This is a genomic window from Mucilaginibacter sp., from assembly GCF_965277465.1.
In the GTDB taxonomy this organism is placed as follows: Bacteria; Bacteroidota; Bacteroidia; order Sphingobacteriales; family Sphingobacteriaceae; genus Mucilaginibacter.
The window spans coordinates 634,384-748,803 of the sequence record NZ_CBDICW010000001.1; the positions used below are offsets into that span (position 1 = coordinate 634,384).

Consider the following 114,420-nt stretch of genomic DNA (forward strand, 5'->3'; position numbering starts at 1 on the left):
TTGGAAGAGGGAGCAGAGGCATGGCGTGTTTTGCCTGCAATATATTTAGCGGCTAATAATTTTGAGTTTTATGGCATTGCAGGCGATATAAGTACCTGGGAAAACTACGGTAACTGGCAAAAGGCCTTAAATGCAGATGTATGCTCATTGAGCCCCGAGCGGGAAGAAGAGATAAGAAAAATGACGGACAGCCTTAAAACAGACAAGGAAAAGGCTAAGTTTTTATATCATTATATGCAGCAAAACATGCGCTATGTATCTATCCAGTTAGGTATTGGTGGTTTAAAGCCCTTTGCAGCTACTTTTGTAGATCAGAAAAAGTATGGAGATTGTAAAGCGCTTTCAAACTATATGAGTGCTTTGCTTAAGGCGGTAAAAATACCATCCTGCTATGCAATAGTTAATGCAGGTGCCAATGCGGAGCCCGCCCATGCTTCATTCCCTTATGATCCTTTTAACCATGTTATTTTATGCGTGCCGTTTAAAAATGATACTACCTGGTTAGAGTGCACCAGCAGCGTAAGCAATTTTGGGGAGCTTGGTCCGTTCACCGAAAACCGTACCGCATTATTGGTTACCGAAAATGGCGGTAAATTAGTAAACACGCCTAAAAGTACAGCAAAGCAAAATCAATTCAATAGCGAAGCCCATATTATATTGGATGCCGACGGTGGCGCAAAAACGCAGATAAAAATATTAAGTACCGGCGAGTATAGGGCAATGTATTTGGCAATGCCTGAAATAAAGGCTGATGAACAAAAGGGATTTTTACTGCGCGATCTGCATATCAAGCAGCCATCGGTATTTGATTTTCAATCGGGTACGGATAGAGATGGTGTAAAGGAAGTGGATCTTACCCTGGAGTACGATAGGTTTTGCGATGTAATGGCTGGCGATAAGCAATTTTATAAACCATTGGCATTTACCTTATGGGCAGCAACCGTTCCAATCCTCGAAAAAAGGAAAACCGATTATTATTTTGAGCACCCGATGCAAAAATCGTGCGTAACTACTATTGACCTTCCCGCCGGATTTGAGGTTGAAACATTACCGCAGGATCAAAGTCTGAAATTTACTTACGGTAACTATGATGTAAAATATAGTTACAATAAAGAGAAGAACCAGGTAGTAAGCAAAGCAAATTTTAGCCTGGTTAACCAGGTTATCCCGGCAGCAAAATACAACGAAATGCAGCAGTATATGGATGCCATTGCTAAAGCGCAAAATAAAAAGCTGGTGATACGGCGTAAGGCGTAAATTTGCCCTGATGATATTCAGGCTTGATGAGCGCATAATTTTTCCTGACCCGGAGCTGGCCGATGATGATGGCTTATTGGCTGTTGGCGGCGATCTGTCTGCTAACCGTTTGCTGCTGGCCTATCAAAATGGAATTTTCCCCTGGTATAGCGATGATGAGCCGATACTGTGGTTTAGCCCGCACGAACGTTTTGTGCTTTTCCCGGACGAGTTAAAGGTTTCCAAATCCATGAATAAAATTTTGCGGTCTGCTACGTTCACCGTTACTGCCGATACTTGTTTCGATAAGGTTATAGACGCCTGTTCGCTTATTGAACGCGAAGGGCAGGACGGAACCTGGATAACGGATGAAATGAAGGCCGCTTATATCAACCTGCATCAAAAAGGCCACGCTCATTCGGTTGAGGTATGGCAAAATGAGGAATTGGTTGGCGGCTTGTATGGCGTGCTGATTGGTAATGTTTTTTGTGGCGAAAGTATGTTTAGCCTGGTGAGTAATGCCTCAAAAACTGCATTGATCCATTTGGTAAACACAGGTTTATATCAGTTGATAGATTGCCAGGTACACACCAATCACCTTGAATCAATGGGCGCAAGGATGATCAGCCGGAAAGAATATGTAACCATACTGCAAAACTCTATGGTTTGAATGGTAAATTAGCAGCGTAATTTACTGCTAGAGGGTATGTTTATTGCGGCTGCAAAAAATGGATCAACCAAATCAAAAGGAACGGATAATATTAGGCATTGACCCCGGCACGGCAGTAATGGGCTATGGGCTGATAAAAGAGATCGGTCCGCGGATTGAGCTGATCAGCATGGGGGTGGTAAAAATGGATAAGATTGATGACCACATGCTAAAGCTACAGCGCATTTTTGAAAAAACAGTAGCCCTTATTGATAACTACCACCCGGATTGCCTGGCAATTGAGGCCCCATTTTATGGTAAAAACATACAGGTAATGTTAAAGCTTGGCCGCGCACAGGGTGTGGCAATGGCGGCGGCATTATCGCGCAATGTTACCATAACAGAGTATGCTCCCCGAAAAATTAAACAATCCATAACCGGCAACGGGAATGCAACCAAAGAGCAGGTTGCGGCAATGGTACAAACCTTGCTGAAGTTTAAAGAAACACCTGATTTTTTAGATGCTACCGATGGGCTTGCCGTAGCGGTTTGCCATTCTTTTCAAAGGGTAGCAACGGGTAAAAGCAGTATCAGCAAAAAATCATATTCGGGCTGGGATACCTTTGTTAAGGATAATACCAACAGGGTTGAGGGTTTATCGAAAACAAAAAAATAATCGACGGCCTATACGAAAACCTGATTTAAATAACTCCTGTTACAGAATTAGTCAATCTTTAAAGCTTCTATTATTTTTTCCTGCGTTGCAGCTAACTGCTCGGGCGTAAAGCTCAGTTTAGGGCGCTCAAAATTAAGATCGCTAACCTTATTCATCGGGATTAAATGAATGTGCGCGTGCGGTACTTCGAGCCCAATAACGGCTACCCCAACTTTAATACAGGGAATAGCTTTTTTAATACCGGCCGCAACTATTTTAGCAAATATCTGCAGGCCGGTGTATGTTGCATCGTCCAGATCAAAAATATAATCAATCTCCTGTTTAGGGATCACCAATACATGGCCTTCGGCCAAGGGGTTAATATCTAAAAAAGCCAAAAAATCAATGCTTTCTGCTACTGTATATGCCGGGATCTCGCCCGATATTATTTTTGAAAAGATGGTCATTTTTTTAGTTGATTAGTTGAAATGGATGGTTAGTTAATATTATCTGGAGATCTCCAAAATCTCAAACTCCATTTTACCTGCAGGCACGGTAATCTCAATTTTTTCACCAACCTTTTTACCTAAAAGGCCTTTAGCAATTGGCGATGCTACTGATATTTTACCCGTTTTCATATCGGCTTCGCTTTCAGATACCAGTTGGTAGCTCATTACGGCGCCATTTTTTACATTTTTGATTTTTACAATTGATAAGGCTAATACTTTTGATGTATCTAATTTTGATTCATCAAGCAGGCGGGCATTTGCCAGCATTTCGCCCATTTTTGAAATTTTAGCTTCGTGCAGGCCCTGTGCTTCTTTCGCGGCATCGTACTCCGCGTTTTCAGATAAATCGCCTTTATCACGTGCTTCTGCAATGGCCTTACTAATATTTGTACGGCCTGTGGTTTTTAACGTGTGTAATTCCTTTTTTAAATTTTCTAAACCTTCTTTGGTGTAGTATGCTACCTCTGCCATAACGCGCAAATTAATTTAATAATATGAGTTGTAATGGTCGCCAAAAAAAACCGCCCTTCTTTTTTGTAGAAGGACGTGGTGACCTTAAAAAACAAACAAGACTATATCGGCAGCGCCTACATAGTCTTGCTTTGTGTTAGAACGAAGATAAGAGATTTAAGTTTTAATATCCAAATTTTTTTAAACGGGCATAACTAAAACGCTTATATGGCGTTTATTATTAACGGATTAAGGCATCCGCAGATACTACCCCTTGCTGACAATTAGCCATTGACCACTATTAGCAAATATTCATAACTTTGCCCCCATGATAATTGAGGTATTAAAATCCAAGCTTCATCGTGTCCGGGTTACCCAGGCAGAATTGAACTATGTAGGCAGCATCACTATTGATGAGGATTTGATTGATGCGGCTAATATTATAGCCAACGAAAAAGTACAGATTGTAAACAATAACAACGGTGCACGTTTTGAAACTTACGTGATCCGTGGCGAACGCGGTACCGGTACCATTTGCTTAAATGGTGCTACAGCAAGGCTTGCCCAGGTAGGCGATGTGGTGATCATTATGTCGTACGCCTATATGGAAATGGAAGAGGCACGTAAATATGAGCCTATATTGATCTTCCCTGATCCCGACAATAAGTTAATAAAATAGTTAGTTAGCAGGGTAAGCACCAAGGCCTAATACCAGGTGCAGGTTTACATCGGCTATGGTAGCATTGCGCAGCTGGTACGCCATCCTGATCCTGATATTGGGCTCGCGCACCAGCTTATCTAAAAAGTTGGAGTTATCAATATCCAGCACGATGCTGTTGCCGGCCCCTGCTGATATATCTGTACGCGATGCTACTAAAACCTCATCCCCGCCATCGGCTTTTGACATATATATTTTTACGGATGCCAGGTTGCCGATATTAAAATCCGAAGGCTCCCTTGATTGCAGCTTTGCCGAAACCATCCTTACCTCGCTTACCTTTGCCCCATTATTGCCATCTTTTTTAAAATCCTGATCAAAGCTTGTGGCCAACGCGGTTACTGATTGGACAACCCCGGTTTTTGATGATTTTGGTATTTGTAAGGTAGTGGTATAAGGGAAGGTTGATTTTATAACAGATTGCATCATGGCGCAGCTGCCGAAAAACAAGGGAAGGAGTAATAAAACCGGTATAAATTTGGCTTTCATAATTATTGGCGACTTAGTACGACAGGAAAATAAATATCGGGATATTAACTGAGAAGCAGTAGATCATTACAAGCTAAACCATTATATTTTAAATAAAAAAATTAACCTGTTTGCTTTAAAAAAGCCTTTACCCTGGTTTTGGCGAATGCGTTACATCGCCGGCACAATAAAAATGAAAAAATAAAACTCATATAGTGTTACTTTTTCTATCTTTGCACCCCGACAAGAAGATACCGAATTGCGGAATGCAGACCACCAATTTCGGACGTTTTAAGTTGGCATTTCGCATCAGGCAGCTTTCTTGAATAAAAAAAGCCCATGCCCAGAGACACCTCCATCAAATCCGTATTAATTATTGGTTCAGGACCTATTATTATAGGCCAGGCCTGTGAGTTTGACTATGCCGGTTCGCAAGCCGCCCTTTCTTTAAAGGACGAAGGCATTTCCGTATCCATCATTAACAGCAACCCTGCTACCATTATGACGGATAAGGTTATTGCTGACCATGTTTACCTGCTGCCGCTTGAACCTGAAAGCATTGAGAAAATATTACAGGAACAAAAGATAGATGCCGTACTGCCTACTATGGGCGGCCAAACTGCGCTTAATCTTTGTATTAGTGTTGCCGAGCGTGGCATTTGGGAAAAATACGGGGTTAAAATAATCGGCGTAGACTTAGCCGCTATTGAAAAAACCGAAAATCGTGAAGCCTTCCGCCAATTAATGGTTGATATTGGTGTAGGCGTTGCCACATCAAAAATTGCCAACTCATTTTTAGAAGGTAAAGAAGCAGCACAGCAAATTGGTTTCCCGCTGGTTATCCGCCCAAGCTATACGCTTGGTGGTAAAGGTGCCGGTTTTGTACACAAAAAAGAAGAATTTGATGCAGCCTTAAGTCGTGGTTTACAAGCGTCACCAACTCACGAGGTTTTGGTGGAGCAAGCCGTTTTAGGCTGGAAGGAATATGAGTTGGAGTTGCTGCGCGACAGTAATGATAACGTAATTATCATTTGCTCTATCGAGAACTTTGACCCGATGGGGATCCACACCGGCGATTCAATTACCGTTGCACCGGCAATGACTTTGAGCGACCGTTGCTACCAGGATATGCGTAACCAGGCTATCCGCATGATGCGTGCCATTGGTAACTTTGCAGGTGGTTGTAACGTACAGTTCTCGGTTAACCCTGCTGATGAGGCCATCATCGCTATAGAAATTAACCCGCGTGTATCGCGCTCATCGGCCCTTGCATCAAAAGCAACAGGTTACCCAATTGCTAAAATTGCTGCAAAGCTGGCCATAGGTTATAACCTTGATGAAATTGAAAACCAAATCACCAAAACAACGTCTGCTTATTTTGAGCCAACGCTTGATTACGTGATCGTGAAGATACCCCGCTGGAACTTTGATAAATTTAAAGGAGCCAACAAACAGCTTGGCCTGCAAATGAAATCGGTAGGAGAAGTGATGGGAATTGGCCGCAGCTTTATTGAAGCCTTGCAGAAAGCGTGTCAGAGTTTGGAGATTGGCCGCGCCGGCTTAGGTGCCGATGGCCGCCAGAGCCGTAACCTTGAAGAAATTATGTACAGCCTTGAGCATCCAAGCTGGGACAGGTTGTTCCATATTTACGATGCTTTGAGCTTAGGTGTACCTATTGAATCAGTTAGAAAAGCTACCAAAATTGACCGCTGGTTCCTGAACCAGATAATGGACGTAGTGAACCTTGAAAACGAACTGCGCCGCTACTCTTTAAATAATATCCCGGAAGAGTTCTTTTTCCTGCTGAAGCAAAAAGGATTTTCAGATACGCAGATAGCCTATATATTAGGTAATGTAAGTGAAGAAGATGTTTACCAGCGCCGCCAGGCATTAAACATCCGCAGGGTTTACAAAATGGTTGATACCTGTGCTGCGGAGTTCCCGGCTAAAACACCTTACTACTACTCTACTTACGAGGGCGAAAACGAGTCCATCGTATCTGACAGAAAAAAAATAATTGTATTGGGCTCTGGTCCTAACCGCATCGGTCAGGGTATTGAGTTTGATTACAGCTGTGTGCATGGTTTGCTTGCTGCTAAGGAAGCAGGTTTTGAAGCCATAATGGTTAACTGTAACCCCGAAACGGTATCAACCGATTTCAATATGGCTGATAAGCTGTACTTTGAACCGGTTTACTGGGAGCACGTAAGGGAAATCATTGAGCTGGAAAAACCTTACGGTGTAATTGTTCAGCTTGGTGGCCAAACGGCTTTAAAAATGGCCGAAAAAATGCACGAGCATGGCATCAAAATCATAGGCACCTCATTTAATGATATGGATATTGCCGAAGACCGCGGCCGTTTCTCTGATCTGTTGAAAGAGTTAGAAATTCCTTATCCAAAATATGGTGTTGCTGAAAGCGCTGAAGAAGCAATTGAGGTTGCCCACCAGGTTGGCTATCCTGTATTAGTACGCCCGAGCTATGTATTAGGTGGACAAGGAATGAGCATTGTTATTAATGATGAGGATCTGGAAAAAGCTGTTGTTGGTTTGCTTAAGAACCTGCCGGGTAACCGTGTGCTGATTGACCACTTCTTGGACAGGGCTGCCGAGGCTGAGTCTGACTCGATAAGTGATGGCGACGATGTGCACATTGTAGGTATAATGGAGCATATTGAACCAGCAGGGATCCACTCAGGCGATTCATTTGCCGTATTGCCACCTTTCGACTTGTCTGACAACGTGATCAGCCTGATTGAAGAATATACTATTAAAATTGCAAAGGCGCTAAACGTAATAGGCTTGCTGAACATTCAGTTTGCGGTAAAAAACGATATGGTTTATGTAATAGAGGCTAACCCGCGTGCATCACGCACGGTTCCGTTTATTGCCAAAGCATACGATGTGCCTTACATTAACATAGCCGCCAAAGTTATGCTGGGTGTTAATAAACTGAAAGACTTTACCATTGAGCGCAAGCTATGGGGATACGCGATAAAAGAACCGGTGTTCTCTTTCGATAAGTTCCCTGAGGTTAACAAGGAGTTAGGCCCTGAAATGAAATCAACAGGCGAAGCTATCCGCTTTATCCCTAACCTTCAGGATCCATACTTCAGACATCTTTACAAAGAGAAGTCAATGTACCTGAGCCGGTAGTTTAGGATACAAGATCATTATAAAAAGCGAAAGGCTTTCAATTACTGAGAGCCTTTCGCTTTTTATAATATATGCTTTGAATTAGCCGACTATTTATCAGCAACCAACATCCCCTTTACCTCGAAAGTTAGTTTCTGTTTGTTATTAGCATTGGTTTGATGTTGCTTTTTGCCACTTACGGTATCGCCGGCTAAGTGTTGCAGGTCGTCGGCTATAAATTGTTTTTGGGCTATACCTTCGGCAATAATGTGTTTGCCTTTTAAGTCTTTGGGGATAGTAATATCATACTTGCTAAAATGCGCGGCTATTGTTTTGCCATTGCCGGCATCAATAGTAAACCAACCGCCTTTGGTTTTGGTGACATTTAAAATAACACCGCTTATAGTGGTACTGATACGCGTTTTCTGAGCCATAAAGGTTTCCAGGTTTGAGGCTTTTACCATTGAGGTTGTACTTGGTTTTACACCATAAACTACACCCTTAGGCAGTGGAGTATCCTGCGCAAAACAAGATACCGACAATAGAAACGCGAAGATTGACAATATTGCTTTCATAATAAACTATCAACAATAAAAATTAAGGTTAGTTTTAACCGCGATGTTAAAATTGCTTTTTACTTTTGTATTGGCTGTTTACAGGCTTAATACGGTGTTAATAATTGTTAAAATGTTCACTTAAAACAATATTAAGCCTATAATTGCAGTTAAATAAAAAAAATCGTTAGCGTTAGCTGCATGGATAAAACATTTACTCCCCTTATCTTAATTTTTGCATGAAAAACCCCTATTTCAAACTTACTTTATCTGCATTACTTTTATCAATCATTTTTTTTGGCAGCGGTTGTAAAAAATCAAGCACCAGCACTACCACTACTACGGTAACTGCGCCATCCATTACTACACCTGGCTTAATCATTAACCTTACATCAACCACGGCGCAAAGCGGCGGTATTATTACAGATAATGGTGGTGCGGCAATTACTGCAAATGGCGTTTGCTACAGCAGCACCAATAAAACACCTACCGTAAGCGACAGCAAAACAACCGAACCTTTAAATACAAGCGGTTTATCACCTATAGTTTTTACCAGTAACTTAACCGGTTTAACGCCTGGTACAGTTTATTATTTAAGGGCTTATGCTACCAATAGCGGAGGTAACGGCTATGGCAGCGTTATTACCTTTACTACAAGCTCAAATATTGCTTCGGTAGTAGCAACTGTAAGTACTTTTGCAGGTAACGGGACAGCTGGTTATACAGAGGGAACTGGTCTTGGTTCAGTATTTAATAACCCACAAGGTGTTTTAGCTGATAGCAAAGGCAATGTTTATGTATCAGATACTTATAATAGCCGCATCCGTGCTATTACATCGGGAGGGGCAACAAGCCTTATAGCCGGTAACGGTACAATAGGTTATATAGATGGTGTTTCGGCATCAGCAGAGTTTTATGGCCCTCAGGGACTTACATTTGATACCCAGGGTAACTTATACGTTGCCGATTTTGGTACCAACGCCATCCGTAAAATAACTACAGCAGGGGTTGTTAGTACTTATGCAGGTACGGGCGTATCGGGCCAAACCAACGGTGCTGTATCTATCGCAACTTTATCAAGCCCAAGCGGAATGGTATTTGATTCGAAAGGCAATATGTTTATTACTGATGAAGGGAATAACTTTATCCGTAAAGTAAATACATCGGGTGTGGTAACTGTTTTTGCAGGTACTAAAACAGCAGGTTATGTAAATGGGACAACCATCGCCTCATCATTCAGCGGGCCAAGCAGCATCGCTATTGATGCCAGTGATAACTTATATGTTACCGACCAGGGAAACTCAGCTATCCGTAAAATAACTCCGGCAGGGGTGGTAACAACCTTAGCGGGTGGCCCATCACAAACCAGTGTGCTTAACTCGCCGGCTGGCATTGCGCTTGATAAAGCAGGAAATATATATATAACTGATTTAAGCGGCCGTGTATTAGAAATAACCACAGCCAACGTATTATATGTTTTAGCCGGAACTGCAAATGTAGCAGGCTTTAGCAATGGTACAGGTTCAAGTGCATCGTTCAGCAGCCCGCAAGGTATAACGGTTGATGCAAGCGGAAATATTTATGTGGCCGATCAGGGAAATAATTGCATCCGTAAAATAACGGTTACTGTAACGCCATAGTAAAGCCGAAATAATATTCGGTAAATAAAAAAAGCCGGAAGATTAAAGAGCAGGTTTATCCTTCTTCATAATCTTCCGGCTTTTTCTTTTTATAACTCGCCTAACTTCATCAAGGCATAAAATAAGCCGGTACAATGTAAGGCCTGGGCTATTTTATTATCAGCAAGTAATTGTTTTATTTGGGGGATGGTGTAAGTTTCAACCACGATGTCTTCCTGCTCGTCAAGGTGCTGGTCCTGCACTTTTTTACCGCCTGTGGCCAAATAGCAATAGGTATGGTTATTGGCAGTTGATGGGTTAGCGTAAACGGTGCTCAATAGTTCAATATCATCAAACTGGTAGCCTGTTTCTTCCAGCAGCTCGCGCTTCATGGCGTATGCAGGTTCCTCGTCCGGGTCAATTACACCACCCGGGATCTCCAGCGAAACAATACCCGCACCATGCCGGTACTGGCGTACCATCAGTACTAAATTATCTTCGGTAATAGCAACGGCATTAACCCAGTTGCTGTACTCTAAAACGTAATAATCTTCAACAATATGTCCGTTTGGCATTTCGCACCTGTCGGTACGTAAAGTAGCCCAGGGGCCTTTATGTATGTAGTGCGATGAAAGTTTTTTCCAGGTCAGATCTCTGTAGCTCATTGTTTTTATAAGCCTATGGTCTTATACATGGGCCACGCCAAAATACGAATATTATAAATACCTGTGAACTGAAAACAACCGGTAAGCAATTTACCAGCTGCCGCTTGATCCGCCGCCGCCGAAATCGCCGCCGCCAAAACCACCACTATCACCAAAGCTACCGCCGCTATCAGATGATCCACCGCCGAAGCCGCCATCGCCATTAGAGAAGCCACCCCAGCCGCCGCTGCTCCTGCCAAGCATTGCACCACCCAGAAACCACCAGAACGGACTTGCACCGCCCCTGCTATCGTAGATCTGGCCTCCACCACCGCCACGCTTGCGGAATATGATGATCAATATCACAACAACTATAATAATGAGTATAATGAAGCCGCCAACGCCGCCGCCATCATCTGCTTTAGCTTTTTTGTTGCCTTTGTATTCGCCCTTCATGTATTTCATCAGGTCGTCGGTACCGGCATCTAGTCCGCCATAATAATCACCTTCTTTAAACCGAGGGGTTATATCGTTATTAATTATCTGGTGGGTAATAATATCAGGCACCGCACCTTCGGCACCATAGCCGGTTTGGATAGATATTTTACGGTCGCCAACGGCAACCAACACCAATATGCCATTGTTTTTGCCTTTGGTACCTATGCCCCATGCACGGCCAAGCTTTTGGCCATAATCATTAATGTCGCTGCCATCTACGGTGCGTACAATAACAACGGCAATCTGGGTTGATGTGGAATCATTAAAAGCAACTAACTTCTTCTCCAGAGCATCTACCTGCGCACGTGATAGCGTAACGGTATAGTCATTTACTAAGGTTGTTGGCTTTGGTGGTATTTGCTGTGCTATTGCTAAAAAGCCAATCAGCAGAAATGAGAAAAATAAAATGAGTTTTTTGAACATTGTTTTATGTTTAATCGCCATCCATAAAGGCTATATCATCGGGCAGTTCGTTCTTTTCATTAACATTATGCGGAAAATACTTTTGCAGGTGATCGCCGCTTATGGCAAGGCCGGTAACCAGGCCATCAACCAGGTTGCCATATTTAAAATGGTTCAGCATATCCTCTTTGGTATCGTCCCAAAAATTATCAGGTACTACCTTATTAATACCTGAATCACCTATGATAGCAAATTTACGGTCGACAGTGGCCACATAAATAAGTACTCCGTTACGGTGCCTTGTTTTATGCATATCCAGCTGATGAAAATATTTGGCGGCACGGTCAAGCACATCCTCGCTGCATGTTTTTTCAATACAAACCCTTATCTGCCCCGAAGTATGCTTCTCTGCATCCTCAATTGCCTTACGGATGCGTTGCTGCTCCTCATCGTTAAATATTGCCATTTTAGGTTGATTTTAATAGGATAGCAGGCATTATTAAATACCTGCTATCCTAATTATTCAGTAATAATTAAAAAGCTACTTTAGGAGCTTTGTCTGATCCTGCTTCTGCTGCAAAGCTCCCCTTTTCGCCAAAGCCGAAAAGTTTGGCTGTTATAACTGCCGGAAAGGAGCGGATGGTTGTATTATAATCCTGTACGGCATCGTTAAAATCCTTACGGGAAACATTGATACGGTTTTCTGTACCCTCTAACTGTACCTGTAAAGCGCTGAAGTTATCATTAGCCTTCAAGGTTGGATAGTTTTCTGATGCAACCAATAAACGGCCTAAGGCAGTGCTTAACTGCCCTTGTGCAGCCTGGTATTTCTGGATAGTTTCCGGAGTAAGCTTTGACGCATCTACCTGGATAGAGGTAGCCTTTGCACGGGCCTCGGTTACTTCAACCAATGTGCTTTTTTCAAAATTAGCCGCACCCTTTACCGTTGCAACCAGGTTAGGAATAAGATCAGCCCGGCGCTGATAATCTGATTGTACAGCACCCCATTTGGCTTTAACAGCCTCATCTTTTGATACCATACCATTATAGCTGCATGACCCTGCCAGGCAGATAACAACAATTACCCCAATTACTATTAATAGATTTTTCATGTGTTAACTCTTCTTTTAGATTTAAGTAGTGTGAATTTACAATTTAGATTGCAAAAGGCATACCGTTGTTACAAAAGATGTTGTGCATGCCAATATGGCAAAGCCTCTGTTTGGGTAAATGTAATTAAAAGGAATGAAAAGGCTTTCATCTAATGCCTTGCAAGGGGTTATACAAGTAATAAAACAAGGAAAGTTGGAGTTTTTTAGCTGCTAAATTATGCCCCAATAAAAAAGAGTTACACTTTTGATGTAACTCTTTACTTTATTTTGCGGAATGGACGGGACTCGAACCATGCCCTTTAGTATCCTCTATTTCAATATTTTACAAGTTTGCAAATGTGGCTACTCCCGAATTTTCCACAAATAATTTGCAACAGTTTAATTCCTAATGACTTATGTAAAGATAAGTATTAATAGTGAATGATGCAATTCTAAACGAACGATTAGCGTGATGTGACAATAATCGGCGATCCCGATAGTGAAAATAGGCTTAATAAACGCAGTGGTGGCATAGAATTTAAGTTTACTTGTCCGTTGTTTTTCACCCCGACAAGAGTTGCAAAATCGAAATTATTGACTTGCAAAGCACTCATATTTCACATCATCCTAAAGCAAATTGCGAAAAAACAAAGTAATAGTGACCACAATTAATAATTGCCTATTAGGATGATAACCATATATTTGTTATCAAATATACCTAATGCCGTAATTATCACATGGTTAAACCGAGAATTTTTATAGGATCAGCAACTGAAACAATCGGTCTTGCCCACGATGTTCAACAGTCGTTAGAAGAATTTGCTGAAACCACCGTTTGGGATCAGGATGTTTTTTACCCTGCAAAAAATGTACTGGATTCTCTTCAACAGATGATAGAAAAAGTTGATTTTGCTATTTTTATTTTTACTCCAACAGACACACTTAAAGTTCGCAATCAAACTTCATCAGTTGCAAGAGATAATGTTATTTTTGAACTTGGTCTATTCGCGGGGCATTTAGGCGTTGAACGATGCTTTATCATTAGACCTAAAGATATACCAGACTTTCATCTCCCCACGGATCTGTTTGGTTTAGTCCAATGTAAATATGATTCGAATAGGTCAGATAAGAATTTGATGGCAGCTTTAGGACCAGCTTGTAATCGCATAAAAAAAACTATTGGAAAAATTGGTTTAAACATTCAAAATGAAGTTTTTGCTATTCACGAAAATATAGCAAAATCATTCCCGCCTATAACTAATAGCCAGTTTTTATCTGGATATTGGTTGTCAAGATTTGATTATCAAGCATATCGTCAAGGAAAAATGGTACCAGGTGTCCAATATAACGTTGAAAAATTAATACCCGTAAATGATTATTGTTTAATTGGGAAAAATATAAAAGGTGTATCTCAATCGGGGAATACATACTTTCATCATATTAAGGTACAAGTAATAAGTAATTATCTTCTTGGGCAGTGGTTTAATACGAACACAAAAAACATCGGCCCGTTCCAATTATATGTCCACACGCATAATTGTGTTATGCACGGATGTCATCTGGGCAACTCAAACGATAACGATATCCAGTCAGGCAAATGGACATGGATTAAACTTGATATTCCTGATCAAGAATTTTCGGATGAAATTATTAATAACCTAACTATGAAATCTGTAAAACTGCTAAGTAAAAGCTATGATAGATGGATAAATAAAGCAGTTCCAATAAAGCAACAGGAAGTATTATTCTAACTACTTATTTCCTTACTTAAATGGGATTATACCCCCGATTAATATTTTATTTTCGAATGATTTAATTTATGACTGATCCCTATTCTATTTCAAAAATATTGACCGATCCTTTTTGTGGAGCTTCGCCTGAAAGCCATCTTTTTAATAAAACATATTGGAAGGCATCTTCAATAACAAAAAGTTCTTGACCACCGTTCCTTACTGGCACTTTACGGACAAACGGGTATAATGACAGGTATTCTAACCCTTTAAAATGTCGTGGAGCATTCCATGATTCTTTAGCTACAGGTAAAATTGCGCATAGGTTTGTGTGTCCATCTACATACCCTAATTCCCATGGCATCCACTTTGATATGGCAGCATTAACCGATGTAGCAAGCAACAACGATTTTGACATTTTCATTCTGTTCCTTATCAAGGTTGCAGTTTGTTTTGTAATATTGTTTCTGTCTAAATGTGGGTCAATAATCCAATCAACATAAACTGTATATCCTAATCTGGTTAATTCCAAGTACAATCCTTCTACTTCGTCTTTATCCAAAAAGCTATGTGAAATAAAGATGTCAAATGCAATATGAGTTTTATTAGCTTGTGAAAACATTCTTGTGCTTTCGTTAAGCGGCTTGTTTCTTGATAGCTGTTTTAAATAATTGCTGGTATAAATTGGCATAATTATAATGATTCTATAAAGTCCGCTATATTATCCCAACTCCAGCCTACCTTCTTTTTTCGATATAATTCCGGGAGATTAGCTCCGTGATCACTTCTATGGATGTGAACGCCCAAAATGGGTATTCGATCTTCTTTAGCGCATTTCGCTTCATACCGCAAACCGCTGCTGTGGTAAGAATTTTTGCTTAACAGTACAATAACACCATCGCATCCACGCATTTTTGTACAACATCTCTGCCGCCATTCTACTTCATTCCAGGGCGTTTTTACAGACATATCGATAAATTCAAACGGCGAATGATGTAACCGGGCCTGTCCAACCAGGAAATCCCGATATTTTACATCTTCTATCGCGAAAGAAATAAAAATTCTTTTTCTACTGTTGGCCATAAAAAATTCATGTAGACCGAACTACAACCGTTCGTTAATAATTAATGACCAATAATGTTCGCCAAGAATCGTCAGCTTGCAGGATCTCGACTCCATTGCCGCAAAATACATATGTTCTGCCCCTACGGGCACAACTAAATTGATACGGTTGTACTTTTGCAATAATTTGAATCGCTCAACATTTTCTTCTACAGGTGAAGGACTTTCGGGTTCAAAAGAGGGGTCTAGTTGAAAATCTTGGCCTTTAATTGGAAAAAGATTAACAATTTGCTTTAAGTCTGCCAGTAAAATCGGAGGCTGAACTTTCCTTAAAGTTGTAAATGTTCTTACATTAGTTTTAAAAATAGGCCTTTGTTCCCACGAGCCTAACGACTGGTCGATGTGCGCATAAATACTACCCGGTGTTATGTCACCAACCAGATTTGAGGCACTGCCATTCATGGCATCAATTAACAGCGAAGTAAAAACCCCAGACCCGTTTTGTTCCAACGCATATTGATCCGCGCTAGAGGCAGTCAAAATAGTCATGCCTTCTCGTAAAATTGCTTTATCTTCTTTGAGAGAATTATTTCCCATTACACCAGAATGGCAACAATCTAATACAATAATTTTGTTAGTTGCGGGTGAGTCATTAGCTATTTGAAGTAATTCATTCATTGATAACCCGTCGTCACCATCAGAGCTTTCGGATGTAATTAAATACCCCCCTGTACTTTCAATATATCCATGCCCCGAAAAGTAAAATAAGGCAATGTCATTTTTATCCTTAAATAATTCTTCAACCTTATTTTTCAAGGTCTTTCGGTTTAAAGCGGAAGGCTGCCCCGTTGAAACGATAAGATTTACATCAAAGTTTTTTGTACCATCACTATGTCGCTCAAAAACTGTTTTAACAGCATACGCATCATTTACGCATCCCTGAAGTGACGTTACATGTTCATAATAATCTACGCCAACTATTAACGCCTTTCTCATTATCTATTTTTACCCTCCTTCATCACTTGATCGATAGCAGCTGCAATATTATCCCAATTCCAGGATATGACGCGATTTCTCGGCAAATCCGTTGGCAAAGTGGATGTTGTACCTGCCCCATCCACATAAACACCAAAAACAGGAACGCTATGTTTCTTCGCAAAAGCAATTTCTTTAGTTATCCCGCCAGCTGAAGACATATGTCTTCCTACAAGCACTATCATTAAATTGCACATATTAATTTTATCATGAATCAATTTCTCCCACTCATTTTGTGGTAGTGATGACTTAGACGACCAATCTTCTATATTGAAAGGGGTTTTGGAATGCTTGGCTTGACCGGCAAAGAGATGTTTCTCCGATTCATTGTGATCGAAGTCAAAACTAATAAATGCTCTTGGGTTTGACATATCAAATTGTAATTAGGGTGGTTAAAAACAAATATAACGAATAATAACTACGCTTATATTGTATAAGATTGCTCTATTATGCAAATCAAGGAAAAAAACAGCGACAGGGTAGCCGTTTTTACCTACCAAAATGTCGAAGAATAGACCTTTGAATGTTATTTAATACCGTTAAAATACGGTGTTAGATTGTCAACCTTTATAGATATATTTGATGATTATAATTCCAAAAAACCTAACTAGTTTACTGGGAATCGCCTTATAATTTCCAGTAAACTAACTTTTTTATTCACATTAATTACACCTTATCATATATGTGGTCGGATAATGAAACCTCTGAAGATCTATTGGGCTTCAAAATACACGCAGATTTGCTTATTGATGTAATTAATGATGAACCCATTCTCCCCGTAACAATTGGTGTGTTTGGAGATTGGGGAAGCGGAAAATCAAGTATCCTTAAAATCATTAATGAAGAACTTATAAGCGTTAATGGAGACTTGAAAAATGAAACACTTGTATTATACTTTAACGGATGGGTATTTGAGGGTTATGACGATGCAAAAGCGGCATTGTTAGAATCAATTATTAAGTCATTTGCCGAACATAAAACGATTGGTAACAAAGTAAAAGACTACACCACAACGCTCCTTAAATCGGTAAACTGGATGAGGGTCATGGGGTTTGGATTTAAAAAAATTGTTATGCCCCTCGCTGCCGCCCATTTTACCGGCGGTTTATCACTGATACCATCAGCAATTGGAACTATTGCAAAAAAGGAGGTAAAAGACGTAACCGAAACCTTAACTGGAAAAGAGGGCGAGAAAATATTAAAGGGTTTTGTAAATCCACACAAAAAAGAAGATAAATATGCCTTAGTAAGACATTTTCGAGATGATTTCAAAAAGATGATCGATAAATCTGAAATAAAGAAGCTGGTTGTAATAATCGATGATTTAGATAGATGCACACCAGAGCGAATTATAGAAAATCTTGAGGCAATTAAATTGTTTCTAAACGTTGAAAAAACCGCATTCGTTATTGGCGCTGACCCACGAATAGTCCGTCATGCTATTGAATATAGATACAAAACAGATAGTATTGAAAACGCCGATGACGCGGATACTCAAAACAAGCGCATAGTAAGTGATTACCTTGAAAAATTAATACAAATTCCTTACAATCTTCCTAAACTCTCTGATGGTGAAGTTGAAACATATATCACTTTATTGTTTTGCAAAAATGGATTAGGGGACGATTTCGCAAAGATACAAACAGCCTTTTGTGAGTTCAGGGAAAAGGATCGTTACAGTGTTTTTGGATTTGGAAATTTGCAAGAAATTATCACACAGGAACAGAAGGACAAATTAGGGGATAGTGTTACTTTAATTGCTTCTTTATCTTCAATAATTACTGAAGGACTGAATGGGAACCCCAGGCAAATAAAAAGGTTTCTAAACACCTTTACTTTGCGCAGACGATTGGTGGCAGTCGCAAAGCTTACGGACTTTAAAATTGATATCCTCGCCAAACTTATGGTCTTGGAGTACGCCACCCCAAACTTATTTAGGAAGCTATATAACTGGCAAGCAATCCAACAGGGGGAGCCGAAAGAAATTATTGAATTGGAACAATTGGCCCAATCCGACAATAAGGAAGAAATGAAGCTTAAAACTTATTCCGATTGGGCAAATGATAAGATGATTAAATGGTTGAAAGTAAATCCCCAACTTTCAAAAATCGACCTAAGAAATTATTATTGGATTACCAGGGATCAATTAACCAGTAGCATAAGCGGTATTTCTTTAATTCCTGAATATATTCGGTCGTTGTTTAAAAAACTCGTTGAACATGGTTCTGCTAAAATTCTTGAAGGAATAGTAACAAAAGAGGTCTTGAAACTGACCAATGATGCTGATTTAGAAAGCGTTTTAACACTACTTGAAAAAGAACTCATTAGGGCTCCTGAAAAAGAAGGACTCCACGAGATCATCATTGAGTTTATGCAACAAAAAATTCCGAACAGTATTGCTACCTATACTCGCGTCATAAAGCAAATCGATCATAAAGTTATTCCTCATCATCTACATAACCAATTAAAAACCGCCATTACTAAAAATGCCGAAGTTAAATCTATAGTAACCTTATTTGGTTCTGATTCAAAAATTGGCAAAGCCTTAAAACAAGATTAAATTATGGGTACTACACAAAGAATTGGTTCAGGGGTTAAAAATGAGCCAAATTGGGCAAATTTAACTTCTTCAGTTACAAGCGTTGCAAAAGCAGTTGCCGACATTGAAGAAGAAGACCACAAAGAAAAACCTACGGAGCCTGAAAAAATAGAAATACAGGAGAAACGATATTCGACGCTGCTTAAGCGGCGGGATGCCCATGTACGGTCAGCCTATGAACGGCTTATAAAAATTGGCGGAGGGAGTAAAAATATAAGTTCGGGAAATTCATCAAAGGTTGGGCGCGCCGGTATAAAATCTTCAGGCAAACTTGTTTCATTCTTTTCAAGTGCAAGTAGCAACGGACTGCAAACTGCTTTAACCGAAATAGGTTTTGCAAGTTTAGCCGGAAAAACTGTCAGGGACGTAATAGATTATCTGATAACCTTCTGTGGCGATTCGGCTACAGGTATGGACGAAACTGCCGCCAACCAAGCAATTTGTGAGGTTTTACGAGAGGTAGAATCAGAAGCGGATAACGATTTGAACAACCTTGAAGATCTTTTTAAGGTTTATACTGATGGTGATAAGCTATCTGAGTTACTCTGCAACTTTTTTGGAGTTTATATTTTCGAATACTTATCGGAAAGGCTTGAAGAACGACTAAGACAAATGAAAGGCGAAGCTATTGCGAAGGAAACTTTTGATCATATAAAAAAAGATATTTTGGGGCGGGTTACGCGGCTTAATCAAAACAAACCGGTAGCTAAAATAGATTGGGCAGGTCCGGCAGGCAAGAATGAAATTGAAAGAATTTTTGAAGCAGTCATTAAAATCGAAGAATAATGAAATTAAATATATCCGTAGGTACCCCCACAATTGACAGCGACAGCAAAATTTCAGCAAATATTAGCTGTATCGAGTTAGAGGCTTCTTCAAAAGTTGAAATTGATTTTATCAATTTGCTTCCGTTTGCATCAATGGCTAATAAAAATGCTGTTGATTTATTTCTGATTGCGAGTTTTGTATATGGAATAGATCGCTTTATAGACAGGCATACATATTCTACAGATGGCTGGTCGAGGGAATTAGTTGTTACTTTTCCAGTTTACAACCCCCAACTTTGGAGTAAATTAACTGATAAAACAGAGCAATTACTATCATTTTTAACCGGTGATTATTGGACAGTTAAGTTTATATCGAACGATTTAATTTTACCAACTTCGGAAATTGGAGAGATTTATAAAGCACCATTTTCACAAGTCAACCTTTTTTCAGGAGGCTTGGATTCGCTGATTGGAGCATTGAACTTTTTGAAATTAAATCCTAATGAAAAGTTATTACTGGTATCGCATTTTGATCCGCATATAAGCGCGCGCCAGGAGCAAATCAAGCTTAGGGAGAAGTTAGGTGAAAGATACCCTGTCGGTTTTAATTTTATCCCTTCAATCAGTGTAAGCTTAGCTTATTCCCAATTGGAAAAGGAAAAAACTTTCCGTAGCCGCTCATTGCTATTTATAAGCATAGCTGTATTGGTGGCTGATTATCAGCGTTTGCCAGTTATAGTGCCAGAAAATGGCACTGTTTCATTAAATTTCCCCCTAAGTGCCTCAAGAAGAAGTGCCTGTAGTACTCGTACAACACATCCAACTTTTCTTCAATACGCAAGAGAGTTATTAAATGGTCTTCGTTTAAATTCATCAGTTGAAAACATATATGATTTAAAGACCAAAGGTGAAATGGTCAATGAATGCGAAGATTTAGACTTTCTTAAAACTATAGTGGCGATTTCAAACTCTTGTGGAAAAAGGGGGCATCGTGCCAATTGGACACATACCGATAAAGATCATTGCGGCGTATGTATGCCGTGTATTTATCGTCAAGCTGCTTTACAGCGGATTGTTGATCCTACAGGCTATGGCAATTCAATAAAGAAAGGATTCACAGGAAGACATAATCAGACACCTTTCCTGCTTTCAAAACAAGGGCAGGATTTTAATGCATGTCTTGATTTCCTAAAGAAGGATTTATCTGATAACGATATTAGAGGTGAATTATTAATAAACGGAGTTAAAGATTTGACAAAACTTGATGGCTATGTTGAATTAGTAAAAAGAACCCGAATTGAACTAAAAGAATGGATTGAAAAGGCTGGAAACAATAATCTAAAGCAAAAGGCTGGAATTGTATGATAGATACACATTGTCATATTGATTTATATGAAAATCCAATACAAGTTGCCAATGAATGCGAAAAGGCCGGTATTATAACTATAGGGATGACAAATCTTCCAAGTCATTTTGAGATGGGTTATCAGCATTTGCTTTCTTACAGCAAGATAAGACTAGCATTAGGAATGCATCCCCTACGCGCTGATGTACATAACAAAGAGTTTCCAGGGTTTATTCGCAACTTATCAAGAACATCTTATATTGGCGAAATAGGATTAGATTTTTCAAATGACGGGATTTCGACCAAAGAGACACAATTAGACACATTTATCAGAATACTTAAGGAGTTAAACGGAAAAAACAAATTATTAAGCCTTCATTCGCGAAAGGCTGAAAAAGAAATTCTGAATTATCTAATATCTTTCAATATCAAATCGGCAATTTTTCATTGGTACTCTGGACCGGTTACATTGATAAATGATATTGTAAAGGCTGGGTACTATTTTTCAATTAACACTGCAATGATAAAATCTAAAGCGGGCCAAAATATAATTTCAAAAATACCTTTAGCCAGTATCCTAACTGAAAGTGATGGGCCCTTTATTGACGTTAACGGCAAGCCAGCTAAACCGATTAATATCAATTTAATACATGAATACCTATCTAAACAAAACAATATTTCAGTAGAAGAAATTGACCTGTTAATTACTAAAAATTTCAGGAGGCTTGTTTCACACCTTAAATAAGAAAACAGATTTTTACTATTTGATTTGAATAGTTGTCACATTCAACAAAATATCCAAAATCCAATAGCCTCCTGTTGGTTTTTCAGGACTTAAAATGCCCGGAATCGCCTGCTATCGTCAAAACTTCCAAGACATTGACCTCCAAACCACTGATAAATTCACTGTTTACTATTTCGATGAAAACTTCTTCTTCTAAGTAACCAATTTGATTGCCTCCACCATTTCCTATAATAAAAATCAAATTTTTGGAGGGATCAAAATAGTCTTTGGGGAGAGCTGGTTGTGTTAGGACAGATATTTGAAAAATATAACCCTTGTTCTCGTCAGTGTCTATATTTTTTATTTTCACCTCGGCAGGTACTGAAACAATTATGGCTTTGATTAATACTCCTCGCCTTGAATTAGTTCTTTATATTCTAATGATTTATTGATAATATTTCCATAACGGTCTGTAACTTGCCTAAGTTACAAAAAATAAGTATACGTAATGACGAAAGGCGGATCAGTTGTATCAGCGGCCAGCTAATGTGATAAAAGATAAGTAACTTAGTATAAAATATTTGCAAGATGGATCAAACAATAGATGAATTGTTAAGAGGCCCTGATAAACTAGAGCACATATACGTACACAGAAAAAATAGAGATTACGTGATTGCTACCTTATTTCGTAATAACGAGAATGGTGTTATCGAATGTCAATGTTCGAACAGTGATAACGGCCTGAATCGTGTTCCGGCACTCACTGGCATTCTGGCACAAGATGCTTTGCCAAAAACAGCTAACAATATTTACGTGGCTGCCTCTAACCTTTCTAAATATCTGAGTAAAAATGGATACAAAAGCGTGACTACTATTATCCAGACTAAGAACGGGGTAAAACTTAGATGAAAAATCCAATTATGAAGACAAGTTATTGTATAGAAGCTTGCAAAGCCTTATAAAGCATTTAAGGCACGGCGCAAATAAAGCAAGGGCGATTTAGGCGTTGCCCTGATCTTCCTTTAGTCTTTTTTAAATTTGAATACATAGTTTAATCAATGACTAAGCTTTCATATTTCTTTTTCCCTACCTAAGAAACGCTTAATTTTGAGTAAATCACCTAGCTATGAGCGTAACTTACTTCAGACCACGCGACCGCTTTGACTTTTCAAAGGATACCCTGGATATCGGCAATCCCGTGCAATGGGATCGATCACATTTTTTAAAACACTTTTTTAAACGTGTGTTCGCCATCCCTGCGGATCGTTTAGAGGAGTTTTACCAACGCCACCTGGCTTATTATCTATCACATCATCCCGATGGTACAGAAGAGGTATTCTTTAAGTATTTCTGGTCACTTGTCGAAAGGCAGCTAAATGTTTTATTGAAGAAAGATGTTTACGATGAAAACCATTTACGCAATGAACGTGATTTAGCACGGCTACAAAAATTCACAGAGCTGCTGATCTCACTCGACCGCTGGAATTTCCATAAATCTAATGACGCAGTAATCGCACAACAGGATTCGGAAATCTATGTGCTTAAACAAGAGGTTATCCGGCTAAAATCCGCCCTCAAAAAAGCGACAGTACTGGATACCGAGGGTTATATCAACATTCCGGAAGGCTACCGAAATGCTGTTTTAGACCTGCATTTGCAAATGCAGGAATTGAAGACTCCAGAAGGAAAAGAACTGATGTTTTCACAAACGCAAAGCGTTTGGACGAAAATGATCTGCAAGTACTTTCGCGAGGGAGATAAAGAGATCAATATCGAAACGATACGTCGTTATTTCCCCGGTGATAAGCGGGAACCGGGTGATAAGCATGCCGATATCCCAGCCAAATCAAAGCTATTTACCATCAATCCCGCAAAAAAGCGAAGTTGAGTTATTGTTTTGCCAGGCACGTAGCAAGATTCTTTGCCGCTACGTCATTAAACTGATTATCAATATTTTGTAAAGTCCTTTAACTTTCCCTAAACCACTCCATTTTAACCACGCAGATTTGCGTGGTCAAGAAATCTACAGGGTATAGCACACATTTGTACCAAAACAAATGCTATGCAGATCATTAACCAGGAAGCCCTTAGCCAATGCATCAGGGATGCAGTCAGGGCAGAACTACAACAACATTTTAAAACAGGCGGCAGGCAGCCGCCGGATTCAGAAAAGCTTTTATCCAAGCAGGAACTTTCCGCCGAACTCGGCGTGTCACTGGTAACGCTTACCGACTGGATGAAAAAAGGCTTACCCTATTTGCGCCTGCATAAACGGGTGTATTTCAAAAAAAGTGAAGTACTCAATGCCATGCAACAAACTACAAAAGATTAAAAGGAGGATGACAGATGAATGTGGAACTAATCACCCGTGACGATCTACGGGAATTTAAAAACGAATTGCTAATTGAACTCAAACAGATCATGCAGCCGGGACAAGGGCAATCCAAGAAATGGCTGAAAAGCAGCGAGGTCAGGAAGATGCTGAATATCTCACCCGGCACCTTACAGAACCTACGCATCAACGGCACCCTGCGCTTTACCAAAATAGGTAGCATCATGTATTACAAGCTGGAAGACATTAACAAGATTTTGGAGGGTAACGGAAGATGATGATCTCAAAAAAAATAGCAAGCTATAACGACCTGATCAAACGCTTGGGAAGCGATAAACGGGTACTGGCAACTCATGTAAGCTTATTCACGGCTTTATTTATTTTTTGGCAGCGCAGACGATTTGCCAGTCCTTTTTCCATCACCCGTAAAACGGTGATGGCTTATGCTAAGATCGCATCCATTGCGACTTACCACAAGTGTATCAGGGAACTGGATGAATATGGCTATATCCGTTACCAGCCATCTTTTCACCCGGCAAAAGGGAGCCTTATTTATTGGGCGGAGAATCTTGAAAAGCAGTAAATGCTGGCTTTGCCCACAGCAGCACAACCAGACAACTGAACAGCTGGGTAGCACGAGGAGCATGAGCGACGAAGTGGAGCGAGTTAATGTTTTTGCTATACAAAAACCCGGATACACCCTAAAGGGTAATCCGGAACTCGCTCCCGTTGGTCGGTTTTTTTAAGAATAGGAAAGGAATGAGCACATGATAGCAACCACTGAAAATAACAATTTACCGAAGCGGCGGACACCGGGAAGGCCAAAGAAATCGATCAGACGAAGCGATCTTTTAATGGTGCGGTTAACGCCTACGGAAAGGATCCTGATCGAGGGCCGTGCTAAAAATGCCGGGCTGAAACCGAGTGAGTGGTTTCGCAGGGCTGCTAAAAGCGCTAAGGTTTTTCCACGCTTTACCGCCGAAGAAAGCGGCTGGTTCAGGATGCTGGCTGGACTGGCGAACAACCTGAATCAGTTGACACATCTGGCACACGTGGCAGGACTATTTTCCCTGGCTTTAAAATGTCAGGCTATGCTGAGGCAGATCGAAGAACTGTTAACTAAAATCAATAATCATGATGGGTAAGCCAATTACAGGAAGAAGCTTTGGCGGCTGTATACGCTATGTGGTGGAAAAGCAGAAGGCAAAGATACTAACAGCCGAAGGCGTGCGGATGCAAAACGCCAGTACCCTGGCGCACGACTTTAACCTGCAACGGAAGATGCGGCCGGAATTGGGCAAAGCAGTCGGACACCTGGTGCTGAGTTGGAGTAAGGAAGATTTAGCCAAACTGAGTGATGACATTATGGTGGAACGGGCAAAGGAGTACATGGAAAAAGTGGGTATCCGTAATACACAATTTGTGATGGTGCGCCACAGCGACCGGGATCATCCGCACTTGCATCTGATTTATAACCGGGTTGACAATAAGGGCAAAACGATTAGTGATAAAAACAACTTCGCTAAGAATGTCAAAGCCTGTAAGGAAATCACCCTGAAATATGGTTATCATTTGGGCGAAGGCAAGGAACAGGTGAACCGCCAGGCATTGAAAGGCAAAGAGAAGATCAGGTATGAACTCTATGATGCTATTAAGGCAGCAATGAAAACGGCCCCAACCTGGAAAGGGTTGGAAACAGAACTGGCTAAACAGGGTATTAAGATCGCCTATAAATTCAGGAGTGGTACCAGCGAAGTACAAGGTGTGTCCTTTGAAAAGGGCGACATCAAAATGAAAGGTTCTGCAATTGACCGTAGTTTGAGCTATGCTCAAATAGATGCTACTTTAACCCGTAGCCAGCAGGTACAACAATACCACGCAGCAAGGCAAGCCAACGAACCATCACTGGCCAGCCAGTTGCGGGAGGCTATCCGGCAAAGCGTACAGGCAGAGCACCGCCATAGTCCTGATGGCGGTAAAGGCTTATTACAGATTCTATTAGAACCGCAATTTGTGGCAGCGGCGCCAGACCCGATGGGCGATGCGGATATAGCCCGGCGAAAAAGAAAAAAACATGAAGCAGAACAGTCCCAATCACAGGGAATAAGCTTATAGGAATCAATTAAACTATTGGATGAACTTTAAAATGAAGCGTTATGCAAAATGAAGAATTAGAGGAAAAGGTAACGATGCTGGAAGAATTAATTCAGGGCTTTGTTGCAAGAATGACTGTTGTAGAAACCGGAATGCCGGAGTTTCTGAAAACTTTTTTACAGCAATATAAGGAGACATTAGATCGGATTGCCTCCCGAATTGAAAAGGCTAACAAACGTTATGATGATTCGAAGATCCAGGAGCAGATCGATGAGGTAAAAAAACTGGTAGCTACTGTGCCTAAAGTGATAGGGGTAAAGACCAGTCACCACTTCGGGGCCTGGTCAAAGAGCCTGATTATCGGTGTAGCAGTTTGCTTTGTTGTTACCTCCTTATCGTTTGGTACGGCTTTATACCTGAACCATCAAAATGACAGGCTTAACGATGAAGCTTATAATTTCTGGCTGGTTAGGGCGCTTTACCCGGACGTATCCAAAAACATCGAAAAAAAGTTAACGGAAGACCCGAAGAGTTTAAACCAACAGGCAGAAAAAGCGATGGAAAAACAGGAGGCGGTTATGGCAGCTCAGGCCCAGGCTGAGCAAGCGGATAAAGAACTGAAAGCGGCCAGGGATAAATTGGAAAAAGTGAAGTCGGATAAGTAGATGTATTTTAGAATGGTGCCGAAAGCGTCAAAGCCTAACTGATTTTTAAACCAACTACTAACCCCGATAGGGTATAATATTGACGTCAATAGTAAATATAATCCCGATAGGGTATAATTAATAAATTTAATTTATATTTGTACCCGAAAGGGTATAAATATGTTATCGGAATATTTAAAGAAAAAAAGGAAGTCGTTAAATCTTACACAGGAAGACCTGGCGGCAAAGGCAGGTGTTGGACTTAGGGTTGTTCGTGAGATGGAACAGGGAAAATCAACATTACGCATGGATAAAGTGAACCAGGTCTTGAGCTTATTTGGCGCAGAACTTGGGGTGGTATTAAAAGCAAAAAACGATGAGTAGGAAAGGTTTGGTTTATTTTCAGGATACACTGGCTGGTGTACTTGCGGAAACTGATGATGGTTATGAGTTTACTTACCAGGCGGATTACTTAGAGAATAAGAATGCAAAGCCGGTGAGCTTGACGCTACCCTTGTCAAAACAGAAATATGAAAGTAAAGTATTGTTTGCCTTTTTCGATGGCTTGATACCAGAGGGCTGGCTATTGGATCTGGCAACGACACACTGGAAGGTCAAAAGTAATGACCGGTTTGAATTATTACTATTAACATGCAGGGACGCGATCGGAGCGGTAACGGTTATTCCCGAAATAGATTAAGCTATGGCAAATTGTTGGTTTTGTTATCAGGATGCAGGTGAGTCGTCTTATCATGAAAAATGTTCAAGGCGATTTTTTGGTTCGGCCAAAGTACCGGAGCTGGAATTGAACAATAAACTTTTGAAAACGTTGGCTGAACAAACCATCAACGAAAGGATCGCTGTGACCGGAGTTCAGCCTAAACTTTCTGTTACGCTGGAAAAGACGAAGGGACATAACCGGCTGACTGTAGTAGGGCTTTGGGGAGAATACATACTTAAACCACAACATCCTGATTTTCCGGAAATGCCGCAATCAGAAGATGTGACTATGCATTTGGCGGGCTTGTTTAAAATGCCTGTTTGCGATCATACTTTAATAGAAGCGTCAGATGGCAGTCTGGTTTATCTGGCCAAGCGATTTGACCGGGTGAAAGGCCATAAAATCCACATGGAAGATTTCTGCCAGCTTTCTGAATTTTTAACGGAAAACAAATACAAAGGATCTTATGAAAAGATCGGCAAGCTTATCCTGAAATACTGTACGCAAACTGGGTTTGATGCACTGACTTATTTTGAGCTGGTGTTATTTTCTTTTTTGACAGGCAACAATGATATGCACCTGAAGAACTTTGCTGTGCTGCATACTGACGAGGGTGTAAGTCTAAGTCCAGCCTATGATCTGCTTAATGTAAATCTTGTTAATCCAGCCGATGATGAAGAACTGGCCTTGACGATAAACGGCAAAAAGAAAAGAGTTAAAATATCTGATTTTGATGCGTTGGCCAAAAGTATGAATATACCTGAAACCGCCGTTAGGAATACGTATAACAAATTTTCTTCCGGTAATAAAGAAGTTGCTGAAATGATCACGGCATCCTTCCTAAGTCCCGAAAAAAAGGAATTATACCTGGAAATTTGGAATAGAAAACAACGGTTGTTTAACTAACAGGCCGCAGGTATACATTGCCGGTTTTTCCTTCTGGTGAAGAAAAAACAAAAATCCTTATTCCCCGCACTCGCGAAGATAGCCCACGCCGGAATCAAACGTCAAGGGTATACAAGCGGGCCGGTGTGTCCGCTTTCAGCGGTTGGCCCGCCCTTGACATTTGATCCGGCTAAGCGCTCTTGGATTTCTATGTGTTATGCAACTAATCTTGAATAATTTTTTTCATACGTCCTGTTTTGATTAACACAGGCGAAAACTCGTAATATCAGTTTGTTTCTGATCGCATTTATTGTGCTCATTTTGTTTTTCTTTTCATCTATTACTTTACGTTCATAGTAGTGTTTCAGATCTTCATTATATCGTATTGAATTTAAAGCAGCCAGGTGTAATAGTGTTTTAAGCCTCTTATTAGCCATGTGTGACACCCTGCCTTTGCCTTTGAATAAGCCGGATTCTTTCACAAACGGGGCTACACCAGCATGGCAGGCGAATTTTTTAGGATCTTTAATATCTTTAAACTCATTTGTAGTAACAATGATCATGGCAGCCGTTATTTTCCCAATACCACTTACTGATTTAACTAAGGTGAAAAGCCTTTTTAGTTCGGGATCTCCTTCAATGATCTCTTCGATAACCTTTTCGATTTTTTCTAAATCCGCTTTAATGCCATTTAAGGTTTTGTTACATAGCTTATTATGAAGCTTTTCCTGGCTTTTTTTAATAAAGGGAGCTGCCTCCTTGAGCGGAGTCTTTACCACTTTTTGAATTTGCACTAACCTTGAGCGAATAGTTGATAAATGAGCGAGTTGTTGGATTACATCCCTCTTTGGCTGCCATAAGCTTAATTTATCACGATTTCTATAAGCGTATTCCGCAATACGAATAGCATCAACCTTATCGTTTTTGCCGCGTAGATTACCTAAAGAGTTTTTAATTTGCATAGCTGCTTCTAAACAGATCGGCGCTTTTTTATCATGCAGAAGCGATAGTAAATAGCTACTGTATATACCCGTATGTTCCATACAGAAAACAGTCTTATTTAAATCAAACCCCGTTAACTTACTTAACTCTTTAATAAAGGATTTAATAGCAGTAGGCGTGTTTTGTATCTCTTTGTGAAACAAAAACACGTTACCTTGCATAACAGCAAAATCCAGTTCGTTTTTTGATACATCGGTACCGATGAAATAGGTGAATTCCATAACTTTGTTTGTTAATTATAATAGGGTTAACCTGTTTAAACACAATCAATACCTTACTAATGAGCCTGAGAACTCGAATTTCTATTTGATGCTTGTTTAAACAACTGACAGAGGATTAAATCCAAAATTAGGCTTCTAAGCCTGGTTGCTTAACTAAATGCGCCTCTGTCAGTGTTAACCTTTCCACAAAAATCACAGTTATTCAAAAAGAAAAAGAAGCAAAAAGAAAAAGGTGTGGAAATATGGAAAACTCTATCGAGTTTACCACATTCCCACACCTCAATAACAACAATCTTTTTATTAGTGATTTCATTCTGCTAATCTAAAGGTTGCTTAAGCGTTGAATAAGGATGAGGCGTTCACAAGCACTAAACCGCAAGTCCTCACTGCAAACTGGACAGTACGTTTCTCATGAAACTCAAAGTGGCGAACTGATTTTAAATTTTATATTTGAATACGCTGAAAGGAACCGAATGCCGAACTTAAACGATTACCTGTATAAACTTACTCACCTGAAGCGTGGGATTACAAAGTACGGATTGGCGCCACACAAAACAATTTTGCTGATAACCCTGCTGGAATTGGTCAATAACGGCCATATTACTTCAAACCGGGTTTTTGTCGATACGGAACTCGTCGGCATATTCCAGGAGAATTGGCGATTATTGGTTAGCACCCTTCATCAGCCGGATTTCACGCAGCCGTTCTTCTACTTGCAAAGTGAGAAAATAGGTAACAAACCCATTTGGCAATTAATTGCTAAACCAGGTTGCCAGATCAACGCCCATATTAAAAGTGTGAATACGCTGATCCAGGTCTTGGAATATGGGCATTTCGATTCTGAGTTGTTTCAATTGCTAGCCGAACCAGCCGCCCGGCAGTCTATATTGTTAGCATTGCTTTCAGCTTACTTTCCGGAAACACAGCAATTGTATTTTAACAACAAACGATCTGGTGAAGGATATTATCACGATTTACAGGATTATGTATTGAATGAGCCGGAAGCGCAGTACAAAACGGTTAGAATAGAAACGGAAGAGGATGTATTCGTTCGTGGAGGCTTATTTAAGAAATTGATTCCAAAGGTTTATAATAATACTTGCTGTATCACCGGAATGAGATTGGAAAGTACGTTTGGTCACAACTTTATTGATGCTTGTCACATTACACCTTTTAGCATATCCCATGATGATAAAGTCAGCAACGGTTTAGCGCTGTGTCCTAACCTGCATCGTGCTTTTGATCGGGGTTTGATCGCGGTTGATTCCAATTATCATGTAATTACATCAAAACATGTCAATGAGGATATACTACATGGTTATAGTTTAAATCAATTAAGGGGAAAGAAGCTCATCTTGCCAACAACACAGCAATACCGACCCGCATTAGAAAATCTTGAATGGCATCGCAACCAAATATTTAAAAGCTAAAACCATGTCAATTTCAACTACCGAGCAAAACTCGGTAGTTGATTTAAGCCATCTTAACCAATTGCCAGCTTTTCTCTTAACAGCTGCATATCGGAGCTGATCTTATGATCCATTACCTTAGCATAGATCTGCGTGGTCTTAATACTGGTATGCCCCATCATCTTAGCCACACTTTCAATAGGCACCCCATTGTTCAGCGTTACTGTTGTCGCAAAGGTGTGCCGGGCGATGTGAAAGGTTAACGGTTTGTTAATTTTACACAGGTCGGCGATCTCTTTCAGGTAGGCATTCATCTTTTGATTACTCATTACCGGAAGCAAGATGTCCTTTACCACACATTGCGGATGGTCTTCGTATGCACGAATAATTGATAAAGCAGTGGGCAATACAGGTATTCTTGACAATGTGTCTGTCTTTTGCCTGTTGGTATAGATCCATAAGTCGCCATCAGCACCTTTAACCAGCTCTGAGCGTTTCAGCTTATGTACATCGACATAAGCAAGACCTGTATAGCAACAGAATACAAACATGTCTCTAACCGTGCTTAAACGCTCCACACCGAATTTCTTTTTGCTTAGCCTGTCTAATTCTTCTTTCGTCAATACTTCTCTGTGTACCGCCTTTTGTTTGGGCTTATAGTTCAGGTATGGGTCTACCGTTAGCCAGCCGTTGCCCAGGCAAATGCGGACGATCTTGCCTAAGTTTTTGATGTATTTGATAGCCGAGTTGTTACCACACTTACGAACGCTTCGCAGGTAGTATTCGAAATCAGTCAGAAATGCGAAATTGATCTTGGTTACGGGAATATCTGAAATGTTATACTGCCACTGCATAAATTCTTTGCAGTGCATTAAGCAGGTCTCATAACGTTGAAGCGTACTTTTTTCAAATTCCTGGCCGACGAGGCTTTTCATCTTGGTATTATGATCTTCAAAGATCGCCACTAGTGTACGTGCTTTCTCTGCCTTACCGACAAAGCGGTTCTTAACTGTTTCTGCTGTTATCAGTTCATCCGCGTCTGACATCCGGCGTTGAAGTTCGTGGATTTTAAACTGAATATCATCTAAATAAGCATTCAATGTCCTGGATTCTACTTTTGATCCGATGGGCCTGCCGGTTACTGCATCCCATCGTTCCGGGTCGCATTTTCTGCTGATGGCCATTTCCGTGCGCTGGCCATCTACTGTAATGCGTAAATAAATTGGCATCTCACCTGATTGATAATTTTTTGGCTTTCTCAGGGAAAAAAGCAAAGAGAGTGTAGTTCTCATGACTTTTGATTAATTAAAGTGAAACAAAATTGATTAATTAATCATCAGAAATCAAGATGTTCAATAGCTGAACATGTTGTATATCAAACCATTGCAAGCAAATTCGGGAGTTCCTAAGCCGACTCGTAAATGACTCCCGAATTACTCCCGAATGCTATGCGAAAACATGAATAATTTGGTATGCCCTGAAAATGAAAAACCCCTTAAATGATGTCATTTAAGGGGTTTTTACTGTTTTTGATATTGAAAAAGCGGAATGGACGGGACCCGAACCATTTCCTTATATCGCTAATCTACAGGCAATTATAAAATCTAAAAACTATTAGTCACCGATTAAGACACCGGATAACTTGAGGTAATTTGAGTTGTTTTAAAGAACTTTTGACAAATCAAATTTACAAAAAAGGAACTGAACTTTCGGACATTTTATGGAAAAATATCCTACCCAAAGGTGAGTTTATTGCGATTATATAAATATGTATTTATAGAATTACATAATTCTACACGATCATAGCAGATCAATAGCACTTACAGGAATACCCCCATGTTCTTCTGTTTTATGTGCTTGCGACATTCTTTCGGCACCAGTTACTGCAATACCTATAACTTTTGATAAAGCGTTCAATACAGGCCCACCACTTGTTCCTGCAATCAATGGAGTACTGACTAACAATCTACGTATGCCAGATTTTATTCGAAATCCGGAAATATTGCCCGTTATTATTGTTCCGGTATCACCAATTTGATAATTCGGAAACCCGGCTACGGTGATTTGATCCATTTGCTTAACTTCCGATATTTCAGCTTCTAAAAAATGCTCCAAATTAAACCCTTGTATTTCTAAAATCGCAAGGTCTATTACTTCGTGCTTTTTGAGAACTTTAACTGGATATTTTTTATTTACCTCATTTATTTGAAAGGCATGAGTATCAGGGCCCAATACATGTTCACAAGTAACAAGGCCATGACCTTTTAACGCAAAGGCAGTACCTTGTACCGATAATTCATCACTTTCAAGTACCCACAGGGCTTGGGTAATAGTTTTGAGATCGAAGGTCTGCGGTGGAGGAAGTATTTTCTGTATTTTCTCCTTTTCCAGATCATATAATTTAGGAATTAACACATCCTGAATATATGCCCCTAAAAAACCTCCCAGAGTTGGCCAGGTCTTGGCAAATATATCGCTCACACTTTCATTGATATATGACGGGCCGAAATAGGAGAACATTTCAACGCTGTAAAATCTATCACCTGTTTCTGCGTAAATAGTTTCAAAGTCTAATTGCGGTAACTCTTTAATCAAACCCTTTATGAAATTTAAATAATCAGGTTTTATGGATTCTATTTTTTCAACGCCAGGACTGTCTTGAAGCAAAACAATCATCAAATCATCCTCGTGATAAACGAAGGCGTGCCATCCATTCACAAATGGAATGCTACCTCTCAACTCAGGCGACATATATTTAACCATGTTCACAATGGCAGTGGCCAGGTTGGGGCATAGAAGTCCAAAGGAATCAAGGTTTCGCTTTTTATCAACAGTCATCGTCATCCTTAAATATATTGAATGTTAAAAGTCCACTTTTGATCCTGAATTTCACCATTTACCTTATAAGGTTGACCATTTTTATCGATATATACGACACTTAGGCCTTGCTGAAACAATGGTTTTTGCGGCAATTCGTAGTCGGATTTGTTTGCAATTAAGCCAAGTTCATCGATGCTTACATTTATAGCATCTACATAATCGATATTTGCCAGTGGTATATTTTGCCGAATTATAATGGATTGAAGAGGCGAAGTAGTTTCAATTGCTTTATAATCATGAGACAGTTCAGCCAATGAAAAGGTGTTTTTTTCTTGTGATAGTCGAAGTATAACCAAATCCGGCTCCTCTTCCAATTCCAAAATTTGATTAAGCGCTATACTGTATAATACGCCTTGATAGTCGGTCCTGGCAACAAATATTCTGTTAGCCTCATCTCCTCTTAGCCCATTGAGCTGTATATCATTAAGCCATCTTGACCTACGAGTAATATGATAAAAGCAAGCGCCTGCATTATTTAAAAAATTGTTCATATCGCTTTTTCGAAGGTAGCAAATTAAAGAATGTTGTGCTTAACGAAAAGCGTTGCCTACAGATAAAATAAGATAATCCCAAAAAAGAGTTCTCCGAGTCGGATAACATCGGAGTCTTTTGCCATGCCTAACATCCACCTTTGTTATGTAATTCTCAAAATAAAGAATTACATAAATATGTATTTATATAAATTAAGAAGGAAATAACATGGCAAAGATTATCACGGTAGCTCACCAAAAAGGTGGCGTAGGAAAAAGTACAATGGCGCTTAATTTGGCGCTATGCTTTCAGGATCAATTAAGTGTAGCATTGGTAGATTCAGATTTACAGGGAAGTATCTACCATATAAAGGATGATTTCCCTGATTTAGCTATTTTATCTTCAGACCAAATAAGCGACATCTCCAATTTAGATTATGACCTGGTGATTGTTGATACCCCACCTTATTTGTCAAACAAATTAACAGCCCTCTTCCAGTTTTCAGATTTTGTACTGGTTCCTACAAAGGCAGGCTTCTTTGATGTCATGGCCATCCGGTCGACCCTTGCATTGGTCAAATTCTCCCAGGCAAAAAACACGCAACTAAAGGCCGGCATTGTCCTTAATATGATAAAGCCCAGATCAGCCATTACCAAAGACGTTACAGAGCTTCTACAGAGCCTTGGAACTCCTCTTTTAAAAACGATGGTGCATGACCGTGTTAGCATCACTCGTTCCTCTATGACCAACGGAATCCTAAAATCAACTGATGTAAAAGCGAAGGAAGAAATCACCTCTCTTGCAGAAGAGATCGTAAATCAAATCAGTGCATAAATACATTTTTATAGATTTCTGTAAATACAAATTTCTTCATTTATGCAATTAGATAATTATGTAATTCTATAGATACGGTTTATGCAAATATGTAATTACAGACAGGGCATTTAATTATGGAAGAATATAAAAACAAGCTGGGTAGCCTTGCCAATAAATTAAAGACGGATGCCCCTAAAATGCCTATTCAGGAAGTGCATCCGGTAAAATTGCCTGACGTGGAAAAGGAAGAAGAGGCCCAACTAAATACATGGATACCGAAGGGTTTGCTAAAGCGGATGAAGTCTTATGGCATTGATCAGGATCTATCTTTAAAGGACATCAACATACTCGCCATTAAATTCTTTCTCGATGCAAAAGCACCGCAGGTTGGAACTTGAAAATCATTGCGATATGCGCATTTGGACAGGATCATAATTAGTTAATAATGGAGGATTTGATAAGGGCTAATGACCTTTCGGAGGACTTAAACTGCTGTCTTTTTGCAGTTAGCAAGATGTACGTTTGTACCACAAACGGATCTTGCCCTTCCCTCCGAAGTCGGTCCGGGGCCATAGTCAAACCCTCCGAAGTCGGTTTGATTAGATTAATGTAATATGGAAGCAGAAAACGAAAACCGTTCAAAATGGATAAAGGTTCGCTTAAAACCAAGCGAAGAAATCTTGCTAAATAAACGCTTTAAAAAATCCACTTTTCAAAATGTAAGTGAGTTTGGAAGGGCGATGATATTGGGTAAACCGGTTACGATCATCCACCGCGACAAATCAATGGATGAAGTTTTGGAGGAACTGATCTTACTCCGGCGGGAATTAAACTTTATCGGCAATAACTTGAACCAGGCGGTTAGGAATATCAACAGTGCTCATGGGTTTCCCGATACCCGGTTATGGATGAACCTCCTAACCATTATCAATGGAAAGCTGGAGCCTTCGATAACTCAAATCAAGGAGCGGATGAACAAATATGCTGATCTATGGTCGCAAAAATTAAAAGTGGAAAAAGCCTGATAGGGGCTTTGAATTATAACGAAAACAAAGTTAAGGCCGGAAAAGCAACGCTGATCGCGGCAAGCGGTTATATGAAAAACCACGAAGCGCTATCGTTTTATGATAAGCTTTTTAGACTAACTGATCTGGCCGAAAGAAACATCAGGACCACAACGAACACGGTACACCTCTCTCTCAATTTCGATATAACTGAGCATTTAGAAAAAGAACGATTGATAGCGATAGCTGATGATTACATGAAGAGGATCGGATTTGAGTTTCAGCCATATTTGGTCTACAAACACGTTGATGCGGGCCATCCGCACATCCATATTGTTACGACAAATATTCAAACTGACGGTAAGCGGATCAGCCTGAACAATATCGGCAAATTGGTATCCGAGCCGGCCCGTAAAGCCATAGAAATTGATTTTGGATTGGTACGGGCATGTGACAAGAAGAAAGAAGAGATACAAAGACTGGATATCAAGCCATTTGAATACGGGACGGCGGACACTAAAAGGGGAATAACTAATATTGTTAACGAGGTCACCAAATCCTATAAGTTCACCAGCTTACCGGAATTGAACGCTATCCTGAACTTATACAACGTATCGGCAGATAAAGGCACCAAAGAATCGATCATGTTCAATAAAGGAGGGTTGCGCTACTGGGCCATCGACAAAAAAGGAAATAAGATGGGGGTGCCTATTAAGGCAAGCAGCATGTATTCAAAGCCAACTTTGAAATTGTTGGAAGATAGGTTCAGACTGAATGACTTTTTAAGGAGGCCATTTAAGGAGAAGCTAAAGGCCCGGATCGATAAAGTCAGAACTCAAGCAATCTCCCTGGAGCAATTTAAAAATGACTTAAAAAAGAACGATGTAACGGTGATCGTAAGACAAAATAGTGAAGGCAGAATTTATGGTCTAAGCTATATCGACCAGGTAAATAAGGCCATTTTCAATGGCAGTGACCTTGGTAAGAATTACAGTGCTGCCGCTATTATTGAATCGTTGCAATATAAACCAACCGGTAATGTAGCTACGTCTGCGGATAACATAGCTCAAAAAGCTACCGGTGCATTGCCAAACCAGGATCAACCATTTATAAAACAGCAGGCGAATGGATTATTAGATGAATTGCTGAATCCGCTCGACCCGAGCGACAGATTGCCGAACCAATTCGGCCCGAAGAAAAAAAGGAAAAAACGCAGGAAATTAAATCTCTAAAATTAAGATTATGCAAACCGGAGAAAACGAACAGGCATTAAGAAAGATCATCGACTTTACCAGGTTTTTAGGAATCCTTATCTTGATCTTACACTTCTACTTTAGCTGCTTTGGAGCGTTTAGTGAGTTGCACCTCAGCTATCCTATCGTGAATAGGATACTGGTAAATATTTACAAGCTCTCCATTTTCAAAAGTATGTTGATCGCCAAATCGGTCGCCATCATATTCCTGATCGTTTCTCTGATTGGGACTAAAGGAAAAAAAGACGAGAAGATTAATTTATCGACCGGTGTGACCTATTCGCTATTGGGACTCATACTGTATTATACAAGTGGCATTTTATTTAAACTACAAGTTTCTTATCTTTTAATAGCAAGCCTCTACATTGCGGTCACGACGATTGGGTTTTTGTTTTTCCTGACCGGTGTAAGCATGATGTACCGCATCATCAACGTCAACCTGAACAAGGATATATTCAATGATGAAAATGAAACCTTCCCCCAGGAAGAACGGAAACTGGAAAACGAATATTCCATTAATCTTCCCGCGAAATACTATTTGAAAAAAAAGGCACGGAACAGTTGGATCAATATCATCAATCCCTTTCGTGGTTCACTGGTCATGGGTACTCCAGGAGCCGGTAAGTCTTATTTTGTCATTCGGCACATCATTACGCAGCATATTAAAAAAGGGTTCACTATGTTCCTTTACGATTTTAAATATGACGACCTGAGCCGGATCGCTTATAACACTTTATTAAATAATAGCAAGGCTTATAAGGTCAAGCCGAAATTCTATGTAATTAATTTTGAAGACCTCAATAGGTCGCATCGCTGTAACCCGCTCGACCCGGCCAGTATGTGGGATATCACGGATGCAATGGAATCTTCCAGGACATTCATGCTGGGCCTGAACAGGGAATGGATCAAAAAGCAAGGGGACTTTTTTGTTGAATCACCGATAAACTTTGTAACTGCCCTGATCTGGTTTCTTAAAAAATATGAGGGTGGCATTTATTGCACCTTACCCCACGCGATAGAACTGGCGCAAGTCGAATACAAATTCCTATTTGCGTTATTGAGAACAGAACCCGAAATAGAAGTACTGATCAATCCCTTTATTTCAGCGTGGCAAAATGAGGCTTACGATCAATTGGAAGGCCAGATCGCCAGTGCTAAGATCAGTATGGCCCGGCTGGTATCTCCATCACTCTATTATGTGCTTTCGGGTAATGACTTTTCATTAGACCTCAATAACCCCATCGATCCGAAGATCATTTGTATGGGAAACAACCCATTAAAACAACAGGTGTATGGCGCGGTGTTAAGCCTCTATATCTCCCGCACCATTAAATTGGTCAATCAGAAAAACAAACTAAAATGCAACCTGATCTTTGATGAGTTCCCCACGATTTACTTTAATAATATTGACAGTTTGATCGCGACCACGCGCTCCAATAAAGTAGCTACCACCTTAGCGGTGCAGGATTATAGCCAGTTGAAAAAAGATTATGGCCGGGAGCAGGCGGAGGTGATCATGAATATCGTGGGTAATATTTTATCCGGCCAAGTTACCGGAGATACGGCCAAGCAATTAAGCGAACGGTTCGGTAAGATCATGCAGGAGCGGCAGAGCATTACCATCAATAGCCAGGATACCTCAGTAAGTAAGTCAACTCAATTAGAGTTTGCGGTACCGGCTTCCAAGATAGCAACCTTATCGTCTGGTGAGTTTGTGGGTTTGGTTGCGGATGATCCGGACAATAAAATTGATCTGAAAGTATTTCATAACGAAATTATCAATGATCATCAAGCAATTAAAGATGAGGAGGCTGCTTATAAAGAATTGCCGGTAGTCCGACAGATAGACAGCGATATGATTATGGCCAATTACCTCAATATCAAAAAGGATATCGAGTCGATTATCCAAAAAGAACTTACGCCAAAAGAAACTGCAGACTAATAATTACAACTATGGGGAGTAAAGGGTTGTATGTTATTTCATCAAAACGCTATTGAAGCGACCAATGTTTTCTTTGGCACTTAGAATATATTAGGTAATCCTGGATTTTATATACTACTAATGCTCCTTTTTATTACTACCCTTTTGCTACTGTTTTCAGGGTTTGATAAGCGGTTACTTTGATTTACAAATTAATCATTAACCGCTTGCTCCCCGGAGCAAGAAAAAAAGAAAGGAGTTGAGTGGCAAACAGGAAATTTCAATTTGGCGGGTTACGCGCCCTCCGGTAACTGTAGTTACCTTTTATTCAGATGACAACACCTCTATGTTCTATGGAAAATGTAATGAGTAAGAAAGTAGTATTTCAGAATAGTGGGATTTTAAAAGAATCGTTAGTCATTGCCTTGCGTTTTACCTGTATGGCTTTGTTTATTTACACCGCATACGCCAAAATAATTGACCACGAACGTTTTTTAAATGGTCTTTTAAGAGTGCACATCATCAATGGACTTGCCGTGTACGTTTCTTATATGGTGCCGATATTCGAGATCATTATTGCTTTGTTAATTCTTATCCCTCAAACGGCAAGACTTGGTCTATATGCTTTTGTTGGTCTGATGGCCATATTCACAGGCTACATAGTCAGCGTCTTGATTTGGGAACAGAAGCTTCCATGTCATTGTGGAGGTGCCATCGAAAAACTAAGTTGGAGCCAGCACATCTGGTTTAATCTCGCATATATTTTAGCTGCCTTATTTGCGCTCTGGCTAATAAAAACAAAAAAATATATCTTAAAAAATTAAAGAAATGAAAAACTTCAAACAAATAGCTTTTGGCCTAATGATAGGTGCTTTAGCAATCGGATTCAGTGCGTTTACTAACGCAAAAAATGTGAACAAGGCAAAATTTGCAACCGTGTATTACGGATTAAACCATGCAGGTACAACTTACGCCAGGGAGGTAGCTGACCCGTCAGACGATTGTACCGCACAATCTAACCTAAAAGATTGCACAATTAGCTATCCATCCGACCAGGGTGCAAGCTTTTCCGCAAGCAGTATACCCGCAGGTTCAACATCAGTAAGCGGCCCAGGTTGGGTTAACCCATAATATATATTTAATGGAACGGTGTGTTAAGCACCGTTCCATTTTTATAGATTTTTTTCGATCAAGGTAATAAAATTCTTTCTGCTGGAATCCGTCAATGGTTTTTCAGGGTTTGCTGAAATAACTTTCCCATCTTTTCCTATAATAAGCAAATTTGGATAAGAGGTATATTGATAATATTTCAATAAAGGATGTTGCTCCCCAAGTCCCCCGGTCCAAGCGTAAATAGATTTCTTTAATCCATAATGGCCCGTTCTGACGCCTTTCATGAAATCTTCAAAACTATGGGCTACCCCATCAAAACTAATAAATACGATATCGTTTTTACCACTGAAATACTCTTCTATAGGGCGCATTGCATTGGAAAGTTCGACACAATGCACACACCCATTGTAGTAAGTGTCTAAGACTACGATCTTGCCCTTTAGATCATTCAACCGGAGCCTTTTGGTACTCGATGTTTCCAGATCAAAATTAAAAGCCCTTGCACCGATTCCTTTTGCTGTTTTGGTTCTTTCGATAATCGCCCGGTTATCGCTATCCCTAACTAGGCCAATGGCTTCGTCAAACGATTGTATGGCTTCAGGGCTACGCTTTAACATTTGAAGAAAGCAATAAGGCAACACTTCATCCCTGATTGCGCCCTCGTACTCAGTTTTCAAATTATTGTAAACCAAATCAAATGGTGGGCGATATTGCCGGCTTCTTATCGATGCGACTATTCCATTCAAATAAAAAAGGTAATGGGTATAAACGAATGCGTTTTTAATCAGAAAGGGATCGGATGGCTGTAGACCATTTTGTTGTGTAATTTGATAATTGATCTCTTGTTTTACGTAAGCACTGTAGGCGGTATCTGATAGGTATTCAAACTTATAGATATTTGAAACATAATCCCAGTTTACCGCACTTGTTAGATTTAAACGGATTATATCCTTAATGGAATCGTGATTAATATTTTTATCCCTATTTAGGCTATCAAGTGCGATAGCTAAAATTTTATTTGTCCGTTTTTTATAACTGACCATCATGTTTTGCCATTTATCTTCCTTCGTCCAATTTTTTTGGTCAATAAGGAGCAGCCTCCACGCCCAATGCTGGTAATTTAATTTATCAGCACCTTTTCCGGTAAACCGCACTTCTTGAGGGCTTTCAACTTCCATTCCAATTTCATCCCCTCTTTGTATTATAAAATAGCCGTCGTTTATAGAATTTAAACTGCCTTTCTGTAAGCTGAAATAACCAACCGTGCCTTTCAATTCAATGGTCACTGAAATGAACCATTTTTAATATTTAATGGTATTATTTGGGCATTGGATGGGTCTTCCTGGTTGTAATGATCATAGTAAGTGATGAAGGGCTGGTCATCGTGAAAGTATGTCTCAATATAAGACTTGGAAATATGCCCGCTTATTTTTACACTCTCTGCAAAGCACACGTTTGGAATGGCACAATATAAAAGGCTGCAAAGGGCCAACATTTGATATAATTTTTTTTTCATGGTCTTGGTAATAATTATCTGTTATTTTGTTCAATGCCACTAAGCGTAATCTCATCGGAGGGTATCGGGAAGGTATATAAGGGCGAATTCGGAGACAGGGTGTAGGTAACACCGTTTAGGATTCGCTGTAAAATAATGTTTGCCCCGTCTCTATTCAGTCTTTTAATATCTGACCATCTTAAAGCGCGCCAAACAAGTTCTTTACGCCGCTCCAATAACACCATTGAGAGTGCAGCGGCAGGTGTGGATGCAACAAGCGGCGTAAATGATGAGGCTGAGAGCCGGTTCACCAACAGCTTATTTAACGCGTTAGTGGCGGTTTGCGGATCGTTTAGCCTGGCTGCACACTCTGCACTTACCAACAAAACTTCATCCACCGCAAGCCCGGTAAAAGCATAAAATCCACCGCCAACGTATCCCCGCTTTACATTAAAATTACCGAATGTGTTTTTTGCGAAAAAGATGGAAGAACGTAAATCGCCGTTTGAATAGAGTGCAAGGAGATTGGGGTCAACACCGATCGTAGAGATTGCAGTACCGTAGCCTGTTGTCAAAGTATAAGCAATTTCCTGGCTGGAATAAAAAATTGTCTCATCCGAACTGTAAGAAAATGGGGTAGCAGAGGTTTTACTGATTTTGTTATAATCTATGAGTTTATTATAGATCGCTAAACTTGAATTTGCTGCCTTTCCGGCTTCTACATAATTGCCCATATACAAGTAAACTCTTGCCAGCATGGCAAAGGCTGCACACTTTGACGGTCGGTTTCTATTCAGCACTGAAAAGTCTTCGCGTAATAGAACAGTGGCTTGTTGTAAGTCGGCAATGATCAGATCAAACGTTTGCTTTAAATTGGATCTTTGCAATGTCACATCAATACCGGATGATGTTCTTAAAGGTAAGCCAAGGTCTGTTGACGCGGAAGTTTGGTTATACACGGGGCAAAAGCCCTTCGCGAGATCATAAAACGCATAGCATCGGAAGAACAAAGCCTCGCCTTTGATATTATTATAATCAGCCTGGTTTGAGTTTGTTTGATCAATTTGTTTAATTCCGTCCAATACACTGTTAGCATAGAACACGCCTTTATATGGTTGATTCCAATCAAGTATATTGATTTCACCCCCATATAAGTCTTTCGCCCATAAATAAGCCCCTTTATAAGTTTGTTGGTCCAAAGCGTCAAAACTGGCTTTATCCTTGATAAAATACTCGTCAGATGACATTTGGGATAAGGCCCCGGTAGTGTTAAGTGATCTGAAATTATCTAAAAGCAGTTGATAATCATTTAGTGACATTGGATTAACGATGCTTGAATTAGGCTTGGCATCTAAAAAGCTTTTTTTACAGGACGGCAATATGATTGCAACACAGAGTAAAATTCTTATAGCATTTTTCATAATGTTTAATTAAAAGTTTGTTGAAAGGCCTATTGAAAGACTTTTAGGGTTAACATAGCTGGAATAAACAAAATCGGGGTCAGTTGTCTGCTTGGTAGCTTTCCATAGTATTCCAACGTTGGTCAAATAGGCATAGACTTGGAGATTTCTAAAAATCGGATTTCCTGTTAATGACCGGAAATGATAAGCCAGGCGAACATCCTGAAGTCGAATATTATCTGCTTTCTCGACAAGAACACTTGCCCCCTGGAAAAACCCATCTTGGGCATTATTCGCTGGGTACGATAACGCCGGGATATTGGTACGTGACTCGTCTCCCGGATTCTGCCATCTTTTGTCATAATCGGCAGCCAGGAAGCCATAGCTTCCGAAGCTGTTACTTCCGGAAAAAACGTTAGGCCTGCGGAAGTAATAATCGAACTTATAGGTAATATTAAAGGAAAGATCAAACTCCTGATATGAAAATGTATTTCTGAATGATCCATAAAAAAGCGGAGTTGCTGACCCGTTGTACACCAGATTGGAAAGGTCGGTGGAATTCTGAATTGCTGCATAATCTTCACTAATTACGCCATTTAACTTTCCCTGTGGCCTGCCCTGATTGTCAAGGCCCTTATAAGAGTAGCTAAATATCGCATTGTAAGGGTACCCTTCTACCGGATTGACATAGTTGCCGTTAATTATCTGAGCATTATTACCCTGCTTTACTTTATAATTGGTAATGATATCCTTACTATAGCTGAACAACAAGCTGCTGTTCCATTTCATTTTAGAATCACTTACACTATTTTTATTTAAAATTAAATCGATCCCTGAAGTCCTGGTATCAGCAGAATTCCCTTTAAACTGTACGATTCCTGTTTGCGGTGCAATGGGGCTATTCCCAATCAGGTCAATTCCGTTTTTTATATAATAGTCGATGCTACCGGAAAACAAATTCTTCTTACTCACAAAGTCAAGTCCGAAATTGACATTTCGATCTTTTTCCCATCGCAAGGAGGGGTTAGGTGGATTAATAATCGCATTGTAAGCGTTATTCCAATAATTTGTCCCTGAGTTTTGAGCGGTAAGATACGCGGACGTTGTCTTGTCGACATTTCCGTTATAGCCATATGTTGCCCGTAATTTCAAGACAGGGATGAGATCGAAATGATAGAATTTCTCTTTACTTAAATTCCACAGGAACCCTGTTGACCATAATGGTACTCCTTTTTGATTTGACTTTACACCGAAGATATTTGACTCGTCACGCCTTGCACTGGCTGACACTGTATATAATCCGTTATAGGTATATGAGCCATTAAAGAATGCTGACCGAATACGGTCAACGGAATAATTCTGTTGAGCACCATAAGGGATTCTATTTGACCCAAAGCCATAGTATTGTGGGAAATAGGTTAAAAAGTCAACAGGTACCGAGGAATCATCGGAAGTGTTAAACCCATAAAGAGTATTTGAAACTGACGTTGCTTGATAATCTTTTGTTTCGACCCCGGCCAGTGCATTTAATTCATGTCGTTCTCCGATTTTTTTTACATAGTTAATCTGACCTCTAACATAATTTGAGGTGTAGCTGTTATTACCTATGTTTTCTATTGCACCAAGAGGGACGGGCCTTGTTACTGTACCTGTTGACGGATCTATATGACTAAAGGAATTAATAAGATTCCTGGTATAATAAGAATCGCCATCATGTAGTTGCATGTTTTGATTTAGGCCTTTTTCATACTGATAGTTTATCATGAAGTCCAAGCCTTTTACAATTTTATATTTCAAATTAGCATTTAACTTATAGTCAGTTAATGTCGTTGAATTATTGCTGGTATTCTCGTCCAGCGGCCTGTAATTCCAATCCAGTAGCTTTCCCGTTCCGGTGGTATCCGTATATTGTTTTCTTAGCCCCCCGGTTTGTACTATAGAGAGATGATTCCCGTTTGCGTCCACGAGTTGTTCATATGGGTAAAGTGGATTAGTATAGGCATCGTGGTTTGTATTTGTTTTGCTTGTAGTAAGCATTATAGCTGCGGACAATTGCAGCCGGTTGTCAAGCAATTGATAAGTACTGTTTGCATTTAACGTAAACCTGTCATAGCTATTTGCTACGATATTAGTTAAATTCTTGTCGTAACCTGCCGAAAGGTAATAGCTATGCGTATCACTGGCACCATCAATGCTAATGGCATATTGTTGATTAACAGCCCTACGGTAAATGTATCTTTCGACATCTTTTCTGATATCGTAGGTTTTCAATTTATTCACAGAACTTGCGGAGTCCAATGCGGATATCTGTCCGTTTCGCTTTTGAAGAAATATCGCTAAAGCTGGAGAGATTGTGCTGTATCCATCACTTATTGTATTGTCGTAATATCCCCGACGGAACAGATACTGTTCCATATCTATAAAGTCAGACGAACTTATTTGAGGCTGATAGCCTAAATCAACCTTGCCTGTAACCGTTGTATTCGCATTAAAACTTATATGTGGCGTTTTTGATCGCTTACCTTTCTTGGTTGTAATTACAATTACGCCATTGCCTGCCCTAACGCCCCATATACTTGCCGCCGCAGCATCTTTTAAAATCGAAATGCTTTCGATGTCGTTCGGGTTTATATTATTCAGGTCGCCTTCATAGGGAAAATTATCAAGCACAATTAATGGGTCAGGATTTGAAAAAATGGTACTCCGGCCTCTGATACTGATAGCTGGATTATTTCCGTTACCAAGGCCTTTATTAAATAGCAGACCACTGGTTACGCCATCCAACCTGTCGAGTATATTTGTACTAACTCTTCGTGTTACTAATGTACTGTCTATATGAACGAAACTACCTGTCGCTCTTTCCTTTGGGATTGTCTGGTAGCCTGTTGAAACAATTGTAACTGCGTTTAATTTGGAAGCCGAAGTATGCAACATAATCCGTTGAAACGGCTGATCCGCTTTGACTTTAAAGGAAGCTGCATCAAAACCGATAAATGAAACTTCTATTTCGTCTCCATCTTCTGCATTGATTGTAAACACGCCTTGAGAATCGGTTACGGTTGCCTTAGATGTACCTTTGATTTTTATTGTTGCACCAGGCAATACAGCGCCTGTGGTATCGGTTACCTTACCGGTTATGATAACAGGGTTACTTAAAGTCTCCTTAATTTTATTTAAGGGTGTCCCTTCCTTTTTCGACACCACCACCATTTTTTCCTGTATCACAAAACTTAAAGGCTGTTCGGTAAATATTCTATCCAAAGCAGATTTTAATTCTTCATTTTGGATATTGATCGTAACCAACCGGGCCTTCTTTAAATTCTCGGTTGATACCAGGAAATCGTAACCGGTCTGGTCGCTGATCTTTTCAAAGATTTTATTCAATGGGGTGTTCTTTTCGGTCAGGCTGATCTTTTGAGCAAAAGTGCTGGCACTTACCTGGAGAATTGCGGTAATTAAAATGATCGTCGTCAGCTTCATAACCAACAGGATATTAGGAGCGCAGCCAGGCGGCTGCACCAATTTTTTTGAGTAAAAATTGTACATTTGTTTGAGCATGGTTTATGCGTTGCGCTTATTCATTTTCCAGATGCGAGCGGCGCTTCGCGATTTATTAATAGTTTAATTATTGTTAATTGGTCAAGCTTAAAGCCAGGTCGCCGAGTATCGGTTCCCTGGCTTTGTAATTAACTAACTGATCTTTTTTTTTACTTCAATACGGTGACCCTCCTTCCTTCCACTTTAAAATGAACTGTTTTGGTTGCTTCCAGTGCTTTTAATACCTGGCTGATTTTCTTAAAGCGGGATATTTTACCGTTCAGCCCGTCATTAGAAACATTGGGGGCATATTGAATGTCGATGTTATACCAGCGGGAAAGCTTTCGCATCACGCTTTGGATACTTTCATCATTAAAGCGGAAATAGCCGTTTTTCCAGGCCAGGGCTTCTTCTATATCCGCTTCTTTTACATGAAGGGCATCCTTTTCTAATACAGCCTGCTGACCCGGAATTAAGAATTTGGTATCGCCTGTACGGGTTGATACCTTTACGCGACCTTCGGCTAACGTTGTTTTAACAGCAGGTTCGTCCGGATACGAATTAATATTGAAATGGGTGCCCAAAACCGTTACACTCTGCTGATCCGTTTTTACGATAAAGGGATGCAACTTGTCTTTAGCCACTTCAAAATAAGCCTCGCCGCTTAATTGAACGGTCCTTTCTTTTTGGTCTTTAAAAGTGGATGGATAAGTAAGAGCAGATGCTGAATTGAGCCATACTTTACTCCCGTCAGGTAATATTAGCTGCCATTGTCCTCCCTTCGGCGTAGATATATTGTTGGTTTGAGGTTCAGTGGTTCCGATTGCTTCGGCGGTCGTTTGGTAAGTGATCTGTCCGCTGCCCGTTTTGATGATCTGTATGCCTGATTGATTGGCAAGTTTGCCATTAACCGCATTGGTTAAATTGATCTTCTTCCCGTTGGAAAGCGTAAGTGTAGCCGTATTGGTACCCGGAGCGATATCAGGTTTATAGGCCGTGTTTTTAGGAGGCTGGTACTGAAAGGAAAGCCGGAGTGTAACCGTCAGGATAATTCCGATAAGGATCGCTGCCGCTGCCAGCCTTACACCGATCTTCCTGAATATAGTATGGTTGCCCGGAAGTTCCCTAAGAATATTATTCCCTATCGCTTTGATCCGCTTAGGCGTAATATCCAGATCATGCTCATTGAATTGCAGGTACCAGGCCTCTAACAAAGCCTTTTCTTCTTCGGTGCATTTGCCTTCGTGGTACTTTTTAAAGAGGTTTTTTAATTCTTCCTTTTCCATGATCAAGATTGGATTTACTCAATTTCAATACATGACGGTTGGGAGCCGGTCAACAATAAGAAAGGAATGAAAAATTAGTGCGGGGAAGAATCTATCAAGTGTGGCTTAACATCATTTTAAGGTGAGAAGTCGAATTCACCTTAAAAATGATAGCTTTTTGAGGTGAACGGTTAAAGCCAATAATTCTAAGTATATATTATCAGACCAATTACAGGCCATAATTGGCGGTAATTGAAGTAGAGGTCACCACTTGATATTTATCAATGCAAAAAGGAAAGTGATCATGCCAAGTTTTGTCCTCAAGATGCGCAGCGCATTGCTGATCTGAGTCGTGACGTTATTCTCTGATGTGTTTAACCTGTCTGCAATTTCTTTATGAGTTAAGTACTCATTGCGGCTTAGCTCAAATATCTGTCTCATTTTAGACGGTAGCGAGTGGATCTCTTTTTCGATATAGGCTTTCAATTCGTTTTCTCTAACACGGTGGTCAGTTGTCGAACCGGCGTTTTTACTTAGATAGTCTTTGAGGGAATCGATATATTTTGTCTTTACCTGCTCATGGGCAAACAGGTCAAATATTTTGTTTCTTACCGCTGTAAATAGATACCCTGCAAGGTTAGATTGTGGTAAATTGAAATCCCTTTTAAACCAAAGCGTGGCGAATACATCCTGAACGATATCCTTTGCCTGTTCTTCGTCACGGACTTTTTTATAGGCGTGAACGTAGGTAAGATAGAAGTAACGGTGGTAAATTTCATTGTAGGCGGAATGGTCAGACTCTTTTAAGAGTTGGATGAGTTCAGGATCGGAAAGGGTTGAATATGCTCCCATGCTGCCATTTCAAAAGTTCTGGAATGGATACTATTTCTTTGTAATAGAGAAATAATCTATAAATATAGAGATAAACCAATCAAATGCAAAAATTCTCTCTATTCATAAATAATCCGAATATTTTTAAGAAAAAAGACAGATTTGGCCAAAGAGACATTGACACGTTTAGGATTGTATTTAGCAAAGAAAGCTATAAACAAAGCAATACTCTCGAAGATGACTGGTATCAGCACATTTCGCCTAAGTCAATTATCGATTAATTCAAAATCTCACTTAAGGGCAAAAGAATTATTTTTAATTGCTCTTGCAATTGAGGTTAACCCCTCTGAATTATTAGAATTTGTTTGCGATGGTGTTAAACTGCCATCACAATCGCAAAGTTAGATATCCTTTTAAATCTAATGTTGGCGTTGCCTGCGGCCCAGGCTTTTCGTTGCAAGTCCTCGCTATCGCTGTGGGCTTTTTACTGCAATCCTTAACGCACCGTTACTGGAAAGGCTTATAAGAAATGTCTTTGGATATATGTAACATTTTGTTTCTTCAGGGAATTTATAGATAAATTTATACCATGACTGAAGAACTGCCTAAACGTTTACCGCCTGCTGCAGAAACTATCAAATTTATATTGATTAGAAGTGGCAATCAATGTGCGTTCACCGGTTGTATGAGATCTATTTTTAACGATGCTAATCAACTTATTGGAGAATGTTGTCACATCGAATCCGCATTGCCAGGTGGTCAGCGTTTTAATGCAGATCAGACCAATGAACAACGTCGTTCGGCTGATAACTTAATGTTCATGTGCCATGATCATCACGTCGAGACTGATGATGTGATGAAATTCCCTATGCAGGTTTTAAAAAAAATCAAATATGATCACGAGGCCAGGTTTAACGAGTTACCAATAACGATCCAGCCAAATTACGTAAGTGATGTCTTGGCGTTGTTTAGTGAAATAGGACAGGACTTAAAAAACACATTGGAATTGACTAATCAAGTCAAATCTGACACGGAGAAAATTCTTAGTCATTTGACAAAAAGAGAAGCACCTGTGGACGATGCACTATTGCAATTTCCAATTCCCATCAACCTTAATTTTGTAGGACGAAATGCCGAACTCACACAATTTAAAACGGCTTTAATCAATCACAACACGTTAAGTGTATGTGGTCTATCTGGGATTGGTAAAACATCATTTCTGGCTGAAGTACTCAAGAAAAGAGAAGGTTGTATTTGGCTGGACTGTGCTAATGATGATCTGACAACTGTTTTAGTTTATCTTGCTGACAGCGTGCAACAGCAATTTGGTGATAAGACAATAAATCAAATTTTAAAATCATCTACTCCATTTCAGGCTACCATGCAAGCTGTTGCACAATGTATCAATCTGCATGGCGCTGTAATTGTTTTAGATAACGTTAACGATCGATTAGAGGCATTCGTTCCTTTAATAACAGTATTTAATCGCCATTTTAAAATGGCTAAGATAATCCTCACACTTAATAGCAGGCTTGATATGGCTATATTAGCTAATAACTGCCATCAGCAAATTTTATCGGGTCTAAATGAACGGGAAAGCCTCCATTTACTTAACATCGATCAGATGTTGGAAGGCCAACCCGAGGTTGTTAAAGCCATTATCGATTGTACACAAGGGCATCCGTATATCATAAAATTAATTTCAGTGCTATGTAGAGATACTGATGTGCATTTGTTATTTACTGAACTTAAAGATTTACCTGGTGAAGAGGTAAACGATTATGTCAAGAAAAAAATAGTGGATGGGCTTAGCGATGAACAACAAGAATTGTTATTTCAACTTGCAATATTAGATATTCCAGTTCGTCTTACCGGAGTTAGTTATCTTACGTCAAAAATAGGGCTAAAGGTTTTCTATTCCTTATTAGATAAGTACCTAATCACTGCAAAAAAAGGTCCTGAATACCTTTATTTTGTTCATGATCTTGTAAAAAATTATATCAAAAATACGCCAGAGGATTTCAATCATAAATTTGTTATTCAGGGTGTTGATTATTTGGCATCATTGGCAATAAAATCGCCCAGCGAATCTATCCAGCTCATAAATTTCTGTATTAAGTTAAACTTATTGGAAAAAGCGCGCGAAGAAGCCAGAATTCTCCTATCAACAATGTTAGCAAATGGATATTTTCAACTTGCATTAGATGTAGCAGCACAATTGGAGGAAGACCCTAAAACTAATGATTGGGATTATATTTACTATGTACAGGGCCGGGTTTTTAGATTTATTGGTGACCACGAAAAGGCTCTAATAAAATATAATAAAGGGATAAATTTAGCTAAGGGAGAATTTCGTGATATTATAGAATTTGAAATAGCATCGACGCTAACTAATTACAGTAAAGAAGGGGGTGGAAAATCGATGATAGATGCGGCTACATTAATCTATCAGCGACTAATTGCCTCAAAGAATCAAACACTTAGTATTCAAAGTCAAATTTCATTGGGGACGATACGGGCAGAAAACCAAGAATATGAAGCCGCTATAGATCTGCTCTTACCTACCCTTAAGATAGCCGAGGCTCTTGAGAATCCCCAAAATACAATACCTGCAGCTTTACAAATTATAGGCAATTGTTATTCAAAAATGGAGAAATATGATGACGCGATTATTTACTATAAAGACGCGCTATTGCATTATGGTCAACTGACTTTAACATTTGGGATGAATATCTTCGATGGTCTTTACTACAATTACCAAAATTTGGCGTGGACTTATTCAAAAGCTAAATATTATTCATTGGCAGCCGAAACTTTTGAACTTGCGGCTGAACTTGCTGAAAGTCATAGTTTTTTACAAAAACAAGAACAGTCATTATTTGATCAAGGCTATAATTTACTGGTAGATCGACAATTTGAAAGCGCATTAACAATATTGTTGTCCCATTACGATTTGATAGTAAAAAATAATTTAATGTCAGAAATTGATATGAAATTGACACATGGGGCATTAGTGATGGCTCTCTGGTATGGAGGCAAGCCTACCGGTGCTATTGAAGTTATGGGGCTTTTAATTCAAGAGTGTAACGAAGAGGGGTTTGCACCTAAAATTATGATTATGGAAGAAAAAGATTTGCGTCCTGAAGTTAATATTATGGAATTTTTTCAACAAAATGTATATTTTTTAATTTTGGGCAACAATAAGACGTTTAAAGATCTGCAGGTTTTAATAGAAGATGTCATTATTAGGATGCCACATTTAGCGACGTCACTAAATACCTTTAGGCCATTACGGTCCCCAGAATAAAAATAGAACCATCTCTGGGATGCCAACTTATACATTAGGACGACATTTAATTTCCCTTAGTGATGAATAGTAGCCAAAACAGCAATCTCCGATTGGGAACTCATATAAACACTCTAAGATTTACGGTTTGCTTTTATGATATCAGAAACCTTGTTCAGTACTTCGGCGGCTTCTTGTATTCGTTTTTGCTTATATTCATATGAAGGATAAGTTTGATATTCCTCAAATTTTAATTTGGTATATTTCAATGATTCCTTTATAAAACTAAGATCTTCCAGGGTCAGCAATTCTATATTTTTCATATTGTATACTAGTTTAAAATTTCAATTCCTTCAGCAAAATCGTGCTGTTCTGCAAAACGCGACAAGTGCAAGTAGTAACGATCTAGCAAATGCTTGGATTTCGGTAATCGCAGACGGCCGGTACGTTCCACACCAAAGTCAAACTTTCGGTTGTCATAATTCATCACTACACCAGCGGGATTGATAAAACTTAACACTCGGTTGATCTTTGCTTTTAAAGACGCCCGCCGTCCTTCATCGGTCACCGCATCCAAGGCGGCATAACTCAAGTCAAGCTCGTCTGCGATCTTTGTGTACTCCTGCGCAATGAGTTCATAACGGGATTGCCAGGCCGCATTGTGATAGGAAGCACTATAATTGGGATTAGCGAGATCTAACACCGAGTTTCCGGTCAAATCGAATACCGCGAGGTCTAATATATTCAGATCGACTAACAATATGTCTTTGAAATCAACTATTCCTACTTTATCGGTTCCTAATTCAAAATAATTTAACCGATAGCGATCTGCAAAAAAATGGTTCCCAAATTTCTTTTTATCGATCTGTTTCTGATAGGTGGTGATCTGCTCGTTCAACACTTTGTCTTTTGAAACAACAGTGATCTCGGCTAGTACCGCCATATTGGCCCCGCGCTTCCCGCGTTTTTCCCCTTCGCTCCTAACCATGAGGTCACATTCCTGCGCAATCAAGATATAGCGTTTGTTTTTGCGGGCACCCTCGGTGATCTTAAACATATCACCGTTATCTATAGGCCGCCGCAGTGGATTCAATAATTCGGGGGATTCGTACAATTCCTGGTGACGGATCTTAAATTTCTCTGTATGGTCCGCTTTCGCATCCTGGAGTTTTACCGTAATACTGGAGATTTTCCGTGCAGCAGCAATGATATCATTTGTCTTGGTAACATATTCTTGGTCCAGCATGAGCCTACGGACCTCATCTTTAAAGATCGTATCCGTCATGCGCAACAGCGTTTCCGGCTCCCAGACACCTTCTGTAAAAGAGCTTTTAAATACCGCCTGGTCGAACTCATAGGTATCGAACGCCTTGATCCTGTCAACAGTGCGTTTCTGCGCTTCGACTACAATGGCCAACGTGTTGTCCTTAATCTGCTCACAGTAAGTATTTAAACAGGCTTTTTTCAGGCCGTCTGTAAACTCATCTTGTTTTTCCAATCTCTTTTTGGTGAGGACAAAAAAATCTTTCTCGCTTAAGGCACCGTATTGTTCGCAGATACGTTGCCGTTCGGGCAACTCTGCGGCATGATCCGGAACGGTATGGGTAAACAGCGTCAAAATGACTTTGTCAGCTGAAGCATGTTGCTTCGTTTCAAGAATCAAATCCTCACCACGAACATTGTCGTCTCTAAACCGTCCATCGGCCATTTTTAAATCCTGGTCAAAAAGCACCAGAATACGCTGCCCTTCGGGTATACTTGTAAAAATTGCCTCTCGTTGATCATCCCACTCATTAGGTGTCAGGCACTCTAATACATTCTCTTTAAAAAAGTTTTTTAGATGATTAGATACATTTATATCTTTTATTGCTTCAGGCTGACCTGCGATCGTATATATTCTGGTAAAATATTTCAATTGCTTTTGGGCAGGTACATTCTCCCAAACCTGGCGTATATGAGCTGCAAGCACTTGCTCATCTGTTTGAAAATCAATGGCATTTTGTATGGGGATAGCGCGCAATTCATCAAGCTTCCCTTCTGCCAGGATGCTTTCCACCAGTCCAATAAAAGTTTGTTGATCGGTTTGCAAATTGACAGCATCATCAACAAAGTAAACCTTGTTAATATTTAAGCTGGATAAAACTGCATGGATGCTTTCCAATAAATCAGCGTCAATATCACCGTCTTCCCGTTCAACAGCTATTTCGCCGACTTTTGGAACAGCTTTAATCAATATCGCTGTTTCGGGTTTGAATTCAACTCCTACTGATGCAATGGCGTTGTCAGCACCTACATCTTTCACTTTTGCAGATTGGGACTGCGATGTGACTAATGTTTTGGGTTCAGCTTTTTTTTGTGGTTGTGGTATAGGTTTGGCCATTTATTCATTTTATTAGAAGCGGTTCCAAATCAATTTGAAAAATATAGCGCCTTTCCTCGGCGTTTTTTTTATGTAAAAGTGAAATGCTACCGCCTACGGAATCCAATAATTGCTCTACGATGTACAGGCCAAGTCCACGACCGATTCCTTTTGGTTTGGTGGTCACAAAAGGTTGAAATAAGCCACTTTCGACAACTGGTGATATACCATACCCGTTGTCATAGATTGACATAAAAGGTTCATTTATTTCAATCGTAATCTCAGGCTGGAAGCTTGGCTCGCTTTTATGGCGTTCTGTTAACCAGTATTCAGAATTGAGGATTAGATTATCAGTTATTTGAGTCAGTTTGCCTTTATTTATATCAATTTTGAAATCATTGGTGATAATTTGTATGATTTCAATTTTGCCTCCCGACCTTGTTTCATAGTATTCTTTAAGCTCTCCCGCAAACGAAGATAGTTTGATCTCCTGTTTGGTTTCCCGGTTGAACCTTAACGACGGCGCAAGATGATTAAGTTGCCGGCGGATAGCCTGAATAAAGCTTTTGACGTGTTCAGCATAAACGAAAAATGTGGGATTGTTACCATGTTCACTTTTTACACGCTTGATAACTTGGTCGGTTTGGGCACCAATACGATCTATCACATTATATAATTCATGAGTAAATGCCTCTGCCGTAATACCTAGGCCAGCCAATTCTGAAAATTGGATGATTTGATTTTCCAATTCATTTAACCTTGGTTCTAGATAATTGGCATCATTCTCCAACTGTTTAGCGTTATTTAAGATATTGGAAATCTTGCCAAAAATTTGATTAGCATTGTTCAGCAGGCGCTCAACGCTCTCTAATGTTTTTAAGGCCTGATTATCATCGTCTGTTGAAAATAGAGGCTGGCTTTTAATGCGTTCGACTGCCTGGGCGACCTCCACAGAAGCAGCTTTTATTTCGGTAAATACCTGTTGTGCTTGTTGTTCTACGGCGTTTGACTGTTTAGCTGTTTCAACAAGGCGCTTCTTCGTGTCGGCAAAAGTGATTATTTTTCCTTTGGCAGCTGCTTGAATTTTTTGAAAATCGTCATAACTGCGACGGGTTCGTTCCAACACACTGTTAATTTCAGCTACGGCAAGATCAATAATTTTGAAGAAATTTCGTGAATAGGCGCTATCGATAAAACCTTCTCTGTCTGTTTTTTCCGTCAAGTTTCTGTTTTCCTTGGCAGTGATGGAAACAAAACCAATCACGTTTTCTGGCCTTAGCAAATAAAATGAACCACCGGAAGTTTGACTTTTGGATAGCTTTAGCCAGTCATTATCCTCCATCCCATAGGGCTTAATCCCGAATCCATCGCGGAAAACACGTACACCAACTTGGTTTTTTACTAAGTTTTTATAGTCGGAGAGTTTATTAAATGCAGAATCAATCTCTTCTGTACCTCCTAAATTGAACTCGTCAATCTCTCCCAAAAATGCGCCGGGGTTAGCTTGTACAGGGTATTCCAATAACGCTGAATTCAAGTTTTCCAGTGTCACGTCTTCGGGCACTTTGAAGATACGCTCGAAATTGAAAAATTCACCTTTTATACCTGTATAAGTAATTTCCGTAACGGCATTTTTCTTATTAGACTTTTTGTTAGTCAAGAAATCGAAGAAATTCTTGCCATGATCCTTCTGAATCAGTTGGTGAAAAAGTTCTTTTTTTGCATTGTTGTTGCTACCCTGCAATTTGGCAAGTTTAAGGCGACCCTGTAATTTCAGTTGTGTGCCATCAAAATTGAATTGATAGCGACTTATCGCAAACTTGCGTAGTTTTTCGTTTATCTCGTCCAGGTCGTTATCCTGCCCGTCAATGTTAAGATAAATATTAAAAGGCCGGTTTTCTTTAAATGGGAAAATTAGCTTGGAAAGTTGGCCACGAAATTTGTTACCGTCTTCTCCTGACCATTTATGGGGGTCTTTTAAATCGGTGATAACAAGTCGAGTTCCCTTTTTGGCTGGCGTTTTTGGCAGATTTTCATAGTTGGTATTTACAGCCTCTAAAGAACTTGTTTCTGTAAAGTCGCGCCAATCAAAAGCAACATGATGCTGCTTGGTTTCATTAACTTTACCAGTAAACATCTCTAATATATTTCCTAATCGCTGCGTACTTAATCGCCCTAATCCCTTGTCACCCAAAGGGGTACGAAGTTTAGTTGTTATTTCGCCATTCCGTTTCATTTCTCTTTTGTGTGAAACAGAAATGAACAACCATTTATCTAGGATATCTATGTCATCCATGCCAGTGCCATTGTCCTCAATAACAATATAACCATGTTGACTTTGAAAATGTAAATCTTTGTCAATAAGAGAGTCGGTTGTATTTATGGTGATTTTAACCCAGTCGGCGTCTGCATCGTAGGAATTTTTAACAAGCTCCATAATGGCTGTTAGTTCGTCAGAGACCAGCTCTTCGCCTAATTGCTTAACGACCGCTGCGCTGATACGGAAGACAGGTGAATGCTGTTTACCCAATTTTTCTAAATATTAAAATGTCTTCAAAGGTCATCAGGTTCGCCTGGCTATTCCGACTGGCCATGCGGCGGTTCAAAATCTCCCGGTTAATGGTTTTTATGAGTATAGCACCCTGGCTGAGGATAAAATCCGTCATGATGACGTTATTCGGGACATTGACACCTGCTACAGTACGATTACCTACTGTCCATACTTGATAGCCATTAACTTTCATTGCAATGTGAATATTTTGGATGGTTTGGTAAATGTCGTAAAAGAAAGCAGCGACTTTCCGTGCCCTTTTAGGGTCAATCTGGTGTATTTGCTGATGAATTAATTCCAGGCGTGGCGAGGCATCAAACAATAACTGTAATTCTTCAGGCGTAAATCGCCTAATAACCCCACCTAAACCAAAGCTATCTATTTGCGATGTTGTGGCTAAAAAGGTGTCATTAGCACGGTCGTCGATATCCTGTAAATCAATCCATTGCAGTGGCAAGTAAGAGAATTGACCGTAAGTTACTGTGGTTTTATTATCCCCATATGGTGGTGAAGTTACATGCAGGTCAAAAAAACCTTCTTTGTCATTAGCAGTAACTATGTGTTCTTTGCTGTTCAACAGATTCAAATTGACCTGCCCGATATAGGCTCCTTTGAGTAATCTGTCCGCGTCTTCTAACTGCAAAGCATGTTCCCGCAAGTCTTCCAGACTGTTAGCAAAGTGTTTCTTGAAAACATCGATGGCTGACACCGTACGAGTGGCGGTCTCAGTTAAAGGTCGAGCATGTAATTTAAAGGTTGAGGTACGGTCATTCGAGGTTAGTCGAATCGTTTCCGCCAGGATCACCCAATAAAAGCGACGAATCGTTTGGTTACTTTCAGCACGGATTGCGCGCACGATCCTGGATAGTTCGGCAGCTACTGGCGGGTTGAACCATTTATAAAGCCCATTAAAGTTGGCTTCAATAATGGTGTCATTATCTTGCTCAATATGAGTAAACAGTGCCTGACGCCGCTCTTCAATAGCCTTAAAATAAAATGGTCCTGTCCGGGTTTTGGAAACCAAAACAGCCAAAGGGTTAATATCCTGGCCATAACAATCCAATCCCATTTGCATACCGGCCACTAGAGATGTCCCTGAACCCATAAAGCTGTCCAAAAGATTAGTTACATCGCCTTTGGCGTTGACAATAATTTCGATAATGCGTTTCTGCACAATCGGTACCATCATCGCTGGGTACTGAAAAAAACTATGCACATATTGACTGCGGTCATGATCTGGTGAACTCCAGATTTGGTGATTTCCGCGAGTTAACAAATCGACCTCTTGGCAAATAATCAAGTCAGCTTCTTCGGGCGTCGGAATACGGCGCACCTCCGTTGTTATGCTGGCTGGAGCTTGGCTGGTGGATTTGATGCTATTCATTCTAAAAGGTAAAGTTAGGCTTTTCTATCAAAGATATGAGTTTAAGATTACTTTAAAAAATAATGCTTTATTTGAAAAAAAGAGATAATTAGTACAAATTATACATAGTTCGTTTAAATTGTAAGCCGCTTAAACGTTGCGACAAATCCAGTCGAAAATTTAATTACTATCTTTGAGCTTGAACTTACCTGATCAATCCGGATTACCTATTCAACTGTTGGCCGCCTGTTTCAATAAAACATCTGCCACTTATAAATTCTATTGGTTTCTGTCGATTTTAGGCCGGGTAGAAGAAGGAGAAACACAAATAAGCAAAAATGATCTATTTGCTGAAATGATCAGCCATTCCTGGTTCACAGTCAATTATTTTCATGTATCTTTTGGTAAGCAAGACAAGCTACAACAGGCGGTCGAAAACATCAAACATGTAGAGCAACTAACGGTCGACGCTAACCGCAGTACAATTTTCGAGCGTTTGTCGCATACCAACAATAAAAGCACACTGCGGGAACTTCGTTATTTCAATACCGAGGTACCCCACCGGTTTTTAAGCCCCTGGTTTCGAGCGGAAGATATAAACTTAGCTTACGAATATTCACGGGCATATTTTAACAATTGCCCTTATGCATTGTTTAAAGACCATGTGACGATCAACCCGGTTTGGGTGGATTACTTAAAAAAGAATGCCCGAATCTTGAAGGATTTTTGTTACTGGAACTTGACTTTATATCTGCAAGCGAAAAACCCCAATGTTCCCGATATTCCCAACAAGTTGACAAAATCCCCAGGTAGGAAAAGTCTCAGAGAACAGCGTATGTTTTGGGATGTTGTTATTGGCGAACTTGGATCTGTAGATTGCATTTATACCAACAGCAGATTAGCAATTGGCAATTATGCTGTTGAACACTTTATTCCCTATGCTTTTGTTTCGCATGATTTAATATGGAATCTAATCCCCGCTGATAGTTCATTTAATAGCTCTAAGAACGACAAACTGCCAGTTCTGGAAAAATATTTTGAGCCTTTTTATCAACTCCAAAAGAGCGCAATTGATATAATGCAGCATGTAGCACCAAAGAACAAACTATTACAAGATTACCTAACTGTTTTCCCCTCCTTGGGAAGCGAACATATTAATTACAATAAATTTCTGGAACAGGTTCAGCCTTTAGTCACGATTGCCAGTAATAATGGCTTCGAATTTTTAAAATATGGACGCTGAAAAAGGAGATGCCCTGGCTTTTTGGAAAGTATATCAAACTCTGATGAATTCAAGGGAAGTTAAAAAGTTAGCTGATTTCCCTCTAGTATGCCGTTTTTGCGGAAGAAAAGAGCCGGAGGTTACTTTCAAATTAATTCCTCATGCGGTACCAGAATTACTGGGGGCAAACAAGATCATTGTTGGTGACGAATGTGATCAGTGTAATCAATTGTTTTCCGCACGTGAATCTCATTTGGCCCGCTTTCTCGGGCCCTATTTGACTATGGGTGGGGTTAAAGGCAAAAAGAAGGTTCCACAATTCGAATCACGGACAGAACCAGACAACCGTGCGACCAAGACAATAATCAAAAGTGCCGATCCCGGTAAACGCGAGGTATTGCTCGACAGCCTGGAGGATTATCAAATTGATCATGAAAGAAAAATCATGTCGTTAAACTTCAGGGTAGCCAGTGTGCGGCCAAGCCAGGTTTATCGCGCTTTGGTTAAGATAGGATTATCATTATTACCCGAAAGTGAATTACCTCGATACCACAACGTATTTGCCTGGCTGCAAGCGCCCGAAAAATTAGTAGCCTGCTTCCCGGCGTTGTTTCTGACTTTACTCACCAAAAAAAAATTTGGTGCACCTTACGTTGAGTTGTTCCAATCCCAAAAAACTGAAGCGGCGGGCTCTTATTGTCCTGAACTAACCATGACATTGGGTAGTGGGCATACATTCTTGCAGATATTCTTGCCTGAAGCAAGTGATTATGACCTGACGGCGATGTCATCTCAAAATTTAAGTATCGAAATCTTTCCCGGTATCATGTTCGACAACAATGACCATCGGACCAAACTCCAGTTTGGTTATTACGATCTTAGCAGTAATGATGCAGTAACTTTTGACGAAAGGCTGAATTTTAAATTTGAATCGGGTGATTTTAATATTGATCCACAATCAACCTGATTTTAAATTAACATGCTTAGTTTCGCGATATCAATTCGTTCCAATGTTTTACTCGGGCTTTTTGATTAAGCCCACATCGATGCTGATATCCCTGACAAATTTTGCTAACGGCCGTTTATGCATATCAACTTCATTGGTGTAATTTCCCGTTAGTAAACGGTCAATGATTTCTGTGGTAAAAATCCCGGGAAACTTACTTGCCAGGGTGTTTTTATAGGCGGCCGTATAAACTTCCGCTTTCAGTATGAGTTCTTCAGCTACATCTTTCTGCTGGTTATAAATGCCTTCCAACTCAAACAGTTTGCTGTAGTTGACGAAGCCTTTGCTTTCATCGCTGGCAGGTGAGTCGAGGCAAATATGGATGTCTTCAAGCTTTCTTGTAAGCAGGTATTCTGCCTGGGAGCCTTTTCGCAGGGAAAAATTAAACGAGGAGCGGGTCGGAAGTTCCTCATAAAGATTGAAATCTACTTTATGGGTTCCTTTGACATTGTTGCAATTGCCGCAGACTGGGTAAAGGTTGTGTAGCGATATGCTAAAGCAGGGATAAACTTTTTTGGGCAGGTAATGATCGACCTGGAACTTAGCTTGTATCTCGTCTTTGTCACTCAGTTTTTTTTTGCGGCGTTTAATAGCGAGCGTGGCCTGGGCGTTGCAATAGACGCAACTTTTGATACCGATTTTTTCAAAGTAAACCGGGTAAAAAACCTTTCGCCAATGTTTATAACGAAGAGCGTCAAGCACGTCATCCCGAAGTTGCTGGTGCTGCATACTTTCCATGAGATCCGGGGCAATAATCCCATCAAACAGCTCTTGATAAATTAAAAGGTCACCTGGCTCCGCCCTGATGATCTCTCCGGCGTAGTTTAAAAGTGTTTCGGCATAAATAAGCTCTTGAGGGTCAGTCAGCGGCCGGTCAATCAATAAACGCAACCGGTTAATCATTTCCCTTTCTTGCAGGTCGATTTCGTCTGGAAATTCAGCAATAACATGTCGCACGGTAGTTAGTGAAATAGCTCTCATGGGTTCTGTTTATTTTCAGCTTTTGTTTTTTTTAGTTTTTGCAATCTTTCTATCTCGTTGTCGATTTCACTTACAGTTGGAAGGTATTTATTAATATATAGTTCGTTCATGCTGCGTTTGATGAGTGGTTCACCTATCATGTCTAACAGGCCACGGATTTTTTCTTTGTCCCATTTGATCTCGACGGCAGGCTTTTCCGTTCCCTTTTTTGGGTCTGGCAATAAAAACTCCAACCCTGATTTAATGGTTTCCTTCGCGTACTCGCCCATGTATCCTTCCTTGTCCAGAAAAAAGCTATTAGCAAGCAAGTCATGGATATTTCCACCAAATGTTTCTCCCGAAGATCCGGATATTACGGTTTGGTGTTGATGGACGTCAAGATAAAGTATATTGCTGGCCGGTATATCCGATAACAGAAATGGAGAGTGCGTGATGAACAAAAGATTAATTGCTTTGATTTGTGTGAGGTTTGCAGCGCTGATGTTATCTAACATATCCTTTATGAAACGCCGCTGCAGGTCCGGATGGTAATAAAGTTCTACCTCGTCAAAAATTATATTAATATATTCATATTTGATTATCGGCCGTTTGACAAGTCTGGGTGTTACTCTTTTTTTGACAGAGGCCAGGTTTCTTAAATGGTACACTAAGGAACTCAGCGCGTATATTTTCTGTTTTTCACCTGAACTCAGCTTCTTAAATCTGTCCTCCGGGTTGTCAAATTCAATATCAGGGTGCAAAAATGAAGGCGGGATTAGTTCAATGATCCTTGTCGCAGTGTATTTTCTTCTTACTTTCTTTATTGCACTAACCAATTCGTCAACTTCAATTGAAAACTCTTCATTGCCCGGTAACGCAGAAAACATCTCCGGAAGCGTATTGAATCGTAAAAAATTAACGGCTTGTTTAAATTTAAATGCGATATGGCTTAGGTCTTTTTTTAAAGTCTTTATAAAGTTTCGGCGGGTGTCATTATTCCCATCTTTATAAAAATCTTTAAAATCATGGTATGATATATACTTTCGGGAAATGCTTTCAAGCTTAAGTATCAAATACTTTTTAGCACAAATGTCAAGAGGCAGATTTAATTCCGCCCGGCCATCAATCCCTGGAAAATGTTCCTGAAACGCTGGTAAAAACTCATCCCAGTAGATTTTCCAATTTTCGATGAGCGATTTTCTAAGTTCTTCATCTGGTTCAAATTTTCGTTCTACTATTTTAAAAATCAGCTTACGCGGCACTTTTTCGTTATTGTTGAACCATAAACTTTTTGCGCTTCCCTCCAGGATATTAGCCAATAGCCGGGAACGGGCAAGTTCTGTTTCTGTATTAATATCGATAATTCCTTTCTTCCGGTAAGGGTTTAGGACAATTGGCGTCTGGTAGGCATCGTTCTTGTGAAATATGCCTTTGATCCAGAAGCCCAGATCTTCAGTATTAAGGCCATATTGAGAATAATTGATTACGATAGAATAGAAAAGGAGACGAAGCTGCTCTTTCGACTTGAATCGTTCATTATAAACATCCTTACATTTCATGTCCTGAAACCTCGCCAGCCAGATATTCTCTCCGTCAACCGTTAAGCGGTAGAACTTATCTCTTATCGTATAGTATATCGCCACGTGAATGTCCGATTCATACTGGTGCTCTCGTTTTGTATCTTCGTCAAGCTTTGTGATCAAATTCAGGCGGAAGGCAATATTATAAAGGGCCACGTAGAGCAGTTCTACCAGGCTGCTTTTGCCTGTGCCATTTTTCCCTACAATAGCACTGATCTCCACCCTTATCTCGCCTACGTTAAATATTTCCGGCGGAAAATCTTCATTTATTACTACTTCTTCGGAATAGTCCTCATGTGCTATGATTTTATAGTGATTGTAAAAACGGTAAAGTTCCCCGGGACGTAAGACCTTTAAATAATCTTTATTACAATTGGCAAGAGGTTTGATGGCCAGTAACTTAAATCCGGTAGGTTTCATGGAAGCGATAAAGTTTTGGCTAATATAGGAGGATTCGGTACTTTTCTCAAAAAACGTTTTAATGCCGATCATTATGGAATGTTTAGGTTACCATGTTAAACAGTTATTGAGGATTTATAAAAATCAGGTGACCTCTTAACGCATGATTAATGCTCCATATAGACTTCCACCGAACCGGGAGGGGTGTTCAGCGAGCTTGGTGACGGAGGAATAGCCCAGCTTGGTAAAGAGCAATCCTAATTCGTCAAACGGTATAGGATAGGGCACCCAACGGTTAGCACGGGCCGTGTCATATTCGACAATAAGAAACTTTTGATTCGATGAAAAGTGGCTTTCCAATTTCGTAAATAAGGTTTCTTTGTCGCGTACAAAATGAAGCGAATTCGCCATCAATATCCCGTCTAGTCCGGATAGTGGCAGGACTTCTTTTTCGAAATCAGCTTTAATAAAATTTACAGGTAAATTTTGCGAGTCCTTATCGACAGCGGTCAGCCTGCTGCCTATTGGAAGCAGGCTTCTTAAAGCAAGCGTGAAGGTACCGCTGCCACACCCGAGGTCTGCCCAATATTGCGGCCCTTTACCGGTAATGCCATGCTTGATTAAAGAAACAGCTTCTGAATGTCGCATGATGCAAGATAAAGAATTAAGGGGAATTGTGATCAGTTTGGAATTGGTTTCAGTTTAGGCATGTTCAACAATAGCAATTCTCAATCCCAGATATCAGGCAATTAAAACCACCTTAACAACTGGTATAAGACTGACTGGTAAGGTAACAATTAATGGTAAGTCTTCGGTCGGTTACTTTTTTGCATAAGGCCGCTTGACGATGTCATAGGCAATCCATCCAACGCGGTAGGCCAAATCCCTGTTGTATGCTTTTGGATCGAAATATTCAGTTCTGCAGGAATCGCCTTGAACAATTAACCGCAATGTTGTTTCGTCTAATTCGTAATGATGGCAAAAGCCGAGACGGTGCATATATTCATGACATAAATTTACTGCCAGCCTGGTAGCAGCAGGTAAGTGGCACATATCTTTTTCGATATTCTTATAATAGGCAGTAGTCAAAGCGCTGCACATATAAGTTTCCCCTAAGGCGCTGCTCTTTTCTTTCAGGACCAGATCTAAAATATCTGCATTCCTGCGGAACAACATCGCCATGATATCTTTACCGGTTATTTTGGTTTTTCCTGCCCCCATTCCTGTACCACAGTCTGTACAAAGGGTGGACATCGGAAATTCCAGGTTGGCTAATGAATCCTGAAACTCTTTCGAACTGAAAATTGTTGACATTAGCTGAAAGGCTTCAATGGTCTCCGATTTACGCAGCGCTTCATTTGGTTTGTCATAGCATTTGAATTTACCCATATCGATCGTGATCTTGCTTTGACTCCATACAGGATGACTGAAAATACACAGGAAAAATGCACTGATCAAAAAAAAAGATGATTTCATACTCATAGGTGTAAGTCATTGAATATTAATATACTATAAATATAAATAAAAAAACCCTACGATTAATCAAACTGAAGATTGTTTGCCCGTCAAATAAAAATCCCCTTACACTCGTTGCGCGGGGATTTTAACTTAAACCTTATCACAATAGGCAGAAAGAAGCCTGCCATTTGAAGTGACGAAGTTAACGATTCAGTCGGCTAAACAGAAAGTTTACTTTTCCGGGATTGCTTTTTTCCGGGCAGCTCCTCCTTTTGCTGCTTCCCTTGTTTTTGATTGTTGCTTTGCCTTTGGCTGGTACTTTGTTTTTGCTCCGGTTGTAATAATTCTTCCCGTTTGATCTTTTTCATTTGATGGTCATACAGATCGATGGTTTTGTACTGGGGGCTGGCAGAGATAAAATATTTCTTTTCTTCACCATTGCGCTCAATGGTAACCTGTTGCGCGTTGCCTTTTTTTAGGGAGCGGAACAGGTTATCGGTTCCTTCGGGAGTGTTGAGTTCCTTGATGCCCTTATCTTTCAGCACGCTTTCAAGATCAAAGCCATAATTTTCATTAAAACGTTTGATCTCCTTATTGCCGTTTTGGGTCAGGTTCTTATCATCAAGTTGCAGCCAGGCATGGTATCCCTCACCTTCCTTGTTGAATAACTGCTTATGAACAGCGCGGCCTTCCATCAGGTTAAAGGCTTCTTTGGCGGTGATGCCATTGCCTTTATTGATATAGAAGGTTTGGTTCTGCTCTTTCTCCTTGCCTTTGTCCAGTGTTGTGTCAAACTTATTGAAGAAATACATTTCTTGGTTCTCCCCGGCCTTGAAATGCAGCGTGTGATCTACCTTCTGTTGGTTAAACTCATGTTTGGCCGCCAGCGTAAATTCCGGTGTTTTCGCTTTGATCTGTTTTTCCAATGCTGCGTTTACCTGTTCGCCAAATCCAAGGTTCAACAAGGCTTTCTTTAGGAATTCTACATTTTGTGTGTTCATGGGATTTTGAGATTTATGGACGAACTGCTCGTCCGGGTTATTAATTTGTTTCAATGGTTCATTATGATCGTTGGGGCTGAGGCCCAGGCTGACACGCGTTTCCTGCCGGTTCATGGGCGATCCGGCAATATCAGCGGTAACGTCCGGGCGTTGAAGTCGGCCGTGCAAAAGCTGGATCGCTTCACTTACAGGTACGTTTGGTGAGAAAACCTGATCGCGAAGTTGGTCGCCCGAGGTGAGGATCGCATCGTAAGTATCAAAACTGAAGGCACCCGTATAATCCTTATCCAGATTGATCTGGAAACGGGTGTTCTCCTTTTCCGTATAAAGAGAGGCGTAGTTGTATTCCGTGTACATGGCCTCCCGCAATTGGTCAACGATAGCCGGTTCATGAAAGCCGATATCCGCCAGCTGTGTTTTGAGCTCGTAAAAATTAATGCTGGTATCCATTGTTGCCCTCCTTTTTGTTTGTTGTGCCTGTCGCTGGCTGTATATATAGCTTTATTTATTGATCTTTAGCAATACCGGGTATTGGTCCTGCAGCTTAACTTTGATCTTTTTGACCTTCTTGCTGAACAGGCCCTTGGCGGCATTGACACCACCGGCGGCGGCTTGCGCGCCCAGGCTCTGGTCCATGGTCAGAAACTGCATACTTTGAATAGCGTTGTCTGCTCCCGACGATGCGGCCCCGCCCAATTCAGCTTCCGGAGCCGGTATGCCGGGCATCCCGTCAAGGCTGAATACGGTAAGGTTGACTGGAATGATCTGTTTGTCCAGCCGTATATTTTGGATGGTCAATAACAGGCGCTGATTAGTGACCTGGCAGATACCGAAAAGTTCCTGTCCTTTAGGCAGAACCTGGTTTTTCAGGGTAACGGTATCGGTCAGTTTCAGTTTAACGGCCGCGCCGTCCTTAACTTTCTGCTTCCCATCTACAATGGCCGGAATTGCCCTAAAGGCACTCTCACTCGCCTTTTTCTTGCTGGATTGTGTGTTGACCATCTCCGGGTTTTGGATAGCCTGGATCTTGGTCAGCATATTGCTGAGTTGCTTCATTTCAGGATCTTCACCGCCTGATGACCGCATTGCCTTCATCATTTTATTCATTCGCTTAACTTCAGGATCAGGCGCCTGACTGGCGTAGGCAGCGGGTTGTGGCTGGCTGATCTGTCGGTTAAGTTGTGCCAGTTTTGCCTCGATCTTGGCCGATTGCTGGTCGGCATTATTCGTATAAACGGGCGTATTCGACAGCGTGACCTTAGTGGAATCCGTATGCGATACGGCTTTGGGGTCAAAGCCCATGGCCTGTATAAAGCTTTTACTGACACCATCCTTCGTTGTAGACGTGTCTTTTCCTGCGGACTGGTAGATGTCCATTTTATCTTTTTGCTTGTTATCCTTGAATTGTGCCGAAGGCAGGGCCATATCAATGCCCCGGTCTGGTAAAATGGCTGTTGATCTCCCGGCATCTTTGCCGCCGCCCAATGCCCAGAATGCCATGGTCATAAAGGGCAGGATGAGGATTGGTATGGCCAGGTAAAACTTGCGCTTTTTAAGGAACTCCTCGGTGTGTACCGCAGTGCTGCTTTGCTGTTGATTTTCCATAATGTTTACTTTTTTTTGGTTAATGGATCTGTTGGTTTCAATGGTTTGTTTTTGGTGGCCGGTCGGAGGGCAAGCCGATATGTGATGGCTGGAAACTTTGCCGCTGCATCGCCGTCCTGCCGAAAGGAACGGCCAGGCAAGTGATTATCCCGCAAATAGCGATGCCGCAAAATATCATCAAAAGCCATTGTTGCCTTTTTTTGGAATAGCGGTTGACCCGCTGATTCAATATCACTGCCAGCCTTCGTTGTCCTTTAATAATAGGATCGGCAATGCGCTCTGCCAAACGGTCGCTGGCTTGGCCTATCTGCTGTTGTTCGTTGTCGATCATTGCTATTGATTTTGAATAGTGGTATCCCTGTTAGCCAGTATCTGCCAATGCTGAATGAGAAAGCCGTGTGGGTTGTTATCGGTTTGCTGTTGGATATCCCTAACCTCGCCCTGGGTGACCAGTTTCCGGTAAACTGTGCCGCTGGAGCGGACGAGTTTTTCCGTAGCATAGCAGGTAAATACATAGGGGAACTGCTTTCCCTGTAATTCGGTGCTGTCTATTTTGATCTCCTGCGAGATATTGGCAGAGATCAGGTTATTATAATAGCCAGATTCCTGTAGGTTATCATACTGCCGTTTGGCGGATTCATCTGCGAGGTACAAGGCTTTGGAAACGTTGGCATGGATCGCCTTATCATCCGGGCTAAGATCAAAAAAGTACTGGTGAAAGGTTTTGATATGGTCCCGTAATTCTACCGGCAGGTTATGATTGCGGTCAGCGGCCACGGCTTCTAAAACCTTTCCATTGTATAAAATATGGATGCGGTTCTGCGCCTGGTTAATGACCTGGTTGCTTTTATAGATACAAAAGCACATGGTGATCACATTGCCGATGATCAGGAAGATACTGAACTGTTTAACGTGCTTGAAAGCGGTGTCGATATTTTTGAGATGGGTAAACATGGTGCTGATTTTTTTAATGGTGAATGATCTTATTTCCCGGACAGCTTTTGTTCCTGGTAGTTGTCCGACTTGCCGCTGTTACCGGCACCGTTATAGCCCTCCATGAAGTTTTTAGGAAGGTTGGCAATGTTGGAAGCGCCCTGCTGCATCCGCGCGCCTGTGGCAGAACCGGCCTGCATGGTCGTATTTGAGGCATGGCTGACCATGGTATTGACCTTTTGTAATAAGCCGTTACCACCGCCTGCATTGACGATATAGTTCGCTACGCTCGGTACGGTGAAATACCCGATGATACCAATTATGAGAAAGATGAGATAAGCGGTATCTGTTGAACTAAAAAAGGTATCACCGGCGGTTTGAACCTGCGAAATATCCAGTTTGAGCATATTCTCTTGTACCTTGCCAATGATGGCCCCGAAGATATTGGCGACCGGCAACCAAAGAAAGACGTTGATATACTTGGCCAGCCAGGTCGTGAGCGTATGCTGAAATCCGTCGAAAACGGATAAGCCTAAAACGATTGGCCCCAGTATAGCCAGTACGATCAGGTAGAAGGTCCGAATAGTATTGATACATAGCGCGGCCGCTTCATAGCATACCTGCAGGATCTCCGACATCCATTGCTTGATGGTATTGCGAAAATTGTAAGAAGCCTTCGCCATGGCGAATTTCATATCGTTGCCGATACCATCTATGATCCCGGAATTGCCACTGCCATCGGCATCTTCCGGATGGGTGTATTTATACCACCGATTTTCATCTCCGCTACCGTTATCGCCCACATACATTTGCCAGGTATCGGTTTTTTTTATAGCATCGTCCTTCGCCTTTAATAATTGAGCGATGGCCGCATCCGAATTTTGCACCATACTGCCGGTTGCGCTAACTGTTGGCTGCATGATGCCATTGATCACCGCGATGACCGTTGGGAATAACAAGATGGCCAGGCCTAAAGCAAAGGGGCGCATTAAGGGGTAAAAATCGATAGGTTCTGCGCTCGCTATCTGCCGCCAGACCCTGACCGCGATATACCATAGTGCGCCGAAACCGGCGATGCCCTGCCCGATGCCGATCAGTTGGCTGCACATCGGCAGCATATCATTATACACGCCGTTTAATGTGCCCTGAAGGCCCTGAATATCGGTAGCGAGTCCTTCAGCATGAGAAAATAATGGAAAAAATATCCCCGTCACCACTATGAAAGCGGTTGTTATCACTGTCTTTTTCATAAGCTTGGATTTAGTTGTTTATGCCATAAAGCTGTTTGAGTGTTCGCGTATCTGCCGCATCCTTGCTGCGCTGAAGTGACAGGGAAACGCCCTGGTTATTAAAGGACCGCAGGAACTGAAGTTTGTCCGAACTGGTACCGTACAGGCGGTCGATAGCTTTGATCCTGTCCGCGTCGGACATCCGGAGTTTATTTGCGGTGATCACATTCGTGAGTTCTCCCAAATTATCCAGGCTCTCTGAGACCAGCCGGGAGTAAACATTGCTCATATAGCTGAGTTCCGATACGCCGAAGCTGCCGCTTTGCTGAAAGAGTTTATTATGTCGTTTATATTCGCTGATCAGACTGGCCTGCATCGAGATGATCTCCGCGATACGCCCGTAATTCCTGACCCCTGGACTAACCGCCATCAGGCCCGTGATATAAATATTATGCAAGTCAAAATTGCCTTTAGATAGGGAAGATATCGTTCCGTATCCCTGCTGGTAAATCTGGTAGCCGGTTTTCATATCCGACAAAATGCTTTTCATCTGGGTCAGTTTTTCAATATCCAGTAATAATTGCTGCATTTCCTGGCCTTGCGCAAAGCAAGATGAAGCTTTAAAAAAGCCTGTGAAAACAAGGCAGCAGGCGATCATGAGTTTTAATTGCTTTTTCATCACTTTCGGTTTAATTGATACCATAAATCTGTTTAGTTACCAAGACCTGGTTTTGTTCCCGCTGTCGCCGGATTGCGTATAGTTTGGCTTGGGCCGCAAAGCCTGATGCGAACCGGTAGTTTTCCATCATCGCCGTATGGATCTTGTTAACGAGCGCGATCCGTTCAGCATCGCTCATCTCTATTTTACCGTCGCTGACTACGATTTGCAGGGTATTGAGTTGCTGGTCGCAGTCTTTCAGTACGGCCGAGCGCACTTGCTCCAGGTAGCTTTTTTCCTCAGCCGTCATACCACTGATCTGGCTGATATCTTTTAAACGTGCCAAAATATCCTGCTGCCAGGCCATGATCTCTTGTATCATCGCGTTGTTTTTGACTAACGGACTTGCAGTTTTCATCCGGTTGTAATAGGTGCTGTGCAGACCGTTTTCTGTTTTTAATGTGCCGGAAATAGAACCCAGGCCGTTATTCGCGATCTGGTACCCTTGCTTTAAATAGCCGGAGAACACCTGTAAAGCGGCGATCTGCTGCAAAAGGTATTTCTTTTGAGTTTTCTTTTGTGCGAACCATTCAGCAAAGGTCTGCGCCTGTGCGGTGACGGCCATCCCCGAACTGATCGCGGTGAACAGGGAGAATACCAATAGGTATCTCGCCTTGCGCCGTATCACGGAAGACCGGACTTTTAATGCGTTAATTGATTCCATAAAGCATTTTGGTTGTTTGCGTATCCCCCAGTTCCTTGCTGCGTTGCAGGCTCAGTACCTGGTTTTGAGTATTGAAACGGTGCAGGTCGCTGTAGTTTTCGTCCAGGTGGTCGCCTGCCTTATTGATCAGTTCCAGCCGCTGCTCGTCCGTCATCTGCGTTTTATTGCTGTTCACCACTAATAAGATCTGGTCAAGGTTCTGCACACTGGCCGACAGGATGCCTGAATACACATTTTGCATCTCGGACAACTCCGCAGGACTGAAATGTTTGTCCTGCCTGAGCATACCCCAGGCCCGTTTATATTCGGCGACCAAGGCCACCTGTTTAACGGTCAGGTCCTTGATCCGCTGGTAATAGGTGATCACAGATTTGATCTTCCATAGTTCATCATAATAACCGCTGTACAATTGCTGTTGCTGCCCTGTCCAGCCCGAGATCTCCGAAAGTCTTAACCGGGACAGTTGGTTCTCCAGCACCTTTTGCGCGTTCTGAAGCCAGATGGTCTGGTTCTGCATCCGCTGTACTTTCAGGTCAATGGCTTTAATCACTTTGGTAACGGTCAGCTTGATGACCTCACCCACCACGAACTGGGCATTTGCCCTTTCGGCATTAAAGGAAACCAGCACGATGGCCAGGCTTACCGGTAGTGTTACTTTTAAAATTTTCATAAAGACCTCCCTTCTGCCGCTCAGTAGCGGCAGTAAATTGAATAAATGATGAATAATTAAACCTTATTTGATCTTCTGGTACGTCGCACCGAAGGACAGTGAGCCTTTGTCGGCATTGACATAGATCTGTCGCCCTAGCTCGGTTTCCTGGAGTACCTGTTTTTCCTGGTTATAAGTCGCTACCCATTTTTTTGTATCAAATTCCTTTGGTAATACTTTTCCTTCTCTTATCCGGTGGTAACCAGATCGCCTGATAACATGGTAAGTGCCTGCCTCTAAGTTGTAAGCTTCAATGATCAGCGTGTCATTCGCGATGCTGTATTCATTTTTAAAAGCGGTTACGTAAACCCCGGAAATTGTACCGGCTGTTTTGTTGCAGGCAACAATTATGAATGTGCAGCCGATCAGTATTAGCATTTTTAGCGTTTTCATATATTTCGATTTTTTTAGTGATTATTTTTCCTGTTGTTCACGGACAAGCGCCGCGATGCCTTTTTCAATACTACCGTGAACGGCGGCATATTCCTGCACTTTTACCCTTTCCCTGCCTTCTGTCGTGTAAGCATAATATTCTTCAGGGGCAAGTTCGTTCTTAAACACTTTCATCACCTGGCCGCCCAGGTCGATATAGATCTCGCGGTTATCCTTGTTGACCGATAACACTTGTTGTTTGCCCTTGTCAGACATCCCGAGCGTATCCTGCAGCTTATCGAACTTGTTCATGAACTTGCGCATGTCCATCAGGATCTTGATATCGGCGTTATTGATGATCGCATCCTTAATGATCGGGGAACTGATCAGGTCGTCCAGTTCCTGCGTGACCACATTCGGAACGCCGTTGAATTTCCGCATGGTTTTAAAGGCATACTGGATGAACCCCGCCATACCGGAGTTGGCGATAGCTTTCCACGCCTCGTCAATGGTCAGCACTTTCCTGATCCCTTTCAGTTTGCGCATTTTCGACAGGAACATCTCCATGATAATCAGCGTAACCACCGGGAACAAAATGGGATGGTCCTTGATTGAATCCAGCTCAATGACCACGAACCGCTGGTCCAGCAGGTTCAGGTTCTCCGAAGCATTCAATAGGTAATCAAATTCACCGCCTTTATAGTAAGGCCTTAATACGTACAGGAAATTGTCAATATCAAAGTCCTTGTCTTTTACCCGCTGTTCCTTTAGAATCTGTACATAATGGCTTTGCAGGTAATCATAAAAGGAATCGAAGCCGGGGAATATGGCTTTATTCTTTTCCAGGTGCTCATAATAGCCTTGCAGCACGTTGGAAAGTGCCACGTATTCACTGCGCATAAAACTTTCATTTTCCTGCTTCCACAAAGTGACCAGCAATGCTTTAAGGCTTTCCTTTTTTTCAGTATCCAGTGTCTGACCTTCCGGCAGGTAGAAGGGATTGAACCGGATCGGGTTGCTTTCTTCATAGGTGAAATAATAGCCGCCAACCAGTTCACAAAGGCCTTTATAACTGCCGCCAATATCTACCGTTACGCAATGTGCGCCCTGGTCATATAGCGTACGCAGGATATGATTGACCGTCATTGATTTGCCGCCTCCCGAGGTTCCGCAGACCAACATGCCCATATTCGAGGTAATGCCCTTATTGCGCGGCGCATCGAAAAGGTCAACAAAGACCGGCTTGCCGGTCAGGCGGTCGCAGAAGCGGATACCTTCCGCCGGCGGATCGCTCCTGTAATTGCTTTCCAGATTCAAAAAACAGGTAGCCTGTTCCAAAAAGGTATCGAAGGTGTCGTTGACCGGAAAATCCGCAGCATTGCCGGGGATGCCCGCCCACCAGACTTGGGCGGCCCCGTCTGATTCCTGTTTGCTGCTCGCGCCGATCTGCGCCATGGCCGAACCGACCAGGTTTTTAATGTCTTGTAAGCCCTCACGGTTATCCGTCCAGGCCAATACGTTAAAGTGCGCTTTAACGGGTAAGCGCTGCTGGCTGATGGCCTCATTCAGAAAATCGTTGGTCGCATCCCGGCCTATCGCGTTCTCCCGGCTATAGGCGGAAAGGGATTGTAATCTCAACTTTTTAGCTTCCAGTTGTTTAAGTGTCTTCCCCGTATCCCCGATAAAAAAATATTGGTTATAAATGTGGTTACAGTCCAGTAATAGGTTTAATTGAGCGGCGAAGCCTACCGGGAATTTGGTTTTATCCGTGCTGTATTTATCATAAGTTAACCTGCTCCCGCATAATGCAGGCAGGTCCTCCGCGTCACCCAGGGTAAAAAGCTGGGCATGTTGGTCGCCGATCTGTATCCTGTCTTTCAGGTGGATATCTTTAAGCATCGGCAGCTCATGCGCGTTTTGTAAAAAGCAGTATTGCTCCAGTAGCCCGCCTTTCTTTGTAGTTCCGGTTAATTCGTCATTGTTCAGTCTTTTGAGTTTGATAAACCCGCTGTCACAAAGGATGCGCTCGAACTGACCGGCTTTATCTAAAAATTCCGGTAAGGCCCGCTCGTCGGTCGTTTGTTTGGGCGTAATGCTTTTCCGCATGATTCCCGAAAAGCCGCTGTCAGCCTGTTTTCGATCTTCCGCCTTTTTGGTCAGCATCAGGTAGCAGGTATGGTCAAGGAATGGCCGGCCTTTGAAATGGCGGTCGGCAGCGGTCGTTAAAAAGTTCGCGGGTATGCCCTGCGCTCCGGCATAACCGTTTCGGATAAAAATATCCTGCTTATGAACGATGCTGTGTTTCGGTAATACCTTGACCGCCCTGATCCAGGACTGGTGATAGGTTTCATAATCCTCATCTGACAGGGTAAAGATCTCCGGAAGGGATACCTGGTAGGCGACAGTCAGGTCGCCCTGAACAGAGACCATACAATCATGTTCAACTTTATAGATCGGGAAAATTTGTTCCGCTTTGGTGAATGCTGCCATAACTATTTCTTTAATCGGATGAATATTTTGCGTGAATTGAACTTCAGATAGCCCGGCAGATAGCGCCTCGCGGTCCGTTTCATTAAACCGTACTGCCCGTAGGTATGGCTATACTTAAAGACCTGGTAAAACAAGCCCCCGCCTAAAGCGGAGATCACGGCAATACAGACATAAACCGGCAAGCCGACGATATACATCACCGCAAAAAAAATGAGCAGCCCGACGAGGCCCCCGGCCAGGTAGCCGATATATTGGGCTTTAAGCCCTTTAAACTCGATAGGCTTATTGATGCCTTTATTGATCTGGTAAACCGGCATTACTTGATCCCCTTTCCTTTTTGATGCTTCCGCGTGTTTTGTTGCAGACCGATCATTTGTTCCGCTAATACTTGTTTCCTTTTATGTTTTGGGATATAGGTTTCATCAGGCACGTTATAACGCCTTGCAAGGCCTACCGGGTCCAATTCCATGAGCGGAGGGACCACGACCAGTTCCACATGGTCGGGCCTGTCCGAGATGCTACCTTCCCCTGTATAGATGTTGTTGGTTTGCTTATCGAACAGGATATGGGTCGGTTCATCTTCCCAAAAATGATCCATGGAGATCTGGTTCCAGGGGGCCGCTGTTTCCCTGAACTCATAGATCCGGCCATCTACTGTAAAGAGGGTTCCGGCGATGGTAAATTCCGGTAATTTCCGGGCCATATTTTTTGATTTTCTCATGGTGTCTGTTTTTATAAGTGTTGTCGATAGCCCCGGCTGCGTTTGTTTTGTTCCAGCGGCATTAAGGGCGCTTTGGGTTTTAGGGATGGGTTTTGATTTAAAATAGTTCCTTCTTTCGGATGAAGCGTGATCACTTTCGGCTCAACCGCCGGTTCTGCTGCGGGCTGCTCCTGGAAAAGCCCATGTTGCTTCATCTGGCTTTCATGGATCTTAAGGGCGATCTCTCTTTCCAGTTTGGACAGTACTGTTTTCAGTTGCGCCAGTTCCGCTTCCTTTTCAAAAGGCTTGGCAGCGATCTGGCCCAATAGGGCAATTTCCTTATCGATCTCATCCACCTCCCGCCCGTATTTATCTTTGAGGTGGTCCACCCGGTCGATAGCGTTCAGGAAATGCCGGGCGCTCAGTTTGGGATTATCGATATTCGCCGCGCCTTTGTTATAAGTGTATTTGATACCGCTCTCCGGGCTTTCCGCATAGAAATTATTGTGATAGCGGTAACGGGTCAGGCCGTTTTCTTCCCAGGCTTCCTGCTGCCTGCGGATATACAGGTCAAAGCCATAGAGGGTGCCGATCTGCTTTTCATCAGCCTTGCCGGATTCAGGTTCCCAGTCTTTGTACAACTTGATGAGATGCCTGCCGATCTCTTCGGCATCTGCCGAATTAAGATCATACACCTTGATCGGGTTGAGTTTTGCGCCGTCGCTATCATATTTTAATTGCCCGTGATATAGCGTATGGTCTGCCGATAGCTTATCCGCTGTTCGGCTCTTTTCTGTTTTATCCCGGCTGAGGGATTCCAAGTGGTATTTTGAACGGGACGATTCTTTATAATAGGCTGCCCGGTGGTTTTCAAGCGCATTTACTTTTTTTTCTACTTTGGCCTTTTCCAGCAGCGACGTGTCTCCCGAAAGAATGGCGATATATTCCGAAAAGTTCATGCCGCTTTGCTCATCCATCGCGCCTTCATCTATCGTCCGTAAATGCAGGTCGTTATTTTTCATCTGGCTAATGAACCGCTGTTTGTTTTGCAGCAGGTTGAACTTGTAATTGTCGAGCGATTGCTCAACCGCGTAAATAAAATTCATCACCTTATTGCCATAGTGTTCCTTGGCAAGCCAGTTACCCTGCCTGCCCAACCGCCCGTCGCGCTGTTCCAGTTCTGAAGGTTTCCAGGGTATATCCATATGGTGCATCGCCACGCCACGCTTCTGGACATTCAGCCCAGTACCTGCCTTTTCGGTACTGCCGATCAGGATACGGACATCGCCGTTATTCATCCGGCGGAACAGTTCCGGCTTTTGCTTTTCAGACCAATCGTGAATAAAGGTGACCTCGTGCGGCGGGATATTGAAATCCTGAACCAGCTTGTTTTTTAAGGCATCGTACACATTGAACTGGTCCGGCTTAGGAGTGCCGATATCACTGAAGATGATCTGGGTTCCCCGGAAGGGGGTACTTTGTTCATAGATCTCCGCCACTTTCCGGGCGCAGACATTGACCTTATTATCCGGATGGTCACTGTATTCCGGGTTGATCAAGCGCATATCTGCCGACATTTTCTTGGCGTAATTGGTGGCGATCAGCATCCTCGCGAAATCTTCTTCCCGCGTCAGCGGTGCCCGTCCGATCAGAGCGCCATCGCCTGTTTTGGCGAATTGCATCAACTTTTGGATAAAATCCTGTTGGTCGGGTGTCGGCGGGATATTGACCAGTTGCTCATTCAACGATGGCTTGTCGAGGTTGATATGTTTGGCGGTCTTATAGTCCGTGATCTCGTTATAGAATAATGCCAGTTCGGGTACTTTGATAAAATAACGGAAGCGTTCTTTGGAGATGATCTCATTGGTCACCGAAAACTCGAAATCCACCGTCTTGCGGGCGAATACTGCCGCCCAGCCGTCGAAATTCTCAATACGTTGCCGCTCCATTTCCTTTGGCCGCAGGTATTTGAAGATGAGGTACATTTCGGTCAGGCTGTTGGAAATAGGGGTACCGGACAGGAAGGTGGCGCACAGGTCGCTGTCAAATTGCTTTTGCAAGGTCCTGACCGCGAAGAGCATATTCAGGGCCTTTTGACTACCGGCTACGTTACCCAAGCCAGCCACCCGGCTATGCCTGGTCGAAAAGGTCAGGTTCTTGAATTTATGGGATTCGTCAACAAAAAGGTGATCAACCTGGAGTTCCTGGAAATTGATATCCTTATCCTGCCTGTGCTCGATCCGGTCAGCGACTTCTTTTAGCCGACCATCCAGGTTGCTTTTCCGTACCTCTAACCCTTTGAGTACCTTCTTGCTGATCTTTTGCCCTAAAGTGACTGCCGTAGCCAGGTCACGCTCTACATTATCGAGTTCCGCCTGGAAGATCTCTTGCTGTATCTCTTCGGATTGCGGGATCTTGCCGAACTGGTCATGCGTTAAAATAATGCAGTCCCAATTGTTGTTTTTGATCTCGTGGAAAAGACGGACACGTTTAACCGGTGTAAAATCGTTTTCACCCGGTGCCAATATCCGCGCCTTCGGGTAAGCTAATTTATAAGTGTCCCTGATCTGGTCAACATTTGCTTTCAAAGCCAGTATCATCGGCTTATGGACGATGCCGAGGCGTTTCATTTCCCGGCTGGCAACGATCATGGTCAGGGTTTTACCCAAACCGACCTCGTGATCGACCAGCGCGCCCCGGTTTTGGATTATGCGCCAGGCGGAGTTTTTTTGTGAACTGTACAAGTCAGTAATGCCCAGCGCCTGTTTATCCAGCCCCGGAAAGTTCAAATGGCCGCCATCATACTCCCGGAGGACATAACAATTGAAAGTATCATTGTAGATATTGGTCAACTGGTCCTTATCTTCCTGTGGCAGTTCCTTTAGCCAGTTCAGGAAATGGTTACGAATGCTTTCCACTTTTTGGTGGCCGAGCTGTATGGCTTCATTGTCCGGCAACCGGATGGTTTTTCCATCCCCGACACTGACCGTATAGGTAAAATGTGGCGTGGTATTTTCCAGCGCATGTTCCATCAGCGTATGGCCGAAGACCTTGTTCCCCTGGACCGGGGTAATACTGTATTCCTGGTCGGTTATCGCGTTACCATGGTCATACTTGACCTTGAATGTATCGAGCGAAGCGAAATAAGCCACCTCGGTTTGCGCCTCAAAAAGATGGGTCGCGAAACGATCATAAAAGGAAGTAGGTATCCATCGTTCACCCAAATTGAAATCCAGCAGGTCGAAAGGTATCTTATCCGGCTGCGCACTTCTGATCGCATCCCGGCTCCGCAATAATTGCTCATTGTCCGGGTTCAGTTCAGCGGCACGTTCGGCCTCGGCGATTTCTTTACAACATTACCTGACAGGTAATGATCGGCGGTTTCCCATAAAGCAGTAATCGGGTTTAAATAAATAAGTTTCCCGAGATCAGTGATCACCTCGTTGGTGTCTTTTCCTGTGGCTTCCGCTATGAAAGGCAGCGAGACCCGGCCTGTATCATTCAGGCTCCGGGCCAGTGCCTCTGCGACATTATCGCTTTCAAACTTTTCATCTTTGGGGAATAGCGGGGCGTGGAAAATATCCGCCCTGACAATCTGGTTGTGCTCTTTTCTTTCCAATGAGGAAAGCATGATAAAGCCAAACGCTTCATCGTTCAGCAGCCTGCCCCGGTTCGCATTTTGGTTCAGTTCCCCAAAATCTTTTACAAATTGGTCATAAGCCAGGTTCAGTTCCTTTCTTAGGCCGCCATCGGCGATCCGCTCATCAGTTTCCTTTAAAGACAGTTGCTGGTAAAGATCCCTTACCCGGATATATTGCTCGTAAAAGGCAATATCTTTTTGGGAGCCGAAAGGTTCAAAAACAGCTTGCCCTTTGTCAGGCTGCCCGATGACCCCAACTTCCCCGCGATGGATCACCAGGGTTCCCTTTCGGTAAAACGGCTTTAAAGCCGTAAATGGCCGGGCCGACTCCGGGAGCAGGTGGAATGCAGGCTCCAGCGAACGGTCACCCTCGTATAGATAAGTGTGGTCAAATTGGCGCAGGTCTTCGGAAAGGCTTTTCAGTTCATGGCTTAAAATGCCTGCATTCATCCAACGGGCGGATACAGGCATTTCCTTCACATTAGAATAAAGCTTGTAGAGGTACTGCCCGTTGGCTTTACTCCTCGATGTAACCAGCACGATGCTTTCATGTCCAGGTTGTTCCGCAGTACGGATCGTACTGACCAGGCGGGCAGAAGCCTGCTGTACCGTCGCGAGGTCCATATCCGATAGGTAAGCCTGCGCCCGGTTGATTTTTTCCGCCGGTGCGCTGTCAAATAAGCCTAATTGAACGGCAGAGGCAACCGCTTTGCTTTCCGGTACCGGCAATAAGGTGAAATAACTGCCGGATTGAGTATTCGCGATCTGTTGGGTGTCAGCGACAGCTGCTGTTTGTTTGGCGATCACGCTTTGCGACTGCTGAAAAGCCACTTTATTGACCCGGCTATCCATGGCATCGGCAAGGGTTTCGGTTAAAGTATTTGCAAGGTCGTTGAAGTCACCGTTATACCAGAGTACCCGCGACGCTTTGCCATACTGGTTGGTGCCTTCCGCGATCTCATCGGCGAAGATCAGGTCGGAATGCCTTTCCACATAAGCGTTCAGAGAATAGCGGCCATTTTCATTGGCCTGTTCGTTCGTGGAAACCAATAGTTGCTCTTCTTCTGAAAGATCCGTTTTTCCATCACGCTTTTGAACGATCAGCAAGTGAGTGGGTGCTTCCACGCCCGAGTGTTCTTTCATCAGGTTATCCGGCATCAGGGCCAGCCCGATAAAATCAGCGTGGTCAAAAAGGTATTCCCTTGCTGTTTGATTAGAGGCGCTGTTTAAAAACGCGTCGGTGGTCAGGTAGGCCAACAACCCGCCGTCAGCCAGTTTATCAAGCCCCTTAGCAAAGAAATAATTGTGTATCCGCCCCGATAGGGCCGGATCTTTGATGGCCGGGTCATAGACCCGGAAATTTCCAAAGGGGATGTTACTGGTGATCAAGTCGTACATACCGTTATCTTTGGTATCGGCCTGTTCCAGCCCGCTGATCTGCACATCAATTGGAAAAGGTAAACCTGCGCCAATAGCTTCCAAAACTTTGCCGGTCAACAGATCCTTTTCGACAGCGGCCACCTGGTTTAATTCCGGGAATACCTTGATGGCCTCGGTGATAAAAACACCGGTACCCGAGCTGGGCTCATACAAGTTTTTTGGCGAAAGTCCCTGTGATTTTAGGGCTGAAAAAAGACTTTGCGGCACAAATTCTGGGGTGTAATAAGCGGAAAGCACACTGTTTTTAACCGAATCAACCGCTTTTTTATAGCTCATTACGTCGAGGTGTTCCCTGAGCAGGGCATGAAATTCCATCATACCTTCATATATCCGCATATCTTCAGCGGTCGCTTCCTGCCTCTGCCAGTCTTCGCGAGAGCCTTCGCCGTACATGACCTGCTTGATCCCACCAAAGCCGGCATACTTTTGCAGTACTGCCATTTGCTCCGCGTTGGGGCGCTCCCCATCTTTTCTGGATAAGGCGATCCGCAACGCGGCGAGGTTATCGTTTAGTTTTTGCCGGATGGAGAAAGCCATAACCTTAAATTTTGAGGTGTCCAGTTTCTTTGCGCGTATTCCTGGATGGTGCCCGTAAGCGCGTAGCGCAGCATCCGGTTGTCTTCGTTAAAGCCCATTTCCTCGAATACAGGGTTACAGGCTTCCAGCAGGTTGATCAGTTCATAGGTCAGCAAACCGTTGACCCGTAGACTGTCCGCCATCGGCAGAAAATCCGTATCCACCAGTTCCGCGAGGTATTGGTAGCGGGAAGCACCGAGATCAGCGGTCAGTACGGCCATACACAGTTCTGTGATGAGGTACGGCGGGCGGCCCTCATCCAGCAGCCTTTCCGGCAGACCACTGATCGACTCGATCTTGTCTTCCAAATAGCTGCCCGTCGTTCCTGACTGCTGCAAGGCGACCAGCAGGTCGGGCCTGTTCTGCTTTAAAAAAGTATTCAGCTTGATTTTGAGTAATTCCTGCATGATGATCGATTTTTAAACTCCGAAGAATGATTTTAATACCGTGGCGACAACCACCAGGAAGATGCAACTGCCAAACCAACTTGAAGCGACTTTCCCGGTATCATGCTCACCGTCATTCCATTTTTTAAAGACCTTGATCGCTCCGACCAGGCCCACAATGGCTCCGATGGCGTACATCAGGTTGGTACCTGTATCGAAATAGCTTTTGACCTGTGTGGTCGCCTGGTTGATACCTGCGTTCCCATCCTGCGCCATAGCGGCCTGTAGGGTAAGCATAACGAGTGACAGGAAGGAGGCTATCGCTTTGAGTGCCGCGCTCAGGCGGTATCTGCCGTGTTTTAAAAGGTTCGTTTTCATAGCTGTATCGTTTTAATTTTCGTTTGTCCAATAGTTTTCGAGGTCGGTTAGTGTTAGGGAAAAGGGAAATTGCGGAACACCTTCTGAGAGCAGGAAATCATTGATCTGTTGCTGGTAGGCGGTTCCTGTCAATGCCGGGTATTTCTGTATGATCAGGCGGAACAGCATCTCGAAATTTTCCTTGCTCTCGCTGGATTCGTTAATGACCCGGATCAACGTTTTGGCCTCGGAAACCATTTCAGAAAAATCCCCGATCAAAAGGCTGTCAGATCCTGCCGGGATAATTGCTTTCGTGGATTGTTCCGATTCCTGCTCATCCGTTAAATCGGCCGGTCCAAAGGACAATTCATCGGCGCGGACAAATTCCACATCGCCCGGCTGTGCCTTGCCCATAATATCATAGTCCGGTATTTGGAGATCGCCCTTACCAAAGGTTTCAAGCGTGGGCTGCCTGCCCGTTAATTTGTAAAAAGCTGTCCTGAGTTCGGCCCGGTAAAAGGTTAGCCCGACATAAGCGTAATAAATAATGACTAAAGAGAGGATGCTGACCGCGTAGGTAAACCAGGAGATTTGGTGAAGCATAAGCTGTAAGTTTTGGCCGCAGCCCCATTGCTACGACAGGACAAAATTCCGGAAAGCCCTGCCCGAAATGCTCCGAGTTTATCCGACTCGGAGCGCAACTATTTTCATTTTTATAATTAAGGAGCGTTTTTATGCGCTCCTTAATTAGTTTTTATCTTAGCTTTTTCTGTATCCGGAGCAGGAAAGCTTCCTTCATTTCGTCGATATAAACTGTCGGGCTGGATCTGCCACAAAGCCAGTCGTAGGTATCGTAGAAATTGCCTAAGGAGATGTTAAAGGATTTTTCGATGAACTTAACAATGCTCTTCAGGTTCTTTTTGCCAAAAGCCTCGGTTGCGTGCCAGCAATAGATCAGTTCGATCAGGGCGCACTTGGTTTGCTTCCAGTCAAAGTCACGGAACTCGGAATCGATCTGCATGATGGCATCTTTTTGACTGATCTTCTGAATCGCCTGCTCCAGGTGTTCCTGCATGAGTTCGCTGGCCAATACCTGCGCCAGCTTATGGTCATGGGTAGTGGTGAACGTAGGGTCGAAGTCGATAACGCACTGGTCGGGGTCCAGATGAACATCATAATTACCGCGTACAAAATAATATTCATCCAGGTAGGTTGCCTCTGTGCGTACATACTGGTAAAAGGAAAGGTTACTTTCAAAAAAATGGTAAAGGATCTTGATCTCATTGGCAAAATAATCAGCTACGACCTTTCCGTCGCCGATTGGTTTCCGGATCTCCATATTCAGCAGGGATTGGTAAAATATCAGCTGCGATTTGAATTTGGGTTTGATATGTTTAAAGAACACGATCTCCTCTGCCGGGGTGCCGGGATCGTTGAGTTTACAGTAGTCTTTAAGCTTGCGCAGGTATTTTAAACATACATGGATGGATTTTTCCAGCCTTTTGATCACTTGGTCTTCTTCAAGCATCAGGGCGTTCAGGTCCCTATTAAGGTCTGCATACAGCCGGTCACTGAATTTAGTTATCATAGTTTTAGCCTTTAGATAATAGGCCCTGCCACTGGTTAACCGAAACCGGTGTCGTTAACAAAGCCATTGCGTATTAGTTCTCCATAGCTATCCTGTTGATGGTTAAATTCAGGGGAAGTAAGTTTTATTGATATAATTGATCATTCGTTGCAAAAAATCCCGTACGACCGCAGCCGTGGCCTGGTCAGCCCCGTAGAAAGCGCGGGCAAAACTTTTGAACGAGATGTGCAGTTGCTTCTTGGTTTCAAAATTCCGGGTAAAAAACCTTAGTATATCAGAGATATTATTCACAGGGAAACATCCTTCGAGGTAGCATAGCCGGACGAAGAAAGCAAATTGCGCTACGGAGAATTTAAGCGGCATCCGTTCATGACCGTTTATTTTTAATGAGGCTTTCAGATCAGTTCCTGGCTGCCCCGGTAGTAATTGCTGGAGCCAGGGAATCAATTGCTCGCTGATCGCGGGAAGTTCAGCCTCAAAGACCAACTCCTGTTTTATAAAAATGGATCGGAAGGCATCGATCTCATCGCGGATGGCTGTTTCTTTTTTATTTTGAACCATCTTATTGATCCGGGAACTGAAATATTCCTGGTACCATTGGCTGAACTCATAACTGTTAAAGTTATGATGGTATAGTTCACGCGCCAAAGTGATGGTACCGATGTTGGATTGCTCGTTTAAAAGCCGGGGAATCATTACTGTGATGGCGTCGCAATAGTCCAGTTGCCGGTAACTTATCCCCGACTCATTTGCATCCGCAAGCTTGTGGTCAAAAGACAATTTAATGGAGCTGATCAGCGCTTCGTCAATACCGGATTCCTGTAAAGCGGCGGTTAGGCGGATTATCAGCCTGTTTATCTTTTCAGCGCGTTCCCGGCATTGCTTATAAGAAACCGGGTAATCATGGTCGAAGTATTTATAAAAACCCTGCCGCAGGAATTGGAGCAGGCTCTCCAGGTTGCTGACGATAGTGAGATACAATTCATGGATCTTACCTTCCATACCCTGGAAGTAAGCAGGTGGCAACTCAATAGTTAACTGGTTGGAAAGTGCCGTAACCCCCGCCTGGTGAAACTGCACATAACGGGCAGCAACAGGCTCTTTGACGGCATGGAATAATTCATGTGCCCATTTTTCCTTCAGGCTGATGCAATGGGTAACGACAGACTTTACCTGCGCTGCGAACTGATGCTCTTTTCCGGTTACCGGCCTATCATTTAAGATATTCCCGATATGTTTTTCCAGTTGATATAATTCCGACTTGACCAAATCTCAAAAAATAAGTGAAACATATTGTGCGTTATTAATGATCGGTTGAGGTAATTTTTAAATATTATTTAACTTTACGTTAACATTTAGGCTTTTGCGTGCGTATTAGCAGTAGTGATAATTATGGTTACCGTTGCTGTTGTCGGATCTGTTTCCGTTGGCATATTCGTATCGAAAAGTAACCCTCTTGAGTTTCCCCTATTAAAATCACAAACGGTGCTGATCCTTTTGTTGAGCTTTTTTGATCTTAAATTTTTCATGGCTTTGATGTTTTGACCAAAGCTATTTTGGTGTCAATAGCGCGGGAACTTTATTACGCGGAGCGGTAATTGTGATATGCAGATAATGGAAGATGACAATTCAATGACGTCTGAATTTAATTGAAATGAAAAGAAGAGTTGTTGTTTTCCGGCACATTTTGGTCTGGCTGATCTATATCGGCTATGAAATGTCGCTCATCCAAATCACGGTGGGCCTAAGCACCTCTGCGTTCCATTACATTGTTTTTTATCTCTTAAATGTTTGCCTGTTTTATTTTAATGCGCACGTTATCCTTGACTTCGCTTTTTTTAAGACCCGTCAACCTTACCTTATATCGTGTGGTTTAATCGCTATCGAGATCGTGGTTTACCTGTTTATTAAACTTGAATTAGATCGCTTTTTCTCCGGTTCGCAAAACCTCAGTTTAGTGCTTAACCTTGCCAATGAAAAACTGTGGCTGACCAATATCTGGCGGGAAATATTCTTTATTGGTTTCAGTATCGCCTATTGGTCAATGCTCTACATGGTGAGGTTCAAAGAGCGCAATCATGTGATGGAACGGGAACAACTTAAAAGTATCGCGGAAAAACTGGAGCTGGAAAATAAATACATCTCTGCGGAAAATGCCTACCTGCAAAACCAGATCAGCCCGCATCTTTTATTTAACTCCCTGAGCTTTATTTATAACTCCGTCCGCCGATTGTCAGACCGTGCTGGTAAAGGGGTGATGCTATTGTCGGATATCATGCGCTATTCCCTCGTTTCCAGTGAAGACAACCGTACCGTGTTATTAACTCAGGAGGTGGAACAGATCGAGAAGTTGATCGAGTTAAGTAAGCACCGCTCAGAGGAAGAACTGTTCATCAAGTTCCGGAAGAAGGGGAAACTGTCCGAGATCCGGGTACTACCGCTGATCCTGATTACGCTGGTGGAAAATATGATCAAGCACGGTGAGCTGGCCGAAGCCGCTTATCCGGCATCTATCCGGCTGGAACAAAAGGATAATATGCTTGTTTTTATCACTAAGAACAAAAAAAGAACGGGCAGCCCGTACCCTAAAGGCGGCCTGGGTCTGAAAAATATTGAAAAACGATTGGTTAATTTTTACCCGGCTAAATTCACATTAAATATCGAGGATAAGGATGATTTTTTTTCAGTTACATTAATCTTACACCTATGAACTTTACCTGCTATATCGTCGATGACGAGGCCGAAGCGATTGCCTTGTTACAGGAATATATCGAACGGACACCCGGCCTGGAACTCATCGGTTCCAGCCAGAACCCTTTGGAAGCGCTTGATGTGCTGACTGGTAAAAACGCACCTGACATCACATTCCTGGATGTCGATATGCGGCAACTGTCCGGAATGGAACTCGCCGGAATGGTCAACCTGTACACCTCGGTGGTTTTTACCACCGCCTTTCCGGAATATGCCTTGCTGGCATTTGACAAGGAAGCATTTGATTTTTTAACAAAACCCATCGACTACGAGCGGTTTGTTAAATGTATCCAAAAGGCTAAAAGAAAGATCAAAAAAGGCTCCGAGCCAGAAACCGCTGACCAGCATGGTTTCTTTAATATCAAAAGCGAGATCAAAGGGCGGATGGTGAAGATCCGGTTTGATGAAGTGATGTTCATTGAAGGCGCGGTCAATTATATCCAGATCCATACTACCGATGAAAAGCACATGACATATGTGACCATGAGGGAAATTGAGCGGCACCTCCCCAAAACTTTATTCGCACGTATTCACCGCTCTTTTATCGTCAACATTGATTTTGTCAAGGTGATCGAACGCGCGCAACTGAAGCTGGAAAATGGCGAGTCCCTGGTCATGGGTGACCATTACAAACAAAAATTCCTGGATTTTATGGATGAACGCCTGATTAAAACCGAGCGCTAAACCACCAGTTCCGTATTTTTGACCCTGGCCTGTTCACCATTCAGGAACTTGTGCAGCAGGTAATAAACGATCATCTCCTGTTTCCGGGCCTCGTCTGTAAACAGCCGGTTCAGGTGCATATGGATGAGGCTCCGGATAAAATTGCCTTTATCATTTTGATGGCCTTCCACCGACAGAACTAAAGCGTTTAATGCCTTGTTGAATTGCTTGCCGGGTTTCAGGAGGCCGGATGAACGGTAAAAATGTTCATCATTAAATAAAGGCCTTAACTGGGCGGACAACTCCCGGTACTTTTTATCCATCTCCACTTGCAGTTTATTGTCTTCAAATTCCGGAAGGAACTGCCGGTAGCTGATCTTCACGAAGTTCAACTGCGCTACCGGGTCAGGCTGGAAGGTAATGATCATATCCATGACGGTTCGTAAAGCAACTTGGTAACTTAAAAGCGGCAATCCCTTATCCTGAAGGCCAAACAGCTTTAAGGATAGTTCACTGCTTGCCCAAAAGAGATCTTCCGTAGCGGCCATGCCACCGGCTTCGTACCGCTCCAATTCCCGGCTGTAAACATCGACCTGGTATTCCCGGATGACATGCTGGGAAATACTGTCCTCCAGCTTATCCTTGAATGCCATCAAGATAACGCCGGTGTCCTGCGGATCGATCTGCATCCGCAGACGGATATGCGGGGCGTTGTCGTCATAACGGATAAAGAACCATCTTTTGATCCGGCCATGCGCATACCTGCGGCGGATGAGCGGAAGGATTTTTAACAGCAGGCGCTTTACCCCGATCCTGGAGGTATAGATCTTCAAATAAAGCCATTCAGAACCCGGCATGAATTTACGGGGTAGGCGCTCCGCCGACGGTACTGTAAAATCCGGCGGAACAATTGCCATCGGTTTAGCTGGCAATAAATAGGCATTGAACTGGCTGGCCATTGCCCGCCCGTTTTGATTTTTGATCAGGGTATTGTCCTTTTCTTCTGTTAGGTACTCTTTGAGGACAACCTCATTTTTTTGCCTGATACAGGCCGACAAGAATATGATATCCGCTTCGGTATCTCTGTAGAAGACCAATTGCTGGTCACCTTCAACCAATGAAAAGACAGGCGGTAGGTCCAGGTTTCCGGCAACCTTCCGAAAATTAGCTAAAATATCCGGTGTTTCTTTTTGGTTCAATAACCTGATCTGGATTTCGGGAATCACCCAGGTAGCGAGGTGTAAAATCGTGTTTTTATAGGTTACGCGAGGGTAGTAGGTCAAACCGGGGAAAAAGGCACGGAGATTAAGGTCCAGGGCGAAGCGACTGTACTGGTAGGAAACATCTGCCAGGAAGCGGAACAGCGGCAATTTGTCGATGCTATGGTTATAAGCGGAGGTCAGCCTGGGGATCACCACTTTTCGGTGTTTTTCAGAATAAAGGATAACCTTGTTATTTTCGATCCTGATCTTCAGGTCGGCTAAGGCCAGTTGCCGGTCTTCCGGCAAAGTAGAAACGGCCGTGACCGGGATCTCATGCGCCCATACCGGTTCCCGGCGGTTCACATTATCCGTATGCGGCCCTGCCAGGTGAAGTAACTCCGCGAAAAGCAGTTCGGGATTGTCGGCTTGCTGCTGCGCCGCCATTTGCCGGGCAGCTTCGGCGATCTCCGGGTCGGCAATAGTAAACCTGCCCATTAATGCCGGGGCGTTGACACCGCCCGCGCTTTCGAGGTAAAGATCGTTATTAACGATCCGGAACAATACGGAAAGTCCGGACAAGGCTGATGATCCGTTGCCGCTTTTAAGTCCGTTCAATCCGCTTTCGTGTAACCGGATAACTTTCACCCGCTCTCCCGCACTATTGTGCCACTGCTCTAACAGGTAGCTGTGCGCCGGACTCCAGTTGCCCAATTGCCCCTTTTTTCTTTTAGCGGCGATGTGCAGGGTTTCCAGCAATTGGTTCTCCTTTTCCGGTCCTGGGATCGAATAGCCGATGCCGACCTCTGGGTCGAGCGCGTAGAGCAGGTCCAGCGTTTGGCCTTCAAATGACTTTTGAAAAGCCTTTACGAATTGCGCCATATCAGGAACGGTTTCTTCCGGGCAAAGCTGATCCAATGCGAACAGGCCGTTCCTGATCTTTTCCTGGTAATCTTTATCCAGCGTGGCAGAATTAATTGTCCAGTGCAGGATAACTTGCAGGTGATTGGAGTGTAATTGGTCCGCTTTCCGCTCCATGAGCCTGTTTAGCTTGCTATTGATCTCCTTAAACCAGGCGGCATTATTTTCCTTTTTTGTCTTTAGTTCTTCCAATACCTGCTTCAAGGCAACAGGCCTGCCGTTTTCTCTAAGTGACAAAGGCATGTTGGCCAGCAGTTGTTCTAGGTAATTTGGCCCATTGATATTAGGCCTGAAACGGTGCACAAAAACTTGCTCCTGTATCAAAAACTCAAAATAGTCTTCGCCTATAGGGTCTGAGCAAAGGGCAAGCCTACAGATTTCCTGCACTATTTCTTCACGGCTTTTGGGAACGGTGCAAAACAGGGATAGGTCTTTCAATATTTTAGAATAGTCCGTTGACTGCAACAAGTACTTTCTTGATTGGTCCTGCTCATCGATTTCCGTGCTAATAAAGCGAAGCTCTCCTAATAAACGATAGATCGTCGGGTTAGGTTCATAAAGCAATTCGCTTTTCATTTCACCTTGTAACATATCCTCGGCCAATTTTAGCACGAATCCCTGGTCGGGAATGGTCATGACATCCTCTGGTCGGATAGCATTTAGGTCAAACACTGACTTGTCCCCCCAACGGATAAGAGTTACCCCAGCGAATAATCCAAAAGGGATCGGGCGAAAACAATAGCGGTTAATATATTTCTGTAAGGTGAGCCGTTCTTTATCGGATAGCGCCGCATGATCGAAGTTTTTTTGTTCCAAACAGCTATAGAACAAGGGACTGGCGAGATAAAGCGCAGCACGGAAATAAGGATCATTGAGATGGTACTGCCCGCCTTGGTGATAGGCATCCCGGCTATTGGCAGGCATCCGCAACAGTAGGTGTTTGGCAAAAAGGTAGTCGTTCATCGGCACAATTCGTTAATGTAATTGTGGCTCTGTGTTAAATATGATGCCAATTAAAAGCCAACTCCTGGGACAACAAAAGTAATCAAACGTTAGTGACCGATACTCAAAACGGAATTCCGAAAGATAAGATTAAGAAACTTTTTGAAAGAAACTCCATTACACTACTTATCGAACTGCCCCGGAAAAAGGGGCGGGAATAAGGTTCAAATTTTATTGCCAGCCAATGTAGATTTAAAAGGATTAACTTGTAATAGCGCAACCGGATTATTATTATAACGAACCGGATAAAGCTCCAGGTTTGGGAATACTAAAATAAAAAACTGATCCCTTGCCGCTTTCGCTCTCCACCCATATTTTACCTTCATGAAGCCGTATAATTTCTGCACACAAATACAGCCCTATACCAAAACCAGGTATGGCCTTGGTGTGGTTACTTTCTACCCGGAAGAAACGATCAAATAGTTTATCAACGTTTGCTGGCTCAATACCCATGCCCTCATCCTTGACGCTAATCTGTACCATTTCGTCAATTAATTGGCATTCAATTTTAATCTGCTTCCCGTTAGGGGAGTATTTGACAGCGTTGTTTATTAAGTTAAGCATAACCTGCTCTATCCGGTCATAATCTGCAAATACCGGCAACGGTCCGCATGGACAATCGGTTATTACATGATCAGGCGCGATCAGTGCGCAAGCCGCGATCACTTCCTTGACGAGATCATTTAAAAGAAACTTACTTTTATTCAAGGGTATTCTTCCTGCCTCTATTTGTGAAACATTAAGGAACCCATTGATCATACCGGTCATTTTTTTGACCTGTTGTGTTACTTTATTAAGTATCCCTGCTGCAAAAGTGTCCGCATTCTTTGTCGCCTTAATCTGAAGCATTTGTATGTAGCCATTTAAAGAAGTAAGCGGGGTTTTGAGTTCATGGCTTACCATCGCTATAAAGTCGTTTTTTCTTAATTCTTCCTGTTTTTTGTCCGTAATCTCCAACACAGAACCTATAAAGCGGTAAGGTCTGTCCATTTCATCGAAATAGGCTTGACCTTTCGCCCTTAGCCAACGTATCTTTTGATCTTCGACGCCAACCGTACGATATTCAACATCGTAAAAACCGTTACTTTCTGATTTATTAAATACCCGGTCAATAACTTTACTAACCCGTTCTTTATCGTCCGGATGTAACCCCTCCAAAAAGTCCTTTTCATAGGTAACCGTATCCTGGTGATCGATACCGAAAAGTGTCCGGCAACGTTTGTCCCATTCCATAGTAACCTTTTCCATATCCATATCAAAAGTGCCGAGTTCGGCAGCAAGGATGGCCAGTTTAAACTTATCTTTTTCTTTCTCCAGTTCTTTCTTAGCGTTTACCATTTCTGTAACCTCAAAAGCAAAAACTAAGATTCCGTCTACCTTTCCACTCGCATTATGCCGTGGCTGATAAATAAAATTAAAATACCGGTTTTCTATCGGGCCGTCATCATACCGGGCAATAGGAATAAGTAACTCGTTGCCTTCAAATGTTGTATCGTTATCATAAACACCCCGTAAAATATCCCATACCGGCCCCTTAATTTCTGGCAGGGCTTCCAAAACGGGTTTACCCAATAGTTGACGTTCAGGAAAAAATTGTTGATATAATGGATTAATCAATTCAAAAACCAGGTCAAAGCCATTAAGAACGCAAATGGCTGCAGGCGCTTCCATAAAGAACCTTTTTAACTGGTCGCGCTGGCCTTCCGTTTCCGCTTTTGCATCCTCTAAATCTTGCTTTGTTTGCTGTAATTCTTTTAACCTACTTACCTTTTCCGTTATCTCGATCACCGTGACCAATACACCGCCAATATTTCCATCTTCATCACTGATCGGACTATAAGAAAAGTCGAAAAAACATTCTTCCACATAACCATTCCGATCAAGCGGAAGCATAAAGTTTGGAAATCCAACAGCGTTGCCTTCCATAACCCCGTCAAACATAGACTCAATGATATGCCAGATTTCTGCAAACGTTTCCCTGGTACTGATACCCATTGCCTGTGGATGTTTAGTAGATCCAAGTATTGGCCGGTAGCCATCATTGTAAAGCTGAATATATTCTTTGCCCCAGGCGATATACATGGGAAAAGGAGTGGACAACATAATACCAGCGGCAATTTTCAATTCAGTTGGCCAGGTTTCTACAGCACCGATAGGCGTAGCCGCCCAATCAATTGACCGGATCAGTTCACCCATTTCACCACCACCCTGTAAGAATTTATAGTCAGATATTTTTTGCCTATTCATTTCGGGTTGTCTATTAGTCGTTATGTTTATGAAATTTAAAGATATACATTAATCTTCAGCAAGTTGAACTGTTTGACAACACAGTGGCCACCAGTATATCGAAGTACATTGATTAAAGAGGCAGGGTAAACCAAAAAGTGCTGCCCAGGCCTACTTCACTATCAACACCTATTTCACCTCCGTGTTTTTTAATGATCTCAGAACTGATATATAACCCCAGCCCTAAGCCTGAATAATTATTACCACTACCATCCGCCTGGTAATAACGCTCAAATAAATGGTTCACTTTTTCAGGAGCAACTCCGGAGCCTTTATCAATTACAGATACTTTTGCCAGATTGCCGATCTTTTCTATATGTATTACGATTTCTTTTGATTCAGGAGCATATTTTACTGCATTATTTACAAAATTTGTGATAACCTGGTCGATCCTTTCTAAATCCGCATCAACTTCAATAGCGCGGTCACCGGTTACCAAGATCTTAAAAAAACCAGCGCTATCTATCTGCTCGCAGCAGTCCTCAACTAATTTACTAATTGCAAAACGCGTTTTATTCAATTGAAGTTGTCCGTGGTTAATTTTACTGACATCCAACAGATCATCTATCAGTGTGTTAATTTTATCCATGCTTTTGTTAGCCTTTTCAATCAACATAGGCGAGATTTTAGCCGGGTTATCCTTCATCCGGTCTAACAATTGTAGTGAGGCTTTCAAAGTAGTAATCGGTGTCTTGAGTTCATGGCTGGCAATGCTCATAAACTCATCCTTTTTCTTGAGCAATTCCTTATTCGCTTCATCCAACGTTTTTTGCGTTGTGATATCTAACGACGTTCCGACGAACCGAAAAGCTTTTCCCTGGTCGTTAAAATACACCTTCCCCTTGGACTTTAGCCATTTAATTTTTTTATACTGGTCTTCGATGGTACGAAATTCTTGTTCAAATTCACCATTATTTACGCCTGCTATCGCTTGTTCAAAAGCCTTTTCAAACAATTTGCTATCCTCAGTTTGGATCAGATCCAAATATTGGTTAAATTCCACCTGGTCGACCGGCGAAAGACCGAGTAACGCCTTAGAACGCTGATCCAATATCAATTCTTTAGTCAACACATTAAAGTCCCAGGTCCCCATCTCCGCTGCATCAACAGCCAGATTCAACCTTTCCTTACTTTCCCGGAATAAGGTTTCGACTTCTGCCAACCCCTCCTCAACTTTCCGTTGATCGGTAATATCTTCGATGGCTAATAAAATGACCTGCTCACCATTGATCTTATCCAATTGCTGTGCATTTAACAGCATCACTTTATAGCCAATGTTAGGGAAAGTATGACTTACTTCAAAATCGATAAATATCTTCTTTTCGGGCAATATGCTTTCTAACATATTACGAAGGAGCGGGTCATTCCACTGTTGGTTGCCCAGGTTATATATGTATTGATGTTCCGTTTCTTTTTCAGTTACCTTAAACTTATTGTAATAACCGTTTGTCGCACGTATGACTCTTAAATCCTTGTCCAGCATAAGCAGCGGATCCCTTATGGTATTGATGATCCCTTCAGCATAGGTACGGGCAAGGTTAAGCTGGTCGTTACGGTCTATCAGTTCACTGTTAACTATCGTAATTTCTTCATTCGTACTTTGCAGTTCCTCTTTTGAAGTTTCCAGCTCTTCGTTCAAACTTTGTAGTTCCTCGCTACCTGAGAGTAATTCTTCATTGGCGCTTTGCAGTTCCTCATTGACGGCTTCCTGGTCTTCTGTCACCGTTCTCATATCTGCACGCGCCTGCATCAATTCTTTTTTCAGTTGCTCTATTTCAATATCTCGCGGGTCTGTTACCCCTTTTTTATTTTTCCCATTGCTAACCTTTGATGGTAACACTGTTGCATTCTGACTCTTTATAAATACCACCAGGTAATATGGTTCAGGACCATTTAATAAAGGGGCGACTTCGATATTTACATATTCATCGGCCTGTTGAAAATTAAACAGTATCGCATCTTTTTTTGCGGCCGCCCTGTTTTTTTTGGCCAGGTGCAATAAATTCCGTAACTCAAAAGCTAACCCTTCACGGGCCATTTTGAGTAAGTTCAGGCTTGCCCTGCCAGCGCCAGGGGTCAGCCAGGATTCAGTTTTACCAATAAACTGCATAATATCAAAGCTTTCATTGACCAATACGCTTGCCGGCGCATAGTTAGCTAAGATGATTTCTCCTGCTATTTTATATACATCGTGTTTTCCGCTTTCATTTTGAAAGGTTTTATCAACTTCTTTAAAGTTTCTTTCATAACCCGTAGAGGCGACCGGCATGAACCTCCCGCGTTCCCCTTTTCTTGAAAAGATCTTTTCGTGGTTATTATAAGGACTAAACAGGTCCGAGTTATTACCAACGCTTTCTGATTTGCCCAGCATTAAGAACCCGTTGTCATTCAGGGCATAATGAAAGGTATTCAGCGCCCGTTTTTGTAAAATAGGTTCCAGGTAGATCATGACATTCCGGCAACTCACTAAGTCAACCTTGGAAAATGGCGGGTCTTTCAGCAAGTTGTGGTTGGCAAATACGCACATATCGCGAATGACCTTATTGATCTGGTAGCTGCCGTCGAGCTTGGTAAAGAATTGCTGTAAACGGGAATCAGAAAGTCCGTTCAAATCGGTCGCCCTATAAATCCCGGCCCTGGCTTTGGCGATTGCTGTTTCGGAAATATCGGTAGCGAATATCTGGATCGTCATAGCCGCTGACTTATCACCCAGGTGTTCCTGCAAACAAATTGCCATGGAATAAGCTTCCTCACCGGTAGCGCAACCGGCGACCCATATGCGTAATGGTTCGTTGGCTGTTTTATGCTTTAACAGCGCAGGGAAAACAGTACCGCAAAGCAGCTCAAAACTTGCCGTGTCCCGGAAAAAATTCGTTACCGAGATCAGCATGTCGTTATACAGTTCGTCCTGTTCCGTTTTGTTTTCCCGAAGGTAAGCCAGGTAATCGTCAGGCTTCTCCATTTTATTGAGTGCCATCCGGCGAACGATGCGTCGTTTTAAAGTGGCTTGTTTATAATAAGAAAAGTCAACGCCCCTTCGGACGCGAAGTACTGTAAGCAAAGACCTGAAAACTTCTTCGTCTTGCTGGGGTAAAGTACTTGTCATTTCCTTTTTCGAATAGTCCGCATGGAAAGGATAGTTAATGGAGATCAGGTGTTCCGCGATCTTTGCCGGGGGTAATATAAAGTCCACCGCACCGGTGTTAATCGCACTTTTAGGCATACCATCAAAAGCGGCTGACCCTTCATCCTGTGCGAAGGTGATACCTCCATATGATTTTATTACCTGCAAGCCAAGAGTTCCGTCGTCTAATGTTCCCGATAATACTACGCCGACCGCAAAGCTTTGGTGGACGACAGCCAGGGAGGAAAAGAATAGGTCAATGACTTTTACTTTATGCCGCTTTCCGTTCAATTCTTCCAGCTTCAATATACCATCTACTGCCCTGACGATCTTATTGGACGGGATAATATAAAAATGATCCTGTTCCAGGTGTATGTTGTCAGTGATTTGCAATACAGGGATTTTAGAAAACTTTTCAAGGATTTCCGGCAACAGGCTTTCATGGGTCGGGCTCATGTGTTGAACAAACACATAGGCCATAGCCGATTTTTCTGGAACAGCTTGTAAAAATTGCTTTACCGCCTCAAGGCCACCCGCTGATGCCCCGATGCCTACTACAGGAAATTGTATAGATGAACTTGAATCACTTCCGGATATTTTTTCTTTACTCATTGATGGAAGTGTCGTGTGGATAATTAAAAAATGAAATTATAAAATTAGAATAAAAAATAAAGGAAAATGTTTTAACTAAACCACAAGTGATAATCGAAAGCTAAGCAACTACTGTGAACGTTATCTGAATACAAAATGGGAATAACTAAATCAATTTTCATACTTTTAAAAGAAAAATAAAAAAATTCAATGATCATTCTATACATCATTATCGGCATTGTCACTTTAGTATTTCTGGCGGCGCTCTTTTCCAAAAAAAATCATTACGTTAAGCGAGAGATCGTCATTCAGGCACCACTTCAAAAAGTGTTCGACTATATCCGTTTTTTGCAAAACCAGGAAAGTTTCAATACCAATTCTATGGAAGACGTTACCCGCGAAAAGAGCTTCCAAGGCAACGATGGTACCGTTGGTTATATCTATGCCTGGAAAGGCAATAAAGACGCGGGTGAAGGCGAAAAAGAGATCCTCGCGATTGACGCGGACAAAAGCTTGGAAATGGAGATCCGTTTTGTCAAACCAATGAAAGCTACCGCCCGGATCATCATGGAAACGGAATCCCTGTCTGTCAATGAAACCAAGCTATCCTGGAGCAATGCGGGCAGTTTGCCCGTACCGATCAATCTTTTCATTCCGAAAATGCGAAAACACGTGGCCAAAGACATGGAAAAAAGCTTGCTAATATTGAAAAGCCTGCTGGAAAAGTAAAACCTCCCTTTTTTAGCCCTTCAAACATTATAGCTTTTCTTACTTAAAAACAATAAACAGGTTTTTATGTTCTGTTAACTTTGTCACTATGGCTTTCCTCCCTGAAGATATTTTGCTGCAGATCTTTGAAAAATCTGCAGCCTGCTTACTGATGAAAGCCGACGCGCCCGATTTCACGATCGTTACCGCAAGTGACGCCTATTGCCGGCTGACCGGCCTAGCCCGAGAACAGATCGTAGGCAAGGGTGCATTTTCGATATTTCCTGACCAGGCCAATGACCCCAAGGGAGCTAACCTCACCCGGCAGGCCATCATGGATGCCATTTCCAACAAAAAACAAACCCAAATACCAGAATACGTTTACCATATCGCGGACCCGGAAACGAAGGCAATTACTGAATTTTGGTGGTCAAGTACGTTCGACCCCATAACCGGTCCGGATGGCGAAGTGGCTTATGTGCTGGGTACCGCTATCGACCTGACCGATAAAGTAAAAAACCGGAAACTCCTGCAATATGGCGAAGATCGTTTAAACCGCTTTTTTATGCAGGCGCCAGCCGGCATTTGTATTTTGAGCGGGCCCGAACTCACGTTCGAACTGATCAACCCGCTCTACCAGCAACTTTTTCCCGGCCGTGACATCCTGGGAAAACCGATGCTGGAAGCCATTCCCGAGGTCAAAGGAGCACCCATTTGGGATGTCCTGCAAAACGTTTATACAACAGGTGAGACCTTTGAAGGCAATGAATTATTAATACCGCTGGCTCGTACAGCGGATGGACCGGTCGAGGACCGGTACTTCAACTTTATTTACCAGGCACGACGGAATGCCAGCGAAGAGATAGATGGCATTCTCGTTTTTGTCATCGAAGTGACCGCAACGGTTCAGGCACAACAACAACTGCAATTACTGATCAATATGCTACCAGCGTCCGTAGTGGTCATCCGCGGGCCGGAACTCATCGTGGAAATGATCAACCAGGCCAATTTGGACTACTGGAACAAAACAACGGAAGAGGTAATTGGCAAACCTCTTTTAGCCATATTGCCGGAACTGATTGACCAGCCTTTTCCCGGTCAACTACGGCAGGTCATGATTACGGGTGAAATCATTGATGTCAAGGAAAGCCCGGTTTTATTTGAAAAACCAGATGGCAGCGTCCGCGAAACTTTCGTGGATTATACCTATCAGCCGCTCACCGATAACAATGGCCAATATACCGGCGTCCTGGTCATGTCTTCGGAAATTACCGACCGGGTATTGGCCAAACGGCAGGTCGAACAAAGTGAAGAGAACCTACAAAATATGATCGCGCAGGCACCGGTAGCTATGTGTATCCTGTCCGGCCCGGATCATGTCATCACCGTCGCTAACCAATTAATGGTGGAACTTTGGGGCAAGCCGCAGGCGGCGGTCATGAACAAACCTGTTTTCGATGCGCTGCCTGATGCCCGCGGCCAGGGGCTGGAGGAAGTCATGAAAAACGTATACCAAACCGGGGAAACCTTTTATGCCAGGGAACTACCGGTATCGTTAATTCGTCACGGACTGCCGGATATCGTCTACCAAAATTTCGTTTACCAGGCATACCGTGACGCGACCGGCCAAATCGCGGGCGTATTCGCCATCACCATCGATGTGACCGAACAGGTGCTGGCCCGCCAAACCATCGAAAAGAGCCAGGCAGAGTTGCTGGAGACAAAAATACAACTGGAGGCCGAGCTGGAAACCAGCAAACAAGTTCAGCGGCAGAAAGACGATTTTATCGGCATGGCCAGCCATGAATTAAAAACCCCGCTGACCTCGCTGAACGCCTTACTCCAGGTGGCCAGTCTAAAACTCAAGAACAGTGAGGACCCTTTCCTGGCCGGCGCTATGGAAAAATCTAATATCCAGGTCAAACGAATGACCGCCATGATTAATGGGTTCCTGAATATCTCGCGCCTGGAATCCGGCAAAATATATATCGAGAAACAAAATTTCGATATGGAAGCCTTGATCAAAGACATGATCTCGGAGGCCAGCCTGACCGCCAGCACCCACCTGATGCATTTTGTCCAGTGCCCGCCCATCCCTGTAAACGCTGACCGAGATAAAATCGGTTCCGTCATCTCCAACCTGATTAATAATGCCGTGAAATATTCACCCAAAGGAAAAAATATCGAAATCGCCTGCAAGACGAAAGATAACCAGTTGGTTGTCAGCATTAAAGATGAAGGAATGGGTATTAAGCGGGACGACCTCACCAAAATATTTGACCGCTATTACCGGGTGCAAACTAACAATACCCAGCACATTGCTGGCTTCGGCATCGGTTTATATCTGAGTGCCGAAATTATTCACCGGCATGGCGGCGAAATTTGGGCAGAAAGCGAAAGTGGTGTTGGTTCCATCTTTTATTTTAGCCTGCCGCTGGAAACAATTAGGGCTGTTTGAGTTTGGCACCAAAAAACGCGCGCATATCACTTTCCTTGAAAAGCGGGATGAGTTGCATAAGTTTAAATAGGAAAATGAATTGATGAACTTATTTTTTGTCAAGAAGTCGGCAGGCTAAACCAAAAAACGCTTCCCTCTCCAAGCGTACTACGGGCACCGATCTCACCACCGTGGCGCTTAACAATCTCGGCACAGATGAATAGCCCAAGACCCAAGCCGGAGTACTTACTGCCCTTGTTCTCAACCTGGTAGTAACGGTCAAAAAGATGCGGTATTTTCTCCTCGGCGATACCGGGACCTTTGTCAACTACTTCAATCAAAACATTGGCTCCAGCGTTTTTTAAATTGATAAAAATTTGTTTGCTATCAGGCGCATATTTAATGGCATTGGTAATAAAATTGGCGATGACCTGCTCGATCCTGCCTTCATCAGCAAAAACCTGCAATATAATATCGCCTTCAATAATGATCTCGTAGCGCTGATCAATCCGTACATGATGCACACAGTCACTGATAAGCCCGGCAAGATTGAACATTGATTTATTCAAATGCAATTGGCCCTGGTTCATCTGGCTGGCATTCAACAAGTCTTCTACCAGCGCATTCACCTTGTCGACATTCCGGTTGGCCTTTTCGATCAGTCCCGGCACCATTTTATTTGATGGATCATTTTTCAACCGGTCGAGTAATTGCAAAACGGCCTTTAAACTGGTGATCGGCGTTTTTAATTCATGGCTGGCGATGCTGATAAATTCATCTTTTTTCTTTAACGCATTGATATGGTCGTTAATGTTGGCGCAGGAGCCAAACCAATTGGTCATATTGCCTTCCTCATCCAAAAACAACGCGGACTTCAATAAATGCCACTCGTAAATTCCTTCCCGGTTAAGAAGCCGGATCTCTTTTTGTAAATGTTCACCTGTTGCGATTGATCTGTACCAGACTTTTAACAGCTCCCGGAGGTCATCTTTATGAACTTTGGAAAGCACAAAAGAGGAGCGGGTGTCTTCGCCATTACAATTAAAGTATTGACAAAAACGGGCGTTCACATAATCTATGTTTCCTTTTGCCGTTGTCGTCCAGATGATCTCCGGTACCAGGTCGGCCATAAACTGCAAGCGTTTTTTCTCACTTTCAGCGACCCTTTTGGAATGTAGTATTTCCTTTTCGTAATTCTTCCGTTCGGTGGTGTTGGTTAATACCGCGTTGATTGCCTGCAATTTGCCGTGCTCATCCAGCAAGGCTGAAGCATTTAACAGCACGGCTATTAAGGAACCATCTTTACGCAAGATCTCATAGCTGAATTCTTTGACTGCCTTACTGATACTAGCTACCGGCCAAAAGAACATTTCAAAATGCATCTGTCCGCCCTTTGTGAGTAAAGAAGCAAACTTTTGGCCGAGCAATTCCTTTTCCTCGTAACCCAGCCAATTCAGTAAAGTTAAATTGATCTTGATGATCTTTCCGTCAGCAGACAGGGAAAAATAGCCGCAAGGGGCATTTTGATACAACTGCTCCGCATCGATCAGCCGGGCCAGCAGATCATTTTCCATTTTCCTCAATATGGAGATAGGTCTTGATAGCATTGATCGTTTCAGCCGGCTCACTGATATGCGGACAATGGCCAGTGGCGTTCATCAAAACGAATTCATTGCCTGGGGTATGCTCATGAAAATACTGGCCAACCACTAAAGGCGCGATCACATCTTCGGAACATTGCAGCGTCAAACTCTTTACTTTAAGTTTAGACAAGTCATCTCGGTTATCGGAAAAGAAGGTTACCCGCGCGAATGCGCGAGCGATGTCCGGATCGGTGGAACAGAAGCTATCGGTCAGGAATTCACCCAACTCCGGCCTTTCGGGGTTAGCCATAATCGCCGGGGCCATCGCACTTGACCAGCCCAGGTAATTACTGTCCATAAATTCAAACAGATTTTCAAGGTCCTGCCTTTCAAAACCGCCGGTATAATCAGTTGTATTCAGGTATCGCGGCGAGGGGCCGATAAACACCAGCCTGGAAAAAAATTCCGGATGCTGCACCGCGGCTAATAAACCAACCATACTACTAACCGAATGACCGACAAAAATGGTATTGGTTAATTCAAGCGCCTCGCAGAGATCAAGCACATCCTGAACATATCCATCCAGGCTTTTATATTTATCAGCGCTATATTGGCTGACGTCCGATTGCCCTGAACCTGTGTAATCGAAAAGGACCACTTTATAATCCGCTGTAAAAGCATCAACAATAAATTTCCAGGCACGCTGGTCACAACCGAATCCATGTGCAAAGAGCACCACTTGTTCACCGTCACCGATCACTTTCACATTATTACGCTTTATCACAGCCTCAGCTTTCATCATCATGTAGCGGATTTTGCTAAAGATACCTAAACGTTCTTACTTTAACACCAATTCCTTCACCATGCCGGACAACTGTTCAATATCAAAAGGCTTAGCCATGTAATCGTCAGCGCCGCAATTCTGGCAAATTTGTTGAATGTCACGTTCGGCGGATAGCAGGATGATCGGTATAAAAGCGGTGACGGGTTGCGATTTCAGGCGCAGACAGATCTCCGCGCCTTCCCGGCCGAGCGTTGAAAGCCGCAGATCCAGCAAGATCAGATCTGGTTTGATTTCTGATAATCGTTCACTTTCAGATCCGGTCTCTGATAAGACCACCTTGTAGCCCTCTTCGGAAAAGATAAGATCCAGTATGCTCAATATGTCAGCGTCATCCTCAATGATCAGCAACTTCTTTTGTCTTATCTGGTTGTACATGGTTATTGCATGACAATAATCGCTCCTCTAAATTTCAGGCGGTTAAACAGCCCTTATTATTCGCAGACGGAGTAGTACCGGACAAACTATTCTGCTTATAACGAATTATTGGGTCATAAAAAAGACAATAACTAATTTTAGCCTGCCCCCGCGGGCTAAACATTTTTTGATCAGTGTTGTTAAAACGGCGACCTTATGGTTACGGAGCCTGATGAAAAAGAAAAATAGTTTTGAGAGTGAAAGTTTATCTTTCGAAGATTTTGAACAAGCCATCGCCCAACGCCCGGGCCGAGCTGTAGCGGTCGACGAACTGGTCAAAGAGCGGCTGTCAGCGGAAAGAGAAGCCAGGCAGAAAGACCGGGAACCGAAGAAAGCAAAGCGAAAGAAATAAAACATCTCAACAGAAGCGCTGTAAGGAATAGCAATTATATCCGACCAAGGAATAATGGTGCCTTCTTTAAAATTCTCTTTGTTCTGCTTTCTGTTTCTGCTCGCAATGGTCATATTGGCTGGAGCGTGCTGTCACATCAGCAGTTAAAGGCTATCGCTCAGTTCTTTTGGTTGTAAGGACACTTCAAATATTTTCGATTGATTATTGTAACTTTGTCGCTCATGGATATCAGGTCCTATATTGATAACGGGAATTTAGAACAGCATTGTTTTGAGTTTAATGACGAGGTCGCCGCCCTGCGCTTAACTTATCCCGAGATCGATCAGGAACTGAACCAAATCGAAATTACGCTCGAACAATTGGCCCAAAGCCAGGCCATTATACCCCGGCCACTGCTTAAAAACAAAATACTCGCCGCATTGGAAGACCATATCAACCTGGACAACCTGCCGCCGACCAGTAAATATTCTAATTATGAAAGCTGGCTGAAAGCGGTAGAACACCTTATTCCCGCGGAACCGTTTGAAGATTTTTTCGCCCGGGTATTGCAGCAAAATGACCAGATCGCGCAAACTTTAGTCATCACTAAACTCAATGTACCGGAAGAAATGCACGAAGTGATCTCGGAGAGTTTCTTTATTTTAAAAGGAACCTGTACCTGCACTGTCGGCAATGAACTATTTACCCTGAATGCCGGTGACCACTTGAATATCCCACTGCATACCCATCATGATATCCGGATCGATTCACCTTATGTGATCGCGATCCTGCAGCACCAGTTCGCCTGAAGATGGCCTACTACTGCTCCCTGATCAAAGATTATCTGTTTCAACAGGCCGCACTGCACCAGCTTGATCCCTGGCTGTTCCTCGTACTCTATTTAATGAGCAAACTCCTTTTCCTGATCTTTATCGGCCGGGCCGTCAAAAACATCCGACAAAAACGTCCATACCTGCTGCCTTTGCTTTTTGCAGCGTTGGGTTATAGCTTACCTTATTTATATATGATCATAGCCGGCAAAAATATTCCACTATGGATATTCGGGGTCATTACCGTGATCTACCTGTTAAGCGGCTGGTCGATCTATACCAAACTCCGGGAGGCGCGCCTGTCTGCGGCAAAAGAAAGGACGATTTAAACTTGGCATGCTTATGGCTATATACTTCACACATTGCTATTTATATTTTATAAATGCCCCTCAACCTGATTGATCCAAAGGAACTATTAGTACTTGTTCGTGCCAAAACCCGCTCCGGTGCTGAAGCTTTATATGACCAATACGCACTAGTTTTACAACTGGCGATCTTTCACATCGTCGGGGAAAAAGGCGTGACCGATACCTTGCTGGAAAAAACCATTGTTCAAATATGGAATACTACTGATCAGTATAACGAGCAGGAACTGCCGCTGCTGACATGGATGTTAGCGATCGCCAAAACCCTGGCCAGGGAATACCTGATAAAACTACCTGAAGGATTTGTTCCGCTCAAAACCATTTAAAGTGTTCGGGCGTTATAGCCCCATGGAAAATACAGCTCCTTCTAAAACGCGTTACAGTGACGCTGACCTCGAAGAATTCAAACAAGTCATTATACACAAGATGAATAGCGCACGGGAAGAACTGGCCGATCTGTCGGCATCGCTACAAAGCAGTAACCCGAACGGCACCGATGATACCGGCGGTACCCACGCCACACTGGAAGATGGCGCGGCCACGCTGGACAAGGAATCTATTCATCAGTTAGCGGGACGGCAGCAAAAGTTCATCCAGCAATTGGAAGCGGCGCTGGGCCGCATCGCCAATAAAACTTACGGCATTTGCCGCACGACCGGCGAATTGATCCAAAAGGAAAGATTACTGGCGGTACCCCATACCACCCAAAGTATGGCGGCCAAACTCAGGCAGCATTAAAAATCACAAAACCATCACAGGCTTACTTTGGCAGGTTCACCTGCAATTAAGTGGCTTGATATTTATACTGGTTAGGTATAAAAAAAACTAAATAATCATGAAAAAAATTCTGATCGCCTGTTTCGCGCTTGCACTGAGCTGTAGCGCCATGGCTGAAAACAAAATGCAAACTGATACTGGTATGCACAAAAAAATGATGATGAAATCCAAAATGAAAATGAAGGATGGCGTCATGATGAAAGACGGTAAAATGATGATGATGAAGGGCGGCAAAACGATGATGATGGACAAGGATATGACCATGAGCAATGGTACCATGGTTATGATGGACGGCAGCGTCAAAATGAAAGACGGTAAGATGATGAAGATGAAGGACGGCGACATGATGATGATGAACGGCAAAATGAAAAAAATGCCGATGAGCAAAATGTAATTTTTCAGACGTTTATGTTTAAGGCCTGTCGTGAAAATGGCGGGCTTTTTTGTAGGCACTCTGTAGACAATAAAAGCCAGTGTATTTATTTGTAAACAGTTGAAAAACAGTGTATAAATATGATTGAGAAATGTTATAGTTCTGTGATATCTATGCAGGCCGATGTCCTTAACGGTTTGCGTGGCACACCTAAAAAAATGGCAGCCAAATACTTTTATGACGAAGCCGGCGATAAGCTGTTCCAGGAGATCATGAATTGCCCGGAATACTATGTCACCGATTGTGAACTGGAAATATTTACGGAACAGACGGGAGAAATGGCCGACCTGATCCTGCGTGGCGGCGAACCATTTGACCTGATCGAACTGGGCGCGGGCGACTGCACCAAATCCAGCCACCTGCTGAGTTTGTTACTCGCCACTGATACTGATTTTACTTATTGCCCGATCGATATATCGGCCAGCACTATTGAATACCTGGAAACAGCTTTGCCGCAGCAACTGCCCGGCCTTAAGTTACAAGGCCTCCATGGTGATTATTTCGACATGCTGGCGATAGCCGCCGAACGTTCGGTTCGCAAAGTAGTGCTGTGCCTGGGTGCTAATATTGGCAATATGCCGGTAGTTGAAGCGCAAGAGTTTTGCACCAAACTTCGGTCCTATCTTTCGCCAGGCGATATGGTCATCATGGGTGTCGACCTGAAAAAAGACCCGCACCTGATACGTGCGGCTTACGATGATACCGATGGCATTACATCACGTTTTAATCTCAATTTATTGAGCCGTTTGAACCGCGAACTAGACGCCAGCTTTGATTTGGAAGCTTTCAAGCATTATTGCAGCTATGATCCGGAAAGCGGGGCCTGCAAAAGTTATTTGATTAGTCTAAAAGATCAGTTAGTAAAGGTAAGTGATGAAGAAATTACCTTTCGAAAAGATGAGTATATCTGGATGGAGATCTCGCAGAAATATGAACTTGCCGAAATAGACGATATGGCTGTCGCAGCAGGCTTTGCCCCGGTTAAACACCTGCTGGACAGTAAGGCTTGGTTTACGGACGGGGTTTGGGTAGTGAAACAATAAGGCCATGAAAGCTGTTGAAATACTACCGATGAAAAAAATCCTGCTGGTTGAAGATGATCCGGACATTATTCAGCTATTGAACCTGAACCTCAACGAACCGGCCTACCGCCTGACATCCTGTATGTCGGGTAACGAAGCACTGCAAACTATCAAAAACGATTGTTTTGATTTTATCCTGCTGGATATTATGCTTCCCGATTTGGATGGGATCGAGATTTGCCGGACTATCCGTGGCCAGCAATTGAAAACACCGATCATGATGCTGTCTTCCCGTTCGGAAGAGATTGACAAGGTGTTGGCGCTGGAAATGGGTGCCGATGACTACATGACCAAACCTTTCAGTGTTAGGGAATTGACAGCACGGATCAAGGCGCATTTACGCAGCCGGGAACCGGAAGTTTTGGTGGAAACTAAGCCGGAGATCCGGTTTAAAGATCTCGTGATCGACAACCATCTGAAAAAGGTGAGTCTGAAAAACAAGCGACTCGAACTGACACAAAAAGAATTTGATCTGCTCTTGCAATTGGCCCGCAATCCCGGCAAAACCTACAGCCGCCAAGAACTCTTGACACTGGTATGGGGCTACAACATCTCTGATTACGAACATACCGTCACCTCGCATATTAACCGTCTTCGCATCAAACTGGAAACAGACTTAACTAAACCTCAATATATCCTCACCTCCTGGGGTGTGGGCTACCGATTTGCAGATGAAACTCCGGAACAATAGTATATTCAGCCGTATCGGCGTATTTATGTTCATATTGATAAGTGTGCTCAGCGTACTGTTTATGGCCATTGCCTATATGGCCACCACCCATTTTTACGAGGCCAGTACCCAATTGCTGAACAAGGATGTGGCGGCGCATATCGCTAAGTTCACATCACCTTTTGGGAATAATGGCATCAATAAGCAGAAAGCAGATTCGGTATTCTATAACGCCATGGTCATTAACCCAAATGACGAGGTGTATTTTTTAGATACCAAAGGCAAGGTGATTGAATACCAGGCGGCTGATTCCCTCATTAAAGCCTGGTATCTGCCACTGGATAAGATCAAGACGCACATCCAAACCGGTGGCACAGATTATATCAAAGGCCCTGATCCGAAAGACCCCGGCACCATGAAAATATTTTCGGCGGCTGAAGTGGTCATTAAGGGCAAGATCATAGGCTATATCTATGTGATCCTGGCCAGTAACCAATACCGGAATGTAACTGACCTGTTGACCGGCAGCCATGTCACCACTTTGGCTATAGAGGCCTTTTTAATCATTATCGTTCTTTCGCTTTTATTTACCTGGTTATACTTTAAACGCCTGCAACGCAATTTCAACAGCGTGATCGCAACGCTTGACCGTTTTCGCGAAGGTGATTACGAGGCGCGTTTTGACGGAAAAGTGCCCAGCGAACTGCATAGTATTATGCTTGCTTTTAATAGTTTGGCAGACCGGTTACATCAGACCATTAGTCAATTAAAGCAATCCGAGGATGAGCGCAAAAACTTTATTACCAATATCTCGCATGACCTGCGGACACCGCTTTCGGTCGCGAAAGGTTATACCGAAACCCTGTTGCTGCAAGGTAAATTAAGCCCTGAGGCTACCGAACATTTGCAACTGGTTGAACATAAGATCCAGGTGGTGGAGAACCTGGTGATGCAGCTGTTTGAATTGTCCAAACTGGAATCGGTTGAATTTAAGGCCCAGCGCGAACCGTTCGCTGTCGCCGAGGTAGTTAAGGAGATCGTAACCTCCTGGATATTGCCGGCTCAAGCGAAAAAGATCACGCTGGAATGTCTGGGTTGTGAAACAACCTATATGATCTTCGCGGATGTGAGCATGATGGAAAAGGTGATCCGTAATCTTATTGGTAATGCCGTTAAATATACACCCGATAATGGCGCCATTAAGGTCGAACTGCATAAAAAAGGAAGTGAGCTGGTATTGCAATTCGTAAACAGCGGCCCCGCTGTGACAGATGATATCAGGCTTTGGCTCAATAAAGGAAATGCTAACCGTCCGCCAAAATCAGGCTTAGGCTTGGCGATTGTGAAACGCATCCTCGAACTGCATGATTATGAGTTGAAGCTGAGCACGGGCAAAAACAACACATTCACCATTCATATGGCATTGTATCAAAGTTGATGAATTGTATATACTTCTGTGATAACTTTCCATCACTACTACAGGTTGTTCATTTATGCAGACAACACCCCATCACCCCACCGATCCGCAACACTGGAACGGCAAATACGGTAGCTATCTCCAAAAGATTGCCCTAAGCAAGATCAATGATACAGAACAGGCCCGTGACCTGGTGCAGGATACCTTTTTGGCGGCCTTAGAAAGTCTCGATTATTTTAAAGGAAACAGTACAGAAAAGACCTGGCTGACCGGAATCCTGCTGCATAAAGTCATGGACCTTTACCGTAAGCAAAGCGTGCAGCAGGCTAAAGAAACGGAAATTATTGCGGTGCATGCCCGCCAGCAAAGTAATTGCTCTAATGAAGACCTGTTGATTTATAAGGAATTTATGGTCGGTCTCAAACGGAACCTCGCTAAAATGCCTCGCCTTTGGGCGGATGTTTTCCAACTGAAATATTTAGAAAATACTCCGACGGACCTGATCTGCCGCCGATTGGGTATAACCACAGCCAACTTCTGGACGATCAGTCACCGGAGCCGGCTGCGGTTAAGAACTTACCTAATTAGCGGTAACAGCCAAAGCATCGCCGGCCGTCCAGACTGATGCTCCCAACAATACGATATCTTTAACCAAGAACTCTCCCGGTTGTGGAGACAGGAACGGAAAGGACTGGCCCATTTGAATGATACCCGGCGTAGATAATAAGAAAGTGAGCGTGATCACAAAAGTAATGATGCCGCCAATACTGCCAACCGCCGAAGCTTTTGGCGCAAACAATTTGATAGCGATAAGCAGTCCGCAAATGATCTCGATAGTGCCCAGTACCATCGATAAAGTATAGATGCTCATGATACCCAATGTCCACGATAAAATAGGACTGTTCATGACCAATGGTTTGATCCCCTCTGCCTCGTAGGGCATAAACTTGGTGATACCGATCCAAATCAGTACAATGGCCAAACCGTAGCGGATGATGCCGGCACCCAAGCCGGTTAATTGATTGTTTTTCATAGTTTTAGTGATTGATGTATACTAAAACATTAGTCGTTTAAACAACCAAAACCTTTCAATCTTTTTCGCAGGCAATAACAGCCCGGAAGGTAGATTTATCAGCCGTGGTATAATAAAGCCAAATCTGTTTGCCCACCAGTACTGCCGAGGCGGCAAAGGCGATATCCGTTTCACCGGGTTTGCTTTTCGGTGGGGTGATCAGCGGGTCTTTACTCCGTTCAGTAACTTTGCCTTTCTCATCCAGTTTCACCCAGCCGATACGCCAGCGGGCTTTATCATCCGAGCCATTATAAAACATCACCGTTTCGCCATTAACATCCGAAAGTACCGGGCCGGGGCTTAAATGGTAACTATCCCAGTTATCTTTGACCGCTTCTAAAAATTCCCCCTTGATTTTCCATGGGCCTTCCGGATGTTTGCTGGTGGCCTTGCCTAATTTGGAGCGATGTTGATCAGCGTATTCAAAAAGCAGATTCCATTTACCGTTTTTCAGTTGCGTTACCGATGCTTCCTTAGGATTGAGATACGGCTTCTTACTGGGGATAGCGACGTTATTTAATGTTAATGCGTCCAGCGTTTTTCCTTTGGCCATCAATAACTGTCCCTCCATTTTGGTTTGGTTCCAGCCGGTATAATACACTAAATATCCTTTTGAAATACAAACAACGGTCGGGTCTTCGCAGCCATCTTTGTCCAAACTGGTTATACCCGGCGCGATGACCGGCCCGTCGCTCATTTTAAAGTTGATGCCGTTTTTAGAAATGCCCGAATATACGCGCGCTACCTTTTGTGTCGCGTCTTCGGATGTGTTCACGGCACGTACCAGCATTTTATACACGCCGCTTTCTTCCCATACCAACGGGCTGAGTTTATACATGCCCTCCAGGGGCGAACTGCATTTCAGTTTCAGTTCCTCTATTTTGATGACATTGTAACTCATGCTCCTTGTCCTAAATTCTGTGATAAGGCTCCATCCAGTGTGAAGGTTTGCCCGGCAGCATAGCTGGCATCTTCAGATACTAAATATGCCGCCAGTTTGGCAATCTCCCAGGGTTCGGCCGCGCGCTTCCAGGGGATACTTTCAACTTGTTTTTTTAGTACTTTGGGGTCGTCAATTGCTTCCTGGTTCATCGGGGTCAATACCATTCCCGGCGCGATGTTATTTACATTTATCCTCATTTCGGCCAGTTCCAATGCCAGGCAACGGGTCAGGTTACGGACCGCGCCCTTACTGGCACAATATTCGGCCGCCCCGGCGCGTGGGATATCTTCATGCACCGAACTCAGGTTAATGATCTTGCCTTTTCCGCCAGCGGCTTTGCGCAGTTTGATAAACTCTTTGCAGGTATAAAATGTGCCATAAAGATTGGCGCGTATCGTTTGGTCAAACACATGGATATCCATATCAGCCACCGGTGTGCCGGAAGCATCGACACCCGCACTGTTCACTAAGATATAAGGGGTGCCCAATTCCTGCGCCGCTTTAAAGAGTGCCTGTACTTGAACATAATCGGAAACGTCAGTTTTTTGGATGATGGCTTTACCGCCATTGTCTGCTATAGTTTTCAGCGTATCGTTCGCAGCTTTTTCATCTTCATGATAGGCGATGACGATAGCGGCACCCTGGTTACCCAGTTCAATGGCAATAGCCTGGCCGATGCCTGATTCCGCGCCGGTGATGACCGCGACCTTGCCTTTAAGGCTTTTATTTGTTTCATTTTTCATAGGAAAGATTGTTTGTAGAGGTTAGTCGTCCCGCAATGCATATCCTTTCAAAAATGAAGCCGAATTATGATTATCGCTGAAATGGTGCGAACCTGCCGACCTTTTGCAGCAAAACGTCGATGTCAAATGGTTTGCAGATAAAATCATCTGCGCCGCAGCGCTGTGCAGTTTCGTCCAGTTTAGCGGTTGCGGAAATCAGTACGACAGGTATCGCAATAGTGCGTAAATCGTTCTTTAATTGCCAGCAAATATCATGACCACTTTTACCCTGTAGCCAGTTATCGATCAGCAGCAAGGCCGGCGGGTTCTTTTCGATCTCGTAAACGGAAGTCACATCCCGCCCCACAGTAACTGCATAACCGGCATCTTTTAAGATCGTCGTTAGGAGGGTCAATATGTCTTCGTCATCATCGATGACCAGGATTGTTTTTGGTGCCATATTTCCCCAAATTTAAGAATTATTTTGGCGATCCCCTCCGGGCCGTGCGCTCTGCTTTATCTTTCTTTGAAGGGATGCCGCTGCGATCACTGATCGTTTTTCCAAAGACTTCAGGCACTTTTGCTTTGCGCAAGAGCCTGGTTATCCTGATCCTTAGATCAGCGCATCATTCCCGCCTCACTGGTTCACCACGCTCCCTTTTTTCCGCCGGGTAAAGCTGCGCTCGTTTTTCATTCCTGCCCTGATCCTGATGACTTGGCTGATTGCGGCCCACGCACTATCAATAGACCCGGCCGAAAGTAAAACCGAGCCCTGCGGGTGCCTCGTCCGGCAACGGTAGCCAGAAGGGCATTTTTCCTTTCTGCCGGTTGATTTCCTTGCGGATGATTTGTATTAGGCTTCTTCTTCATAGCCTCCCCCGGACTGCTTTTAACTTTTAAATGCTTTTTCATTTAGCCTTTGCTTGAGGCAAATTTACCCCTTTTCAGCGGCCAAGGCCAGGCAAGTGCCGCTTAAAAAAATCTCCACACCTTCGCTGCGCTCCGGGTCGTATTTTTTTGCGTCAGCCTTGTTCCGCTCGCCCCCCGCGCAAGTATTCTGCCTCTATCAAAGGCCAAATGAGGGTTTTGCCGAATGGGTCATTGAGGAACAGATTTTTTAACAAATAAATTTTTACGCAAATGGAACTAACAGGAAGATTAACCGCAGACGCTAAGGTTAGCGAGGTTAAAGGAGGAAAAAAAGTAGTGAATTTCAGTATCGCTATCAATGACAGCTACAAACCCAAAGACGGGGAACGGGTGGAACTGACCACCTATGTGGAATGTGCCTACTGGCTGAATGCCAAAGTAGGCGAGTATCTCAAAAAAGGTTTATTGGTGCAACTGTACGGGCGCATGGGTAGCCGTGCATGGGTGAACAAGGACGGCGATGCCAAAAGTTCATTGACCTGCAATATCGCCAACCTCAAATTTTGGGCGGTTCGGCTAACAGCACCAGCCCAAAACAGGGTGCAGATAAAGGCAATTCAGCAGGTGAAGATGACGACCTGCCATTTTAAGGGAGATAACATAATATTCATTTAGAGCGCAATTCAGCGGTCATTAAAAAATTAAGAACATGGCACATAACATCAACAGGGTAAACGGAAAAGACAGCTTTTTCAGCGTGAACGAAAAGGCATGGCACGGATTAGGTCAAATCGTTGACCAGTACCCCACAAGCGCAGAAGCGATCAAATATGCGGGGTTGGATTACGAAGTAATTAAATCACCCCTGTTTACCTACCATTGGGATGAAACCATAGGAGATAACGGAGAAGTGGTAGAGGGAAGCCAAATGCCCGTAACCAACCATTTTGCTACCGTCCGTACAGACAACCATGCCGTTTTGGGCGTGGTGGGCAAGGACTACGAAATCGTACAGAATGTAAACGCATTTGAATTTTTTGATGCCATCGTAGGTGGCGGGGATGGTATTTTGTACGAAACCGCAGGGGCATTGGGCAAAGGAGAACGCATATTTATCACCGCTAAACTGCCGGGATATATACGGGTGGGTAAACAGGATATGATAGAACAGTATCTTTTCCTGACCACTTCGCATGATGGGTTCGGCAGTATCACCGCAGCATTTACCCCTATCCGTATCGTATGCAACAATACGCTTAATGCCGCCCTGCGCAACCACAGTAACTCTATTAAGATAAGGCATACTGCTTCGGCTAACGACCGCCTGAAACAGGCACATACGCTGATGGGCATATCGGGCAGTTTAGGGCATGAACTGGAGGGATTGCTCAACCATTGGTCACAGGTAAAAATCACCGACAAGGAAGTGAAACGGCTCATACAGATTGCCATGTCGCCTAACAGAGAAGTACTGAAAAACTTAGCGAACGGCAAAGTAGATGAACTGTCCACCACTTACACTAATATCGTAGATAACGTGTATGAATACGCTTTAGGCAGTCCCACCCAACAAATGGAAACGACCGCCGGAACGGTATTCGGTGCCTATAACGCCATCACGGGCTATTTTCAAAACGTACGCAAATTCAGCGATGACGTGGCAAAATTCAAATCCATCATGGACGGCACAGCCAAACAAAGAGGGCAGACCGCTTTTAACCTTTGCCTTGATTTTGCCAAAAACGGAGCGGATGCGCTTACCCTGAATTAATCAATGGGGGAGCAATCCCCCTTATCTTCTTACTTAAAAATGAATGTCATGCAACCATTAAAAGCATTAAATAATGTACAGAAAGCAAGGTTATTACACGCTTTGCTGATGCACGAGATACCCGCCTTTTTGATTTATACCCAACAGTTATGCGCCTATATGCGGGAGAACCCCGATGAAGTGCGCAAGGTTTGGGTGAACCAATTATTCGGGGTGGATTTTTGGTTCGGGTTGGCCGAAGAAGCCGACCGCAAAATCAAACGCTACGGTAAACAACTGGAAAAAAGCAGTGCGGTATTCAGCGACCAGCTATTTGACGGCTACGGCGCATTGTACCTCAATCATTGCCTAACCACTTATACCGAACAGGGCAAGCACAACGACCCCAAATTCAAAATTGCAGTCGAATTATTTTTTAACCCTTAATGTTAAAATCATGGGACTCTTAATCATTCAGCATCATCCGAACCTGTCCGCTTACCTGCTTATCGGGGCAGGGTTAATTATCCGCTATATCATCAACAGGCGCAGGTTTAACCGCCGTGGCGTGGCAGGTTTGCAACTTTTTTCATCCTATGAGAAATGGTGGCTGACCACCCGTATTGAGGCACTCTTTTACTTTTTGGGATTACTCGCTATCGTGGCGGGTATCTTCTTATTCATCTTTAAATAATCACGTTATGAAAACGAACTTTTTTGAAAATATTGCTAACCTGAATGCCCCCGGCATTTGGAAGTTAAGCATACATAATGAGGCGAACGGGCATTTTACCGTATCTGCCCTGTATTCACCTAACCAATCCAATGAACCTGCCACCAAAACGATTGCGCCCCTGAT

The 114,420-nt window shown here is 42.6% G+C and carries 115 protein-coding genes (2 of these 115 cut by a window edge); 54 read left to right on the forward strand and 61 right to left on the reverse strand.

Annotated elements, in window-relative coordinates; all coding sequences use genetic code 11:
- The 3 genes in view from ACQY4U_RS02830 to ruvC are tightly spaced (at most 58 nt apart) and all read left to right on the forward strand, a layout consistent with a single transcriptional unit that may run on beyond the window.
- Positions 1-1,257, forward strand: the 3' portion of a protein-coding gene (locus tag ACQY4U_RS02830) for a DUF3857 domain-containing protein (protein WP_428327859.1). Its footprint begins 645 nt before the window's first position; only the last 1,257 of its 1,902 coding nucleotides appear in the window; its start codon lies off the left edge, out of view; the stop codon is at positions 1,255-1,257.
- Positions 1,258-1,267: 10 nt separating this feature from the next.
- Positions 1,268-1,906, forward strand: coding sequence for a leucyl/phenylalanyl-tRNA--protein transferase (gene aat, locus ACQY4U_RS02835; RefSeq protein WP_428327860.1), 639 nt, complete (start codon positions 1,268-1,270; stop codon positions 1,904-1,906).
- Between the two features lie 58 nt (positions 1,907-1,964).
- Positions 1,965-2,561, forward strand: coding sequence for a crossover junction endodeoxyribonuclease RuvC (gene ruvC, locus ACQY4U_RS02840; protein ID WP_428327861.1), 597 nt, complete (start codon positions 1,965-1,967; stop codon positions 2,559-2,561).
- 47 nt (positions 2,562-2,608) lie between these two features.
- Here the strand turns inward: ruvC and ACQY4U_RS02845 are convergent, their stop codons facing one another.
- Positions 2,609-3,007 (reverse strand): HIT family protein, encoded by a 399-nt coding sequence (locus ACQY4U_RS02845; protein ID WP_428327862.1) that lies wholly within the window; start codon positions 3,005-3,007, stop codon positions 2,609-2,611.
- A gap of 39 nt (positions 3,008-3,046) precedes the next feature.
- Complete coding sequence (gene greA / locus ACQY4U_RS02850) at positions 3,047-3,520, reverse strand: transcription elongation factor GreA (protein ID WP_428327863.1); 474 nt, start codon at positions 3,518-3,520, stop codon at positions 3,047-3,049.
- 307 nt (positions 3,521-3,827) lie between these two features.
- On the opposite strand from greA, the gene panD reads away from it, so the two are divergent.
- Positions 3,828-4,178, forward strand: coding sequence for an aspartate 1-decarboxylase (gene panD, locus ACQY4U_RS02855; protein ID WP_428327864.1), 351 nt, complete (start codon positions 3,828-3,830; stop codon positions 4,176-4,178).
- Here panD and ACQY4U_RS02860 read toward each other — a convergent pair whose 3' ends face one another.
- The gene (locus tag ACQY4U_RS02860; protein WP_428327865.1) at positions 4,179-4,706 is read right to left on the reverse strand and encodes a hypothetical protein; all 528 of its coding nucleotides are present in this window, start codon (positions 4,704-4,706) and stop codon (positions 4,179-4,181) included.
- A 318-nt stretch (positions 4,707-5,024) separates the two neighbouring features.
- Between ACQY4U_RS02860 and carB the strand changes: the two genes are divergently transcribed.
- Positions 5,025-7,841 (forward strand): carbamoyl-phosphate synthase large subunit, encoded by a 2,817-nt coding sequence (gene carB, locus ACQY4U_RS02865; RefSeq protein WP_428327866.1) that lies wholly within the window; start codon positions 5,025-5,027, stop codon positions 7,839-7,841.
- Positions 7,842-7,930: 89 nt separating this feature from the next.
- Here the strand turns inward: carB and ACQY4U_RS02870 are convergent, their stop codons facing one another.
- Positions 7,931-8,395, reverse strand: coding sequence for a DUF4920 domain-containing protein (locus ACQY4U_RS02870; protein ID WP_428327867.1), 465 nt, complete (start codon positions 8,393-8,395; stop codon positions 7,931-7,933).
- Positions 8,396-8,613: 218 nt separating this feature from the next.
- On the opposite strand from ACQY4U_RS02870, the gene ACQY4U_RS02875 reads away from it, so the two are divergent.
- Entirely contained in the window at positions 8,614-10,014 is a 1,401-nt protein-coding gene (locus ACQY4U_RS02875; protein ID WP_428327868.1) for an NHL repeat-containing protein, read from the forward strand.
- Positions 10,015-10,103: 89 nt separating this feature from the next.
- Here ACQY4U_RS02875 and ACQY4U_RS02880 read toward each other — a convergent pair whose 3' ends face one another.
- From ACQY4U_RS02880 to ACQY4U_RS02895, 4 genes are all read right to left on the reverse strand, one after another.
- Entirely contained in the window at positions 10,104-10,658 is a 555-nt protein-coding gene (locus tag ACQY4U_RS02880; RefSeq protein ID WP_428327869.1) for an NUDIX hydrolase, read from the reverse strand.
- 90 nt (positions 10,659-10,748) lie between these two features.
- The gene (locus ACQY4U_RS02885; RefSeq protein ID WP_428327870.1) at positions 10,749-11,558 is read right to left on the reverse strand and encodes a TPM domain-containing protein; all 810 of its coding nucleotides are present in this window, start codon (positions 11,556-11,558) and stop codon (positions 10,749-10,751) included.
- A gap of 10 nt (positions 11,559-11,568) precedes the next feature.
- Entirely contained in the window at positions 11,569-12,003 is a 435-nt protein-coding gene (locus tag ACQY4U_RS02890) for a TPM domain-containing protein (RefSeq protein ID WP_428327871.1), read from the reverse strand.
- A gap of 67 nt (positions 12,004-12,070) precedes the next feature.
- Positions 12,071-12,649, reverse strand: coding sequence for a LemA family protein (locus ACQY4U_RS02895; RefSeq protein WP_428327872.1), 579 nt, complete (start codon positions 12,647-12,649; stop codon positions 12,071-12,073).
- 716 nt (positions 12,650-13,365) lie between these two features.
- Between ACQY4U_RS02895 and ACQY4U_RS02900 the strand changes: the two genes are divergently transcribed.
- A complete protein-coding gene (locus tag ACQY4U_RS02900; protein ID WP_428327873.1) occupies positions 13,366-14,379 on the forward strand; it encodes a TIR domain-containing protein in 1,014 nt (337 codons plus the stop codon).
- A gap of 79 nt (positions 14,380-14,458) precedes the next feature.
- Here the strand turns inward: ACQY4U_RS02900 and ACQY4U_RS02905 are convergent, their stop codons facing one another.
- Genes ACQY4U_RS02905 through ACQY4U_RS02920 form a run of 4 tightly spaced genes read right to left on the reverse strand, consistent with a single transcriptional unit; the run spans position 14,459 to position 16,826 of the window.
- A complete protein-coding gene (locus ACQY4U_RS02905) occupies positions 14,459-15,049 on the reverse strand; it encodes a TIR domain-containing protein (protein WP_428327874.1) in 591 nt (196 codons plus the stop codon).
- A gap of 2 nt (positions 15,050-15,051) precedes the next feature.
- Positions 15,052-15,441, reverse strand: a complete 390-nt coding sequence (locus tag ACQY4U_RS02910; RefSeq protein ID WP_428327875.1) for a TIR domain-containing protein — start codon at positions 15,439-15,441, stop codon at positions 15,052-15,054.
- A gap of 21 nt (positions 15,442-15,462) precedes the next feature.
- Positions 15,463-16,416: a caspase family protein gene (locus ACQY4U_RS02915; protein WP_428327876.1), complete on the reverse strand. Its 954-nt coding sequence runs from the start codon at positions 16,414-16,416 to the stop codon at positions 15,463-15,465.
- Complete coding sequence (locus ACQY4U_RS02920; RefSeq protein ID WP_428327877.1) at positions 16,416-16,826, reverse strand: TIR domain-containing protein; 411 nt, start codon at positions 16,824-16,826, stop codon at positions 16,416-16,418. Before ACQY4U_RS02920 ends, ACQY4U_RS02915 begins: the two co-directional genes overlap by 1 nt.
- A 311-nt stretch (positions 16,827-17,137) precedes the next feature.
- Here ACQY4U_RS02920 and ACQY4U_RS02925 point away from each other — a divergent pair, with 311 nt between their 5' ends.
- Genes ACQY4U_RS02925 through ACQY4U_RS02940 form a run of 4 tightly spaced genes read left to right on the forward strand, consistent with a single transcriptional unit; the run spans position 17,138 to position 21,911 of the window.
- Complete coding sequence (locus tag ACQY4U_RS02925) at positions 17,138-19,015, forward strand: KAP family P-loop NTPase fold protein (protein WP_428327878.1); 1,878 nt, start codon at positions 17,138-17,140, stop codon at positions 19,013-19,015.
- Between the two features lie 3 nt (positions 19,016-19,018).
- Positions 19,019-19,840, forward strand: a complete 822-nt coding sequence (locus ACQY4U_RS02930) for a hypothetical protein (protein WP_428327879.1) — start codon at positions 19,019-19,021, stop codon at positions 19,838-19,840.
- A complete protein-coding gene (qatC, locus tag ACQY4U_RS02935) occupies positions 19,840-21,186 on the forward strand; it encodes a Qat anti-phage system QueC-like protein QatC (protein WP_428327880.1) in 1,347 nt (448 codons plus the stop codon). The genes ACQY4U_RS02930 and qatC overlap by 1 nt, the downstream gene beginning before the upstream one ends.
- The gene (locus tag ACQY4U_RS02940) at positions 21,183-21,911 is read left to right on the forward strand and encodes a TatD family hydrolase (protein ID WP_428327881.1); all 729 of its coding nucleotides are present in this window, start codon (positions 21,183-21,185) and stop codon (positions 21,909-21,911) included. The genes qatC and ACQY4U_RS02940 overlap by 4 nt, the downstream gene beginning before the upstream one ends.
- An 82-nt stretch (positions 21,912-21,993) precedes the next feature.
- Here the strand turns inward: ACQY4U_RS02940 and ACQY4U_RS02945 are convergent, their stop codons facing one another.
- Complete coding sequence (locus tag ACQY4U_RS02945; protein ID WP_428327882.1) at positions 21,994-22,260, reverse strand: hypothetical protein; 267 nt, start codon at positions 22,258-22,260, stop codon at positions 21,994-21,996.
- A 218-nt stretch (positions 22,261-22,478) separates the two neighbouring features.
- Between ACQY4U_RS02945 and ACQY4U_RS02950 the strand changes: the two genes are divergently transcribed.
- From ACQY4U_RS02950 to ACQY4U_RS03000, 11 genes are all read left to right on the forward strand, one after another.
- Positions 22,479-22,799, forward strand: coding sequence for a hypothetical protein (locus ACQY4U_RS02950; RefSeq protein WP_428327883.1), 321 nt, complete (start codon positions 22,479-22,481; stop codon positions 22,797-22,799).
- A gap of 217 nt (positions 22,800-23,016) precedes the next feature.
- Positions 23,017-23,778 (forward strand): hypothetical protein, encoded by a 762-nt coding sequence (locus ACQY4U_RS02955; protein WP_428327884.1) that lies wholly within the window; start codon positions 23,017-23,019, stop codon positions 23,776-23,778.
- A 174-nt stretch (positions 23,779-23,952) separates the two neighbouring features.
- Positions 23,953-24,222, forward strand: coding sequence for a helix-turn-helix transcriptional regulator (locus ACQY4U_RS02960; protein ID WP_428327885.1), 270 nt, complete (start codon positions 23,953-23,955; stop codon positions 24,220-24,222).
- 14 nt (positions 24,223-24,236) lie between these two features.
- Complete coding sequence (locus ACQY4U_RS02965) at positions 24,237-24,500, forward strand: helix-turn-helix domain-containing protein (RefSeq protein WP_428327886.1); 264 nt, start codon at positions 24,237-24,239, stop codon at positions 24,498-24,500.
- Positions 24,497-24,805 (forward strand): hypothetical protein, encoded by a 309-nt coding sequence (locus ACQY4U_RS02970; RefSeq protein WP_428327887.1) that lies wholly within the window; start codon positions 24,497-24,499, stop codon positions 24,803-24,805. The genes ACQY4U_RS02965 and ACQY4U_RS02970 overlap by 4 nt, the downstream gene beginning before the upstream one ends.
- Before the next feature lie 184 nt (positions 24,806-24,989).
- Positions 24,990-25,367: a plasmid mobilization protein gene (locus ACQY4U_RS02975; RefSeq protein ID WP_428327888.1), complete on the forward strand. Its 378-nt coding sequence runs from the start codon at positions 24,990-24,992 to the stop codon at positions 25,365-25,367.
- Positions 25,357-26,337 carry a relaxase/mobilization nuclease domain-containing protein gene (locus tag ACQY4U_RS02980; protein WP_428327889.1) on the forward strand — a complete coding sequence of 327 codons (981 nt, stop codon included), beginning with the start codon at positions 25,357-25,359 and terminating at the stop codon, positions 26,335-26,337. The genes ACQY4U_RS02975 and ACQY4U_RS02980 overlap by 11 nt, the downstream gene beginning before the upstream one ends.
- A 41-nt stretch (positions 26,338-26,378) precedes the next feature.
- Positions 26,379-26,981 carry a hypothetical protein gene (locus tag ACQY4U_RS02985; protein ID WP_428327890.1) on the forward strand — a complete coding sequence of 201 codons (603 nt, stop codon included), beginning with the start codon at positions 26,379-26,381 and terminating at the stop codon, positions 26,979-26,981.
- 159 nt (positions 26,982-27,140) lie between these two features.
- Positions 27,141-27,344, forward strand: a complete 204-nt coding sequence (locus tag ACQY4U_RS02990) for a helix-turn-helix transcriptional regulator (RefSeq protein WP_419700077.1) — start codon at positions 27,141-27,143, stop codon at positions 27,342-27,344.
- On the forward strand, positions 27,337-27,660 hold the full coding sequence (locus ACQY4U_RS02995) for a HipA N-terminal domain-containing protein (RefSeq protein ID WP_419700078.1): 324 nt from the start codon (positions 27,337-27,339) through the stop codon (positions 27,658-27,660). Before ACQY4U_RS02990 ends, ACQY4U_RS02995 begins: the two co-directional genes overlap by 8 nt.
- Before the next feature lie 3 nt (positions 27,661-27,663).
- Entirely contained in the window at positions 27,664-28,587 is a 924-nt protein-coding gene (locus tag ACQY4U_RS03000; protein WP_428327891.1) for a HipA domain-containing protein, read from the forward strand.
- Between the two features lie 194 nt (positions 28,588-28,781).
- Here ACQY4U_RS03000 and ACQY4U_RS03005 read toward each other — a convergent pair whose 3' ends face one another.
- On the reverse strand, positions 28,782-29,789 hold the full coding sequence (locus tag ACQY4U_RS03005; protein WP_428327892.1) for an IS110 family transposase: 1,008 nt from the start codon (positions 29,787-29,789) through the stop codon (positions 28,782-28,784).
- 350 nt (positions 29,790-30,139) lie between these two features.
- Here ACQY4U_RS03005 and ACQY4U_RS03010 point away from each other — a divergent pair, with 350 nt between their 5' ends.
- Positions 30,140-31,219 (forward strand): HNH endonuclease, encoded by a 1,080-nt coding sequence (locus tag ACQY4U_RS03010; protein WP_428327893.1) that lies wholly within the window; start codon positions 30,140-30,142, stop codon positions 31,217-31,219.
- A 53-nt stretch (positions 31,220-31,272) separates the two neighbouring features.
- Here ACQY4U_RS03010 and ACQY4U_RS03015 read toward each other — a convergent pair whose 3' ends face one another.
- From ACQY4U_RS03015 to ACQY4U_RS03025, 3 genes are all read right to left on the reverse strand, one after another.
- Complete coding sequence (locus ACQY4U_RS03015) at positions 31,273-32,490, reverse strand: site-specific integrase (RefSeq protein ID WP_428327894.1); 1,218 nt, start codon at positions 32,488-32,490, stop codon at positions 31,273-31,275.
- 508 nt (positions 32,491-32,998) lie between these two features.
- Positions 32,999-34,036, reverse strand: a complete 1,038-nt coding sequence (locus ACQY4U_RS03020) for a S1 family peptidase (RefSeq protein WP_428327895.1) — start codon at positions 34,034-34,036, stop codon at positions 32,999-33,001.
- 8 nt (positions 34,037-34,044) lie between these two features.
- Positions 34,045-34,569 carry a hypothetical protein gene (locus ACQY4U_RS03025; protein ID WP_428327896.1) on the reverse strand — a complete coding sequence of 175 codons (525 nt, stop codon included), beginning with the start codon at positions 34,567-34,569 and terminating at the stop codon, positions 34,045-34,047.
- 208 nt (positions 34,570-34,777) lie between these two features.
- Here ACQY4U_RS03025 and ACQY4U_RS03030 point away from each other — a divergent pair, with 208 nt between their 5' ends.
- The 7 genes from ACQY4U_RS03030 to ACQY4U_RS03060 all read left to right on the forward strand — a co-directional run bounded on the left by ACQY4U_RS03030 (position 34,778) and on the right by ACQY4U_RS03060 (position 40,674).
- Positions 34,778-35,383: an AAA family ATPase gene (locus ACQY4U_RS03030; protein WP_428327897.1), complete on the forward strand. Its 606-nt coding sequence runs from the start codon at positions 34,778-34,780 to the stop codon at positions 35,381-35,383.
- A gap of 116 nt (positions 35,384-35,499) precedes the next feature.
- The gene (locus tag ACQY4U_RS03035; RefSeq protein ID WP_428327898.1) at positions 35,500-35,763 is read left to right on the forward strand and encodes a hypothetical protein; all 264 of its coding nucleotides are present in this window, start codon (positions 35,500-35,502) and stop codon (positions 35,761-35,763) included.
- 216 nt (positions 35,764-35,979) lie between these two features.
- Positions 35,980-36,390, forward strand: coding sequence for a plasmid mobilization protein (locus ACQY4U_RS03040; protein ID WP_428327899.1), 411 nt, complete (start codon positions 35,980-35,982; stop codon positions 36,388-36,390).
- Positions 36,357-37,601: a relaxase/mobilization nuclease domain-containing protein gene (locus ACQY4U_RS03045; RefSeq protein WP_428327900.1), complete on the forward strand. Its 1,245-nt coding sequence runs from the start codon at positions 36,357-36,359 to the stop codon at positions 37,599-37,601. The genes ACQY4U_RS03040 and ACQY4U_RS03045 overlap by 34 nt, the downstream gene beginning before the upstream one ends.
- A gap of 10 nt (positions 37,602-37,611) precedes the next feature.
- Positions 37,612-39,564, forward strand: coding sequence for a conjugal transfer protein MobC (mobC, locus tag ACQY4U_RS03050; RefSeq protein WP_428327901.1), 1,953 nt, complete (start codon positions 37,612-37,614; stop codon positions 39,562-39,564).
- A 344-nt stretch (positions 39,565-39,908) separates the two neighbouring features.
- On the forward strand, positions 39,909-40,367 hold the full coding sequence (locus ACQY4U_RS03055; protein ID WP_428327902.1) for a MauE/DoxX family redox-associated membrane protein: 459 nt from the start codon (positions 39,909-39,911) through the stop codon (positions 40,365-40,367).
- Between the two features lie 4 nt (positions 40,368-40,371).
- Positions 40,372-40,674, forward strand: a complete 303-nt coding sequence (locus ACQY4U_RS03060; RefSeq protein ID WP_428327903.1) for a hypothetical protein — start codon at positions 40,372-40,374, stop codon at positions 40,672-40,674.
- Positions 40,675-40,715: 41 nt separating this feature from the next.
- On the opposite strand, the gene ACQY4U_RS03065 is transcribed toward ACQY4U_RS03060, so the two are convergent.
- From ACQY4U_RS03065 to ACQY4U_RS03090, 6 genes are all read right to left on the reverse strand, one after another.
- Complete coding sequence (locus ACQY4U_RS03065; RefSeq protein ID WP_428327904.1) at positions 40,716-41,942, reverse strand: TlpA family protein disulfide reductase; 1,227 nt, start codon at positions 41,940-41,942, stop codon at positions 40,716-40,718.
- Positions 41,939-42,172 (reverse strand): hypothetical protein, encoded by a 234-nt coding sequence (locus ACQY4U_RS03070; RefSeq protein WP_428327905.1) that lies wholly within the window; start codon positions 42,170-42,172, stop codon positions 41,939-41,941. The genes ACQY4U_RS03065 and ACQY4U_RS03070 overlap by 4 nt, the downstream gene beginning before the upstream one ends.
- A gap of 14 nt (positions 42,173-42,186) precedes the next feature.
- Positions 42,187-43,572, reverse strand: coding sequence for a RagB/SusD family nutrient uptake outer membrane protein (locus ACQY4U_RS03075; protein ID WP_428327906.1), 1,386 nt, complete (start codon positions 43,570-43,572; stop codon positions 42,187-42,189).
- 9 nt (positions 43,573-43,581) lie between these two features.
- The gene (locus ACQY4U_RS03080) at positions 43,582-47,097 is read right to left on the reverse strand and encodes a SusC/RagA family TonB-linked outer membrane protein (RefSeq protein WP_428327907.1); all 3,516 of its coding nucleotides are present in this window, start codon (positions 47,095-47,097) and stop codon (positions 43,582-43,584) included.
- Between the two features lie 161 nt (positions 47,098-47,258).
- Positions 47,259-48,374 carry a FecR family protein gene (locus ACQY4U_RS03085; protein WP_428327908.1) on the reverse strand — a complete coding sequence of 372 codons (1,116 nt, stop codon included), beginning with the start codon at positions 48,372-48,374 and terminating at the stop codon, positions 47,259-47,261.
- Positions 48,375-48,617: 243 nt separating this feature from the next.
- The gene (locus tag ACQY4U_RS03090) at positions 48,618-49,205 is read right to left on the reverse strand and encodes an RNA polymerase sigma-70 factor (protein ID WP_428327909.1); all 588 of its coding nucleotides are present in this window, start codon (positions 49,203-49,205) and stop codon (positions 48,618-48,620) included.
- Between the two features lie 141 nt (positions 49,206-49,346).
- Between ACQY4U_RS03090 and ACQY4U_RS03095 the strand changes: the two genes are divergently transcribed.
- Together ACQY4U_RS03095 and ACQY4U_RS03100 are read left to right on the forward strand one after the other, a co-directional pair.
- Positions 49,347-49,589 (forward strand): helix-turn-helix domain-containing protein, encoded by a 243-nt coding sequence (locus tag ACQY4U_RS03095; RefSeq protein ID WP_428327910.1) that lies wholly within the window; start codon positions 49,347-49,349, stop codon positions 49,587-49,589.
- 184 nt (positions 49,590-49,773) lie between these two features.
- Positions 49,774-52,491, forward strand: a complete 2,718-nt coding sequence (locus ACQY4U_RS03100) for a tetratricopeptide repeat protein (RefSeq protein ID WP_428327911.1) — start codon at positions 49,774-49,776, stop codon at positions 52,489-52,491.
- A 113-nt stretch (positions 52,492-52,604) separates the two neighbouring features.
- On the opposite strand, the gene ACQY4U_RS03105 is transcribed toward ACQY4U_RS03100, so the two are convergent.
- Genes ACQY4U_RS03105 through ACQY4U_RS03120 form a run of 4 tightly spaced genes read right to left on the reverse strand, consistent with a single transcriptional unit; the run spans position 52,605 to position 58,764 of the window.
- Complete coding sequence (locus tag ACQY4U_RS03105) at positions 52,605-52,793, reverse strand: hypothetical protein (RefSeq protein ID WP_428327912.1); 189 nt, start codon at positions 52,791-52,793, stop codon at positions 52,605-52,607.
- Between the two features lie 8 nt (positions 52,794-52,801).
- Positions 52,802-54,850 (reverse strand): hypothetical protein, encoded by a 2,049-nt coding sequence (locus ACQY4U_RS03110; protein ID WP_428327913.1) that lies wholly within the window; start codon positions 54,848-54,850, stop codon positions 52,802-52,804.
- A gap of 4 nt (positions 54,851-54,854) precedes the next feature.
- Positions 54,855-57,359, reverse strand: coding sequence for an ATP-binding protein (locus tag ACQY4U_RS03115; RefSeq protein ID WP_428327914.1), 2,505 nt, complete (start codon positions 57,357-57,359; stop codon positions 54,855-54,857).
- The gene (locus ACQY4U_RS03120; RefSeq protein WP_428327915.1) at positions 57,352-58,764 is read right to left on the reverse strand and encodes a hypothetical protein; all 1,413 of its coding nucleotides are present in this window, start codon (positions 58,762-58,764) and stop codon (positions 57,352-57,354) included. Before ACQY4U_RS03120 ends, ACQY4U_RS03115 begins: the two co-directional genes overlap by 8 nt.
- Positions 58,765-58,942: 178 nt before the next feature.
- On the opposite strand from ACQY4U_RS03120, the gene ACQY4U_RS03125 reads away from it, so the two are divergent.
- Positions 58,943-59,986, forward strand: a complete 1,044-nt coding sequence (locus tag ACQY4U_RS03125) for an HNH endonuclease domain-containing protein (protein ID WP_428327916.1) — start codon at positions 58,943-58,945, stop codon at positions 59,984-59,986.
- A complete protein-coding gene (locus ACQY4U_RS03130; RefSeq protein WP_428327917.1) occupies positions 59,976-60,932 on the forward strand; it encodes a hypothetical protein in 957 nt (318 codons plus the stop codon). Before ACQY4U_RS03125 ends, ACQY4U_RS03130 begins: the two co-directional genes overlap by 11 nt.
- A gap of 48 nt (positions 60,933-60,980) precedes the next feature.
- On the opposite strand, the gene ACQY4U_RS03135 is transcribed toward ACQY4U_RS03130, so the two are convergent.
- The 24 genes from ACQY4U_RS03135 to ACQY4U_RS03250 all read right to left on the reverse strand — a co-directional run bounded on the left by ACQY4U_RS03135 (position 60,981) and on the right by ACQY4U_RS03250 (position 85,305).
- The gene (locus ACQY4U_RS03135) at positions 60,981-61,952 is read right to left on the reverse strand and encodes a hypothetical protein (RefSeq protein ID WP_428327918.1); all 972 of its coding nucleotides are present in this window, start codon (positions 61,950-61,952) and stop codon (positions 60,981-60,983) included.
- Positions 61,949-64,003: an AAA family ATPase gene (locus ACQY4U_RS03140; protein ID WP_428327919.1), complete on the reverse strand. Its 2,055-nt coding sequence runs from the start codon at positions 64,001-64,003 to the stop codon at positions 61,949-61,951. Before ACQY4U_RS03140 ends, ACQY4U_RS03135 begins: the two co-directional genes overlap by 4 nt.
- A 63-nt stretch (positions 64,004-64,066) precedes the next feature.
- Positions 64,067-64,558 carry a class I SAM-dependent methyltransferase gene (locus tag ACQY4U_RS03145; RefSeq protein ID WP_428327920.1) on the reverse strand — a complete coding sequence of 164 codons (492 nt, stop codon included), beginning with the start codon at positions 64,556-64,558 and terminating at the stop codon, positions 64,067-64,069.
- Between the two features lie 171 nt (positions 64,559-64,729).
- Positions 64,730-65,392, reverse strand: a complete 663-nt coding sequence (locus ACQY4U_RS03150; RefSeq protein ID WP_428327921.1) for a hypothetical protein — start codon at positions 65,390-65,392, stop codon at positions 64,730-64,732.
- Between the two features lie 194 nt (positions 65,393-65,586).
- Positions 65,587-66,819 (reverse strand): hypothetical protein, encoded by a 1,233-nt coding sequence (locus ACQY4U_RS03155; RefSeq protein WP_428327922.1) that lies wholly within the window; start codon positions 66,817-66,819, stop codon positions 65,587-65,589.
- Between the two features lie 51 nt (positions 66,820-66,870).
- Positions 66,871-67,974 (reverse strand): conjugative transposon protein TraM, encoded by a 1,104-nt coding sequence (gene traM, locus ACQY4U_RS03160; RefSeq protein WP_428327923.1) that lies wholly within the window; start codon positions 67,972-67,974, stop codon positions 66,871-66,873.
- Positions 67,975-68,011: 37 nt separating this feature from the next.
- On the reverse strand, positions 68,012-68,305 hold the full coding sequence (locus tag ACQY4U_RS03165; protein WP_428327924.1) for a hypothetical protein: 294 nt from the start codon (positions 68,303-68,305) through the stop codon (positions 68,012-68,014).
- Between the two features lie 2 nt (positions 68,306-68,307).
- The gene (traK, locus tag ACQY4U_RS03170) at positions 68,308-68,928 is read right to left on the reverse strand and encodes a conjugative transposon protein TraK (RefSeq protein ID WP_428327925.1); all 621 of its coding nucleotides are present in this window, start codon (positions 68,926-68,928) and stop codon (positions 68,308-68,310) included.
- 29 nt (positions 68,929-68,957) lie between these two features.
- Positions 68,958-70,157, reverse strand: coding sequence for a conjugative transposon protein TraJ (traJ, locus tag ACQY4U_RS03175; RefSeq protein WP_428327926.1), 1,200 nt, complete (start codon positions 70,155-70,157; stop codon positions 68,958-68,960).
- Between the two features lie 10 nt (positions 70,158-70,167).
- Positions 70,168-70,815, reverse strand: a complete 648-nt coding sequence (locus ACQY4U_RS03180; RefSeq protein WP_428327927.1) for a TerB family tellurite resistance protein — start codon at positions 70,813-70,815, stop codon at positions 70,168-70,170.
- 10 nt (positions 70,816-70,825) lie between these two features.
- Entirely contained in the window at positions 70,826-71,518 is a 693-nt protein-coding gene (locus tag ACQY4U_RS03185) for a hypothetical protein (protein ID WP_428327928.1), read from the reverse strand.
- Positions 71,505-72,188, reverse strand: a complete 684-nt coding sequence (locus ACQY4U_RS03190) for a conjugal transfer protein TraI (RefSeq protein ID WP_428327929.1) — start codon at positions 72,186-72,188, stop codon at positions 71,505-71,507. The genes ACQY4U_RS03185 and ACQY4U_RS03190 overlap by 14 nt, the downstream gene beginning before the upstream one ends.
- Before the next feature lie 63 nt (positions 72,189-72,251).
- Positions 72,252-72,620 (reverse strand): hypothetical protein, encoded by a 369-nt coding sequence (locus ACQY4U_RS03195; protein ID WP_428327930.1) that lies wholly within the window; start codon positions 72,618-72,620, stop codon positions 72,252-72,254.
- A 21-nt stretch (positions 72,621-72,641) separates the two neighbouring features.
- Positions 72,642-75,089: a TraG family conjugative transposon ATPase gene (locus ACQY4U_RS03200; protein ID WP_428327931.1), complete on the reverse strand. Its 2,448-nt coding sequence runs from the start codon at positions 75,087-75,089 to the stop codon at positions 72,642-72,644.
- Positions 75,090-75,091: 2 nt separating this feature from the next.
- On the reverse strand, positions 75,092-75,406 hold the full coding sequence (locus tag ACQY4U_RS03205) for a DUF4133 domain-containing protein (RefSeq protein ID WP_428327932.1): 315 nt from the start codon (positions 75,404-75,406) through the stop codon (positions 75,092-75,094).
- Positions 75,406-75,810, reverse strand: coding sequence for a hypothetical protein (locus ACQY4U_RS03210; RefSeq protein ID WP_428327933.1), 405 nt, complete (start codon positions 75,808-75,810; stop codon positions 75,406-75,408). The genes ACQY4U_RS03205 and ACQY4U_RS03210 overlap by 1 nt, the downstream gene beginning before the upstream one ends.
- Positions 75,811-75,821: 11 nt before the next feature.
- On the reverse strand, positions 75,822-79,082 hold the full coding sequence (locus ACQY4U_RS03215; RefSeq protein ID WP_428327934.1) for a helicase-related protein: 3,261 nt from the start codon (positions 79,080-79,082) through the stop codon (positions 75,822-75,824).
- 20 nt (positions 79,083-79,102) lie between these two features.
- A complete protein-coding gene (locus ACQY4U_RS03220) occupies positions 79,103-81,406 on the reverse strand; it encodes a hypothetical protein (RefSeq protein ID WP_428327935.1) in 2,304 nt (767 codons plus the stop codon).
- Positions 81,379-81,852 carry a hypothetical protein gene (locus ACQY4U_RS03225; protein WP_428327936.1) on the reverse strand — a complete coding sequence of 158 codons (474 nt, stop codon included), beginning with the start codon at positions 81,850-81,852 and terminating at the stop codon, positions 81,379-81,381. The genes ACQY4U_RS03220 and ACQY4U_RS03225 overlap by 28 nt, the downstream gene beginning before the upstream one ends.
- 12 nt (positions 81,853-81,864) lie before the next feature.
- Positions 81,865-82,128 (reverse strand): DUF4134 domain-containing protein, encoded by a 264-nt coding sequence (locus ACQY4U_RS03230; RefSeq protein WP_428329718.1) that lies wholly within the window; start codon positions 82,126-82,128, stop codon positions 81,865-81,867.
- A gap of 93 nt (positions 82,129-82,221) precedes the next feature.
- A complete protein-coding gene (locus tag ACQY4U_RS03235; protein WP_428327937.1) occupies positions 82,222-82,791 on the reverse strand; it encodes a hypothetical protein in 570 nt (189 codons plus the stop codon).
- Positions 82,792-82,942: 151 nt separating this feature from the next.
- Complete coding sequence (locus ACQY4U_RS03240; RefSeq protein WP_428327938.1) at positions 82,943-83,776, reverse strand: RteC domain-containing protein; 834 nt, start codon at positions 83,774-83,776, stop codon at positions 82,943-82,945.
- A gap of 108 nt (positions 83,777-83,884) precedes the next feature.
- Positions 83,885-85,045, reverse strand: a complete 1,161-nt coding sequence (locus tag ACQY4U_RS03245; protein WP_428327939.1) for a hypothetical protein — start codon at positions 85,043-85,045, stop codon at positions 83,885-83,887.
- 86 nt (positions 85,046-85,131) lie between these two features.
- Positions 85,132-85,305: a hypothetical protein gene (locus ACQY4U_RS03250; protein WP_428327940.1), complete on the reverse strand. Its 174-nt coding sequence runs from the start codon at positions 85,303-85,305 to the stop codon at positions 85,132-85,134.
- A 125-nt stretch (positions 85,306-85,430) separates the two neighbouring features.
- Here ACQY4U_RS03250 and ACQY4U_RS03255 point away from each other — a divergent pair, with 125 nt between their 5' ends.
- Together ACQY4U_RS03255 and ACQY4U_RS03260 are read left to right on the forward strand one after the other, a co-directional pair.
- The gene (locus ACQY4U_RS03255; RefSeq protein WP_428327941.1) at positions 85,431-86,486 is read left to right on the forward strand and encodes a sensor histidine kinase; all 1,056 of its coding nucleotides are present in this window, start codon (positions 85,431-85,433) and stop codon (positions 86,484-86,486) included.
- Positions 86,483-87,211 (forward strand): LytR/AlgR family response regulator transcription factor, encoded by a 729-nt coding sequence (locus ACQY4U_RS03260; RefSeq protein WP_428327942.1) that lies wholly within the window; start codon positions 86,483-86,485, stop codon positions 87,209-87,211. The genes ACQY4U_RS03255 and ACQY4U_RS03260 overlap by 4 nt, the downstream gene beginning before the upstream one ends.
- Here ACQY4U_RS03260 and ACQY4U_RS03265 read toward each other — a convergent pair.
- Positions 87,208-90,141, reverse strand: coding sequence for a thiopeptide-type bacteriocin biosynthesis protein (locus ACQY4U_RS03265; RefSeq protein ID WP_428329719.1), 2,934 nt, complete (start codon positions 90,139-90,141; stop codon positions 87,208-87,210). The two genes, ACQY4U_RS03260 and ACQY4U_RS03265, sit on opposite strands and share 4 nt — an antisense overlap.
- Between ACQY4U_RS03265 and ACQY4U_RS03270 the strand changes: the two genes are divergently transcribed.
- A complete protein-coding gene (locus tag ACQY4U_RS03270) occupies positions 90,103-90,246 on the forward strand; it encodes a hypothetical protein (RefSeq protein WP_428329744.1) in 144 nt (47 codons plus the stop codon). The genes ACQY4U_RS03265 and ACQY4U_RS03270 overlap by 39 nt on opposite strands.
- Before the next feature lie 297 nt (positions 90,247-90,543).
- On the opposite strand, the gene ACQY4U_RS03275 is transcribed toward ACQY4U_RS03270, so the two are convergent.
- Positions 90,544-92,559: an ATP-binding protein gene (locus tag ACQY4U_RS03275; protein WP_428327943.1), complete on the reverse strand. Its 2,016-nt coding sequence runs from the start codon at positions 92,557-92,559 to the stop codon at positions 90,544-90,546.
- 112 nt (positions 92,560-92,671) lie between these two features.
- Positions 92,672-96,334, reverse strand: coding sequence for a CheR family methyltransferase (locus tag ACQY4U_RS03280; protein ID WP_428327944.1), 3,663 nt, complete (start codon positions 96,332-96,334; stop codon positions 92,672-92,674).
- Between the two features lie 189 nt (positions 96,335-96,523).
- Here ACQY4U_RS03280 and ACQY4U_RS03285 point away from each other — a divergent pair, with 189 nt between their 5' ends.
- Both ACQY4U_RS03285 and ACQY4U_RS03290 read left to right on the forward strand, forming a co-directional pair.
- Positions 96,524-97,042, forward strand: coding sequence for an SRPBCC family protein (locus ACQY4U_RS03285; protein ID WP_428327945.1), 519 nt, complete (start codon positions 96,524-96,526; stop codon positions 97,040-97,042).
- Positions 97,043-97,130: 88 nt separating this feature from the next.
- A complete protein-coding gene (locus tag ACQY4U_RS03290; protein ID WP_428327946.1) occupies positions 97,131-99,479 on the forward strand; it encodes a PAS domain-containing sensor histidine kinase in 2,349 nt (782 codons plus the stop codon).
- 98 nt (positions 99,480-99,577) lie between these two features.
- On the opposite strand, the gene ACQY4U_RS03295 is transcribed toward ACQY4U_RS03290, so the two are convergent.
- Genes ACQY4U_RS03295 through ACQY4U_RS03305 form a run of 3 tightly spaced genes read right to left on the reverse strand, consistent with a single transcriptional unit; the run spans position 99,578 to position 102,260 of the window.
- Complete coding sequence (locus ACQY4U_RS03295) at positions 99,578-101,032, reverse strand: PAS domain-containing sensor histidine kinase (protein ID WP_428327947.1); 1,455 nt, start codon at positions 101,030-101,032, stop codon at positions 99,578-99,580.
- Positions 101,022-101,846: an alpha/beta fold hydrolase gene (locus tag ACQY4U_RS03300; RefSeq protein WP_428327948.1), complete on the reverse strand. Its 825-nt coding sequence runs from the start codon at positions 101,844-101,846 to the stop codon at positions 101,022-101,024. The genes ACQY4U_RS03295 and ACQY4U_RS03300 overlap by 11 nt, the downstream gene beginning before the upstream one ends.
- 33 nt (positions 101,847-101,879) lie before the next feature.
- On the reverse strand, positions 101,880-102,260 hold the full coding sequence (locus ACQY4U_RS03305) for a response regulator transcription factor (protein ID WP_428327949.1): 381 nt from the start codon (positions 102,258-102,260) through the stop codon (positions 101,880-101,882).
- A gap of 211 nt (positions 102,261-102,471) precedes the next feature.
- Here ACQY4U_RS03305 and ACQY4U_RS03310 point away from each other — a divergent pair, with 211 nt between their 5' ends.
- From ACQY4U_RS03310 to ACQY4U_RS03355, 10 genes are all read left to right on the forward strand, one after another.
- A complete protein-coding gene (locus ACQY4U_RS03310) occupies positions 102,472-102,651 on the forward strand; it encodes a hypothetical protein (protein ID WP_428327950.1) in 180 nt (59 codons plus the stop codon).
- Positions 102,652-102,872: 221 nt separating this feature from the next.
- The gene (locus ACQY4U_RS03315; RefSeq protein WP_428327951.1) at positions 102,873-103,439 is read left to right on the forward strand and encodes a cupin domain-containing protein; all 567 of its coding nucleotides are present in this window, start codon (positions 102,873-102,875) and stop codon (positions 103,437-103,439) included.
- A 2-nt stretch (positions 103,440-103,441) separates the two neighbouring features.
- On the forward strand, positions 103,442-103,789 hold the full coding sequence (locus ACQY4U_RS03320; protein WP_428327952.1) for a hypothetical protein: 348 nt from the start codon (positions 103,442-103,444) through the stop codon (positions 103,787-103,789).
- A 53-nt stretch (positions 103,790-103,842) separates the two neighbouring features.
- Positions 103,843-104,151 (forward strand): hypothetical protein, encoded by a 309-nt coding sequence (locus tag ACQY4U_RS03325; protein WP_428327953.1) that lies wholly within the window; start codon positions 103,843-103,845, stop codon positions 104,149-104,151.
- A gap of 22 nt (positions 104,152-104,173) precedes the next feature.
- The gene (locus ACQY4U_RS03330; protein ID WP_428327954.1) at positions 104,174-104,563 is read left to right on the forward strand and encodes a TraR/DksA family transcriptional regulator; all 390 of its coding nucleotides are present in this window, start codon (positions 104,174-104,176) and stop codon (positions 104,561-104,563) included.
- A 97-nt stretch (positions 104,564-104,660) separates the two neighbouring features.
- Positions 104,661-104,996 (forward strand): DUF6799 domain-containing protein, encoded by a 336-nt coding sequence (locus ACQY4U_RS03335; protein WP_428327955.1) that lies wholly within the window; start codon positions 104,661-104,663, stop codon positions 104,994-104,996.
- A gap of 152 nt (positions 104,997-105,148) precedes the next feature.
- On the forward strand, positions 105,149-106,078 hold the full coding sequence (locus ACQY4U_RS03340; protein ID WP_428327956.1) for an L-histidine N(alpha)-methyltransferase: 930 nt from the start codon (positions 105,149-105,151) through the stop codon (positions 106,076-106,078).
- A 4-nt stretch (positions 106,079-106,082) separates the two neighbouring features.
- The gene (locus ACQY4U_RS03345; RefSeq protein WP_428327957.1) at positions 106,083-106,808 is read left to right on the forward strand and encodes a response regulator transcription factor; all 726 of its coding nucleotides are present in this window, start codon (positions 106,083-106,085) and stop codon (positions 106,806-106,808) included.
- On the forward strand, positions 106,789-108,225 hold the full coding sequence (locus ACQY4U_RS03350; protein WP_428327958.1) for a sensor histidine kinase: 1,437 nt from the start codon (positions 106,789-106,791) through the stop codon (positions 108,223-108,225). Before ACQY4U_RS03345 ends, ACQY4U_RS03350 begins: the two co-directional genes overlap by 20 nt.
- 55 nt (positions 108,226-108,280) lie before the next feature.
- Complete coding sequence (locus ACQY4U_RS03355) at positions 108,281-108,829, forward strand: RNA polymerase sigma factor (RefSeq protein WP_428327959.1); 549 nt, start codon at positions 108,281-108,283, stop codon at positions 108,827-108,829.
- Here ACQY4U_RS03355 and ACQY4U_RS03360 read toward each other — a convergent pair.
- From ACQY4U_RS03360 to ACQY4U_RS03375, 4 genes are all read right to left on the reverse strand, one after another.
- Positions 108,785-109,237, reverse strand: coding sequence for a YkgB family protein (locus tag ACQY4U_RS03360; RefSeq protein WP_428327960.1), 453 nt, complete (start codon positions 109,235-109,237; stop codon positions 108,785-108,787). The two genes, ACQY4U_RS03355 and ACQY4U_RS03360, sit on opposite strands and share 45 nt — an antisense overlap.
- A gap of 55 nt (positions 109,238-109,292) precedes the next feature.
- Positions 109,293-110,177, reverse strand: coding sequence for a hypothetical protein (locus tag ACQY4U_RS03365; RefSeq protein WP_428327961.1), 885 nt, complete (start codon positions 110,175-110,177; stop codon positions 109,293-109,295).
- Positions 110,174-110,962: an SDR family NAD(P)-dependent oxidoreductase gene (locus ACQY4U_RS03370; RefSeq protein ID WP_428327962.1), complete on the reverse strand. Its 789-nt coding sequence runs from the start codon at positions 110,960-110,962 to the stop codon at positions 110,174-110,176. The genes ACQY4U_RS03365 and ACQY4U_RS03370 overlap by 4 nt, the downstream gene beginning before the upstream one ends.
- A gap of 70 nt (positions 110,963-111,032) precedes the next feature.
- Positions 111,033-111,401 carry a response regulator gene (locus ACQY4U_RS03375; protein WP_428327963.1) on the reverse strand — a complete coding sequence of 123 codons (369 nt, stop codon included), beginning with the start codon at positions 111,399-111,401 and terminating at the stop codon, positions 111,033-111,035.
- Between the two features lie 680 nt (positions 111,402-112,081).
- Here ACQY4U_RS03375 and ACQY4U_RS03380 point away from each other — a divergent pair.
- The 5 genes in view from ACQY4U_RS03380 to ACQY4U_RS03400 are tightly spaced (at most 48 nt apart) and all read left to right on the forward strand, a layout consistent with a single transcriptional unit that may run on beyond the window.
- On the forward strand, positions 112,082-112,486 hold the full coding sequence (locus ACQY4U_RS03380) for a single-stranded DNA-binding protein (protein ID WP_428327964.1): 405 nt from the start codon (positions 112,082-112,084) through the stop codon (positions 112,484-112,486).
- 34 nt (positions 112,487-112,520) lie between these two features.
- A complete protein-coding gene (locus tag ACQY4U_RS03385; RefSeq protein ID WP_428327965.1) occupies positions 112,521-113,582 on the forward strand; it encodes a DUF932 domain-containing protein in 1,062 nt (353 codons plus the stop codon).
- A gap of 48 nt (positions 113,583-113,630) precedes the next feature.
- Complete coding sequence (locus ACQY4U_RS03390) at positions 113,631-114,008, forward strand: hypothetical protein (RefSeq protein WP_428327966.1); 378 nt, start codon at positions 113,631-113,633, stop codon at positions 114,006-114,008.
- 10 nt (positions 114,009-114,018) lie between these two features.
- Positions 114,019-114,255, forward strand: a complete 237-nt coding sequence (locus ACQY4U_RS03395; protein WP_428327967.1) for a hypothetical protein — start codon at positions 114,019-114,021, stop codon at positions 114,253-114,255.
- Between the two features lie 7 nt (positions 114,256-114,262).
- Positions 114,263-114,420: the start of a PRTRC system protein E gene (locus tag ACQY4U_RS03400; RefSeq protein WP_428327968.1), read on the forward strand. Its footprint extends 427 nt past the window's final position; the window shows 158 of its 585 coding nt (coding positions 1-158); its start codon is at positions 114,263-114,265; the stop codon falls past the right edge of the window.

What these genes read in the sequence shown, in the direction of transcription:
- ACQY4U_RS02995 (WP_419700078.1), top strand. Translation starts at nt 27,337, where the DNA reads ATGAGTAGGAAAGGTTTGGTTTATTTTCAGGATACACTGGCTGGTGTA.
- ACQY4U_RS03135 (WP_428327918.1), bottom strand. Translation starts at nt 61,952, where the DNA reads ATGAGAGCTATTTCACTAACTACCGTGCGACATGTTATTGCTGAATTT.
- ACQY4U_RS02950 (WP_428327883.1), top strand. Translation starts at nt 22,479, where the DNA reads ATGGATCAAACAATAGATGAATTGTTAAGAGGCCCTGATAAACTAGAG.
- panD (WP_428327864.1), top strand. Translation starts at nt 3,828, where the DNA reads ATGATAATTGAGGTATTAAAATCCAAGCTTCATCGTGTCCGGGTTACC.
- ACQY4U_RS03360 (WP_428327960.1), bottom strand. Translation starts at nt 109,237, where the DNA reads ATGAAAAACAATCAATTAACCGGCTTGGGTGCCGGCATCATCCGCTAC.
- ACQY4U_RS03185 (WP_428327928.1), bottom strand. Translation starts at nt 71,518, where the DNA reads ATGGAATCAATTAACGCATTAAAAGTCCGGTCTTCCGTGATACGGCGC.
- ACQY4U_RS02985 (WP_428327890.1), top strand. Translation starts at nt 26,379, where the DNA reads ATGCAAAATGAAGAATTAGAGGAAAAGGTAACGATGCTGGAAGAATTA.
- ACQY4U_RS03380 (WP_428327964.1), top strand. Translation starts at nt 112,082, where the DNA reads ATGGAACTAACAGGAAGATTAACCGCAGACGCTAAGGTTAGCGAGGTT.
- ACQY4U_RS03090 (WP_428327909.1), bottom strand. Translation starts at nt 49,205, where the DNA reads ATGGGAGCATATTCAACCCTTTCCGATCCTGAACTCATCCAACTCTTA.
- ACQY4U_RS03165 (WP_428327924.1), bottom strand. Translation starts at nt 68,305, where the DNA reads ATGATCGACAACGAACAACAGCAGATAGGCCAAGCCAGCGACCGTTTG.
- ACQY4U_RS02880 (WP_428327869.1), bottom strand. Translation starts at nt 10,658, where the DNA reads ATGAGCTACAGAGATCTGACCTGGAAAAAACTTTCATCGCACTACATA.
- ACQY4U_RS03365 (WP_428327961.1), bottom strand. Translation starts at nt 110,177, where the DNA reads ATGAGTTACAATGTCATCAAAATAGAGGAACTGAAACTGAAATGCAGT.
- ACQY4U_RS02980 (WP_428327889.1), top strand. Translation starts at nt 25,357, where the DNA reads ATGATGGGTAAGCCAATTACAGGAAGAAGCTTTGGCGGCTGTATACGC.
- ACQY4U_RS03015 (WP_428327894.1), bottom strand. Translation starts at nt 32,490, where the DNA reads ATGAGAACTACACTCTCTTTGCTTTTTTCCCTGAGAAAGCCAAAAAAT.
- ACQY4U_RS03375 (WP_428327963.1), bottom strand. Translation starts at nt 111,401, where the DNA reads ATGGCACCAAAAACAATCCTGGTCATCGATGATGACGAAGACATATTG.
- ACQY4U_RS03355 (WP_428327959.1), top strand. Translation starts at nt 108,281, where the DNA reads ATGCAGACAACACCCCATCACCCCACCGATCCGCAACACTGGAACGGC.
- ACQY4U_RS03235 (WP_428327937.1), bottom strand. Translation starts at nt 82,791, where the DNA reads ATGCTTCACCAAATCTCCTGGTTTACCTACGCGGTCAGCATCCTCTCT.
- greA (WP_428327863.1), bottom strand. Translation starts at nt 3,520, where the DNA reads ATGGCAGAGGTAGCATACTACACCAAAGAAGGTTTAGAAAATTTAAAA.
- ACQY4U_RS03000 (WP_428327891.1), top strand. Translation starts at nt 27,664, where the DNA reads ATGGCAAATTGTTGGTTTTGTTATCAGGATGCAGGTGAGTCGTCTTAT.
- ACQY4U_RS03020 (WP_428327895.1), bottom strand. Translation starts at nt 34,036, where the DNA reads ATGACTGTTGATAAAAAGCGAAACCTTGATTCCTTTGGACTTCTATGC.
- ACQY4U_RS03005 (WP_428327892.1), bottom strand. Translation starts at nt 29,789, where the DNA reads ATGGAATTCACCTATTTCATCGGTACCGATGTATCAAAAAACGAACTG.
- ACQY4U_RS03285 (WP_428327945.1), top strand. Translation starts at nt 96,524, where the DNA reads ATGATCATTCTATACATCATTATCGGCATTGTCACTTTAGTATTTCTG.
- ACQY4U_RS03060 (WP_428327903.1), top strand. Translation starts at nt 40,372, where the DNA reads ATGAAAAACTTCAAACAAATAGCTTTTGGCCTAATGATAGGTGCTTTA.
- ACQY4U_RS02915 (WP_428327876.1), bottom strand. Translation starts at nt 16,416, where the DNA reads ATGAGAAAGGCGTTAATAGTTGGCGTAGATTATTATGAACATGTAACG.
- ACQY4U_RS03025 (WP_428327896.1), bottom strand. Translation starts at nt 34,569, where the DNA reads ATGAACAATTTTTTAAATAATGCAGGCGCTTGCTTTTATCATATTACT.
- ACQY4U_RS02970 (WP_428327887.1), top strand. Translation starts at nt 24,497, where the DNA reads ATGATGATCTCAAAAAAAATAGCAAGCTATAACGACCTGATCAAACGC.
- ACQY4U_RS02910 (WP_428327875.1), bottom strand. Translation starts at nt 15,441, where the DNA reads ATGGCCAACAGTAGAAAAAGAATTTTTATTTCTTTCGCGATAGAAGAT.
- ACQY4U_RS02870 (WP_428327867.1), bottom strand. Translation starts at nt 8,395, where the DNA reads ATGAAAGCAATATTGTCAATCTTCGCGTTTCTATTGTCGGTATCTTGT.
- traJ (WP_428327926.1), bottom strand. Translation starts at nt 70,157, where the DNA reads ATGAAAAAGACAGTGATAACAACCGCTTTCATAGTGGTGACGGGGATA.
- ACQY4U_RS02860 (WP_428327865.1), bottom strand. Translation starts at nt 4,706, where the DNA reads ATGAAAGCCAAATTTATACCGGTTTTATTACTCCTTCCCTTGTTTTTC.
- ACQY4U_RS02875 (WP_428327868.1), top strand. Translation starts at nt 8,614, where the DNA reads ATGAAAAACCCCTATTTCAAACTTACTTTATCTGCATTACTTTTATCA.
- ACQY4U_RS03270 (WP_428329744.1), top strand. Translation starts at nt 90,103, where the DNA reads ATGATCGAAGTTTTTTTGTTCCAAACAGCTATAGAACAAGGGACTGGC.
- qatC (WP_428327880.1), top strand. Translation starts at nt 19,840, where the DNA reads ATGAAATTAAATATATCCGTAGGTACCCCCACAATTGACAGCGACAGC.
- ACQY4U_RS02905 (WP_428327874.1), bottom strand. Translation starts at nt 15,049, where the DNA reads ATGCCAATTTATACCAGCAATTATTTAAAACAGCTATCAAGAAACAAG.
- ACQY4U_RS03180 (WP_428327927.1), bottom strand. Translation starts at nt 70,815, where the DNA reads ATGAAAAAGCAATTAAAACTCATGATCGCCTGCTGCCTTGTTTTCACA.
- ACQY4U_RS03320 (WP_428327952.1), top strand. Translation starts at nt 103,442, where the DNA reads ATGGCCTACTACTGCTCCCTGATCAAAGATTATCTGTTTCAACAGGCC.
- ACQY4U_RS03240 (WP_428327938.1), bottom strand. Translation starts at nt 83,776, where the DNA reads ATGATAACTAAATTCAGTGACCGGCTGTATGCAGACCTTAATAGGGAC.
- ACQY4U_RS03150 (WP_428327921.1), bottom strand. Translation starts at nt 65,392, where the DNA reads ATGAGTATGAAATCATCTTTTTTTTTGATCAGTGCATTTTTCCTGTGT.
- ACQY4U_RS03040 (WP_428327899.1), top strand. Translation starts at nt 35,980, where the DNA reads ATGGAAGCAGAAAACGAAAACCGTTCAAAATGGATAAAGGTTCGCTTA.
- ACQY4U_RS03350 (WP_428327958.1), top strand. Translation starts at nt 106,789, where the DNA reads ATGAAACTCCGGAACAATAGTATATTCAGCCGTATCGGCGTATTTATG.
- ACQY4U_RS03010 (WP_428327893.1), top strand. Translation starts at nt 30,140, where the DNA reads ATGAGGCGTTCACAAGCACTAAACCGCAAGTCCTCACTGCAAACTGGA.
- carB (WP_428327866.1), top strand. Translation starts at nt 5,025, where the DNA reads ATGCCCAGAGACACCTCCATCAAATCCGTATTAATTATTGGTTCAGGA.
- ACQY4U_RS03120 (WP_428327915.1), bottom strand. Translation starts at nt 58,764, where the DNA reads ATGAATAGCATCAAATCCACCAGCCAAGCTCCAGCCAGCATAACAACG.
- ACQY4U_RS03335 (WP_428327955.1), top strand. Translation starts at nt 104,661, where the DNA reads ATGAAAAAAATTCTGATCGCCTGTTTCGCGCTTGCACTGAGCTGTAGC.
- ACQY4U_RS03280 (WP_428327944.1), bottom strand. Translation starts at nt 96,334, where the DNA reads ATGAGTAAAGAAAAAATATCCGGAAGTGATTCAAGTTCATCTATACAA.
- ACQY4U_RS03055 (WP_428327902.1), top strand. Translation starts at nt 39,909, where the DNA reads ATGAGTAAGAAAGTAGTATTTCAGAATAGTGGGATTTTAAAAGAATCG.
- ACQY4U_RS03100 (WP_428327911.1), top strand. Translation starts at nt 49,774, where the DNA reads ATGACTGAAGAACTGCCTAAACGTTTACCGCCTGCTGCAGAAACTATC.
- ACQY4U_RS03075 (WP_428327906.1), bottom strand. Translation starts at nt 43,572, where the DNA reads ATGAAAAATGCTATAAGAATTTTACTCTGTGTTGCAATCATATTGCCG.
- ACQY4U_RS03080 (WP_428327907.1), bottom strand. Translation starts at nt 47,097, where the DNA reads ATGTACAATTTTTACTCAAAAAAATTGGTGCAGCCGCCTGGCTGCGCT.
- ACQY4U_RS02920 (WP_428327877.1), bottom strand. Translation starts at nt 16,826, where the DNA reads ATGTCAAACCCAAGAGCATTTATTAGTTTTGACTTCGATCACAATGAA.
- ACQY4U_RS03300 (WP_428327948.1), bottom strand. Translation starts at nt 101,846, where the DNA reads ATGATGATGAAAGCTGAGGCTGTGATAAAGCGTAATAATGTGAAAGTG.
- ACQY4U_RS03370 (WP_428327962.1), bottom strand. Translation starts at nt 110,962, where the DNA reads ATGAAAAATGAAACAAATAAAAGCCTTAAAGGCAAGGTCGCGGTCATC.
- ACQY4U_RS02965 (WP_428327886.1), top strand. Translation starts at nt 24,237, where the DNA reads ATGAATGTGGAACTAATCACCCGTGACGATCTACGGGAATTTAAAAAC.
- ACQY4U_RS03275 (WP_428327943.1), bottom strand. Translation starts at nt 92,559, where the DNA reads ATGAATAGGCAAAAAATATCTGACTATAAATTCTTACAGGGTGGTGGT.
- ACQY4U_RS03290 (WP_428327946.1), top strand. Translation starts at nt 97,131, where the DNA reads ATGGCTTTCCTCCCTGAAGATATTTTGCTGCAGATCTTTGAAAAATCT.
- ACQY4U_RS02990 (WP_419700077.1), top strand. Translation starts at nt 27,141, where the DNA reads ATGTTATCGGAATATTTAAAGAAAAAAAGGAAGTCGTTAAATCTTACA.
- ACQY4U_RS03295 (WP_428327947.1), bottom strand. Translation starts at nt 101,032, where the DNA reads ATGGAAAATGATCTGCTGGCCCGGCTGATCGATGCGGAGCAGTTGTAT.
- ACQY4U_RS03330 (WP_428327954.1), top strand. Translation starts at nt 104,174, where the DNA reads ATGGAAAATACAGCTCCTTCTAAAACGCGTTACAGTGACGCTGACCTC.
- ACQY4U_RS03205 (WP_428327932.1), bottom strand. Translation starts at nt 75,406, where the DNA reads ATGCCGGTTTACCAGATCAATAAAGGCATCAATAAGCCTATCGAGTTT.
- ACQY4U_RS03070 (WP_428327905.1), bottom strand. Translation starts at nt 42,172, where the DNA reads ATGAAAAAAAAATTATATCAAATGTTGGCCCTTTGCAGCCTTTTATAT.
- ACQY4U_RS03145 (WP_428327920.1), bottom strand. Translation starts at nt 64,558, where the DNA reads ATGCGACATTCAGAAGCTGTTTCTTTAATCAAGCATGGCATTACCGGT.
- ACQY4U_RS03200 (WP_428327931.1), bottom strand. Translation starts at nt 75,089, where the DNA reads ATGGCAGCATTCACCAAAGCGGAACAAATTTTCCCGATCTATAAAGTT.
- ACQY4U_RS03340 (WP_428327956.1), top strand. Translation starts at nt 105,149, where the DNA reads ATGCAGGCCGATGTCCTTAACGGTTTGCGTGGCACACCTAAAAAAATG.
- ACQY4U_RS03220 (WP_428327935.1), bottom strand. Translation starts at nt 81,406, where the DNA reads ATGGCTTTCTCCATCCGGCAAAAACTAAACGATAACCTCGCCGCGTTG.
- ACQY4U_RS02960 (WP_428327885.1), top strand. Translation starts at nt 23,953, where the DNA reads ATGCAGATCATTAACCAGGAAGCCCTTAGCCAATGCATCAGGGATGCA.
- ACQY4U_RS03105 (WP_428327912.1), bottom strand. Translation starts at nt 52,793, where the DNA reads ATGAAAAATATAGAATTGCTGACCCTGGAAGATCTTAGTTTTATAAAG.
- ACQY4U_RS03045 (WP_428327900.1), top strand. Translation starts at nt 36,357, where the DNA reads ATGGTCGCAAAAATTAAAAGTGGAAAAAGCCTGATAGGGGCTTTGAAT.
- ACQY4U_RS02975 (WP_428327888.1), top strand. Translation starts at nt 24,990, where the DNA reads ATGATAGCAACCACTGAAAATAACAATTTACCGAAGCGGCGGACACCG.
- ACQY4U_RS03035 (WP_428327898.1), top strand. Translation starts at nt 35,500, where the DNA reads ATGGAAGAATATAAAAACAAGCTGGGTAGCCTTGCCAATAAATTAAAG.
- traM (WP_428327923.1), bottom strand. Translation starts at nt 67,974, where the DNA reads ATGGAAAATCAACAGCAAAGCAGCACTGCGGTACACACCGAGGAGTTC.
- ACQY4U_RS03140 (WP_428327919.1), bottom strand. Translation starts at nt 64,003, where the DNA reads ATGATCGGCATTAAAACGTTTTTTGAGAAAAGTACCGAATCCTCCTAT.
- ACQY4U_RS02900 (WP_428327873.1), top strand. Translation starts at nt 13,366, where the DNA reads ATGGTTAAACCGAGAATTTTTATAGGATCAGCAACTGAAACAATCGGT.
- ACQY4U_RS02930 (WP_428327879.1), top strand. Translation starts at nt 19,019, where the DNA reads ATGGGTACTACACAAAGAATTGGTTCAGGGGTTAAAAATGAGCCAAAT.
- ACQY4U_RS03385 (WP_428327965.1), top strand. Translation starts at nt 112,521, where the DNA reads ATGGCACATAACATCAACAGGGTAAACGGAAAAGACAGCTTTTTCAGC.
- ACQY4U_RS03225 (WP_428327936.1), bottom strand. Translation starts at nt 81,852, where the DNA reads ATGCAGGAATTACTCAAAATCAAGCTGAATACTTTTTTAAAGCAGAAC.
- ACQY4U_RS03250 (WP_428327940.1), bottom strand. Translation starts at nt 85,305, where the DNA reads ATGAAAAATTTAAGATCAAAAAAGCTCAACAAAAGGATCAGCACCGTT.
- traK (WP_428327925.1), bottom strand. Translation starts at nt 68,928, where the DNA reads ATGTTTACCCATCTCAAAAATATCGACACCGCTTTCAAGCACGTTAAA.
- ACQY4U_RS03130 (WP_428327917.1), top strand. Translation starts at nt 59,976, where the DNA reads ATGGACGCTGAAAAAGGAGATGCCCTGGCTTTTTGGAAAGTATATCAA.
- ACQY4U_RS03345 (WP_428327957.1), top strand. Translation starts at nt 106,083, where the DNA reads ATGAAAGCTGTTGAAATACTACCGATGAAAAAAATCCTGCTGGTTGAA.
- ACQY4U_RS03395 (WP_428327967.1), top strand. Translation starts at nt 114,019, where the DNA reads ATGGGACTCTTAATCATTCAGCATCATCCGAACCTGTCCGCTTACCTG.
- ACQY4U_RS02955 (WP_428327884.1), top strand. Translation starts at nt 23,017, where the DNA reads ATGAGCGTAACTTACTTCAGACCACGCGACCGCTTTGACTTTTCAAAG.
- mobC (WP_428327901.1), top strand. Translation starts at nt 37,612, where the DNA reads ATGCAAACCGGAGAAAACGAACAGGCATTAAGAAAGATCATCGACTTT.
- ACQY4U_RS03085 (WP_428327908.1), bottom strand. Translation starts at nt 48,374, where the DNA reads ATGGAAAAGGAAGAATTAAAAAACCTCTTTAAAAAGTACCACGAAGGC.
- ACQY4U_RS02890 (WP_428327871.1), bottom strand. Translation starts at nt 12,003, where the DNA reads ATGGCAATATTTAACGATGAGGAGCAGCAACGCATCCGTAAGGCAATT.
- ruvC (WP_428327861.1), top strand. Translation starts at nt 1,965, where the DNA reads ATGGATCAACCAAATCAAAAGGAACGGATAATATTAGGCATTGACCCC.
- ACQY4U_RS02885 (WP_428327870.1), bottom strand. Translation starts at nt 11,558, where the DNA reads ATGTTCAAAAAACTCATTTTATTTTTCTCATTTCTGCTGATTGGCTTT.
- ACQY4U_RS03030 (WP_428327897.1), top strand. Translation starts at nt 34,778, where the DNA reads ATGGCAAAGATTATCACGGTAGCTCACCAAAAAGGTGGCGTAGGAAAA.
- ACQY4U_RS03110 (WP_428327913.1), bottom strand. Translation starts at nt 54,850, where the DNA reads ATGGCCAAACCTATACCACAACCACAAAAAAAAGCTGAACCCAAAACA.
- ACQY4U_RS03210 (WP_428327933.1), bottom strand. Translation starts at nt 75,810, where the DNA reads ATGAGAAAATCAAAAAATATGGCCCGGAAATTACCGGAATTTACCATC.
- ACQY4U_RS03390 (WP_428327966.1), top strand. Translation starts at nt 113,631, where the DNA reads ATGCAACCATTAAAAGCATTAAATAATGTACAGAAAGCAAGGTTATTA.
- ACQY4U_RS03195 (WP_428327930.1), bottom strand. Translation starts at nt 72,620, where the DNA reads ATGAAAACGCTAAAAATGCTAATACTGATCGGCTGCACATTCATAATT.
- ACQY4U_RS02925 (WP_428327878.1), top strand. Translation starts at nt 17,138, where the DNA reads ATGTGGTCGGATAATGAAACCTCTGAAGATCTATTGGGCTTCAAAATA.
- aat (WP_428327860.1), top strand. Translation starts at nt 1,268, where the DNA reads ATGATATTCAGGCTTGATGAGCGCATAATTTTTCCTGACCCGGAGCTG.
- ACQY4U_RS03155 (WP_428327922.1), bottom strand. Translation starts at nt 66,819, where the DNA reads ATGGATACCAGCATTAATTTTTACGAGCTCAAAACACAGCTGGCGGAT.
- ACQY4U_RS02895 (WP_428327872.1), bottom strand. Translation starts at nt 12,649, where the DNA reads ATGAAAAATCTATTAATAGTAATTGGGGTAATTGTTGTTATCTGCCTG.
- ACQY4U_RS03310 (WP_428327950.1), top strand. Translation starts at nt 102,472, where the DNA reads ATGAAAAAGAAAAATAGTTTTGAGAGTGAAAGTTTATCTTTCGAAGAT.
- ACQY4U_RS03305 (WP_428327949.1), bottom strand. Translation starts at nt 102,260, where the DNA reads ATGTACAACCAGATAAGACAAAAGAAGTTGCTGATCATTGAGGATGAC.
- ACQY4U_RS02845 (WP_428327862.1), bottom strand. Translation starts at nt 3,007, where the DNA reads ATGACCATCTTTTCAAAAATAATATCGGGCGAGATCCCGGCATATACA.
- ACQY4U_RS03255 (WP_428327941.1), top strand. Translation starts at nt 85,431, where the DNA reads ATGAAAAGAAGAGTTGTTGTTTTCCGGCACATTTTGGTCTGGCTGATC.
- ACQY4U_RS03230 (WP_428329718.1), bottom strand. Translation starts at nt 82,128, where the DNA reads ATGCTTACCCTACAGGCCGCTATGGCGCAGGATGGGAACGCAGGTATC.
- ACQY4U_RS03315 (WP_428327951.1), top strand. Translation starts at nt 102,873, where the DNA reads ATGGATATCAGGTCCTATATTGATAACGGGAATTTAGAACAGCATTGT.
- ACQY4U_RS03325 (WP_428327953.1), top strand. Translation starts at nt 103,843, where the DNA reads ATGCCCCTCAACCTGATTGATCCAAAGGAACTATTAGTACTTGTTCGT.
- ACQY4U_RS03190 (WP_428327929.1), bottom strand. Translation starts at nt 72,188, where the DNA reads ATGAAAATTTTAAAAGTAACACTACCGGTAAGCCTGGCCATCGTGCTG.
- ACQY4U_RS02940 (WP_428327881.1), top strand. Translation starts at nt 21,183, where the DNA reads ATGATAGATACACATTGTCATATTGATTTATATGAAAATCCAATACAA.
- ACQY4U_RS03260 (WP_428327942.1), top strand. Translation starts at nt 86,483, where the DNA reads ATGAACTTTACCTGCTATATCGTCGATGACGAGGCCGAAGCGATTGCC.